98 protein-coding genes and 1 pseudogene (1 of these 99 only partly in view) are annotated in these 113274 nt (G+C 69.2%); 27 read left to right on the forward strand and 72 right to left on the reverse strand.

Annotation, left to right across the window (positions count from 1 at the left end):
* Positions 1 to 21: 21 nt before the first annotated feature.
* Positions 22 to 264 carry a transposase gene (locus HUA76_RS46575; RefSeq protein WP_371823551.1) on the reverse strand — a complete coding sequence of 81 codons (243 nt, stop codon included), beginning with the start codon at positions 262 to 264 and terminating at the stop codon, positions 22 to 24.
* An 83-nt stretch (positions 265 to 347) separates the two neighbouring features.
* On the opposite strand from HUA76_RS46575, the pseudogene HUA76_RS33515 reads away from it, so the two are divergent.
* Positions 348 to 1127, forward strand: a pseudogene (locus HUA76_RS33515) (IS630 family transposase); the annotation flags it as partial.
* Positions 1128 to 1663: 536 nt separating this feature from the next.
* Here the strand turns inward: HUA76_RS33515 and HUA76_RS33520 are convergent.
* The 8 genes from HUA76_RS33520 to HUA76_RS33555 all read right to left on the reverse strand — a co-directional run bounded on the left by HUA76_RS33520 (position 1664) and on the right by HUA76_RS33555 (position 12298).
* Positions 1664 to 4573, reverse strand: coding sequence for a heavy metal translocating P-type ATPase (locus HUA76_RS33520; protein WP_174463140.1), 2910 nt, complete (start codon positions 4571 to 4573; stop codon positions 1664 to 1666).
* Between the two features lie 25 nt (positions 4574 to 4598).
* On the reverse strand, positions 4599 to 5573 hold the full coding sequence (locus HUA76_RS33525; protein ID WP_174457672.1) for a vWA domain-containing protein: 975 nt from the start codon (positions 5571 to 5573) through the stop codon (positions 4599 to 4601).
* Positions 5573 to 6508 carry a vWA domain-containing protein gene (locus tag HUA76_RS33530; protein WP_174457671.1) on the reverse strand — a complete coding sequence of 312 codons (936 nt, stop codon included), beginning with the start codon at positions 6506 to 6508 and terminating at the stop codon, positions 5573 to 5575. Before HUA76_RS33530 ends, HUA76_RS33525 begins: the two co-directional genes overlap by 1 nt.
* A 73-nt stretch (positions 6509 to 6581) precedes the next feature.
* The gene (locus HUA76_RS33535) at positions 6582 to 7898 is read right to left on the reverse strand and encodes a hypothetical protein (RefSeq protein ID WP_174463141.1); all 1317 of its coding nucleotides are present in this window, start codon (positions 7896 to 7898) and stop codon (positions 6582 to 6584) included.
* 60 nt (positions 7899 to 7958) lie between these two features.
* A complete protein-coding gene (locus HUA76_RS33540; protein WP_174463142.1) occupies positions 7959 to 8426 on the reverse strand; it encodes a nucleoside deaminase in 468 nt (155 codons plus the stop codon).
* Positions 8427 to 8577: 151 nt separating this feature from the next.
* Positions 8578 to 9399, reverse strand: coding sequence for a hypothetical protein (locus HUA76_RS33545; protein ID WP_174457668.1), 822 nt, complete (start codon positions 9397 to 9399; stop codon positions 8578 to 8580).
* 16 nt (positions 9400 to 9415) lie between these two features.
* A complete protein-coding gene (locus HUA76_RS33550) occupies positions 9416 to 10237 on the reverse strand; it encodes a hypothetical protein (protein ID WP_371817339.1) in 822 nt (273 codons plus the stop codon).
* 42 nt (positions 10238 to 10279) lie between these two features.
* The gene (locus HUA76_RS33555) at positions 10280 to 12298 is read right to left on the reverse strand and encodes a serine/threonine-protein kinase (RefSeq protein WP_174463143.1); all 2019 of its coding nucleotides are present in this window, start codon (positions 12296 to 12298) and stop codon (positions 10280 to 10282) included.
* A 162-nt stretch (positions 12299 to 12460) separates the two neighbouring features.
* Between HUA76_RS33555 and HUA76_RS33560 the strand changes: the two genes are divergently transcribed.
* Positions 12461 to 13138, forward strand: a complete 678-nt coding sequence (locus HUA76_RS33560) for a GNAT family N-acetyltransferase (protein WP_174463144.1) — start codon at positions 12461 to 12463, stop codon at positions 13136 to 13138.
* Between the two features lies 1 nt (position 13139).
* Here HUA76_RS33560 and HUA76_RS33565 read toward each other — a convergent pair whose 3' ends face one another.
* A complete protein-coding gene (locus HUA76_RS33565) occupies positions 13140 to 14174 on the reverse strand; it encodes a hypothetical protein (RefSeq protein WP_174463145.1) in 1035 nt (344 codons plus the stop codon).
* Between the two features lie 160 nt (positions 14175 to 14334).
* Between HUA76_RS33565 and HUA76_RS33570 the strand changes: the two genes are divergently transcribed.
* Complete coding sequence (locus HUA76_RS33570) at positions 14335 to 15783, forward strand: hypothetical protein (RefSeq protein WP_174457663.1); 1449 nt, start codon at positions 14335 to 14337, stop codon at positions 15781 to 15783.
* Positions 15784 to 15788: 5 nt separating this feature from the next.
* Here the strand turns inward: HUA76_RS33570 and HUA76_RS33575 are convergent, their stop codons facing one another.
* From HUA76_RS33575 to HUA76_RS33590, 4 genes are all read right to left on the reverse strand, one after another.
* Complete coding sequence (locus HUA76_RS33575) at positions 15789 to 18329, reverse strand: hypothetical protein (protein WP_174463146.1); 2541 nt, start codon at positions 18327 to 18329, stop codon at positions 15789 to 15791.
* 205 nt (positions 18330 to 18534) lie between these two features.
* Positions 18535 to 19929 carry an ammonium transporter gene (locus HUA76_RS33580; protein WP_174463147.1) on the reverse strand — a complete coding sequence of 465 codons (1395 nt, stop codon included), beginning with the start codon at positions 19927 to 19929 and terminating at the stop codon, positions 18535 to 18537.
* 150 nt (positions 19930 to 20079) lie between these two features.
* On the reverse strand, positions 20080 to 20364 hold the full coding sequence (locus HUA76_RS33585; RefSeq protein WP_174463148.1) for a hypothetical protein: 285 nt from the start codon (positions 20362 to 20364) through the stop codon (positions 20080 to 20082).
* A gap of 150 nt (positions 20365 to 20514) precedes the next feature.
* Positions 20515 to 21579, reverse strand: coding sequence for a UvrB/UvrC motif-containing protein (locus tag HUA76_RS33590; protein WP_174463149.1), 1065 nt, complete (start codon positions 21577 to 21579; stop codon positions 20515 to 20517).
* A 365-nt stretch (positions 21580 to 21944) separates the two neighbouring features.
* Between HUA76_RS33590 and HUA76_RS33595 the strand changes: the two genes are divergently transcribed.
* The 3 genes from HUA76_RS33595 to HUA76_RS33605 are packed head-to-tail and all read left to right on the forward strand — an operon-like array spanning position 21945 to position 26899.
* Positions 21945 to 23096 (forward strand): efflux RND transporter periplasmic adaptor subunit, encoded by a 1152-nt coding sequence (locus HUA76_RS33595; RefSeq protein ID WP_174457659.1) that lies wholly within the window; start codon positions 21945 to 21947, stop codon positions 23094 to 23096.
* Positions 23093 to 26215, forward strand: a complete 3123-nt coding sequence (locus tag HUA76_RS33600) for an efflux RND transporter permease subunit (RefSeq protein ID WP_174463150.1) — start codon at positions 23093 to 23095, stop codon at positions 26213 to 26215. Before HUA76_RS33595 ends, HUA76_RS33600 begins: the two co-directional genes overlap by 4 nt.
* Before the next feature lie 18 nt (positions 26216 to 26233).
* Positions 26234 to 26899 (forward strand): TetR/AcrR family transcriptional regulator, encoded by a 666-nt coding sequence (locus HUA76_RS33605; protein ID WP_141646748.1) that lies wholly within the window; start codon positions 26234 to 26236, stop codon positions 26897 to 26899.
* Here HUA76_RS33605 and HUA76_RS33610 read toward each other — a convergent pair.
* Both HUA76_RS33610 and gstA read right to left on the reverse strand, forming a co-directional pair.
* A complete protein-coding gene (locus HUA76_RS33610; protein ID WP_174463151.1) occupies positions 26883 to 27242 on the reverse strand; it encodes a VOC family protein in 360 nt (119 codons plus the stop codon). The two genes, HUA76_RS33605 and HUA76_RS33610, sit on opposite strands and share 17 nt — an antisense overlap.
* Positions 27239 to 27847, reverse strand: a complete 609-nt coding sequence (gstA, locus tag HUA76_RS33615; RefSeq protein ID WP_174457655.1) for a glutathione transferase GstA — start codon at positions 27845 to 27847, stop codon at positions 27239 to 27241. Before gstA ends, HUA76_RS33610 begins: the two co-directional genes overlap by 4 nt.
* Positions 27848 to 28163: 316 nt before the next feature.
* Between gstA and HUA76_RS33620 the strand changes: the two genes are divergently transcribed.
* The 3 genes from HUA76_RS33620 to HUA76_RS33630 all read left to right on the forward strand — a co-directional run bounded on the left by HUA76_RS33620 (position 28164) and on the right by HUA76_RS33630 (position 30957).
* A complete protein-coding gene (locus HUA76_RS33620; RefSeq protein WP_174463152.1) occupies positions 28164 to 29006 on the forward strand; it encodes a hypothetical protein in 843 nt (280 codons plus the stop codon).
* Between the two features lie 155 nt (positions 29007 to 29161).
* Positions 29162 to 29983, forward strand: coding sequence for a TIGR02452 family protein (locus HUA76_RS33625; protein ID WP_141646752.1), 822 nt, complete (start codon positions 29162 to 29164; stop codon positions 29981 to 29983).
* Positions 29984 to 30120: 137 nt separating this feature from the next.
* Positions 30121 to 30957, forward strand: a complete 837-nt coding sequence (locus HUA76_RS33630) for a hypothetical protein (protein WP_174463153.1) — start codon at positions 30121 to 30123, stop codon at positions 30955 to 30957.
* A gap of 29 nt (positions 30958 to 30986) precedes the next feature.
* Here the strand turns inward: HUA76_RS33630 and HUA76_RS33635 are convergent, their stop codons facing one another.
* On the reverse strand, positions 30987 to 31247 hold the full coding sequence (locus HUA76_RS33635; protein ID WP_254614659.1) for a hypothetical protein: 261 nt from the start codon (positions 31245 to 31247) through the stop codon (positions 30987 to 30989).
* 635 nt (positions 31248 to 31882) lie between these two features.
* On the opposite strand from HUA76_RS33635, the gene HUA76_RS33640 reads away from it, so the two are divergent.
* The gene (locus tag HUA76_RS33640; protein WP_174463154.1) at positions 31883 to 34531 is read left to right on the forward strand and encodes a winged helix-turn-helix domain-containing protein; all 2649 of its coding nucleotides are present in this window, start codon (positions 31883 to 31885) and stop codon (positions 34529 to 34531) included.
* On the opposite strand, the gene HUA76_RS33645 is transcribed toward HUA76_RS33640, so the two are convergent.
* From HUA76_RS33645 to HUA76_RS33680, 8 genes are all read right to left on the reverse strand, one after another.
* Positions 34528 to 36111, reverse strand: a complete 1584-nt coding sequence (locus tag HUA76_RS33645; protein ID WP_254614660.1) for a PAS domain-containing sensor histidine kinase — start codon at positions 36109 to 36111, stop codon at positions 34528 to 34530. The genes HUA76_RS33640 and HUA76_RS33645 overlap by 4 nt on opposite strands.
* A 119-nt stretch (positions 36112 to 36230) precedes the next feature.
* A complete protein-coding gene (locus HUA76_RS33650; RefSeq protein WP_174463156.1) occupies positions 36231 to 37493 on the reverse strand; it encodes a hypothetical protein in 1263 nt (420 codons plus the stop codon).
* 180 nt (positions 37494 to 37673) lie between these two features.
* Positions 37674 to 38249, reverse strand: coding sequence for a YqgE/AlgH family protein (locus tag HUA76_RS33655; protein ID WP_174463157.1), 576 nt, complete (start codon positions 38247 to 38249; stop codon positions 37674 to 37676).
* Between the two features lie 55 nt (positions 38250 to 38304).
* On the reverse strand, positions 38305 to 38700 hold the full coding sequence (locus tag HUA76_RS33660; protein ID WP_174463158.1) for a hypothetical protein: 396 nt from the start codon (positions 38698 to 38700) through the stop codon (positions 38305 to 38307).
* A 392-nt stretch (positions 38701 to 39092) separates the two neighbouring features.
* The gene (locus tag HUA76_RS33665) at positions 39093 to 39692 is read right to left on the reverse strand and encodes an NTP transferase domain-containing protein (RefSeq protein WP_371823552.1); all 600 of its coding nucleotides are present in this window, start codon (positions 39690 to 39692) and stop codon (positions 39093 to 39095) included.
* Complete coding sequence (locus tag HUA76_RS33670) at positions 39689 to 40801, reverse strand: XdhC/CoxI family protein (protein WP_174457647.1); 1113 nt, start codon at positions 40799 to 40801, stop codon at positions 39689 to 39691. Before HUA76_RS33670 ends, HUA76_RS33665 begins: the two co-directional genes overlap by 4 nt.
* Positions 40802 to 40834: 33 nt before the next feature.
* Positions 40835 to 42253 carry a hypothetical protein gene (locus HUA76_RS33675; RefSeq protein WP_174463159.1) on the reverse strand — a complete coding sequence of 473 codons (1419 nt, stop codon included), beginning with the start codon at positions 42251 to 42253 and terminating at the stop codon, positions 40835 to 40837.
* A 186-nt stretch (positions 42254 to 42439) separates the two neighbouring features.
* Positions 42440 to 44035, reverse strand: a complete 1596-nt coding sequence (locus HUA76_RS33680) for a right-handed parallel beta-helix repeat-containing protein (RefSeq protein ID WP_174463160.1) — start codon at positions 44033 to 44035, stop codon at positions 42440 to 42442.
* A gap of 138 nt (positions 44036 to 44173) precedes the next feature.
* Here HUA76_RS33680 and HUA76_RS33685 point away from each other — a divergent pair, with 138 nt between their 5' ends.
* A complete protein-coding gene (locus HUA76_RS33685; protein ID WP_141645991.1) occupies positions 44174 to 44578 on the forward strand; it encodes a hypothetical protein in 405 nt (134 codons plus the stop codon).
* A 14-nt stretch (positions 44579 to 44592) separates the two neighbouring features.
* Here the strand turns inward: HUA76_RS33685 and HUA76_RS33690 are convergent, their stop codons facing one another.
* The 3 genes from HUA76_RS33690 to HUA76_RS33700 all read right to left on the reverse strand — a co-directional run bounded on the left by HUA76_RS33690 (position 44593) and on the right by HUA76_RS33700 (position 47212).
* Entirely contained in the window at positions 44593 to 45771 is a 1179-nt protein-coding gene (locus HUA76_RS33690) for a winged helix DNA-binding domain-containing protein (RefSeq protein WP_174463161.1), read from the reverse strand.
* Positions 45772 to 45800: 29 nt separating this feature from the next.
* On the reverse strand, positions 45801 to 46109 hold the full coding sequence (locus tag HUA76_RS33695) for a hypothetical protein (RefSeq protein ID WP_174463162.1): 309 nt from the start codon (positions 46107 to 46109) through the stop codon (positions 45801 to 45803).
* A gap of 125 nt (positions 46110 to 46234) precedes the next feature.
* Positions 46235 to 47212 carry an NADPH:quinone oxidoreductase family protein gene (locus HUA76_RS33700; protein WP_174463163.1) on the reverse strand — a complete coding sequence of 326 codons (978 nt, stop codon included), beginning with the start codon at positions 47210 to 47212 and terminating at the stop codon, positions 46235 to 46237.
* 582 nt (positions 47213 to 47794) lie between these two features.
* Here HUA76_RS33700 and HUA76_RS33705 point away from each other — a divergent pair.
* The gene (locus HUA76_RS33705) at positions 47795 to 50011 is read left to right on the forward strand and encodes a M4 family metallopeptidase (protein WP_174463164.1); all 2217 of its coding nucleotides are present in this window, start codon (positions 47795 to 47797) and stop codon (positions 50009 to 50011) included.
* Positions 50012 to 50111: 100 nt separating this feature from the next.
* On the opposite strand, the gene HUA76_RS33710 is transcribed toward HUA76_RS33705, so the two are convergent.
* Positions 50112 to 50945 carry a metallophosphoesterase gene (locus HUA76_RS33710; protein WP_141645996.1) on the reverse strand — a complete coding sequence of 278 codons (834 nt, stop codon included), beginning with the start codon at positions 50943 to 50945 and terminating at the stop codon, positions 50112 to 50114.
* A 64-nt stretch (positions 50946 to 51009) separates the two neighbouring features.
* The gene (locus HUA76_RS33715) at positions 51010 to 51387 is read right to left on the reverse strand and encodes a response regulator (protein WP_174457687.1); all 378 of its coding nucleotides are present in this window, start codon (positions 51385 to 51387) and stop codon (positions 51010 to 51012) included.
* A 126-nt stretch (positions 51388 to 51513) separates the two neighbouring features.
* Between HUA76_RS33715 and HUA76_RS33720 the strand changes: the two genes are divergently transcribed.
* Complete coding sequence (locus HUA76_RS33720; RefSeq protein WP_141645997.1) at positions 51514 to 51885, forward strand: helix-turn-helix transcriptional regulator; 372 nt, start codon at positions 51514 to 51516, stop codon at positions 51883 to 51885.
* A 14-nt stretch (positions 51886 to 51899) separates the two neighbouring features.
* On the opposite strand, the gene HUA76_RS33725 is transcribed toward HUA76_RS33720, so the two are convergent.
* Complete coding sequence (locus HUA76_RS33725) at positions 51900 to 53117, reverse strand: DUF790 family protein (RefSeq protein ID WP_174457639.1); 1218 nt, start codon at positions 53115 to 53117, stop codon at positions 51900 to 51902.
* A 69-nt stretch (positions 53118 to 53186) separates the two neighbouring features.
* Positions 53187 to 54566: a DEAD/DEAH box helicase family protein gene (locus HUA76_RS33730; protein ID WP_174463165.1), complete on the reverse strand. Its 1380-nt coding sequence runs from the start codon at positions 54564 to 54566 to the stop codon at positions 53187 to 53189.
* 126 nt (positions 54567 to 54692) lie between these two features.
* Here HUA76_RS33730 and HUA76_RS33735 point away from each other — a divergent pair, with 126 nt between their 5' ends.
* Both HUA76_RS33735 and HUA76_RS33740 read left to right on the forward strand, forming a co-directional pair.
* The gene (locus tag HUA76_RS33735) at positions 54693 to 55139 is read left to right on the forward strand and encodes a DMT family transporter (protein ID WP_141646000.1); all 447 of its coding nucleotides are present in this window, start codon (positions 54693 to 54695) and stop codon (positions 55137 to 55139) included.
* A gap of 12 nt (positions 55140 to 55151) precedes the next feature.
* Complete coding sequence (locus HUA76_RS33740; protein ID WP_141646001.1) at positions 55152 to 55565, forward strand: DNA-binding response regulator; 414 nt, start codon at positions 55152 to 55154, stop codon at positions 55563 to 55565.
* A 4-nt stretch (positions 55566 to 55569) separates the two neighbouring features.
* Here the strand turns inward: HUA76_RS33740 and HUA76_RS33745 are convergent, their stop codons facing one another.
* Both HUA76_RS33745 and HUA76_RS33750 read right to left on the reverse strand, forming a co-directional pair.
* Positions 55570 to 56196: a hypothetical protein gene (locus HUA76_RS33745; protein ID WP_141646002.1), complete on the reverse strand. Its 627-nt coding sequence runs from the start codon at positions 56194 to 56196 to the stop codon at positions 55570 to 55572.
* Positions 56193 to 57347: a hypothetical protein gene (locus HUA76_RS33750; protein WP_174463166.1), complete on the reverse strand. Its 1155-nt coding sequence runs from the start codon at positions 57345 to 57347 to the stop codon at positions 56193 to 56195. Before HUA76_RS33750 ends, HUA76_RS33745 begins: the two co-directional genes overlap by 4 nt.
* A 647-nt stretch (positions 57348 to 57994) precedes the next feature.
* On the opposite strand from HUA76_RS33750, the gene HUA76_RS33755 reads away from it, so the two are divergent.
* Entirely contained in the window at positions 57995 to 58609 is a 615-nt protein-coding gene (locus HUA76_RS33755; RefSeq protein ID WP_141646873.1) for a hypothetical protein, read from the forward strand.
* Positions 58610 to 58638: 29 nt separating this feature from the next.
* On the opposite strand, the gene HUA76_RS33760 is transcribed toward HUA76_RS33755, so the two are convergent.
* The 6 genes from HUA76_RS33760 to HUA76_RS33785 all read right to left on the reverse strand — a co-directional run bounded on the left by HUA76_RS33760 (position 58639) and on the right by HUA76_RS33785 (position 65239).
* A complete protein-coding gene (locus HUA76_RS33760; protein WP_174463167.1) occupies positions 58639 to 60852 on the reverse strand; it encodes a Bd3614 family nucleic acid deaminase in 2214 nt (737 codons plus the stop codon).
* Between the two features lie 155 nt (positions 60853 to 61007).
* Positions 61008 to 61976 (reverse strand): hydrolase, encoded by a 969-nt coding sequence (locus HUA76_RS33765; RefSeq protein ID WP_174463168.1) that lies wholly within the window; start codon positions 61974 to 61976, stop codon positions 61008 to 61010.
* 52 nt (positions 61977 to 62028) lie between these two features.
* Entirely contained in the window at positions 62029 to 62376 is a 348-nt protein-coding gene (locus HUA76_RS33770; RefSeq protein ID WP_174463169.1) for a YkgJ family cysteine cluster protein, read from the reverse strand.
* Positions 62377 to 62396: 20 nt separating this feature from the next.
* A complete protein-coding gene (locus HUA76_RS33775; RefSeq protein WP_174463170.1) occupies positions 62397 to 63545 on the reverse strand; it encodes a hypothetical protein in 1149 nt (382 codons plus the stop codon).
* Between the two features lie 20 nt (positions 63546 to 63565).
* Positions 63566 to 64522 carry a GNAT family N-acetyltransferase gene (locus HUA76_RS33780; RefSeq protein WP_174463171.1) on the reverse strand — a complete coding sequence of 319 codons (957 nt, stop codon included), beginning with the start codon at positions 64520 to 64522 and terminating at the stop codon, positions 63566 to 63568.
* 51 nt (positions 64523 to 64573) lie between these two features.
* Entirely contained in the window at positions 64574 to 65239 is a 666-nt protein-coding gene (locus HUA76_RS33785) for a hypothetical protein (protein ID WP_174463172.1), read from the reverse strand.
* 185 nt (positions 65240 to 65424) lie between these two features.
* On the opposite strand from HUA76_RS33785, the gene HUA76_RS33790 reads away from it, so the two are divergent.
* Positions 65425 to 66429, forward strand: a complete 1005-nt coding sequence (locus tag HUA76_RS33790) for a DUF481 domain-containing protein (RefSeq protein ID WP_174457630.1) — start codon at positions 65425 to 65427, stop codon at positions 66427 to 66429.
* Between the two features lie 84 nt (positions 66430 to 66513).
* Here HUA76_RS33790 and HUA76_RS33795 read toward each other — a convergent pair whose 3' ends face one another.
* From HUA76_RS33795 to HUA76_RS33875, 17 genes are all read right to left on the reverse strand, one after another.
* Entirely contained in the window at positions 66514 to 66972 is a 459-nt protein-coding gene (locus HUA76_RS33795; protein ID WP_141646866.1) for a cytochrome C oxidase subunit IV family protein, read from the reverse strand.
* Between the two features lie 13 nt (positions 66973 to 66985).
* Complete coding sequence (locus tag HUA76_RS33800; protein WP_141646865.1) at positions 66986 to 67651, reverse strand: cytochrome c oxidase subunit 3 family protein; 666 nt, start codon at positions 67649 to 67651, stop codon at positions 66986 to 66988.
* Positions 67641 to 69308 (reverse strand): cbb3-type cytochrome c oxidase subunit I, encoded by a 1668-nt coding sequence (locus HUA76_RS33805; RefSeq protein ID WP_141646864.1) that lies wholly within the window; start codon positions 69306 to 69308, stop codon positions 67641 to 67643. Before HUA76_RS33805 ends, HUA76_RS33800 begins: the two co-directional genes overlap by 11 nt.
* A complete protein-coding gene (gene coxB / locus HUA76_RS33810) occupies positions 69292 to 70338 on the reverse strand; it encodes a cytochrome c oxidase subunit II (RefSeq protein WP_141646863.1) in 1047 nt (348 codons plus the stop codon). Before coxB ends, HUA76_RS33805 begins: the two co-directional genes overlap by 17 nt.
* Entirely contained in the window at positions 70335 to 71216 is an 882-nt protein-coding gene (locus tag HUA76_RS33815) for an SCO family protein (protein WP_141646862.1), read from the reverse strand. Before HUA76_RS33815 ends, coxB begins: the two co-directional genes overlap by 4 nt.
* A 35-nt stretch (positions 71217 to 71251) precedes the next feature.
* Positions 71252 to 71713, reverse strand: a complete 462-nt coding sequence (locus tag HUA76_RS33820) for a hypothetical protein (RefSeq protein ID WP_141646861.1) — start codon at positions 71711 to 71713, stop codon at positions 71252 to 71254.
* Positions 71710 to 72945 (reverse strand): hypothetical protein, encoded by a 1236-nt coding sequence (locus HUA76_RS33825; protein ID WP_141646860.1) that lies wholly within the window; start codon positions 72943 to 72945, stop codon positions 71710 to 71712. Before HUA76_RS33825 ends, HUA76_RS33820 begins: the two co-directional genes overlap by 4 nt.
* Positions 72942 to 73535 carry a cytochrome c gene (locus HUA76_RS33830; protein ID WP_141646859.1) on the reverse strand — a complete coding sequence of 198 codons (594 nt, stop codon included), beginning with the start codon at positions 73533 to 73535 and terminating at the stop codon, positions 72942 to 72944. Before HUA76_RS33830 ends, HUA76_RS33825 begins: the two co-directional genes overlap by 4 nt.
* A complete protein-coding gene (locus HUA76_RS33835; RefSeq protein ID WP_141646858.1) occupies positions 73532 to 74077 on the reverse strand; it encodes a DUF3341 domain-containing protein in 546 nt (181 codons plus the stop codon). Before HUA76_RS33835 ends, HUA76_RS33830 begins: the two co-directional genes overlap by 4 nt.
* A gap of 4 nt (positions 74078 to 74081) precedes the next feature.
* Complete coding sequence (gene nrfD / locus HUA76_RS33840) at positions 74082 to 75482, reverse strand: NrfD/PsrC family molybdoenzyme membrane anchor subunit (protein ID WP_141646857.1); 1401 nt, start codon at positions 75480 to 75482, stop codon at positions 74082 to 74084.
* A gap of 2 nt (positions 75483 to 75484) precedes the next feature.
* Positions 75485 to 78649 (reverse strand): TAT-variant-translocated molybdopterin oxidoreductase, encoded by a 3165-nt coding sequence (locus HUA76_RS33845; protein WP_174457686.1) that lies wholly within the window; start codon positions 78647 to 78649, stop codon positions 75485 to 75487.
* Positions 78646 to 79308 (reverse strand): cytochrome c3 family protein, encoded by a 663-nt coding sequence (locus tag HUA76_RS33850; protein ID WP_141646856.1) that lies wholly within the window; start codon positions 79306 to 79308, stop codon positions 78646 to 78648. Before HUA76_RS33850 ends, HUA76_RS33845 begins: the two co-directional genes overlap by 4 nt.
* A gap of 492 nt (positions 79309 to 79800) precedes the next feature.
* Entirely contained in the window at positions 79801 to 80166 is a 366-nt protein-coding gene (locus HUA76_RS33855) for an HNH endonuclease (RefSeq protein ID WP_141646855.1), read from the reverse strand.
* A gap of 1 nt (position 80167) precedes the next feature.
* Positions 80168 to 80821 carry a ligase-associated DNA damage response endonuclease PdeM gene (gene pdeM / locus HUA76_RS33860; RefSeq protein WP_174463173.1) on the reverse strand — a complete coding sequence of 218 codons (654 nt, stop codon included), beginning with the start codon at positions 80819 to 80821 and terminating at the stop codon, positions 80168 to 80170.
* Entirely contained in the window at positions 80791 to 83214 is a 2424-nt protein-coding gene (locus HUA76_RS33865; RefSeq protein WP_254614661.1) for a ligase-associated DNA damage response DEXH box helicase, read from the reverse strand. The genes pdeM and HUA76_RS33865 overlap by 31 nt, the downstream gene beginning before the upstream one ends.
* A gap of 136 nt (positions 83215 to 83350) precedes the next feature.
* Complete coding sequence (locus HUA76_RS33870) at positions 83351 to 84946, reverse strand: ATP-dependent DNA ligase (RefSeq protein ID WP_174463175.1); 1596 nt, start codon at positions 84944 to 84946, stop codon at positions 83351 to 83353.
* Between the two features lie 3 nt (positions 84947 to 84949).
* The gene (locus HUA76_RS33875) at positions 84950 to 85975 is read right to left on the reverse strand and encodes a ligase-associated DNA damage response exonuclease (RefSeq protein ID WP_174457626.1); all 1026 of its coding nucleotides are present in this window, start codon (positions 85973 to 85975) and stop codon (positions 84950 to 84952) included.
* Positions 85976 to 86288: 313 nt separating this feature from the next.
* Here HUA76_RS33875 and HUA76_RS33880 point away from each other — a divergent pair, with 313 nt between their 5' ends.
* The 3 genes from HUA76_RS33880 to HUA76_RS33890 all read left to right on the forward strand — a co-directional run bounded on the left by HUA76_RS33880 (position 86289) and on the right by HUA76_RS33890 (position 88981).
* Positions 86289 to 87782, forward strand: a complete 1494-nt coding sequence (locus HUA76_RS33880) for an anthranilate synthase component I family protein (RefSeq protein WP_141647867.1) — start codon at positions 86289 to 86291, stop codon at positions 87780 to 87782.
* Complete coding sequence (locus HUA76_RS33885) at positions 87779 to 88342, forward strand: aminodeoxychorismate/anthranilate synthase component II (protein WP_141647862.1); 564 nt, start codon at positions 87779 to 87781, stop codon at positions 88340 to 88342. The genes HUA76_RS33880 and HUA76_RS33885 overlap by 4 nt, the downstream gene beginning before the upstream one ends.
* A gap of 159 nt (positions 88343 to 88501) precedes the next feature.
* Positions 88502 to 88981 carry a hypothetical protein gene (locus tag HUA76_RS33890; protein WP_174463176.1) on the forward strand — a complete coding sequence of 160 codons (480 nt, stop codon included), beginning with the start codon at positions 88502 to 88504 and terminating at the stop codon, positions 88979 to 88981.
* Between the two features lie 21 nt (positions 88982 to 89002).
* Here the strand turns inward: HUA76_RS33890 and HUA76_RS33895 are convergent, their stop codons facing one another.
* A complete protein-coding gene (locus HUA76_RS33895; RefSeq protein ID WP_174463177.1) occupies positions 89003 to 89599 on the reverse strand; it encodes a histidine phosphatase family protein in 597 nt (198 codons plus the stop codon).
* A gap of 261 nt (positions 89600 to 89860) precedes the next feature.
* Here HUA76_RS33895 and HUA76_RS33900 point away from each other — a divergent pair, with 261 nt between their 5' ends.
* Entirely contained in the window at positions 89861 to 90154 is a 294-nt protein-coding gene (locus HUA76_RS33900; RefSeq protein WP_254614662.1) for a hypothetical protein, read from the forward strand.
* Positions 90155 to 90171: 17 nt separating this feature from the next.
* On the opposite strand, the gene HUA76_RS33905 is transcribed toward HUA76_RS33900, so the two are convergent.
* From HUA76_RS33905 to aroF, 7 genes are all read right to left on the reverse strand, one after another.
* Entirely contained in the window at positions 90172 to 90759 is a 588-nt protein-coding gene (locus HUA76_RS33905) for a hypothetical protein (RefSeq protein WP_174457623.1), read from the reverse strand.
* A gap of 221 nt (positions 90760 to 90980) precedes the next feature.
* Positions 90981 to 91772, reverse strand: coding sequence for a tryptophan synthase subunit alpha (gene trpA / locus HUA76_RS33910; RefSeq protein ID WP_174463178.1), 792 nt, complete (start codon positions 91770 to 91772; stop codon positions 90981 to 90983).
* The gene (gene trpB, locus HUA76_RS33915; protein ID WP_141647855.1) at positions 91769 to 92974 is read right to left on the reverse strand and encodes a tryptophan synthase subunit beta; all 1206 of its coding nucleotides are present in this window, start codon (positions 92972 to 92974) and stop codon (positions 91769 to 91771) included. The genes trpA and trpB overlap by 4 nt, the downstream gene beginning before the upstream one ends.
* 5 nt (positions 92975 to 92979) lie before the next feature.
* Entirely contained in the window at positions 92980 to 93618 is a 639-nt protein-coding gene (locus tag HUA76_RS33920) for a phosphoribosylanthranilate isomerase (RefSeq protein WP_174457622.1), read from the reverse strand.
* Complete coding sequence (locus tag HUA76_RS33925; RefSeq protein WP_174463179.1) at positions 93615 to 94373, reverse strand: indole-3-glycerol phosphate synthase TrpC; 759 nt, start codon at positions 94371 to 94373, stop codon at positions 93615 to 93617. Before HUA76_RS33925 ends, HUA76_RS33920 begins: the two co-directional genes overlap by 4 nt.
* A gap of 56 nt (positions 94374 to 94429) precedes the next feature.
* A complete protein-coding gene (gene trpD, locus HUA76_RS33930) occupies positions 94430 to 95446 on the reverse strand; it encodes an anthranilate phosphoribosyltransferase (protein WP_174457620.1) in 1017 nt (338 codons plus the stop codon).
* Between the two features lie 3 nt (positions 95447 to 95449).
* A complete protein-coding gene (aroF, locus tag HUA76_RS33935) occupies positions 95450 to 96475 on the reverse strand; it encodes a 3-deoxy-7-phosphoheptulonate synthase (RefSeq protein WP_141648895.1) in 1026 nt (341 codons plus the stop codon).
* 190 nt (positions 96476 to 96665) lie between these two features.
* On the opposite strand from aroF, the gene HUA76_RS33940 reads away from it, so the two are divergent.
* Entirely contained in the window at positions 96666 to 97919 is a 1254-nt protein-coding gene (locus HUA76_RS33940) for an NAD(P)/FAD-dependent oxidoreductase (protein ID WP_174457619.1), read from the forward strand.
* Between the two features lie 199 nt (positions 97920 to 98118).
* On the opposite strand, the gene HUA76_RS33945 is transcribed toward HUA76_RS33940, so the two are convergent.
* The 3 genes from HUA76_RS33945 to HUA76_RS33955 all read right to left on the reverse strand — a co-directional run bounded on the left by HUA76_RS33945 (position 98119) and on the right by HUA76_RS33955 (position 102178).
* On the reverse strand, positions 98119 to 99105 hold the full coding sequence (locus HUA76_RS33945) for a hypothetical protein (RefSeq protein ID WP_174463180.1): 987 nt from the start codon (positions 99103 to 99105) through the stop codon (positions 98119 to 98121).
* 156 nt (positions 99106 to 99261) lie between these two features.
* Positions 99262 to 101229, reverse strand: coding sequence for a molecular chaperone HtpG (gene htpG / locus HUA76_RS33950; protein ID WP_141648892.1), 1968 nt, complete (start codon positions 101227 to 101229; stop codon positions 99262 to 99264).
* 148 nt (positions 101230 to 101377) lie between these two features.
* Positions 101378 to 102178: an endonuclease gene (locus HUA76_RS33955; protein WP_174463181.1), complete on the reverse strand. Its 801-nt coding sequence runs from the start codon at positions 102176 to 102178 to the stop codon at positions 101378 to 101380.
* 191 nt (positions 102179 to 102369) lie between these two features.
* Between HUA76_RS33955 and HUA76_RS33960 the strand changes: the two genes are divergently transcribed.
* From HUA76_RS33960 to HUA76_RS33975, 4 genes are all read left to right on the forward strand, one after another.
* Positions 102370 to 104088, forward strand: a complete 1719-nt coding sequence (locus HUA76_RS33960) for a hypothetical protein (RefSeq protein ID WP_174457616.1) — start codon at positions 102370 to 102372, stop codon at positions 104086 to 104088.
* A 78-nt stretch (positions 104089 to 104166) separates the two neighbouring features.
* Entirely contained in the window at positions 104167 to 104952 is a 786-nt protein-coding gene (locus HUA76_RS33965) for a fatty acid desaturase (RefSeq protein ID WP_174463182.1), read from the forward strand.
* A gap of 6 nt (positions 104953 to 104958) precedes the next feature.
* A complete protein-coding gene (gene msrP / locus HUA76_RS33970) occupies positions 104959 to 105951 on the forward strand; it encodes a protein-methionine-sulfoxide reductase catalytic subunit MsrP (protein WP_174457614.1) in 993 nt (330 codons plus the stop codon).
* Between the two features lie 3 nt (positions 105952 to 105954).
* Positions 105955 to 106581, forward strand: coding sequence for a sulfite oxidase heme-binding subunit YedZ (locus HUA76_RS33975; RefSeq protein ID WP_174457613.1), 627 nt, complete (start codon positions 105955 to 105957; stop codon positions 106579 to 106581).
* Between the two features lie 25 nt (positions 106582 to 106606).
* On the opposite strand, the gene HUA76_RS33980 is transcribed toward HUA76_RS33975, so the two are convergent.
* The 4 genes from HUA76_RS33980 to HUA76_RS33995 form a co-directional block, all read right to left on the reverse strand.
* Positions 106607 to 107089, reverse strand: coding sequence for a response regulator (locus HUA76_RS33980; RefSeq protein WP_141648225.1), 483 nt, complete (start codon positions 107087 to 107089; stop codon positions 106607 to 106609).
* Between the two features lie 139 nt (positions 107090 to 107228).
* Positions 107229 to 108479 carry a hypothetical protein gene (locus HUA76_RS33985; RefSeq protein ID WP_174457612.1) on the reverse strand — a complete coding sequence of 417 codons (1251 nt, stop codon included), beginning with the start codon at positions 108477 to 108479 and terminating at the stop codon, positions 107229 to 107231.
* Entirely contained in the window at positions 108476 to 110992 is a 2517-nt protein-coding gene (locus HUA76_RS33990; protein ID WP_371823553.1) for a TonB-dependent receptor domain-containing protein, read from the reverse strand. The genes HUA76_RS33985 and HUA76_RS33990 overlap by 4 nt, the downstream gene beginning before the upstream one ends.
* The gene (locus HUA76_RS33995) at positions 110992 to 112608 is read right to left on the reverse strand and encodes a serine/threonine-protein kinase (RefSeq protein WP_174457611.1); all 1617 of its coding nucleotides are present in this window, start codon (positions 112606 to 112608) and stop codon (positions 110992 to 110994) included. Before HUA76_RS33995 ends, HUA76_RS33990 begins: the two co-directional genes overlap by 1 nt.
* Positions 112609 to 112912: 304 nt before the next feature.
* Between HUA76_RS33995 and HUA76_RS34000 the strand changes: the two genes are divergently transcribed.
* A protein-coding gene (locus tag HUA76_RS34000) for an ABC transporter substrate-binding protein (RefSeq protein ID WP_174457610.1) crosses the window boundary here: on the forward strand, positions 112913 to 113274 show its 5' portion. It continues 502 nt past the right edge of the window; 362 of the gene's 864 nt are visible here — the first part of the coding sequence; the start codon lies at positions 112913 to 112915; its stop codon lies beyond the right edge, outside the window.

Consider the following 113274-nt stretch of genomic DNA (forward strand, 5'->3'; position numbering starts at 1 on the left):
CCCAGGCCCGAGAACATCGACTCAAGGAAGCTCGCCAGCTCTCCCTCCAGTCGCTTCAACTGCTTCGGCGTCATGCAGGGGGAACACTTCGCCCACCCTCACGCATTCTTGAAGTGACCAGGTCGTACTATTCGCCGCGCGCAACCACTGCGACAACGTCGGTTGGGACACTCCTACCTGCCGGGCCAGCGTCGAGGCATTCACCGCGCTCGGGCCCATCATCCGCTTCACCATCTGCGCCTTGAATGCGTCTGTGTACGGCACTTCAACCGCCTGCGCTCGCCCCCAGGGCGTCGTCAGCTCGGCACGTCAGCCGAGGCGACATCTTCCCTGACACAGGGGGCGATGAACTGGTGCGGCTGACCGAGCACGAAGACCTCTCGCGGGAAACAGTCCGCCGACGGCTGGAGGAGAACGAACTCAAGCCCTGGCAGCAACGCATGTGGTGCATCCCGAAAGTGGACGCCGAGTACGTCGCCCGAATGGAGGACGTGCTGGAACTCTACGCCGAGCCACCAGACGCCGAGAGGCCGGTGGTCTGCTTCGATGAGACTCCCAACCAGCTGATTGGAGAAGTCCGCACGCCCTTGCCGGCCATGCCCGGCACGCCCCGCCGTTACGACTACGAGTACCAGCGCAATGGGACGGTGAACCTCTTCGTCCTTCTGGACGTGCACCGCGCCTGGCGCCACGTAGAAGTCACGGACCAGCGGACCGCCAAGGACTTCGCGCTGCAGATGCGTGCCCTGGTGGACGTGCACTACCCGGAGGCGGAAACCATCCGCGTGGTGCTCGACAACCTCTCCACGCACAGCCCTGGCGCCCTCTATGAAGCTTTCCCGCCCCAGGAGGCCCGGAGGATTCTGAAGAAGCTGGAGTTCCACTTCGTCCCCAAGCACGCCAGCTGGCTGAACATGGTGGAGATTGAAATCAGCGTGCTCACCCGCCAATGCCTGGACAGGCGAATTGGCAACAAGCTCACCTTGAAACGGGAGGTGGCCCGATGGGAGAGGATGCGCAACAAGGAGGGCGCCCGCGTCCGCTGGCGCTTCACTATAGACACCGCCCGCACCAAGCTCGGGCGAGCATACCCCCAGGCCCAAGCAGCAGTGGCCGCTGCGGCCTGAACCCTTCAAAACCTCTGTGCCGAGGTACTAGTGGCTAAGACGCCGGATGCTACAGTTCTCACTTCAACCCGATCGAGCTGTGGTGGGCTGACCTGCACCGACAACTGCGCAAGCTTGCCCCTCGCACCTTCGAAGACCTGGGCCGGGCAGTGCCGCAGTTGCGAGCGAACATCCCTCTACCGAAACTCGCCGCTTGGTTCCGCCAATATCTCTCCTTCTTTCAACTCCACTCAACTGATCTCGGCGTTAGCCGCAGATGCGGCGACGCAGATCCGCACGGTGCTGGGACAGGTGCTCTCCGTGAGCGCCGTAGAGGCCCGTTGTGCGCCGGGTGTACGTGGCGACGCGCACTTCGTCCGCCTGCACCGCAAGACTGGCGACGAGTACCTTGAGTACCTGAGGAACAAGAAGCCTTGCAGGTGCTCTCAGTAGTGGATGTGGCGCCTGTTGCTCCGTATCACCGGAGTTCTGCTGCTCGCATTCAGGCACTGCAGTCGTGAACGGAGGAGGCTGGAGAGAGTCCAGCCTCCTTCGGCTCACCGGGCGGCGGGCTGGATGCCCATCGAAGGCAAGGGCGTTGAGCCCATCACCTTGGGCCTGACGGCGAGCAACCGAAGGCCGTTGGCGACGACGAGCAGCGTGCTTCCTTCGTGCAACACCACCGCGTGGCTGATCTGCGTCAGGCCGAAGAGAGTTGCGATGATGAGTATCGCGCTGATGCCCAGCGCGATGACCAGGTTCTGCTTCATCACCGCCGTGGCCTGACGCGCGAGTCCCAACACGAAGGGCAGACGGGACAGGTCGTCGCTCATCAGCACCACATCCGCCGTCTCCAGCGCAGCATCCGAGCCCGCCCCACCCATTGCCACGCCCACCGCCGCAGCCGCCAGCGCGGGCGCGTCGTTGACTCCGTCGCCCACCATGGCTACCGAGCCCTGACGCCCCATCTCACGCACGGCTGTCACCTTGTCAGCGGGCATCATCGGCGCTCGTGCTTCGTCGAGCCCCACCTGCGCGGCGATGGACTTCGCCACCCGCGCATTGTCTCCAGACAGCATCACCGTCCGGGTGATGCCCTGCTGCTTGAGCGTCTCGATGACATGCCGCGCTCCCGCGCGCACCGTATCAGCCACGCCGAGCACTCCGAGGTAGCGCCCCGCCTTGCGCACCACCATCGTCGTCTGTCCCGCCTCTTCCAGCCGGTCGACCTGCGCCTTGATGTCGGCGGGAACAGTGTCTCCTTCGAACAACGCCAGGCTGCCCACGTCCACCAGCGCGTCACCCACCTTCGCGCGCAGGCCCTTGCCGTGGATGGCTTCCATGTCGCTTCCGGCCGGGGCCTGGATGCCCCTCGCGGACGCGGCCTCCACCACAGCGTGCGCCAACGGATGCGCCGAGAGCGCTTCCACTGCCGCCGCCGTCCCGAGCAGCTCCTCGTCCGTCACGCCCTGCACCGGCGCAGTGCTGAGCAGCTTCGGCTTGCCCACCGTGAGCGTGCCAGTCTTGTCGAAGGCCATTGCATTCACCTTCCCGAGCAGCTCCAGGTAGATGCCGCCCTTGATGAGCACTCCACCTCGCGCCGCCGCCGCCACCGCGGACAACACGGCTGACGGCGTGGAGATGGCCAGCGCACACGGAGACGCGGCGACGAGCAGTGACACCGCGCGCAGAATCGCCTCCTTCAGCGGCATCCCCATCAGCACGAGCACCACCGGGAACACCACCGCGCCAATCATCACCAACGGGGCGAACGTGCGCTCCAGTCGCTGCGCGAAGCGCTGGTTAGGACCCTTCTGGGCCTCGGCCTCGGCCACCATGTCCACCACTCGCGCGAGCACCGACTCCGAGGAGAGCCGGGTGACTTCCACCTCCAGCAACGCCTCGCAGTTGACCGTTCCGGAGAACACCTCGTCGCCCGGCTTCTTCGGGACAGGCATGGACTCGCCAGTGATGGCGGCCTGCTCCAGCGAACTCTTTCCCTCTCGGATGATGCCGTCGAGCGGAACGCGGTCTCCCGGACGGACGACGACGCGGTCGCCACGGAGCACCTGCGCGACGGGCACTTCCACCAGCTCGCCACCCCGGCGCACCCGGGCCACCTCGGGACGCAGCGCACCGAGCGACTCGATGGATCGCCTCGCACGGTCCATGGCCCTGTGCTCCAGCGCGTGACCCGCGCTGAACAGGAAGAGGAGGAAGGCTCCCTCGAACCAGGAGCCCAGCACCGCCGCTCCCAGCGCGGCCACCACCATCATCGTCTCGATGTCGATGCGCAGTTGGAGCAGCGACTTCACCGAACCCCGGATGGCGAAGAACCCTCCACTCAGGATGGACAGCGCCCACACGATGGTGGGTACCAATGCGGGCACGGGCGCGAAGCGCTCCAGCAGCCACCCCGCGACGAGCAGTACCCCTGAGGCCACCACCAGCGGCATCTCCAGGAGCGGCGCCAGGCCGCCTCCGTGCGCATGGTGCGAACACGCATGGCCATGGCTCGGCACCTCCAGCGTGTAGCCGAGCTTCTTCGCTCCGGTCTCGATGCCCTTCAGCGAGATGTCCTCGCTGTCGTACTCCACGACGAGTCGCTCACTGGCATACGCCACGTTCGCGGACAGCACGCCCGGGAGCTTGCCGAGCCCGTGCTCGATGGCCGTCGCCGAGTCGGCTGAGCTCATCCCTCGCACGAACCACGTGTGGCTCTTGTACCGCTTCGCGACCTGCTCACCCGTGCGCTTCACCGTCGCGAGCAGCGCCGCCGCGTTCACCAGCCCGGGGTTGTAGTGGAGACAGACCTCCGCGTAGCCCTGGTCCCGGCGCAGGTGCACGTCGATGACGCCGTGGTGCGCCTCGAGCGCGGCTTCCAACTTCTGGAAGCGGCCCGCGTCATCCGTCTCGCCCGGTAGCGCGTCCTCCAGGTCAAGCTGGAGAGCGACTCCTCCGCCCTCCGCCGAGCGGTAGCCCGGTGGGCGGACGCGCTTCGGCTTCGGGTGGTGATGGTGATGCCCGTGGTCGCCGTGGTCGTGGTCGCACCCGGCTCCGTGCTCATGCGCGGCGGCCTGACCGTGGTCGTGTGAGCACCCTGGACCGTGCTGATGCGCGTCGCCACCGTGGGCATGGTCATGCCCGTGCTGATGCGCATCGCCACCGTGCGCGTGGTCGTGCTTGCAGTCGGGGCCGTGCTGATGCGCATCGGCACCGTGCGCAGCGTCACGCCCGTGCTGATGCGCGTCTCCACCGTGCGCGGCGTGGTCATGCGTGCACCCCGGCCCGTGGACGTGCTTCTCCTCGCGCTTGGGGCCGATGATCTTCAATCCCTTCAGCACGGGCTTCGCGGCGGCCGGCTTCACCGCCGCGAGGGACGGCCCGTGGCCATGTCCGTGGTCATGCTTGCAGTCCGGTCCGTGGACGTGGTCGGCCTGGGCATCGGTCTTCTTCTGCTCGGACATGGCGTCTTCTTCCTGAAGCTGAAACCTAGTGGCGGTGTCCGCCGTGCTTGCGGGCAGGGGCGGGGGCGGGAGTCGGAGCACGCACGGGCTCGGCCTCCTCCTCGTGGTGGTCCTCGTCCTCGTGCTCCTCGGGAATCGGCTGCGTGAAGCGCTGCCCCGCGACCTCCAGGGTGAACGCCTTGCACTCCGGAGGAACGTCGAACTCCAGCACCGCGGGGAGCCGACCCTCGTACGACTTCAGCGTCTTGCCCTGCTCGTCGTAGACGGTGCCACCAGCAGCCACCGTCATCGTCTCGTCCACCAGCACCGCCACCAGCTCCGCCATCTCCTCCATGCGGTCGGCGATGCGGTGGCACCACAGGTGGCCCACGCCCGGATACGTCTCGTGGGAGATCTCCTCCATCTGCTCCTCGTCCACCTGGTCGCCCACGCCGACGAAGACGAAGCTCATCCGAGGCAGCCGGCCCGCCGCGATTTCCTTCGCCACCTGCGTGGCATAGGCCCGCACGTCGTTGCCGTCCGACAACTGCGAGTCGGTGATGATGACCGCCAGCCCGCGCCGCGCGCCCGTCTGCACCTGCTGCTTCATGTGCGCCACGAAGTCGCGCAGCACCGGCAACATCACCGTGGCCTTGCCGTAGGCCCTCGGCCCCGGGAAGCGGAAGTCCTTGGCCTGCACCGCCGACAGCAGCCCCACTTCCTCCAACTGGCTGCCATCCCCGGTGGCCCAGTACGCCACGCGCACCTGCCCGTCGCGGTCCTTGCTGGCCAGGTACTCCAGCATCCACCGCATCTGCGGCTCGACCAGATTCTTCACCGGCGCCAGCTTGGCCAGCACACCGCGAGGACCGTACTCGTCCTCCATGCTCGCCGAGCCGTCCATGTAGAGGGCCACGTCCAGCCCCTCCACCGTGGGGTCATGCAGCAGCGTGGCCACCACCTTGTTCCCCATCCGATGCACGTCCGAGAACGGACGCACGATGACTTCGTGGCCAGCCATCAGTGATGGTCCTCGTCTTCCTCGTGGTGGTCCTCGTCCGGCAGCGGCTGGGTGAAGCGCTGGCCGTTCACCTCCAGGGTGAAGCTCTCCGCTCCCTCGGGCACGTCGAACTCCAGCACCGCGGGCAGGCGGCCCTCGTACGTCTTCAGCACCTTGCCCTTGTCGTCGTAGATGGTGCCACCGGCGGCCACCGTCATGTTCTCGTCCACCAGCACCGCCACCAGCTCGGCGACCTGGTTGATTTCCTTCGCGATGCGGTGGCACCACAGGTGCCCCACGCCCGGGTACTCCATGTGGGCAATCTTCTCGAGCTGCTCCTCGTCGATGGCGTCACCCACGCCAACGAGCACGAAGTTCAGCCGAGGCAGCCGTCCCGCTGCGATATCCTTCGCCACCTTCGCGGAGAACGCCTCCACCTCGTCGGCGTCATGCAGCTGTCCGTCGGTGACGATGACCGCGCAGCCTCGGCGAGCGCCCTGCGGCACCTGCTCCTTGAGGTAGCGCACGTAGTCCTTCAGCGCCGGAGCCAGGAAGGTGTGGCTGCCCAGCTTCTTCGCGCCGGGGAACCTGTACTGCTTGACGTCCACGCCCTTGAGCTCGCCCACCACCTCGACGTCCTTGCCGGAAGCGCCGCTGGCCCAGTAGGCGACGCGGAGCATGCCGTTGCGGTCCTTGGTGGCCAGGTACTCCAGCATCCACTGCACCTGCGGCTCCACCTGATTGGCGGGGTCCTTCAGGGGCGCGCCGCGCAGCCACTCCAGGAAGGAGCGGTTGGGACGTTCGTACTTGTACTCCTCCTGCATGCTGCCGGACGCGTCCATGTAGATGGCGACGTCCAGGCCCTCGACGGTGGGGTCGTGCAGCAACACCGCACGTACCTTCCCCTCCTCGACGTGAAGATCCGAAAACGGCTCGACCGGCTTCTCGTGACCCATCGTTCCCCCTGCCAGGTTGGGGGCCGAGGCTATCACCTTCCGGCGGGGTTCCACGCCCTCGCGCGAGGCGCCCTCAGTCCTCGAAGTCGGACATCCAGTCGGGCTTCTTCGAGGGCACGGACGCCGAGGGGGCGGACGGCTCACGCCGAGTGCCAGGAGAGGGAGCCGCCGGGCGTGGCTTCGCTCCAAAGTCCTCCATCCAGGAGGGCGTGCCCGGCTTCGCGGCAGGCGGAGGCGCCGCTGGCTTCGCCCGCGTGAGTCGAGGCTTCGCCGCCTCCGGATGCGCCGCCGCGTGCGCGTTCAGGAAGTCCTGCATCCAGTCGCTCGGGCGCGGAGGCTTGGGCGGCGCGCGCGGGGGCAGGGGACGCTGGGGCACGGGGCTCGTCACTCGCGGCGCCGACACCGGGGGCGAGCCACCTCCCGCGCGGATCCGTGAGCGAAGCGCGCGCTCCGCTTCCGTGGGCCAGCCTGGCAGCGCGGCCAGGGCCTGACGGGCCAGCTCCAGGAACGCGGGTGTCGCGGCCTCCGGCGGAATCTTCACCTTCTCCGCGCGCAGCCACTCCGCCATGCGCGTGAGCAGCCCCGGGTGCTGACGGCGCAGGATGGCCACGTCACCCTTCACCTCGTAGCCGCGCAGCTCCAACTCGGCGATGGCCATGGCGCGGCTGGGCACGGGCAGCTCCATCCGGGCCAGCGCCTCCGGTCCACGATTCGCTCCGGCATCTTCCTGAAGCTGGGTGAGCACATCGTGAAGCATCCGCGCCACCATGGGGCCGTTGGAGGCATTGCCCATCTGGAGCTCCGGAGGCACCGAGGGCCATGCGAGCACCAGCCCCTGGCCCTGGGCGATGACGTCCGGTCGGTCTCCCGGCAGGAGCGCCACGTAGCCGCGCGGCGCGGTGGCGCTCTCCATCGTCTGCGCGTAGTGGAACGCGTCGGCCGCGCCCTGCGTCAGCCCCGCGAGCACGTCTCCCCGAGTCACCGTGAGCTGCCCCGGCACGCGCTGCGGTGACGTGCCCGGCCACGGGCCGGACAGGTGCCCGTAGAGGTACACGGGGTCGTTGAAGCCCTCGGCGTCGGCGGGGTGCTCGACGAGCTCCACGGAGAAGAAGAACAGCTCCGACGCGGCGATACGCCGAGGCGTGCGTCCGGAGGCGACTTCGTGGTGGGTGAGCTGCGCGAGCGCGGTAGCGGGCAGGCGGCCTCGCTCGCTCGCGGGAACGACGTGTACCCCGCCCAGCGCGTCCAGGCCCACCAGCCACTCCGGCTCCAGGGCGTGGTTCGAGTCCAGTCGGAAGGCGTCCACCACGTGCGCGATTTCGGAGGCGTCCGACTGGACGGGCTCCGGCGGCGTGGCGGCGTGGGGGATGAAGTAGCGGGGCAGGTTCACGGCGGCTGCGTCAGGCTCCCGCAACCGCGCGGACCGCGCAAGTTCGGCACGGGCCCCGAGTCAGTCCCAGGCGCCCGCGTGGACGTCGCGCGCTTCCTTCAGGGGGATGGGGCCCTCCACCTCGGTGGGGCTGCTGCCCCGCTCGAAGACCTCCCGGCACGACATGGCGAGCCCGCCTCGGGATGTGCCCACCAGCTTCGCGAACTCCGCGGACGACAGGGAGAACACCACCCGGCGCACGCCACCCCAGAAGATGGCGCCCGCGCACATGGCACACGGCTCCGTGCTCGCGTACATCGTGCAACCCGCGAGGACCTCCGGCGTGAAGCGCTTCGTGGCGTCCCGCATCAGGTTGGACTCCGCGTGGCCCGTGCAGTCCCGCTGCGTCGCCACCGTGTTCTCGCCCTCCAGCAGCACCTGTCCCTGGGCGTCCACCAGCACCGCGCCGAAGGGCTGGTCCCCGCGCGCCCTGGCACGGCGTGCCGCTTCGATGGACTGCTGAAGGAATCGGGTTTCCTCGGGACGCATGGGCCAGCCTCCGGTTCGGGGCCGGCAACCTAACGACGCACCCGGGACCTCGCCACGGTTCCTCGGGGAGGACGGACGTCGGCTCCTCGACCCGCGCCGTGTGTCCCCGGGAAGCTGGGAGCGAATCCAGCCCCCGGGGCACGTTCAGCGGTTACTGGTCGTCGCAGGGGGTGCCCAGGCGAATGCCCTCGTACACACCCAGGTCGTTGTAGATGAGCGGCAGGTTCTCCTCGACGGGCACCTGGCGCAGCTCGAGCGACTTCTTCGTGTTCTCAATCCAGACGGACGTCTTCGCCTTGTCCAGCACCAGCCGGAGGTCGCCCTTCTTGGTGGAGAAGATTTCGCCTTCCGAGTCGGAGATGACGTTGGTCATCTTCTGCGGCTTGAGCGCGCCACGCGGGCCGATGAAGACGCGGTAGTTCTTCTGGTCCGTGGTGCGCGCGCCCTTGTCCACGAAGTAGTAGTTGCCCTTCGTGTCGCGCAGGAGCGCGTACGGCGCGAACTGCTGCGGGTTGGGGGCGTAGGCGGCCTTGCGCAGGATTTCCGCGCCTGGGACCGCCTCCATGAGGTTGAGGGGAATGTTCTTCTCGCCGCACCGCACGGCGCACGTCTTCGCCTTGCGGTCCAGCTCCACCTCGGAGACCACGCGCCAGTCCTGGCCACGGAAGCTGGGGTTGGCCGACTTGTTGAAGAAGCGGGGCTCCAGGAAGCTCGTCCCGGAGGTGAACGGCAGGGACGGCACCAGGAAGAAGGTCTTCCCGTCACCGTAGTAGAGCTGGTCTCCGCCGCGCTCCTCCTCGGGAGCCACGACGACGTAGTGCCCCTTGCCATCGGTGCAGATGGAAGTGGACTCCATGATCATCTTCTGGCCCAGGTTCTCCTCCTTGCCCCAGGGGGGCTGGAGGGTCTCGGATGCCAGGGACGCGCTACAGGCGAAGGACACCGCCACGGCGGCGATACGCTGGAAGTTCATCGCAGGGTCTCTTGGACTAAAGGTTCGTCTTGTAGAACTTCTTGGCGAACGTCTCCTGATTGGAGGCGTCCTTCGAGGTGGTCCAGATGAGGCGCTGGGCGTCGAACTTCGGCTCCAGGCTCGCCCCCAGGCGGCAGCTCACCTGCTTCACCTTCTCCTTCACGGTCTGCTTCGCGACGTTGGAGACGTCACACAGCTCCTTCAGGACGCTGAGCGAGGGCTCGCAGTAGCCGCTGATGCTCAGCTCCTTGAGCTGGTCGTCGGTGATGGTGCTCCAGTCGATGTTCGCCGCCACGGAGGTGCCGCAGGACTTGTTCATGTCCTGGAGCACGGCGCCGTAGTCCTTGTCGTGGCGCGCCATCTCGCCCTTGCGGTCGAACGCCATCAGCTTCTCCAGCGTGCCGTCCTCCTGCTGCTTCTGGTGCTGCTTGTAGACCTCCTCGGACTTGAGGGCCTTGGTGCGCTTCTCGTCGAAGGAGACGCGAATCTCCTTGCCGCGTCCCGGCACGTACAGCTCGTAGTTCGAGTTGCGCATGTACAGCACCGTGTAGCCCCGGCCGCGCCACTGGGTGGTGTAGTTGTGCTGCTCGCTGCTGTTGGTGCTCCAGTCCTTGAGCTCGAAGGGCAGCACCTTGCCGTCGATATCGGAGCCCGTGCCCTGCACGCGCAGGATGAACTTCTTGGACGAGCGCGGGGTGAGGGGGACGACGGCCACTTCCTCTCCCTCGGCGCCGGAATAGACCTTGCCGGCCTCGACGGGGGCCGCCGCGAGGCTGGAGGTAGCCCCCAGCAACAGCGTGGTGACGAATACCGCGACCAGGTTTCTCAAGCGATTCACCTCATGAGGCAGGGGCCCGTCCCATCCGGACGGCGCCATGTGTCAGAACTCGATGTCGTGCTGCTTGCAAAACTTCCGGACCCGGGGCTGCTCCGGCCGGGAGACCTTGGGCCATTGGGCCTTGGCGTTGCTCAAATCTCCCTGACGGCAGAAGGCCCGGGTGAGCAGCGAGTAGGACGCCAGTGGGATGACCTTGGGTTCCCTCCGCTGGCTGCTTCGTGCCAGACGAATGGCCTCCGCGGTGTCTCCCCCGTTTAAAGCACGCTCCCCATCCGCCAAAAGCTGCCGCAGCTCGTCAGACAGCTTTTCGGAAGGCTCGGGTCGGGTGGAAGGACGCGTGGAGGGGGGCGGATTCTTCGTCGCCACACCGGCCGGGTCGTCCGGAGGAGGGTTTTGCGGCGTCGGCGTGCCCGTCTGCGTCCCGTTGGGCGGAGGGGCCACCGGGGTGCCCGTGGCGCCCTGCGTTCCGGTGGTGCCCTGGGTGCCCGTGGCGACGACGGGCGGGGTGGCGGCCTGGGTGCCCGTGGCGACGGGCTGCACTGGCGGAGGCGTGGTGCCTCCGGTCGGCGTGGGCACCTGGGGCCGGGTCAACCACCAGCCGCCTCCGGCCACGGCGACGAGCGCGGCGACGATGAGCGCGGCCACCGGCGCACGGCTCTTTGGCGCCGGCGAGGACTGCGCGGCCACGGAGTGGACCACGGCGGCGCTCGTGGGCTGCACGGCGCCGGGCTGCACGGTGGGGGACGGGGTGAGGTAGCTCTGGGGCGCGACGGGCGGCGGCACAGACGGCGCCTGCTGGGAGATGAGCGTGGGGTCCAACCCAGGAGGGTCCATCAAGGGCGCGGCCTGAGGCGCCGAGGCATGGACGATGCCCATCTGCCCGGTGCCGCCAGAGGCGAAGGCCCCCGCCGGCGCCGAGGCCAGGACGACCCCCATCTGCCCGGTGCCTCCCGAGGCGAAGGCTCCCGCGGGCGCGGCGGGCTGGACGACGCCCCTGCTCCCGGAGCTGCCCGGCGCCATCGTGTCCTCGAAGCCCATGCGGCCCGTGTCGGGGCCCTTGCGGACGCTGCCAGGCGCCATCGTGTTGGACAGCGAGGGCGGGCCCTCGGAGGGCAGGGCGATGCCGGACGGCGAGCCGCTGGGACGGGGCTGCGAGGCGTGGGAGCCCGCGGCCGGGCTGAGCGTGTGCAGGGGGCTGCCGGTGAGCTCCTCCACGAAGGAGGCGACGTCCGGGTAGCGGTCCTCGATGCGCTTGGACAGGGCCCTGTCCACGGCGGCGATGGAGTGGGCGGGGGCCTCCGGACACAGCGGGGCGAGCGGGGCCGCCGGTTCGTAGACGACGCGGAAGATCATCTGCGCGATGCCCCCCGCGCCGAAGGCGGGCGTGCCCGTCATCATCTCGTAGACGATGCAGCCCATCGCGAAGATGTCCGTGCGGGCGTCAATCTCGCGGTTCCTTCCCTGGGCCTGCTCGGGTGACATGTACTGCGGCGTGCCGATGAGCATCGCCTCCTGCGTCTGCACCGTGCTGGAGTCGAGGACCTTGGAGATGCCGAAGTCGAGCAGCTTGAGCCGCTCGCCCACCACGCCTCCGGAGTCGGTGGGCACGAGGAAGACGTTGGCGGGCTTCAAGTCCCGGTGGACGATGCCCGCCCCGTGCGCGGCCTGGAGCGCGGAGCCCATCTGCCGAGTGAAGGAGTAGACGTCGTGCAGCGGCAGTCGCCCGCGCTCAAGCCGCGACTGGAGGCTCTCTCCGCGCAGGAACTCCAGCACCAGGAACGGCGTGCCGTCCTCCAGCGTGTCGTAGTCGAGCACCTCGACGATGTTGGGGTGGCCCAGCCGGGAGGCGATCTCCGCCTCGCGACGGAAGCGCGCGAAGATTTCGGCGGTGAGGTGGTCTCCACCGCGCAGCACCTTCACCGCGACCTGTTTGCCCGGAAGGCGCAGGTGCTGGGCCAGGTACACCGAGCCCATTCCTCCGCGCCCCAGGATGGACAGGACCTTGTAGGTGTTGCGCAGGACCGTATCGATGGAAAGGTCACCGTCGGACGGTCGATTCATGGGGCTGTGGCTCGCACGGGATTCTCAGGGGTGTTCCACCCCATTCCATCCTCCCACCCCACCATGAGGCAACCTTTCCGAGGCGGGATTCCGGACGGAGGCTGTCTTGAGCGGTGAGAACCCCTGGTGGCTTTCCGCCAGCCTGCTAAGGAAGCAGCCTGTATGACGAAAGTCGCGCCCCCCAAGGACTTGCTCGAGGTCCGCGTCCGCCGCATCCATCGCCGGGACCTCAACCGGACCTGGGAGTTCCTCAAGCTCGTCTTCCGCGACGTCAACCGCGAGACGGTGGAATACCAGCGCCCCCGCTCCAAGCGCCGCTTCATGGAGGTCTACACCTCCGAGTGGATAGAGCAGCTGCTCTATGAGGTCGACGGCGAAATCGTCGGCTATTCCGAGTGCGCCTTCGAGGCCACGGGCGACGACAACTGGGTGAACCCCCGCTGGTTCGAGAAGCGCGGCATGCGGCCCCTCTTCGTGGAGGAACTCGCGGTGCACCCGGAATACCAGGGGCGCGGAGTGGGCAGCTTCATGTTGGATCAGCTCCAGCATCTGGCCCGCACGCGCGGCTGTACCCACCTGGTGCTGGAGGTGGCGGAGAACAACGAGGCCGCGCTGGCGTGGTACCGGGCGAGGACGTTCTACAAGCTCGACGCCGCCATCTTCCTCGCGCAGAAGGTGCCGGGAGAGCCGGAGCTGCTGCCGCCGCGGCGCATCAAGCGCCGGACGAAGGCGACCGAGGGCGAGGCCACCTCTCCGAACACCGGCCCCATGCCGGAGACCCCCGCGGCGCGAGGTGGCGCGCGCAAGGGCCGCGCTCCCGCGGCGAAGAAGGGAAGCTGAGTCACGGCGACTTCGCGGGGGGCGTGAGCGTGCGACTGAAGAAGCGCACGGCGTCCTGGCTGAGTTCGCGGTGCAGCTTCACGCGGTCCACCCCCGGAGGGTCCACGCAAATCTCCGGGGTGTGCTTCGCCATCTCCGCCCGGCACGGCGCGAGGAACACGAAGTGCCCGGCCTTGGGCACCTGTGTGTACTCGGGCTGCTGGGGCAGCGCGTCGCGAACGCGGAGGGCCTGGGCGACCCCGTCGAGCACCTCGTCCTGCTCCGCCGCGTACAACCGGACGGGCACCTTCACGTCCTTGAGTCCGGCCTCGTCGAAGAAGACGCCCACGGGCGCCATGACGAAGAGGGAGCGGATGCGAGGCTCCCGCGTGCCGCCGCGCAGCTCGGGGCGGACCGCGCGCACCGCCTTCATCTCGGTGCACAGGACACTCCTGGCGTGCGCGGCGTCTTCGCAATAGGGCCCAAGCTTGCCGAAGTCCGGTGACGCGCCCCCGAGCAGGAGCACGGTGTAGCCGCCCAGCGAGAAGCCCATGGCGCCCACGCGCGATGGGTCCACGAGCGGGCCCATCACCGCGTCCGTGAGCACCGAGTCCAGGAGCGTGCGCACCTGCCACGCGCGTCCCAGGAACACCTCGTCCGTGCCCGAGCGGGCGCCGTCGTTGTGCGTGTTGCCCGCGTGGTCCAGTGACGCGACGACGAAGCCCTTGCGCGCGAGCGCCGAGGCCAGGTCGCTGTGTCCCCAGCGCGTGCCCATGTGGCCGTGCGAGATGAGCACCAGCGGATGTCGTCCGGGGATGGGCGGCAGGTCCTTGCCCGCGTCGAGCTGAAGTAGGTCCACCGGGAAGGGCTTGGAGGCTTGCGTGGAGGGATAGAGCACCACGCCCCGTAGGGGCCCGCCGTTCACCGGGTCCTTCATGGCGAGCTCGCGGTAGCCCACGCCTCGGATGATGGACGCGGAGGCGGAGGTCGCCACGAGCAGGGCGGCGAGCGCGAAGGCCCTGGGAAGCGCGGTGCCAGGTCGTCCAGAAGTCTTCATGGCCCTCTTATCGTCCGAGCCGGCATTCGATTGCACGGCCCCAGGGTGAAGGGGGCTGGACGACACGGGGTTGCGACTGGAGTCGCATGGGACGGACGGGGTGTGGACCTCATGCTCGCGCCCCTTGCCCCCCTTCGGGGGTGGACCGGGACAAGGGCTGATGAGGACGCCGTGGCGCGGATGGCTGCTGCTCGTGGCCTGGCTCGTCGCGGGGAGCGCGTGGGCCCAGGATGCGCACTACTGGACGCGTCAGTTCGGCAACCGGGCGTGGCTGCTTGGCGGCGCGCTGCTCGGAGACCCCGCGGACATCAGCGCCGTCTATTACAACCCCGGCGCCCTCGTGCTGGTGGGCACGCTGGAGCTGGAGCTGACGGGCAGCGTCTTCGAGTTCTCACGCCTGTCGCTCGTCAACGGCCTGGGGCCGGGGAAGGACCTGACGACTTCGCGCTTCGACGCGCTGCCCGCCTTCATCGCGGGCCCGCTGCGCTTCCACGGGCTGGGCCGCGCGCGCATGGGTTATGCGCTCCTCACCCGGCAGGGCTTCGAGACGCTGCTGACGCGGCGGGAGGACTTCACCGGCACCGACCTCGTCGGAGTTCAAGGCCTCTCGCAGTTGTCCTCCGACGTGCGGCTGGAGCACGGCGTGAAGGAGCTGTGGGCCGGCGTGAGCTGGGCGTATCCGCTGAGCAAGTCCCTGGGCGTGGGCATCACCCCGTTCCTCGCGGGCCGGCAGCAGCACGCGGACTTCCTGGCCATCTCCCAGGGGTCGGGCGCTGACGGGCGCGAGCTGCTCGCGACGGTGAGCCGCACCTATCGACTCCAGCACCTGCGCCTGCTGGCGAAAATCGGCGTGAGCTACCAGGAGGAGCGATGGGCGATGGGCCTGACGGTGACGACGCCCAGCCTCGGCATCTACGGCACGGGTGAGGTCGGGCTCGAGCGCGCGCTGAGTCAGCAGGGCCTGCCCCTGGAGGGGCCCGCGCGGGTCTCCAACTTCCAACCAGGCACGCCCGCGCGCTTTCGCAGTCCGCTGTCCGTGGGGCTCGGCGGCAGTCGGGTGCTTGGCGGCACCACCTTGCACGCGGCGGTGGAGGTCTTCGCGCGCGTGCCGGTGTTCCGCATCCTCGACAGCGACCCCATCCCCGTGGAGGGCCCCGAGCGCGTGCTGAGCAGCGACGTCTTTTATGGCCTGGAGCCGGTGGTCAACGCGGCGTTGGGGGCGGAGCACCGCGTAGGCGACAAGCTGCGCGTCTACCTGAGCGTCCACACGGACTTCAGCGCCGCCATCGACCTGCCCAACACCAGCACGCTGCTGGGGACGAGCGACCTGTACCACGTGGCCACCGGCGTCTACTTCCCCGTGCGGCACTCGCGCGTCACCGTGGGCACGGACCTGGCGTGGGGCCGTCAGACGACGCGGCGCTTCTCCGACCTGCTCGCGCTGACGGGCCTGCCGCCCCCGAGCGAGTCGCAGGCGATTCACGTCTTCCACGCCACGCTCGTCGTCGGTCTCACCCTGGGCCTCGGCGGTGGTGAGCGGGAAGAGGACGAGGCGCGACCCAGGTCGGACCTGGAGGTGCCCCTTGTGGATGAGGGCGGGGCCCGGTAGCGCCGTCAGAAGCTCAGCGTGCCGAGCAGCTCGAAGGTGTTGCGGTAGACGTGCACGGGCTCGCTGACCGCGCCCTCCAATGAGCCTGGCGTGGTGAGGTCCCGGATGCCCAGCTCGTGGCGGGACAACACGTAGCCGGCGCGCAGGCCGCCATCGAGGCCGCGCAGCCCGGGGAAGAAGCCCCTCACGAGGATGACGTCCAGACCCGCGCCCAGGTGCAGCGTGTTGGGCCACAGGTTGCGGAAGAAGCCGGGCAGGCGAATCCAGTACGAGTTGGGATTGGCCATCCCCACGCCGTTGATGTTGCCTTCCTCCAGCCGATACCACGTCAGTCCGTAGCCGACCTTGACGTACGGCTGGAAGCCGCCGGGCAGGATGTTGTAGCGGATGCTGCCCGCGTACTCCCACAGGTTCAGCTTCGCGCGGAGTCGGAACAGGGTCTCCTCACCCGCGAGCGGCACGTCGATGCCCACGTCGCTGCGCGAGTGCAGCAGCGTGTTCTCCGACGTGAAGCGGTCCCCCAGATAGAAGCTCACCTTCAGCGTGGGGGAGATGGCCGTGTCCACCACCGGCTGGATGAACCGGGACGGCTGCTCACTGATGGTCGGGTCCAGCGCGAGCAACTGCGGCCCCCACTCGGCGAGCTGCCGGTCATTGAGCAGCAGCGCGGCGAAGTCCTCGTCGAGCAGCCCGATGCTGATGCCCGCCTCCACGCTCGCGCGTCGCCGGGGCAGTTGTTTCTGTGGCGTGTAGACGGGCTCGTGTTTCTCCACCAGCGCGCGGATGGGCAGGCCCACCACCCGGTAGAGGAAGTCGAACGGCGGCAGGCTGATGAGGATGGCCACCGGGCCGTTGAGGAAGCCCAGGTTGTTGGAGAAGTTGTCCTGCACGTCCAGGGGGAAGAACCAGGGCAGCTCTCCGGGCGCGTAGCGGATGAAGCCCGCGTTGGGCGCGGGCCGGTTCCAACCCTCGCTGAAGGCGGGGCCGGTGATGGACAGGTTGCCCATGTCCGAGTGCGCGACGATGCCCGCCAGTGGCGAGGCGGCGGAGGGGTAGCCCCAGCGCAGCGGCAGGATGAGCCAGGACCACTCGCGGCGCACCGACGGGTCGTCGATGGCCAGGTCGTAGACGCGCTCCCAGTCCGGCACCAGGTCGATGCGCTCCGCCATGTCGTAGCGCACCACATCCTCGGGCAGCGGCCGCTTCGGGTCCGACAGGTACTCCTGGTGGTCGAAGTGCTTGGGCACCGCTTCCGTGGAACCCGCGGGGCCTACGTCCTTGAAGACGCCGGGCAGCGGATACGTGGCGTGTGACTCGCGAGCGTGCGGGCCGGGGGAGGCGAGCAACTGCTCCAGGCCCTTCGAGTCCGCGCCGATGTACCCGATGGGGTGCGTGTTGATGCGGGTCTCCTTCTCGTCCGCCCAGACGTAGCTGCGCACCCGCGCCAGCAGCTTCTTCTCGCCGGGTCGGTCCTCGCCCCGCAGGTCCACCAGCTCCTCCCACTGCTTGCGCGGCAGGTACGCGTTGGGGCTCGCGAAGTCGAAGACCATGGAGTTGCGGTGGAAGAAGTACTCGGTGCGCTTGAGGACCAGGGGGTCCGGGCCGTCGGCGGCCCAGCCGCCCGCGAGGATGCGCCGCATTTCGTCCTCGGTGAGCGGGCGCTCCACGGCGGACAGCGGCGAGATGACGGCGCTCACGTGCTCCCAGTCGCCCTCGTGATTGTTGCCCCCGGCGTTGAAGGGATAGAAGAACCAGTACTGGATGAGCAGCTCGTAGCCGCGCAGGCCGTGCTTCGCGTCGCGCACCTCCGAGAGGAACGGATGCGCGTAGACCTTCTCCGTGCCCTGGTAGCGGCGCGCAATCTCATCCGGCGTGGGGCTCGCGTACGCCTCATGCCACGTCGAGGGGTTGAAGCCCGGGAAGTCGAAGTACATCACGGTGAAGGGCGCCTGCTCGGCGGCCACCGCGTCCTGTCGCAGGCGGGGAATGGTGGGGTGGTCCGGGTGGAACTCCCGCAGCAGCGCGATGAGGCGGCAGTCGTCGCGCGCATCCCGTCCGGACTGCTCCGTCTGGAGCGCGACTTCGGGTGCGCCGTCCTCGGGACAGGGATGGCCGAGTGAGGAGAAGTTGATGGAGTCGCTGCGCATCAACACCGAGCCCGGCTTCGCCAAATCCCACGTGTCCAGGTTCAACAACAGGCCGCCGGGCAAATCTCGGAAGGCCTTGTGGTCCATGGGGAAGGTGTACGTGTTCTTCACCAGGATGGGCGCGAAGCGCACCGCCAGCGCCTGCAGCACCCGGAACCGGTTGTCGTCCATGCCGTCGCGCGGCGTCTCGTCGCGGTAGGACGGGTCCGCCGTGTCGCCGTAGAGCGAGAGCGCCTCGCTGGCCGTCGTCTGCCGGACGATGCGCGGGTAGGCCAGGGGCACGTAGCGGAAGTACTCCTCGCGCGTCGGCGGCTCGGAGGCCCGAGCGTCGCTCGGGCGCGTCAGCAGGCCCGCGAGCAGCAGGGCCTGTGCGGCATGGACCGCGATACCGTGGCGCATGGTGTCCCCCCGGGACTCGCGGCGCAGTGCCTCACGTGGGCGCTCGCGATGAGGGGAGCCTAGGAGGCGCGCCCGCGCGCAATCCCCGGGGATGTGCCGGGAGCGTCGGACACCGTACGGATACCCGGGTGCGAAGGGGAGGCACTCACCCCCACGCACCCGGTGGTCAACAGTCGCGGCGCGCGGGCTCGCGCGCTTGCTCCGCTCAAGCGGGCAGCGGCTCCGTGGAGCCCTGCGTCGTCGCGGTCGCCGGAGGCGCGGACGGCGCTTCGCTCGGGGCGGCGCGCGGCGCGGGGGCGATGGTCGACTCGCCCATCGTCTCGCCGTGCTGGCTCAAATCCAGGCCCTGCTCCTCCGCCTCGCGGGTGACGCGCAGGGGCACGATGCGGTCCACCAGCTTGTAGAGCAGGTAGGAGCCGATGAAGGAGAAGGCGGACACCAGCGCGAGCGCCAGCATGTGCATGAAGAACGTCTTCGTCTCGCCGTAGAGCAGCCCCACATCCTTGGCCAGCACGCCGGTGAGCACCATGCCCACCACGCCACCCAGTCCGTGACAGGGGAAGACGTCCAGCGTGTCGTCGATGGACGTGCGGCTCTTGAGGTGCACCGCCGCGTTGCTCACGAAGCTTGCGACCAGGCCCACCATGATGCTCTGCCCCACGGTGATGAAGCCCGCGGCAGGCGTCACCGCGACCAGGCCCACCACCGCGCCCACGCACGCGCCCATGGCGCTCGGCTTGCGGCCGCGCAGCCAGTCGAAGGCAATCCAGCCCAGCATCGCCGCCGCGGACGCCGTGTTCGTGGTGGCGAAGGCCAGCGTCGCCAGCGACGAGGCCGACAGCGCCGAGCCCGCGTTGAAGCCGAACCAGCCGAACCACAACATGCCCGTGCCCAACATCACGAAGGGCAGATTCGCCGGCGTGTGCGACGCGTTCTCCAGATGGACCTGCCGGCGGCCCAGCACCAGCGCGCCCGCCAGCGCCGCGAAGCCCGCGGACATGTGCACCACCGTGCCGCCCGCGAAGTCCAGCACTCCCCACTCACGCAGGAAGCCCTTCGGGTGCCACGTCCAGTGCGCCAGCGGCGCGTAGATGACCAGCGTGAAGAGCACCATGAAGAGCACGTACGCCTTGAAGCGCACCCGCTCCGCGAAGGCGCCAGTGATGAGCGCCGGGGTGATGATGGCGAACTTGAGCTGGAACAGCGCGAACAGCATCAGGGGAATCGTGGGCGCCAGGTCCGGGTGCGTCTCTCCACCGACGCCGCTGAACATGAAGAAGGTGCGCGGGTCGCCGATGATGCCGTGGATGCTGTCGCCGAAGCAGAGGCTGAAGCCCACCACCACCCAGAGCAGGCTGATGACCGCCATGGCGATGTAGCTCTGCAGCAGCGTGGACACGACGTTCTTCAGCCGCACCATGCCGCCGTAGAAGAAGGACAGGCCCGGCGTCATCAACAGCACCAGCGCCGTCGCGGTGAGAATCCACGCCGTGTCCGCTGGGTTGATGGGCCCCCCTTGCTTCACCTGCGCCGCCGGCGTCACCAACATGCCCGCCACGCCCACTCCCACCAGCAGGGCCAGTGCCAACCACTTCTTCATCGCGTCACCCCAAGGAAGACTGACGCAATGCAGTATGAGGCCGGCGTGGGCCAGATTCAACGGACCGGAGTCTTAAATCCCGTCGGATACAGCTAAAAATCGATAGAATTGGGCTTAAAATTCATGAATCTGGGCGGGATGTAGGGTCATCTACTTCACGATGATGCGGCCACCCTTGATGTCCAGGTCCTCGCCGCCCTTGAGGACGACGTTGCCCCCGTCTGTCTGGATGGTGCAGGGCCCCGAGCCCTGGATGGTGACGGAGGCCGTCTGGCTCTTGCCGAACGAGACGGAGGTCTTCACGCCGCTGCACACCGCCGTCCAGGTGTAGTCGCGCGAGTCGCGGTTGTAATAGCGCACGGTGACGGCGGCCCATGCGGCCGACGACGCCAGCAGGCCGGCCACGAGGGTGGCTATCGAGAGCCTGGCTTTCATTGTCTCCCCCTTTGAAGGAAGTGGCGCAGTCATACCCGTTGGCCCTGACGCGCGCTCGTCACGCGAGGTGAGACATACCCGCCGAGGCGGCTGGCTTCGTCCCCGCGTGGAGTCCTACGCAGACATACGAACCGGGCGCGCGCGCCTGGCTCACGTGTGCGTCGGTGGCGCCGCGGTGGCCTGGTCGAACTCGTCGGGGTGGAGGTGGAACCAGCGGGCGATGAGCATCACCTCCTGGGCCTCGTGGGCGCGCAGGCCGAGCGTCTCGGGCTCGGGGCGCTCGAAGATTTCCCGGACGCGGGCCTCCAGGGCTTCGCGCTCCTCGGGGGTTCGCGGCGCGGGCCACTCGTCGCGCACGCTGCCCCGGCGCAGGACGTAGACGCGGTCCTCTCCGGCGTGGCCCGGCACCGTGTACACGAAGGACAGCCGCTTCATCGTCCGGCCCAGGGAGACCATCCACTCGCGGAGGTTCTTCAGGCGCTCCGCGCGGTCTCTCAGCTCCGCGGCGTACTCGAACTGCAGGCGCCGGGCGGCCAGGGCCATGCGCTCGTGCAGCAGGGTGAGCGGGACGTCGGAGGTGCCTTCCAGGAAGGCCCGGGCCTGGGCGATGCGGGCGTCGTACTCGGCATGGGTGCAGCCGCCGGCACAGGGCGCGAGGCAGCGGGAGAGCTGGCCGCGCATGCAGAGGGGCTCCTGCTTCAGCGGGAAGAGCTGGCCCTGGTTGGCCAGTCGCATCGGTGTGTCCGCCGCGCAGTCTCTCAGCTCGAGCAGGTCATTCACCGCGCGCACCACGTCGGAGACCGCGCCCTGGCCCTGGAAGGGGCCGTAGTAGTCGCCGCTCGCGCCGGTGACGCGCCCTACGACGTGCAGGCGGGGCACGGCCTCCTTGGTGAGGTGGAGGAAGCAGTGTCCCCGGTCTCGCTTGTGCTCCACGTTGTAGAGGGGGCGGTGGAACTTGATGAGGCGCAGCTCGCGCAGCAGCGCGGCGAACTCGCTGGGCGTGTGCTCCCACTCCACCTGATGCGCGTGGGCGATGATGTCCGCCGCCTTGTCGCCGGGCTCCGCGCGAAAGTAGGAGAGCAGCCGCGAGCGCACCCGCACGGACTTGCCGACGTAGAGCACTTCGCCCGAGGGCCCCAACATCCGGTAGATGCCGGGCCGGTTCTCCGCGTTCGCGCGGACGTGTTCGAGGAGTGAGGCGACGCGGGAAGACATGTGCGGCGAAGGCCCGGCCCTGTGCGTGCCGGACGACATGTCACCGTACACCTCGGTGCGGGCCTCGCGCGGCCCTCGCCTCTTCCTTCCAGCGTGCTTGTCCGTGGGGCGGACGGCCTGGTCGCATGCGAAGGCGAGCAGGTGAGGAGGGGGTTGGTCGCGCCCGCGACGCGCCACACGCGAGGCCGCCGCTCGCCATGAGGGCACCCGTCCACGTCCAGACTCCGATGGGGGGTTTATGAAGTTATGTGAACCACCTTGTCTCGTTTAGTTAACGGCGTTAAGTGGTGGTCCTGTGTAAACCCGGCCTCGCGATGAGGAGGGGTGTCTGCCTGCCTCGATGAAGGCGGGAGGGAGTCGCCGTCATGGTGCGTGCCCCGTCGTTGACCCTGTCCGCCGCGTGGATGAGCGGCTTCGCCATCCTCGTCGTGGGGCTGTTGTCCCTGGTGGGGTGCTCGCGCCCGGCCACCGCCGCTCCGGGGCCTGCTTCCTCCGGTGAAGCGCCCGTCCAGGTGCGCTCCGTGCCCGTCGTGGCGGAGGAGGTCACCCGTCCGGTGCGCGCCAGCGGGGTGCTCGCCGCGAAGCAGGAGCTGCGGTTGTCCTTCAAGCTGGGTGGCATCGTCAGGCAGGTCGCCGTGGACGAGGGTCGGTCGGTGACGCGAGGGCAGGTGTTGGCCGCGTTGGACCCGTCGGAGATTGGCCCCCAGGTGGCCCAGGCTCGCGAGGCGAGGGACAAGGCGGCCCGAGACTTGGAGCGCGCGAAGCAACTTCACGAGGCCCAGGTGGCCACGCGCGCGCAGCTGCAAGACGCCACCACGGCCTTCGAGGTCGCCGACGCCGCCTGGAGCGCCGCGGCCTTCAACCAGCGACAGGCCACCCTCGTGGCGCCCTCGAACGGGCGCATCCTCCGGAGGCTGGTGGAGCCCGGTGAGGTGGTGTCCCCCGGCCAGGCCCTCTTCCAGTTCGCGAGCGCGGATGGCGGCTGGGTCGTCCGCGTGGGCCTGACGGACCGCGACGTCGTGCGCGTGCGGGAAGGGGACGCGGCGGAAGTATCGCTCGACGCCTACCCCGGCCGGACGTTCCAGGCGCGTGTCAGCGAGATTGCCAGCGCCGCCACGCCGGGCCTGGGCACGGCGGAGGTGGAGCTCGAGCTGCGACTCCCCAAGGAGGTTCCCGCACGTGTGGCCGGCGCCGACGAGCGAGGTGGCGCGGAGCCCTCCCCGCGACTGTTGTCAGGCCTCTCCGCGAAGGCGCGGGTCCTTCCGTCCGAGCGGCAGACGGTGCGCTTCATTCCCGTGGAGGCACTGCTGGAAGGGGACGGTGACGTGGCCAGCGTCTTCATCGTGAACCCGGATGGTCGGAGCGCGCGGCGCCAGCGCGTGAGGGTGGCCTTCCTCTCCTCCGAGGACGGCCGCGCGGCCCTGTCCGAGGGGCCCGACGTGGGCGCCCACGTCGTCACGGATGGCGTGGCCTTCCTCCGCGACGGCCAGGCGGTGGCGGTGGTGGAGGCGCGATGAAGCTCTCCACCGCGGCCGTGAAGAACCCGCAGCTCACCCTGGTGGTGTTCGCCATGTTGGTCGCGCTGGGCGTCTCCAGCGCGCTGTCCATTCCCCGCGCGGAGGACCCTGTCTTCCCGATGCCGGGCTTCACGCTCATCGCCGTGTACCCCGGTGCGAGCCCGGCGGACCTCGAGCAGCTCGTGGTGGACCCGCTCGAGGAGGCCTTCGAGGAACTCGATGACGTGAAGGAGGTGCGCAGCCAGATGGAGGACGGGCTGGCGCAGCTGGAAATCGAGTTCGAGTCCTCCACGGACCCGGATGACAAACACGCGGAGGTGCTGCGGCAGGTTACCGCCACGCGGCCCCAGCTTCCCTCGGGACTGGTGCGCCTGGAGGTCCTCCGTCACAGCGCGGCGAACGTGAGCGTGGTGCAGTTCGCCCTGGTGGGGCCCCATGTCTCCGCGCGAGAGCTGGAGCGGCACGCGGACGCCCTGGCGGACCGGCTGACGCATGTGTCCGGCGTGAAGAAGGCGGAGGTCTTCGCGGCGACGAAGCAGGAGGTGCGCGTGTCGGTGGACCCGGAGCGACTGGCGCGCGTGGGCGTGTCGCTGGAGCGGGTGCTGCAAGCGCTCGGCGGCGCCAACCTCAATGTCCCCGCGGGCAGCGTGGACCTGGGCGCGCGGCGCTTCAACGTGAAGACGAGCAGCGAGTACACGTCGCTCGAACAGGTGCGCGCCACCGTGGTGTCCGGTGGAGAGGCGGGCGTGGTGCGCCTGCAGGACGTGGCGGACGTGTCGTTTCGGGACCAGGACGCGGTGCACCTGGGCCGCTTCAACGGCGAGCGCGCTGTCTTCGTCGGCGTCACGCAGAAGGAAGGTGGCAACGTCTTCGCGGTGAGGGATGCGTCGCTGGCGGCCGCCCGCGAATGGGCCCGGGAGCTACCGAAGGGCGTGCGTTTGGAGACGGGGTTCGACCAGTCGCTCCAGGTGGAGCGGCGGCTGGGCGGCTTCGCGATGGACTTCGCGCTGGCGCTGGCCCTGGTGCTGGTGACGCTCCTGCCCCTGGGCTTCCGGGCCAGCCTCATCGTCATGGTGTCCATTCCCCTGTCCCTGGCCCTGGGGCTCGCGGCGCTGCACCACGCGGGCTTCACGCTCAACCAGCTCTCCATCGTCGGCTTCGTCATCGCCCTGGGGCTCCTGGTGGATGACAGCATCGTGGTGGTGGAGAACATCGCCCGCTTCCTGCGCATGGGGCGCAGCCGGGTGCGGGCGGCCATCGAGGGCACGTCGCAGATTGGGCTCGCCGTGCTGGGCTGCACCGCCACGCTGGTGTTGTCCTTCGTTCCGCTGCTGTTCCTGCCCGGCACGTCCGGTCAGTTCATCCGCAGCCTGCCCATGGCGGTGGTGTTCACCATCCTCGCCTCGCTGCTGGTGTCGCTCACGGTGATTCCGCTGCTGGCCAGCCTCTTCCTCTCGGAGGGCGAGCACCCGGAGGGCAACCGCGTGCTGCGCTTCTTCCACCACTTCATCGAGCGCAGCTACCGCCCGCTGCTGCACCGCGCGCTGGCGCGGCCGGTGGTGACGGTGGTGGTGGCCGCGGCGCTCTTCGTGGGCAGCCTGGCGCTGGTGCCGGTGGTGGGCTTCAGCCTCTTTCCGAAGGCCGGCACGCCCATGTTCTACGTGAAGGTGGAGACGCCCGAGGGCGCCAGCCTCCTGGAGACGGACCGGGCCGTGCGCTTCGTGGAGGACGCCCTGCGCCGCCGGCCGGAGGTCGTCTCCGTCTCCGCCAACGCGGGGCGGGGCCATCCGTCCGTCTACTACAACGTCCAGCCGAGCGCGGAGCGACCCAACGTGGGCGAGCTCTTCGTCCAGCTCCAGGACTACGACTCGGAGACGACGCCCGCGCTGCTCGACGGCCTGCGCGCGGAGCTGTCCGCGTACCCCGGCGCGCGCATCGAGGTGCGCGAGTTCGAGCAGGGGCCTCCCATCGAAGCGCCCGTGGCGGTGCGCCTGGTGGGGCCGGAGCTGGAGACGCTGCGCACGCTGGCCGCGCGGACCCAGCAGGTGCTGGAGACGACACCGGGCACCCTCTACGTGAAGAACCCGGTGCAGACGCGTCGCACGGACCTCCAGGTGGAGGTGGACCGGGAGAAGGCGGGGCAACTGGGCGTGCCCGTGGCGGAGGTGGCGCGCGCGGTGCGCTTCGGGCTCGCGGGTCTGCCGGCGGGCACCTTCCGCGACGAGGCGGGCGAGGACCATCCCATCCTCGTCCGGATGCCGCTGGAGTCCGGCGCGTGGCCGGCATTGGGCGCGCTGGAGCGCCTGCATGTGGCCAGTGTCACCGGCGCGCAGGTGCCGCTCATGCAGGTGTCCCAGGTGCGCCTGGAGGCCAGCCCCAACCGCGTCACCCACCACGACGGCGAGCGCTCCGTCACCGTCTCCGCCAGCGTGGCCACCGGCTACATCAACGACAACGTCATCCAGGACGTGCTGCGCCGGCTGGACGCGGAGGTGAAGCCGCCGCCGGGCTACCGCCTGGAAGCGGCCGGAGAGCTGGAGAGCCGCCAGGAGAGCTTCGACGGCGTGTCCGCGGCCGGCATCATCGCGGCCTTCGGTGTGCTGGCGGTGCTGGTGCTGGAGTTCCGCACGTTCCGCAGCACGCTCATCGTCGCGTCGGTGATTCCGCTGGGACTGGTGGGCGGCATCCTCGCGCTGTTCCTCACCGGCAACACGCTGTCGTTCACCGCCTCCATCGGCTTCATCGCCCTGGTGGGCATCGAGGTGAAGAACAGCATCCTCCTGGTGGACTTCACCAACCAGTTGCGCGCGCGGGGCCTGTCCGTGGACGAGGCCATCGAGCAGGCGGGCGAGACGCGCTTCCTGCCCATCCTGCTCACCACGCTGACGGCCCTGGGGGGCCTGCTGCCCCTGGCGCTGGAGCACAGCAGCCTCTACTCACCCCTGGCGTGGGTCATCATCGGTGGGCTGATTTCCTCCACCGTCCTCACCCGGGTGGTGACGCCGGTGGTGTACAAGTTGCTGGCCCCGGAGGTGGAGCGGGAGGGCGAGGCACCGGCCAGCGAGGGGCCCGCGTCCCCGCTGCCCGGCTCCGTCGCATCGGCCGGTGGCGCGGCATAGCGGCACTCGAGAGGCACCATGGGCATCAAGGAGCGACGAGAGCGGGAGAAGCAGGCGACGCGGCAGCGCATCCTGGATGCGGCGCGCGAGCTCTACGTCCAGGAGGGCTACGAGGCGATGACGATGCGGCGCGTCGCCGAGAAAATCGAGTACAGCGCCACCGCCATCTACGTGCACTTCAAGGACAAGGCCGCGCTCATCCAGGAGCTGTGCGCCCATGACTTCCTGCGCTTCGCGGAGGTGCTCAACAAGGTCGCCAAGGTGAAGGACCCGGTGGAGCGCCTGCGGAAGATGGGGCGGGCGTACATCGACTTCGCCCAGGAGTACCCCACCACCTACCGCCTGCTCTTCATGGAGCGCCGCCCGGCCGAAGTGGGGACCACGGGGCCGGACGGCCCGGAGCAGGGCAACCCCGAGCAAGATGCCTATGCCTTCCTGCGCCAGTCCGTGCAGGAGGCGAAGGACGCGGACTGCTTCAGGCCCGAGCACCAGGACGTGGAGCTGGTGAGCCAGGCGCTCTGGGGCGGCCTGCATGGCCTCGTCGCGCTGCACCTGGTGATGGGACCCGAGGACAAGTGGATCGACATGCGTCCACTGATGCGCACCGCGACCCTGATGATGGACCTGCTCCTGGAGGGCCTCTGCAAACCCTCCAGGTCAGGCGGCGCTACGCGGGCTCGATGAAGTTGAGCCGGTAGCCGTCCGGGTCGGTGACGATGACCTCCCGGGTGTGCCACGGCTGGATGGCGGGGCCCTCCACCACGGCCCCCTGCGCCTGCGCCCGCAGGAGCACCTCGTCCAGGCCGCTGGTGCCCTCGACGCGGAAGCCCACGAGCACGCCCAGTCCCCGCCGGCCTTCCAACTGCAACTGCGTCGGAGGCGTGACGAGGTAGACGTCCACCGCGCCCGCCCACTGAAGGCGGACGAAGGGCGGCTCTGCTTGGGTGCGCTCGAAGCCGAGCGCCTCGTAGAACGCCAGGGAGCGCGTCAGGTCCGAGACGAGCAGCTTGACGAAGGCCGGAATCACTTCTTGAGGCCTTCGGCGGCCAGCGCCGCCTGCACGTGGGGACGCTCGGCGACGCGCGCGTGGTAGGCCTTCACGGCGGGGAACGCCTCCAGGTCCACCTGCATGGGCTTCGCCCAGTTCAGCACGGTGAAGAGGTACGCATCCGCGACGGTGAACTGCTCACCCATGAGGAACGTGTTCTTCGACAGGACCTCGTCCAGCGTCTTGAAGCGCACCGCGAGCCGGTCCTTGTAGATCTTCTTCCCCTCGTCCGGGAACGCCGGGTTGAAGAGGGGGCTGAAGGCCTTGTGAATCTCGGTGGAGATGAAGTTGAGCAGCTCCTGGAGCTTGTAGCGTTCGATGGAGCCGTTGGCGGGGGCCAGCTTCGCCTCGGGCGCCTGGTCCGCGATGTACTGGACGATGGCGGGCCCTTCCGTCAGCACCGTGCCGTTGTCGAGCTGGAGCGCGGGGACATAGCCCTTGGTGTTGACGGCGAAGTAGTCCGCGCCGGTCTCCGTCTTCTTGCCGCGCAGGTCGACCTTCTCGAGGTCGAACTTCAGGCCCGCCTCACGCAGGGCGATGTGCGGGGACAGGGAGCAGGCACCGGACGAGTAGTAGAGCTTCATGGGAGCGCATTCCTCACGTGGGGGGTTCGAGGCGCGCAGTTCTGCACCTTCCCGGGAGGGGATGCCACCGTTTCGATGCGGGGCACCGGGTGGTGCCGGGCAGGCGGGCGGGTGGACGGCACGTGGCGCCCGCCGCGCTCCTGGGTCCGCCGGGCCCCGCTGCCGGGGGCGCGCTCGGAGTGGTAGTTGTTTCGCTCGGAGGTTGGCGCCGGCCCGGGGAGCCCGCCACGCCTCCTTACCCCCAGAGCGAGCCCCGGCCCCGCGGGGCGCTCCGTCAGACATGGCCGGGCCTCGCGCCCGAACCTGGAAGGACCCTATGCGTTTCAAAGTCACTCTGTTGCTGCCCATCGCGTTGCTGGCGTGGGGCGTGATGCCGGCGTGCTCCGGTGATGACGATGACAAGCCCGGCGATGATGGTGGCTCCAATCCCACCGACTCGGGCACCGACGCCGGCAGCCCCCCGGGCGATGGCGGCACGGGCAACGCGTCCTGCCCCACCGGCGCCATCCTCTGCGAGACGTTCGAGAACGGCTCCGCGGGTTGGGATGTCGGCCGCGAGCACTCCACCATCGAGGCGGACGGCACGAAGCCTCACACCGGCGCGCGCTCGCTGCACATCGTGACGGAGGACGGCATCGACGAGAAGCAGAACGAGGGCCAGGCGATTGCGCGGTGGATGAAGAGCATCCCCCCGTTCGACACGCAGCTCTTCGTGCGCGCGCACGTGTTCATGAACGCCTTCCCTGGCGACCAGGGGCAGATGGGCACCTACTTCGTCCTCTTCTCCGACACGAACTCGGACTTCGGCGGCATCGAGCTGCAGGTCATCCGAGACACGGGGTTCGCGCTCGATGACTGGTCCGCGCGGGCAGGGCAGGGCTGGAATCGTCAGGGCCCGCCCGTCAACCTGGGCATGTCCACCGGCCGCTGGGTCTGCCTGGAGTGGGAGGTGCGCCGCCCCACCGCGTCGAGCACCCACGGCAACGCGCGAGTCTATGTGGACGGCGCGCTGGCCCACGACTTCACCGACATCGGCATGCGCTCCTTCAACAACTTCTGGGTGGGCTACGGCTTCGTGCATCCCCAGGGGCCGTCGGCCTCCGAGACGTGGGTCGACAACCTGGTGGTCAGCCGCACCCAGCGCGTCGGCTGCGAGTAGCACCCCGCCTCACCGCCGGCCCTGGCGCACCCCGGGGCCGGTGGCTCGTTCCTCCCCGTCGCGCGACACCTGTCAGGACGGGTTGATAGAGTTCGTGTGTAATAAACACGAAGTCTCGCCGCCTTTTCGCGGCGGAGGTCTGTCAGGAGCGGGTCATGTCGTTGAAGGAGCTTGCGCGGCAAACGGTGCGAATCGCGGAGCTGGGGACGTATGAGGCGCCCTCGGGGCGGAGCGTCTCGCTGGGGAACCTGGTGGCGCGTGCCGTGAGCGGGACGTTGCTGTACCGGCCCGACGACTTCGGGCGGCTCCCTCCCTTCGAGCCGGGCCTGGAGCGTCCGGACCTCCACATCGAAGTCACGGGCGAGAAGACGGGGCAGGCCGCTCGGCGGTTGGTGGAGGAGGAAGGAGAGACGCGGGTCGCCGCGCTCAACTTCGCCTCCGCGAAGAACCCGGGCGGCGGCTTCCTGGGCGGCGCGAAGGCGCAGGAGGAGGACCTGGCGCGCTGCTCGGCGCTCTATCCGTGCCTGCTCTCGCAGCGGGGCTACTACGACGCGAATCGCGCCGAGCGCTCGATGCTGTACACCGACCACCTCATCTACTCGCCGGACGTGCCGTTCTTCCGGGGCGACTCGCTGGAGCTGCTGGAGCGGCCCTTCTGCCTCTCCGTGCTCACCGCGCCCGCGCCCAATGCCGGTGAGGCGCTCCGGGTGGACGTGGGACTGCGGCCTCAAATCCACGAGGTGCTGCGCGCGCGGGCGCTGAAGGTGCTCCAGGTGGCGGCCCACCAGGGCCATGAGGTCCTCGTCCTGGGAGCATGGGGCTGCGGCGTCTTCCGCAACGAGCCGGTGGAGGTCGCCAACGCCTTCTCGCTCGCCCTGGCGGCCCTGCCCGGCGCCTTCAGGCGCGTGGTGTTCGCGGTGTACGAGCGGAGCGGTGACGGGCCCAACCCGCGCGCCTTCCGCGAGCACTTCGCGTGACGTGGCGTCGGGGGCGGGGCGGCGGATTTAACTCGGTTTAATTCCACCTCCGCCCCGGTTTGGACGACAACTCCCCAAGCATTCACTTCAGGGGGAAGTCGATGACAGGGGATTGGGGCGGTCCGGGGGAATCGCCGATGGCTGGGGGGCGAACGGCGGAGCTCGCCGTGCTCGCGAGCGGGACTTCATGGCTCCTGCCGACGCGGGATGCTCGCACCGTCCGCGTCCTCGTCGGCCCCACGGGGATGTTGTCGGTGCTCCAGGACTTCGCGCGCGGCGTGGGGGGCGCCGCCGCGGGTCCGGGCATCGCGGGGGACGACCTCTGCTTCACGGGGTGGCAGGTGGACTTCGACGTCACCCTGGACGAGGGGCTGGCGGCGTACCACCAGCTGCTCTCCGCTGGAGCGCTCTCCGACGAGGTGTGCGAGGCGCGCGGCGTCTCCACGGCGACGGTGCGAGTCGCAGTGGGGGAGGCCCGCTTCGTGGGCTCGGAGTCGTGGCTCGGTCGCGAGGCCAGTGTCTTCACCACCGACGAGCGCACGGGGCGCGAGGACTTCCAGTACACGGCGCTCCTGGGGAATCTCATCCTGCGCAGCCGGGGCGAGGTGGGCGATGCGCACAGCCACGTCCACGAAGTCACGCTGACGGGGGTGGCCCACCAGCTCGTGCAGGCGCTGCGCCGGGTCCACCCGAGGACCGCGACGCATGACGACACGGCGGTGCTCGTCTTCACGGCGGACGAGGCCGAGCGGCTGCGTCAGGGCGCGCGGGACTGGATGCTGGCCGCCGAGGAGGGACACCCCGCCGGCGAGGATGGCACCCCGGAGTGGGTGCGCGGGCTGGCCAGCGCGGAGTCCGCGGAAGAGGCCATCACCCGGCTCTGCACCTCCGCGAGCGATGCGGCCCGCGTGGCGGAGCGTGTGCTGGAGCTGGGCGCGCTCCTGCTGGAGTCAGAGGCGGCGGCCCAGGTGTGAGGCGTGGCGCCAAAGAGGGCGCCCATGCATCAGGGATAGCGAGCGAAGACGGGCACCGCCATGGACACCGGCTCTGAAGAAGAGAGCTCCGGCTCCGTGGTGGTCAGCGGCTGGTAGGCATCCACGGGCGCCGCGCAACCGACGACGAACTCAGCGGCCTCGCGGAGTTTCTCCAGGGCGCGCTCCGTGCAGTGCAGGGTGACGAGGGGGAGGAAGCCCGGCTCACTCATCCACTTCACCGCTCCCAGCAGGTGATGCGCGCTCAGGAACCCCATCACCTGGTCTCGCAAGGCGCGGCTCTCCTCTCCCGCCGCGAGCAGGACTGCACGCCTGTCTCGCGGGGGCGGCGGGGGCTGTCGAGGCCCACGCTCTTCCCGGGGCATGATGATGGTTTCAATCCACATCGGAGCGCCCTCCGGACGGAAATCCCAATGGCGCGCTGACCAGGTGAGGCTGCTTGCTCCCTGGCCATTGGGACGCTGGGGAATGATGCGCGATTTCACTTCGAGTTGTTTCGCTTCGCGCGCCAATTCCTTCTCGGAGGGCGACAAATTGTGAAAAATCGGAGTGACCCTGAAACACACGATGTCTGGGGTTGGCCCACAGGGTGGGTGGATTCCGCGTAGTGGCGAACCCTCAGTCGTTGACGGCTGGACATAGGGATACGGCCGGAGGGTGTGTCAGGCTGGGGCACATGAGACCTGGCCGCGCGGTGACGCCCGAGACGCTGTCCCTGTCGCTTCTCACCCCGAGTGAGGGCGAGCGAGCGCCGCGCGGCGAGGGCGGTTCCTGAGTCGGTCCGAGGTCGATCATGCCCACCGGAACGCCCTCTCCCCGCAGTCGACGCAGGCGCACTGAAGGCACCGTCTCGCGCGCTGCCCGTGCGTCGCGAGAGGAGGCGTCGCGGGCCGGAACGCCGAGAGGGTTGGGGCCGCCCGCCGTCTTCGTGGGGCGCAAGCAGGAGCTCCAGCGGCTGGGCACGTTGCTGAAGCGCGTGCGCACGGGCGTCGTCTATGGGCTGCCAGGGGTGGGCAAGTCCGCGCTGGTGGCCGCCGTCGCGTCGCGCCACCGGGGGCCGGTGGTCCACCGCCGCATCGCTCCTGGGGACACGTTGGACGCCGTGGTCGACGACGCGCGCCGCCTCTTGCGCGAGGCGCCCGTGGCCCAGGCCTTGTCGGATGACTCGCGACTGGAGGATCTGGCGCGAGAGCTGGAAGCGCGCGGGGCCTTGTTCGTCCTGGACGACCTCCATGTGCTGCGGCCCGAGGAGCGTCTCGCGTTGGTGGAGGGGCTCGGCGGGCGGCTGCGCCAGGGCGCGTTGCTGGCCACCTCGCGTGAGGAGGTGCCGCGCCAGGCCACCAGTCCGGACCGCTTCGAGCTGCGGCTGGATGGGCTGCCGGAGGCCGCGGCGAAGCTGCTGTGGCGGCAACTGGACACGCTCTATGGCGCGCGGGAGGGCTTCGCCGCGGCGTGGGCCCGCTCGCGGGGCGTGCCCTTCCTCCTCAGGCGCGCGCATGCGAATGACGCGGACGTGGAGGAGCCGGTGCGCGCCGCCCTCGCCGCGCTGCCTCCGGACGAGCGGCATGTGGCCGCCGTGCTGGCCCTGTCGGAGCTGCCACTGCCCGCCTCGGCCCTTCGCGACGTGCTGCCAAAAGAGGCGGCGGGCGAGGCGCTGCGGCGGCTCTCCGCCCGGCTCCTCGTCGAGACGGACGCGCGGGGCCGCCACGGCGTCCACGACCTGGTGCGCGAGGCCTTCCAGACGTTGCTCGACGCCGACGAGGCACGCGCCGCGCACGAAGCGCTCCTGGGGTTGCTCGCGCGCGAGCCCCTGCCGGAGGTGGTGCGGGTGCGCGCGATGTGCCGCCATCTCCAGGCACTGGGCCGCCATGAGCAGCGCCGTTCCTTCGTCGTCGAGCAGGCGGAGGCCCTCGTGCGGCAGGGCGCCGCGGGGGAGCTGCTGGCGCTGCTGGGCTCGCTGTCGCCCGCGCTGTGCACGCCGGACGTGGGGCTTGCGCGCGCTCGTGCCCAGGTGCGGCTGCTGGACTTGCGCCGCGCGTACGCGGAGCTCGTGGCGCTGCTGGCCTCACTGGGGGACGCGGAGGATGCGCGGGGCGCGGGGCTGCGCGAGCAGGTGGGCACGGTGCTGGTCCGGGTGGCCCTCTTCTCGCTGGAGCTGCCCGCGTGTGAGCGGACGCTCGGGTCCATGCCCATGCCGCGCGACGCGGAGGTCTTCCTCCAGCAACTGCTCGCCTGGGCCGCGTTGCGCTTCTTCCAGGGCCGGTTGGATGAGTCCCTGGAGATGCTGGACGCCGCGTGCGCCGCATCCGACGACAAGCGCGTGCTCGGCTGGTGCGCCTATGCCCGCGCGCTGATGTGCTGGATTGAAGGCCGGGACGAGGGGCTCGAGGAGCCCCTGAGCCAGTGTCTGTCCTTGCTGGAGGGCGCGCCGCTCGACTCGCGCGGGCCGCTGGTGGCCGCGATGTCCGCGGGCATCCTCAGTCGGCTGGGGCGCTTCACGCAGGCGCAGGCCGCGCTGGATGGCGTGCGGGAGCGGCTGGGACAGCTGGGCGCGCCGAGGCTCGCGCTGGAGCTGGACTGCATCGCCGCGCTGGTGCTCGGAGAGCGGGGCGAGCGTCGCGCCGCGCTTGCTGGCCTGCGAGAGGTGGCCGTGCGCGCGGAGCAGGGCGGCTATCTCTTCGTCCACCACCTCTCCCGCGTTGGCGCGGGCCGCATGCTGTTGGAGCTGGGGCGGCGCGCGGAGGGACTGGCGCTGCTGGACGACGCGGCGGCGGATGCACGCGCGCGCGGCGCCGAGGGCCTGGTTCGCGCCGCCGAGACGGCCCGCGCCTCGGACGTGCTGCGACAGGTGGAGCGCCCTGGCGCCGTGGAGCCTCGCGAGGTGCGACCGGGCGTGGCGGCGCGACAGCGGGCGCTGGCGGCGCTGGCCGCGGCGACGGCGGGCGACAGCGTGCGCGCGGAGGGACTGCTGGCGTCGCTGGAGCCCCTCGCGCGAGGCGAGGACTTCGCGATGGAGCGCGCGTTGGCCCACCTGTCCCGGGCCATGCTCCACCGGCTCTCCGAGCGCGCGACGGAGGTCCGGGGTTCGATGGAGGCGGCGGCGCGCTCCGCGTCGGAAGGCGCGGCGGACCCGGAGCTGATTCCGGAGCTGGCGCGCACGCTCGCCTCGCTGCGGGTGGTGACGTCCGACGGCTCCCGGCTCGCCGTCGAGGCGCCCGTCGCCGCCTCGGACGCGGTGGTGCTGGACGCCAGGGACCATGCCCTGCGCGCCGGAGGCCACACCGTCTCGCTGGCCACGCGCGTGCTTCCCCGCCGCCTGCTGTACGCCCTGGCTCGCCAACCCGGGCGCACGCTGTCGAAGGAGGCGTGTGTGCGGGCCATGTGGGAGGCGGACTATGACCCCCGCCTGCACGACAACGCGCTGCGCGTCCACGTGCGCCACCTGCGGGAGGTGCTGGAGGGCACTGGCGCGCGCCTTTTGTTCGAGGACCCGGGCTATCGCCTCGAGGTGCCTCGGGGCTTCGCCTTCGTCCGCGACGAGCCCGGCGCGTCCTAGAGCGGCAGGTCCACCACGAACGTCGCGCCACCGCCGGGCGAGTCCTCCACGCGGATGTGGCCGCCGTGGGCCTCGACAATCTGCTGGACGATGTAGAGCCCCAGCCCCATGCCTCCGCGCCGCTGCGCGTTGTCGCCCTGGGTGAAGCGCTCGAAGATGCGCTCGCGGTCCTTCTCCGGGACGCCCTGCCCGTTGTCCCGCACCATCAGGCGGAGGGTGCCGCCGTAGCGCGTGAGCGAGAGGAACACGGGGTTGCCCGAGCCGTAGCGCAGGGCATTGGACAGCAGGTTGCTCACCACCTGCTCCATTCGCAGCCGGTCGAAGCGGCCCATCATCGGCCCCTCCACCGCCGCATTGAGCTGCACCCCTGTCTGACGGGCCTCGTCTCCGAAGCGCGCGACGAGGTCGGAGACGACGGCCGCGAGGTCGCCCTCGGTGAAGTGGAAGTCCAGCTTGCCCGTCCGGATGCGGCTGACATCCAGCAGGTTGTCCACCAGCGCGCTGAGCCTGCGCAGTTGTCGCTCGGTGGCCTCCAGCTTCGCCTGCACCTTGACCGAGCCGAGCGTCTCCGTGGGCGCGCTTTCGCTCATGCGCCGCAGCAGCTGGGCCTGGAGCCGCAGGGACGTCAGCGGCGTGCGCAGCTCGTGGCTGGCCAGCGAGAGGAAGTCGTCGCGCGTGCGCACCGCTTCCTGCAGCGCGAACTCCGTCTCCTTCAGCGCGGTGATGTCCAGGATGGCGCCCCGGATGACCACCACCTTGCCCGTCGCGTCGCGCAGCACCCGGGCCCGGCTGGTGAGCCAGTGCCACGAGCCGTCCGGCCAGTACGTCCGGAAGGTGGAGATGTACGAATCCGTCTTGCCCGCGAAGATGTCATCCAGTTGCGACTGGACGCCCGGCCGGTCGTCCGGATGCAGCGATTCGATGAACCGCTCGTGGGTCCACTCCGTCAGCGGATGCGGATAGCCGTAGAGGCGGTCATGTCCCTCCGAGCGGAACACCTGCCCGGTGGCGAGGTTCGTCTCCCAGACGGCCATCTGCGCCGAGTCCAGCGCCACCTGGAAGCGCTCGCCGAGCTGACGGAAGCGCTCCTCGGTCCGCGCCACCTCGTTCTCCGCGCGCTGCCGGCGGGTGATGTCGGCCGCGAGCACCCACGTCTCCTCGCCGACGACCTGGACATTCACGTCCAGCCAGGTGCGCGAGGGCAGCTCCGCCAGGAAGCGTCCGCCTTCGCGGGTGGCGAGCGCGGCCATCAACCGCTCGTGCAGGGACGTGCCCGCGAGCGCGGGCTCCGCCACCCACGGCTCCTGTCCCCGGAGCTGGTCGGCGGGGAGGCCCAGGAGCGCGGCGGCGCGGCCGTTCACCTCTCGAATCCGCCCATGGGCGTCCAGGCAGAGGAACGCCTCGCTCATCATCTCCCGCAGCACACACAGGCGCGCGTCGGCGGAGAGGCCCGCCTCGTCAGCGGCGGCGGCGGGCAACACTCGCGGGTCGTGGGAGGTGTCTTTCGAGGAGCCGGACACGGGGGACGGCGCGGGGTTCATGTAGAACTGAACCGTCCCCTGGCGCTCCAAATGCGTCAAGTCGCCTCCTTTGTTCGGAGAATCGTGACGCGGGCCTGCGTCCGCACGCCGGGCCATCCACCGGAGCTTGCTTCGACCCCTCTTCCGGCTGACTCCGCGAGGCGGACGGGGCATGCGGCTCAGGACCCGCCTGAAAGCGCGGTCGGGTCCTCGATGGGTGTCGGCATGACCCACAGCCCCGTGGGCTGGAGGTACGCCTGGTCGAAGGCGTAGAGGATGCCCGTCCACCGGTCCATGAAGACGGCCCAGTTGTACTCCGTGGGCGGAGACGTCAGGGGATTCCCGTCGCGGTCCGGCTGGCTGTACGCGTAGTCGGCGTAGTTCCAGACCACCGTGCCGAACTCCGTGCGCAACAGCGGGGTGAGAATCTGGAGCAGCGCGACGCGCGACACCTCGTCCGGTCGCGGCACCGCGGGCGAGAAGACGGGCTGCGCCATGTCATGTTGCTCGCGCCAGGCGATGTAGTTGTTGCCCATGGCCACCAGCGCGTCGCGCTCGGCGGGCGTCGGCGCCACGCGGGCCTTCTCGTAGAGCGCGAAGGCGGCCACCAGCAGGCTCTTGTAGTGCATCCCCGGGAAGACCTGCTCGAACAGGTAGGGACGCGGGACGTCGTATGCGTGCGCCAGCGCGTAGGCATACGCCTGCGAGGCCTGCGCGGGCACCGAGTCCACCAGCGTGAACTCCGTCAGCACGCGCTCCGGCGTCACCGCGCCCGCGCCCCGGCGCCAGTCCAGGTACAGCTGCCCCGAGCCGCCGATGTCCGTGAAGATGGCGAGGTTGCCCTCGTGGAGCGTGCGCTCCAGCGTCATGACGATGCTCTCCGCCTTGTCGAGCGGCCAGAAGCCCGGAGCGCTCCAGTAGAGCGCGGCGAAGCGCGCGGCCGTGGCGGCCAGCGTGCGCACGTCCAGCAGCGCCGCGCCGTTGAGCGACGTGATGAGCGCGGCGAGCGAGGAGGCCGCGTCGATGGGAAGTCCGCGCAGCACCAGCTCCAACCCCAGTTGCTCGGGCGAGACGCGCAGCTGGGCGTTGAGTCCCACGCGCTGGAGCGCATGGAGCACCGACAGCGAGGGCTGCCCACGCGCCGCGGCGATGATGCGCTTCGCGATGGCCGTGCCCAACATGCCCTCACCTCCGGTCTGCGAGGCGTGGGGCGCGAAGGTGAACCAGTTGGGCCGCACGGCGCTGGCGCCGCCGGGTTCGAGCGTCGGGTCCAACACCGCGCCCAGCTCATAGGCGATGGCGATGTAGCCCAGGGTGATGCGGCGATTGTCCTCCAGCGGCGTCGCCGCCGGCTGGGCCAGGGCGGACGTGGAGGTCAGCGCGGTGGCCAGCGCCAGGACGGAGAAGAGGTGGAACGGGGCAGGGGAGCGGAGCTGTCGCATGGGGAAACCGTCTCGGAGTGGCGGGGCCCTGGGGAGGTAGTCACGGGCCAGGACCTTCCCAAGCCATACCGGCGTCGCCGCATTGCAGCAGTGTCCGGAGGTCGACGAATCCAGGCCGTGCGATTCCCATGCGTCCCATGAGCGGGGCTGCACGAAGGAAGGCGGGAGTGCGTCACGCCCTCACAGGTGCCGAGCGGCGTGCTCCACCCACAGCGAGCCCGGCGCGGTGAACACATCCGTCGCGCGGCCCTCCATCACCCACCAGCCTCCCCGGGCGAGCTCCTCCTCGAGCTGTCCGGGGGCCCAGGCGGCCAGGCCTTCGAAGGTGAGCGAGGAGCCGACGGGCAGGTGAGGCTCCCGGCTCCCTTCGTACCAGGAGAGGCCGCCTGGCAGGGGATGCGCTCCCTCGGGTGGCGGGCTTCGCAGCGTCAGGGTGATGCGGTGCTCCGCGCGGACCGGCCCGCCCCAGCGGTCCACGCCCACGGGAAGCGGCTGGTCCTCCTGGGTGCGCACGCGATTGAGCACCAGCCCCCAGGTGCTCCGCGCCTCGCCCGCGTCCAGCAGCAACACCACCGTCTCGTCGAAGGCGCCAGACACGCGGCCGGGTCTGGCGACGAGGAGCGAGCCCGACTTGAGCTCCACGGGCTCATGCTCCAGCGCCTTGAGCGCGTCGATGAGGCGGGGAAAGAACAGGAGCATCGACAGCGCGAGGAGGAACAGCATCCATCCCAGGGGGCGCCGGGCCAGGTGCCTCACGTCGCCACACCTGGGCGACAGGGGCCACACGTCCGCGCTGTCGAGGCGCTCACGCTCACGGCTTGCGAGGCGGCGGGGTGGGCTGCTGGAGCTCCGCCAGGTGCTCCGCCTTGAAGCGGGCCAGGGCCTCGCCCGGGTCGATCTCCTCGAGCCGCTCGGCCTTCGCGCGAGAGGACGCCGTGAGCTGCTCGAAGTCGGGGAGGTCGGACAGGTCGCGCTGCTTCTTGCCGCCGTGCAGCCAGCGCAGCGTCAGCACGAAGATGACGTAGATGCCGAGGGCGATGAGGCCGTACTTGAGGAACCACTCGGCCAGCCCGATGACGATGCCGATGGAGGCAATGGCGAGCAGGATGCCGATGGAGAACAGGAAGATGAACTCTCCCGACAACCACTTGAAGGCGAGCACGCCCAGGCCGACCTTGATGAGTGTCTGCTGGTCCTTCTTCTCCATGAAGTATTCCCCCCTGGGCGGTGGCCGCGGGCGTGAGCCATGAGGTGCCCTCCGCGTGCCACCCTGCGGACAGCATAAGTTGAACAGCGGGCGACTGTAAGGGCGGACGGACGCGAGGTCGCGACCTTGCTGCCGTCCGGGGCCCCTGCCTCTGTCAGCGCCTCGCGTGCCAAGACCGCTCGTCCTCCTGTTGTGGCTGCTCCTGGCTGGCGCCTCCGAGGGCGCGCCGGAGGAGGCGGGAGTCTCGCGTGTCTTCCCCGTGGAAGTCGTCACGGAGGTGCTGCGAGACCGGGTGGGGCTCCTGTGGGTGGGAACGCGCGAGGGGCTTTATCTTCACGACGGCCATCGCTTCCGGAAGTTCCAGCAGGAGCTGGGCCAGGAGGGCTCGCTGGTTACTTCAGCCGGGCCAGGTCCAAGGGAGTGTCCACGTCCTCGGAGCCGCCCGGGAGCAGGACGGTGGCGACACGCGAGGGCTCACGGGCAATCACCTTGCGCGCACCTTGCTCGGGGGAGAGCGACTCCAGCTCCGCGAACACCGAGCGGGCGAACAGGGCGGGCACGCCGCGAGTCCCGTCGTACTCGGAGGCCACGACGGGGGCACCGGTGCTTCGCCAGGCGGCCACGAGCGCCGCCAGATGCGCGGCATCGACGCGAAGCTGATCGCACAGCATGACGAGCACGGCCTCCACGGGATGCGCGTCGGTTGTCGCGAGCATCGCCGCGAGTCCCGCCGTCAGCGAGCCACCCGGGCCGAGTGCCCAGTCGGAATGCGCCACGGTTCGCACGGGCAGCCCGGTGAGCTCCGATGCAATGGCTTCTTTGTGAGCGCCCAGGACGACGACGACGGGCCCACCCAGGCAGAGGGCCGCTTCGGCGGCGCGACGAACCAGCGTCTGGCCTTGATGGACGACGAGCTGCTTGGGGTGCCCGAGGCGAGAGGAGCCTCCCGCCGCCAGCAACACCACGCCCACCGTTGTGCGCTCAGCGGTCACGCGAGCTTCCGCACGGGAGGCGTTGCCGCCGTGTGGATGGGCGCCTGTCGCTCGCGCAGCTTCCCGCCCTCTCGGTCCGCGACGACGGCCTGAAGCTCGGCGACGATGGACAGGGCAATCTCCTCCGCGCCCTCCGCGCCCAGGTCCAGCCCCACGGGCGCGTGCAGCTTCTCCAGCATCGCCGCGCTGGGCGCCGGAGAGAGCGCCGCGAGCAGCCTGTCCGTGCGAGAGCGAGGCCCCAGCACGCCCAGGTAGCGCAGGGCCCGAGGCAGCAGGCCCGCCAGCAGCTCCTGGTCCTGGGGCAGGCTGTGCGTCATCAACACCGCCAGCGTGCGTGAAGACAGGGGCACTGTCGCGGCGGCCTCGCGCGCCTTCGCGGACACCACCGCGTGCGCGAGGGGAAAGCGGCGCCGCAAGGTCTCCGTGGGGCGATCCGCGACCACGGTCACCTGCCATCCCAGTCCCGCCGCCTGCACCACGACGGGCGCCACATCGAAGCCGCTGCCAAAGAGCACCAGCGCATGCGGAGGCTCCACCACCTCCACCAGCACGTCCGCACCGCCACACGGGCCGCTCCAGGTGCGCCCCACCTCCAGCGCCTCGCGAGCCGCCTCGCGAACGGCGTCCCCCAGGGGGCCCGCGATGTGACCGGCCTCCAGTCCGTCATCGCGCAACATCAGTCGCGCCCCGACGGCGTGCGTGGGCCCCTGGTACACGGTGGCGACGACGGCTCGCCGTCCCAGGTTTCGTGCCTCGGCCGCGAAGGCGAGCGCATCCACGGGGCCCGGCTCGCAGCGCTCCAGCAAGACATCCACGACGCCATTGCAGCCGAGCGCGAAGGACAGGCCCCCTTCGTCCTCGGCGCCTTCTCCCGTGGAGTCGTAGCGCAGCACGCGCGGGCCGGTGCTCGTCCAGAAGAACGCCTTGCGGACGATGTCTGCCTCCAGGCAGCCGCCGCTCACTCCACCCGCGAGCCAGCCATCCTCGCCCATCAACATCCGGGCGCCGGGCTTGCGGTATGACGAGCCGGACACGGCGACCACCGTGGCCAGTACCCAGGGGCCCCGCGAGTGCGCGCGGGCGCGGAGGATGGCGTCCAGGTCCTTCATGTTCCGCCGCGCAGCCTAGCAGAGGCGCGGGCGTCAACCGACTCCGGAGCCTTCGTGTGTCTTCACTGGCACGGTGTGTGTCGTGAACCGGGCGACGACCCGCGCGGCGAGTCGTGAGCCTTCCACACAGAGGAACACGAGGAGCACCGGCTCGATGAAGTACTTGAACCGCATGTTCTCGCCCTTCTCGAACAGGATGCTCACCGTGGCGACGTACAGCACGGGCAGCAGGAGTCCGGCCACGCGGAGCCAGGCCGCTCGGCCCTCGAGTCGCCTCGCGGCCATCCCCCCCGTGAGGAGCAGCAGCAGCCAGAGCACGGGTGAGGAGAAGAAGAAGTCGAGGGGCTCACGCCACGGCAGCCGGTCCACCAGGACATTGGGCTGGTAGCGACTGGAGGGCTCGCCATACAGCGAGGCGTTCTCCGCGAAGGAGGCCAGTGTCGTGGAGAGGGGTTGTTCGAGCAGCGCCCGGCGGCACACGTACTTCAGCCCCACCGAGTAGCGCAGGGCATCCAGGTGGTTGTAGTTGTAGTAACCCCCCAGCTTCTCGTCCTGGCGCAGCACGGCGGCGCTCGAAGGGGAGGGCAGCCCCGTGGGCAGCACGTTCGAGGGCAGGCGCATCGCGCCGAGGTCCGGCTCGCCCAGGCCAATGGCTCGACAGAAGTTGAGTCCGTCGAAGGTGGACGTCATGGACGTGCCGAAGAGCGCGAGCTGCTTGGCGACGTAGGGCCCCGCGAACAGCGCCACCAGCGCGACGTAGCGGCCCACGCGCCGGAGGGGAACGTTCCTCAGCGCGAGGCACAGGGCCACGAGCAGGAAGAAGGGCCACTGGAAGATGGAGCGCAGGAAGAAGAGGACCAGTGACGCGGTGGCGAGCCGGGCGATGGAGCCCCCCTCTCGCTGAAGTCGCGACAGCTCGAAGCAGAACCACAGGAAGGCGAGGGCGCTCGCGGCGGTGCTGTCCAGCAAGGTGGCGAAGGCGAGGGCGCCAGGATGCAGCGCCGTCACCACCGCGCCGACGATGGCGGCGGCCCTCCCCGCCACTCGATGCACCCAGGCGAAGACGAGCGTCACGGTCGCCGCGAACACCAGTGCCCAGGCGACGTAGGTCCACCGGTCCACGGCGTCCACCAGGGCAGCGCTGTCGAGCGAGCCGTGAAGCCCTCCGAGCACCGCGCGCAACATGTCCAGCAAGGGAGGCTGGATGTGCAGATACCAGAGGGAGCGCACCGGCTCGTCGCGCAGTTCCCGGAGCGACAGCGTCTGCATCATCCGCTCGGAGTTCCACGCCTGGAAGCGCAGCCCGTCCGTCGTGAATCGGCGGAACAGCGCCTCCAGGACGAGCAGGAACAGGAAGGACACGGAGAAGACGACGCCCTGCTCGCGTCGGCTGGCGACACGGCGGACGGGCTTCACGGGAGGGGCCGAGGGGACGGCAGAGGAGTCAACCACCGCCGAGGAGTCTCGCAGCCTCTCCGGCATCTCGTACAGGGGGCCTCACTCGCCTGGCTCCAAGGCCCCCGGAGTCGCGCGAATGGGCGTGCTCGAGTTCGGCGCCGGAGTCGCGCAGCCCCCGGGCACACAGGCGTGCCGTGCCAGTGAAGAGCGCGGCACGTGGCCTCATGTGGAGGTCGGGGCCTACTCCCGCACCCACTTCCGGCGAAGCGCGAGGGCCGCCAGGGCCAGCAGTCCGAGAGGACCCGCGAAGCCACTGCCCGTTGCTCCGCAGCCCCCGTCCTCGTCGGACTTCTCCGGTGAATCCGTCCCCGAGTCAGGCGCCCCAGCATCGGGAGTCCCCGGCCCCGAGTCAGGTGTCCCGGAGTCTGGAGTGCCTGGGCCCGCATCCGGCGTCCCGGTCACCGGTCCCGAAGAATCCCCGTAGGCACCGATGTGCCCCGGACTCGTCACGGTGCGTGCCTCCGCCGCGACATGCTTCACGTACTGCCAGTCCACTGTGAGGGACGCGGCCTCGGAGGGAGGCGCCACCGCGGCCCCGCGCAGCGGCGAGCCCGAGGCGAGGTGGAAATCCTGGCCATCCAGGTTGCCGAAGCCGGGCGTGGTGCCAGTGAGGTTACCGCCAGTGTCCACGACGGAGCCCGTGAGCGTGCCGAAGGTGGAGACGTAACCCGGCTTGTACCAGTTACCGCCATGCCGCAGCGTGCCAGCCTCGTCCGTGAGCGACAGCGTGTTGCCTCCCACCGCGGCCACCAGGACGACATTGCTCGTGACGTGCGCCGTCTGGGCATTCGTCGACAGCCGCAGCAGCGTGGTGCGGTCCGTGCGCGAGGAGACGATGGTGTTGTGGAAGAGGTACAGCTGGGAGCGGTAGTCCGCCGTCGTCCCGTTGTCTCCGCCGAAGTGGATGATTTGCCGGTTACCGGCGCCCGCGGGCTCCAGCAGCACGTTGCCGTAGACGAACGTACGAGCGTAGGACGGGGCCGCACGAACGGCCACGCTGTCGGACTCCACCAGGTCGAGTTGCCGGTTACCGCCCTCAATCCAGTTGTACCGGATGACGGTGCCGGCGGACCGGTCCTTCAGGTTGTTTCCCAGACACCCCGAGCACAGGGGCCCGAAGCGGTTGAACTGGTAGGTGATGCCGAGCGCCTCGGTATATGCATTGTGCTCGTAGATGCTGTCGACGTTGCCATTGCCGAGGATGTGATTGCGCTCGACGAGCAGGTCCGACGTCTCGTTGGCGACGAACAGGCCATTGCCGCTGTCCTCCAGGACGCAGCCGCGAATCGTGAGGTGCTCGCCCTTCTCGATGAAGATGGCGGCCGCGTTGTCGCTGTAGGTGGAGGCCCCGCTGCGACCGGTGAACGCACCTCGTGCGCGGCGCAGGTGCAGGTCCTCCACCACGAGATAGGCGGGCATCGTGTCGGCGGGCGTGTTGGAGCCGCCAATCTTCAGGATGCCGCGCTGCTCGCTCCAGAAGTTGAGCTGCGAGCGCGTCGTCGCGTTCTCCCCGACGATGACCGGCAGGTTGCCCGCCGCGTCGCGCACGCCGCGCACGGTGATGGGCGCGGAGGCCGTGCCTCGCACGCCAAGCACCCACTTCTCCGCGTAGGGCGTCGGGCGGGCATGGATGAACACCGTGTCACCGGGCTGGAGCGACTCCCAGGGCACGGCGCCAATGCTGGCGAGAGGCTGGCCCGGGCCCACGCGGTACTCGTCGGCCTGGGCGACGAGCGACTGAAGCAGGACGAAGAAGACCCATCGGAAGCGGTGCATTTCACGGAGTGTGACGCGGCTCCGGTGGGGCGGTCCACCGGGCGTCGTGGCGGGGCGGGCGACGCGGGGCCGACTCGTGGGAAAGGAGGACAGGGGGACTGGATGATTCCTCCGGCCCGGAGTGTAGTTCTCCCCCGCATGCCCCTTCTGCGTCAGGTCATCGTCCTCCAGTCCCTCCGCGAGCTCGGTCGCCTGGCCCCGGACCTCGCTCGCAATCGGGCGGAGCGCTCACTGGAGGCCAGCCTCCAGAGTCTGCGAGAGGCCAGCCTCACGACGCTCGGCATGGAGCTGGATACGCTGACGCTGTTCGACGCGCGCTCCGTCGTGCGGTTGTTCGCGCACGCGGAGCAGGCGCGCATCCTCGCCCACTTGATGGACGAGCGGGCCCGCACCCTCGCGGAGCATGGCGACTTCGTGGGGGCGCTGTCGGACACCGTCTACGCGGGGCAGCTCCTCGCGTGCTCCCGTCAGCGCTTCGGCGTCCTGCGGGACGCGGGCGCGGCGGATGCCCTGGAGCGCGAGCTGCCCAAGCCGCCGACCTGAGCGGCCTTGAGGGCTCAGGACGCGGCGCGGGCGCGGGGCCTGCGAGCGACCTCCGCGCCACAGGCCACCGCGTGGCGCGCGAGGGCTTCGTCCAGCGCCGCGTCGTCCAGCTTCACGCCCTTCTCGCGCCAGAGATTGTCCACCTGGAGCACGCCCTCGCGCACGCGGGCTTCCAGTCGCCCCACGAGCTGTCCCCGGTGCAGCAGCGGACACACGTACCAGCCCCACTGTCGCTGCGCGGCGGGCTTGTAGACCTCCCAGATGTAGTCGAAGCCGAACGCCACGCTCACCAGCCCCCGGTCCCAGAGCACCGGGTCCAGCGGTCCCAGGATTCGCATCCGAGCGTCGGGCTCCGGGAACTCGCGCTCCCGAAAGCCCAAAGGCGCCAGGTACCGTCGGGGCGAGCCCGGCACGGTGACTTCCTCGAGGAGCCCTTCGGCGACGAGCGTGTCGGGCAGCGCCGAGGTGCGCACGTCGGACAGCATGGACCAGTGCGGTCCGCTGGCGCGGCTCAAGAGGCCAGCGGCCTCCACGCGTTCGCTCAGGGCCCAGCGCTCGAACGTGTGTTTCACCCGGGCGTCGGCCATCCGGGGCAGGGCGCGTCCAGGCACGTCGTACACCTTGCCGCCGGGGCCGCGTCCGCACACCACCACCTGGCAGCGCGTCCAGAGCACCTCCAGCGCCATGGCGGTGGCGCGCGCGGTGCCCTTCCATCCGCTCCAGTCGATGGGCACCACCGCGCCGTGGTCCTTCAATTCGCGAGAGGAGGAAGGGCCTCGCTGCGTCACCTCGTCCAGCACGGCGTGCAACACCGGCTCGGGGATGCGCTTGAGCCGCTCCTCCAGTCGCCACCAGGGCGCCTGGGCCGCGCGCTCGCGGTAGTACGGGAAGGCGCTCGCGGGCAGCAGGCAGCGCTCCTTGGCGAAGTGCTCGAAGGCGTGGCCCGGCAGCAGGTGGCGGTACACGTCGCCGCGAGCGATGCCCTCCACGCGCGCCAGCGCCACCAGGTCCGCGTTGGTGCCGATGACATCCAGCGGGTCCAACTGGATGCAGCGCAGCGACTTGAGGAGCGCGCGAACTCCGCGCGCCCCGGGAGGAAACAGGGGGCGCGCGAGTCCCAGTTGTCCGACGAGGTAGCGCCGCGCCTCGTCGGGCTGCAGCACGGTGGGAACGGGAAGCGAAGTCGAGGGCACGGCGCGGACGTTAGTCGCTGCCCCCTGGCTCAGTCGCGCTCTGGAGGTGCGTCTTCTTCCTCTTCCTCGAAGGCGCGGCCCGAGGGCTCGGGCTCCAGGCGGGCTTGCCGCTGACTGGCCTCCCAGGACTCCTCCGCGTCGTGGGCGTGGACGACGGAGGCCTCCGCGTCATCTTGCGCGCTCGCCCAGGTGGTGTGCCCTCCGGCGTAGCCCTCCAGGGGCCGAGCGCCTCGTCGCGCCTCCACCTCCAGGTCCTTCTGCTCCTGCTCGCGCAGCCGCTGTCGCTCCTGCTCGCGTTCGCGCTGGTGCTGCCGGTCGATGATGGGGTCGTCCGCCATGGCGCTGACACCTCCTGTCAGCAACCTGCGGACGACGCCCGAAGACGACAGCGAAGCGGTGCACGGGGCCGAAGGGACGCATGCTCGGTGGGCGAGCGGTATTCCCCCGCTCGCCCCCGCGTTGCTCAGCCCGGCCGCATGCGCAGGACGACCTTGCCCGTCGCGCGCCGACTCTCCAGTTCGCGCAGGGCCTGCGCTCCTTGTTCCAGCGGGAAGACGCTGCCCACCACCGGCTCGAGGATGCCCTGGTCCGCCATCGCCTCCAGGTCCTTGGCGATGGTCGCCGTCACCGACGGCTCATGGAGGAGGAAGCCGCCCCAGGCCACGCCCACGACGTCGATGTTGCGCAAGAGCAGCCGGTTCACCGCCACCTCGGGGATGCGGCCTCCCGCGAAGCCCACCACCAGCAGCCGTCCCTCCGGTGCCAGCGCCTTGAGGCTCTTGTCGAAGATGTCGCCGCCTACCGGGTCCACCACCACGTTGGCGCCCATGCCGCCCGTCTTCTCCTTCACCTGCGAGAGCCAGTCCCCGCTCGACAGCAGCACCTCGTGCGCCCCGGCCTTGCGCGCCACCTCCGCCTTGCGCTCGTCACTCACCACCGCGAGCACCCGCGCCCCCGCGCCGCGCGCCACCTGCACGGACGCTGTTCCCACGCCGCCCGCGGCGCCATGCACCAGCACCGTCTCGCCGGCCTTCAAGCGCCCGCGCCGGTGCAGCGCGAAGTGCGCCGTGTGGTAGTTCATCACCACGCCCGCCGCCGCCTCGAAGCTCCACCGCGTGGGGATGCGGAACACCATGTCCGGCGAAATCGCCGCCACCTCCGCGAAGCCTCCCAGGCCGAAGCTGAACGCCATCACCCGGTCGCCCGGCTTCACCGTCGCGCTCGCGGGCGCGGAGCGCACCACGCCCGCCACTTCCACGCCCGGCACGAAGGGCACGGGCGGCTTCAATTGGTACTGCCCCCGTGTCAGCAGCAGGTCCGGAAAGCTCACCCCCGCGGCCACCACGTCGATGAGCACCGCATCCGCCGCGTCGGGCTCCGGCACCTCCACCAGCGTGAGGCCCTCGGGTCCTTCCAGTCGCTGCAACTGAAGTGCGCGCATGTCCCTTCCTCCCAGCGCGGGAGCCTCGCGCACCCCAGCGCATCCGCAAAGGGACACACGGTGGCTGCCCATGGAACTCCCCGTCAGGCGCGGCGCGCGGCGCGCGTCTCCCGAGAGGATTTCCGGCGTCCGGCCGGTACAGCCCTACACGCCACGCCCAGGAGGCTTGAAGTCGCTGGTTCGAACCCAGCTCTCCCGACTGTCTTCCGGGAGATAGCTCAGTGGTAGAGCGCGAGCCTAAAACGCATGGCCGCACCACTCGGACGCCGGAATCCCTCCCACCCTTAATTCCTGTCGAAATTGCCGCCGAAATTGCCCGGGGCCTCGCGCGCGGACCCTGGCTGACTGTCTTCGGTCACGCTTTTTCCGGGAAATTCTGAGGGGGCTAGGGTTACCCACTACGTCGCATGAATCCGTGAAAGCAGTGGGTAGGGCACCCATAAGTCATTGAAATGCATGGGTATTTTTCCCTAAACTCGTAATTTAAGAATAGGCTACTTAGTGAAATTATCGCGCAACCTTGAAATACGTAACCATCCCGTGGCACTGTGCTTCCTAATCTTTCCGCTTAGGAGGATTACAATGGTGAATCAGCGAGTGCGCGGTGCACTTGGTGTTGCGGCGCTGTCCTTCCTTGTTGGTTGCAATGAGTCCACCCCTGCTCCCGAGGCCAAGCCCCAGGAAACCGCAAGCAAGACCGCGGCCCTGGAGTCCGGGACGAAGATTCTCGCGCGGGATGCTTCCGACGTCCCGACGTTCATCACGGGCAAGCTGAGCCCCATCGCGATTGCGCCCGCGGGCGCGGCGTCCATGCGTGAGGCCGAGCTGGCCCCCGCGGTAGCCGCCGTGGCTCCCCTGTTCCACCTGAACACGGGCGACCTGTTCCTGAAGAAGGCCTACACGGACCTTCAGGGTGACAGCCACTTCCGCTATGGCATCCGGGTCAACAACATCCCCGTGCTGGGCGGCGAGCTGCGCATCCACGCCCGCAATGGCGAGGTCTACGCGGCGAACACCAACACCCGCAGCGACCTGAAGGCCGAGACCAAGGCCGGCGTCGATGTGTCGGTGGCGAAGGCGTCCCTCCAGGCCGACCGCGAGACGCACGAGGGTCTGGTCATCCAGGAGGAGAGCGAGCTCGTCTACTGGCGCGACTCCGACCAGCTCATCCTCGCGTACAAGCTCACCCAGACGGGTGAGAAGCGCGACGGCACGCCGGTTCGTGACGACGTGCTCGTGAACGCGAAGAACGGCGATGTGATTGCCCGCCTGCCGCGCGTCCACACGGCGCTCAACCGCCGCCTGCACAACGGCAACAACACCACCACCCTGCCGGGTGCGCTGGCTCGTTCCGAGGGGCAGCCCGAGCACGCCGACGAGGTCGTCAACACCAACTACGACCACCTGGGCACGGTCTACGACTGCTACCAGGAGCTGTACGGCCGTGACTCCATCGACAACACCGGTGGCGTCCTCATCAGCACCGTGCACCACCGCGTCGCCTACGTGAACGCCTTCTGGGACGGTACCCAGATGGTGTACGGCGATGGCGACGGCGTGAACGCCAGCAACCTGGCGAACTCGCTGGACGTGACGGCGCACGAGCTGACCCACGCCGTGACGGAGCACGAGTCCAACCTCACCTACTCCGGTGAGTCCGGCGGCCTGAACGAGTCCATGTCGGACATCTTCGGCGCGGTGTGCGAGTGGTTCGGCGACGGCAAGGTCGTCAGCAACCGTACGTGGCTGGTGGGCGACGACATCTGGACCCCGTCCATCCCGAACGACGCCCTGCGCTACATGGCGAACCCCACGCAGGACGGTGACTCGCTCGACTACTACCCGGACTACTCCTCCGGCGTGGACGTGCACTACAGCTCCGGTATCTCCAACCTGGCGTTCTACCTGCTCTCGCAGGGTGGCACGCACCCGCGCGCCAAGACGACGACGGTGGTTGCGGGCATCGGCATCGAGAAGGCCGGGCAGATCTTCTACCGCGCCAACCGGGACATCCTCCTGGCCGGCTCCAACTTCGATGCGGCCAAGCTCGCCACCGAGCAGGCCGCGGCGCAGCTGGGCTACACCGCCGCTGAAATCGAGTCGGTGAGCAACGCCTGGAAGGCGACGGGCGTCGGCGTGCCCATCATCGTCGTCTCGGACCCCATCGAGAAGGACGTCCCCATCTCGAACATCTCCGGTGGCCGCGGCGAGAAGAAGTACTGGGATGTCACGGTGCCGGAAGGCGCGTATGACCTGACGTTCACCATCTCCGGTGGCACGGGCGACGCGGACATGTACGTCCGGTACGGCAATGCTCCCACGACGAGCCTGTACGACTGCCGTCCGTACCGCTCGGGCAACGCGGAGAGCTGCCCGTTCCCCACGCCGAACCACGGCAAGTGGTACGTGATGCTCAACGGCTTCAGCCCCTACACGGGCGTGACGCTGACCGTCACCTGGAAGGGTGGCTACGTGCCCGTGCAGAGCGGCGTGGCCGTGAAGAACCTCTCTGGCGCGGCGGGTTCGTCGCGGGTGTTCACCATCCAGGTTCCGGAGCGCAAGCCCGGCACCGGCACCAACAGCCTGTACATCCAGACGGGCGAGGGTGAGGGCAACCCGGACATCTACGTGAAGCTCGCGTCGGCGCCGTCGAAGTTCGACTACGACTGCCGCAGCGTCAAGGAGCACCAGTCCGAGGTGTGCAACCTCATCAACGTGCCGGCCGGCAAGTACTACATCGAGGTCTTCGGCGCCAAGGGCGGCTACGACGGCATCGCGTTCATCGCGTCGCACAAGTAAGCACCTGACGTAACCGGCGCGGCCTTCGGGTCGCGCCGGACCAGGCCCCGGTCGTCCGTTTCCTCACGGACGTCCGGGGCTTTGTCATGTGCGGGGTTCGTCAGAGCGGGCGGACGGCGGGGCCCGGCAGGATTTCGCGCAGGCACCGCTCGATTCCGCCCCGGTGCTTCCATTGCTGGGGGTAGCCGAGCGACACCTCCTCGAAGCGCACTCCATCCCGCCACTGCGTCAGCGGGATGTGGAGGTGGCCGGTGACGACGACTTCCGCCCGGTAGCGCGCGTGCCAGTCCTCGGTGCGCTTGGTGCCGCACCAGATGGAGAAGCGGGGGATGCGCGGCAGGCGCACGTGCTCGTGGCGCAGCGGGTAGTGATTGACGAGCACGGTGGTGCAGCCCGCGGGCAGGGCGTCGAGCCGCGCCTGGGTCGCCTCGACGCGCGCGGCGCACCACGCGGAGCGGGTGGGATAGGGCTCGGGATGCAGCAGCACCTCGTCGGTGCACAGCAGGTCATCCTCCCAGGCCCACTCCAGCGCCTTGTCCTCCGGCACGTGGTCCGGGCGGAACGAGTAGTCGTAGCCCAGGAACATGGGGACGATGACGCGGTGCGGGCCCTCGCCGGGCCAGCGCGGGTAGGGGTCCTCGGGGGTGAGCGCGCCGTGGCTGCGGCACAGCGCCACCAGTCGCTGGTAGCGCGCGTCGCCTTTCAGCGGGGGCTGCTCGGAGGGCAGGGTCCACAGTTCGTGGTTGCCCGGTACCCAGATGACCTGTCGGAAGCGCGCCGTCAGGGTGCGCAGCATGAAGTCCATCTCGGACAGGGTTTCGCCTACGTCGCCGGCGACGATGAGCCAGTCGTCCGGGAAGAAGGGGAGGGTCTGCAGGGCCAGCCGGTTGTCGGCGTGGCGCAGATGCAAGTCGCTGATGGCGTAGAGCTTCATGGCGGAGCGGGGGCCACCTTAACGCGGGTGGCGGGAGCGCGCCGCACCGTGAGGTGTCCCTACCTCAGGCCGAGCACGTCCAGGGGCGCGCGCCCAGGGCCCGCAGCAGCGCATGCACCTCCGAGGGCGGCGCGGCGCGGTCCATCCAGGTGATGCCCCGGAGACACGGCCTGGCCGGAGGGCGCACCGCATGGAGCGCGCAGGCCGTGCACGGGTGGCGCGCGCGCACCTGCTCCAGCAGGCCCAGCCCATCCCCATCCGGCAGCAGGTCTCCGCTCACCACCACGCGCGGCGGTTCCTCCTGTACGAGCGCGAGCGCTTCCGTCATGTCGCGCGCGAAGCGCTTGTCACCTGGCAGGTCCCTCGCGAGTCGCCGCAGCGCCGCGAGCGCGAGCGGGTCTTCGTCCACGAACAAGAAGGTGAGTACGGGCTTCGCGGTCATCGGTTTCGACGCCGTCACGGTGAGGGGAACGCCTCAGGTCAGGTTCCCATAAGACTACCTGGGAAGTTCTTGGATGCCAACCTCTCAAGTCATATCGACATGGGCGGACCCGGTAGGTTAACGAACATGGAAAAGACCCTCGCATCCCGCCTCGGAGGAGCTGCGCGCCTCGCACGGACTCGCCTGAATCTGACGCAGGCCGACGTCGCGGAGCGCATCGGTATCGCGAGTGAAGTCTACGGGCGACTGGAGCGCGGCCACATGTTGCCGAGCATCCAGACCTTCCGCCGGCTGTGCGTGGTGCTCTCCATCTCCGCGGACGAAGCGCTGGGGCTCAAGCCGACCCAGGACGTGAAGTGGGCCGCGGAGCCGCCCAGCGAGTATGGCGAGTCCGGTGAGCTGCGCCGCCTGCTGCGTCGGGCCAAGCAGTTGGACCGCAGCGCCATCCGCCTGCTGAGTGTCCTGGCCGCGCAGTTCCGGCCCAAGGGCAACGGCTGACGCCCGGCCGTGCGCTACGTGCTGGCGCGCGCGGCCTCCAGCTTCCCCAGTCGCTCCCGGAGCTTCTTCGCGGAGGGGAACCCGTGGAAGAGCACCACCTGGGGGTGGGCCTCCAGCGTCTCGCGTTCGGTGGGCTCCTTCGACAGGAGCGCGCGGTCGACTCCGAGCAGGAGTCCTGTGTCCGGTCGCGTGCGCAGCTCCGCGAGCCTGCGCGTCAGGGCGCTCGCGTGCCAGGGATGAAAGAGCTCCAGCGCGACTTCCTGGCGCGACGCGCGGTGACGGAAGGTCAGGTCCGGCACGCACAGGCTCGCGGCGCCCACGTGTCGGGGCAGCGGCGTCAGGTCCAGCTCCCACGCGTCATCCGCGAAGCTCGCCGACAGCGACATGACTTCCTCCGGCACGTGGCCCAACGCGGCGGGTAGGGGCGAGACGAGCGGGTCCTTGTCGCTCAGGGTCAGCGTGGCCTGCCGGCGCGAAGGCTCCACGGTGGCCTTCAGCTCCCAGCGCTCCAGCACCGGGACGACCGACAGGAACGAGGCGAGCTGCAGGCCGTACTTCTTCTGCATCGCCAACATGGCGCCAGGCCCTTCCACCTCCAGCTCCCAGTCCGGACCATCGCGGCGCACCTCAGCGACGAGGCGGCAGAACTTCAGCCATCGCAGCACCTTGCGCACGCGCAGCAGCTCCGGTGAGCGAGCCCGCAGCGTCAGGCGCCTGGCCGACAGCAGCGGCCCCTGGGCCAGCGCGAGGTTGTAGCGGTCCACGAGCACCTGCGCCGTGGGGGCTTCGCCATCCCAGCCCAGGAGCTTTCGATTCCCAGGCAGGTCCGCGTAGAGCGCGGCCCGTGCGTCCGTCAGGGGCACTCCGAGGGCTTGTTCCAGACGTGCCTCGTAACCCTCCACGGAGGTGTCGGGGGGCAGCGTGCGCAGGGTTCGGGCGGCCGTCGTGAAGCGCTCCCATCGGGCTTCGGAGGCGCCGGGCGCGGGCTCTTCGAAGACGAGCCGGTCCAGGACGAGCTTCACCAGTCCGCGCGCGATTTTAGGGCGGGTGAAGGCCCCGGCCGACAGGCCCAGGGTTTCCTCCACGTCGTCACTCGTCTCGCCCCGGGATGACTCCACGGTGGCCAGCAGCTCCGAGGCCAGGGACAGCAGTGCCTCATCGTCGCGCTTCACGAAGGCGGGGCGCAGCACGCCCTTGCTCACGCGGAAGGCGAGCAGCTCACGCGTCAGCATATGCAGCCTCGTGGCAGGACGCGGCGAGCCAGTCCAGCCCCGACGGTGAGTCGCGCGGGCATCAGCACCTCAGGGTTCCTCCTGATAGGCGTCGTGCTGACGTCGCCGCTCGCTGATGCCGCTCTCCGCCGTCTGCGCGGAGCACACCTCGTACAAGAGCGCGCGCTTTCCGGGGCGCTTGCGCAGGATGCGTCCCAGTCGCTGTACATGTTCGCGCACGCTGCCGCTGCCGCTGAGCACCACGCCCACGCGCGCCTCGGGCACGTCGACCCCCTCGTTCAGCACACGTGAGGTGAGCAGTACGGGCAGCTCCCCGGAGGAGAAGGCCGCCAGCAGTGCCTTGCGCTCCGGCACGGGCGTGTGATGCGTGAGGGCGGGAAGCAGCAGCCTTCGCGCCAGCGTGTACACCGTCTCGTTGTCGTCGGTGAAGACGAGCACGCGGTCCTCGCGGTGCTCCAGGAGGATGCGCCACAGCACCTCCTGTTTGCCGCTGGAGGTGAGGGCGATGCGGCGCTGCTCGCGGTAGGCGCGATACGCGGCCCGGCCCTCGTCGCTGCGCTGGCTCTGCGCCAGGAAGCGCGCCCACCCGTCCGGCGCGGACAGCCGCACGCCCAGCTTGCGCACGAAGTTGAGATAGAGCGCCCGTGCCTCGTCGTAGCGGGCCTTCTCATCCGCCGTCAGCGGCACCGCCACCTGCTTCACCTCGTAGGGCGCCAGGTACTCGCCCTGAAGCTCGCGGATGTCGGTGCGGTGTACGCGCGGGCCCAGCAGCTCCTCGCACACCCGCTCCCCACCATCCGTGCGCTCCAGCGTCGCGGTGAGGCCCAGCCGGTAGGGCGCCAGCGAGCCCTCCGCGATGAAGCGGTAGCTCGGTGCCGGCAGATGGTGACACTCGTCGCAGACCAGCAGGCCGAAGCGGTTGCCGTGGAACTCCGTCTGCATCGCCGCCGAGTCGTACGTCGTCACCGTCAGCGACTGTCGGTCACTCACCCCGCCGCCCAGCATCCCCACCGGCACGGAGAAGTGGCGCGCGAGCACGCCCTGCCACTGCGTCATCAAATCCAGCGTCGGCACCACCACCAGGGTGGGCCGCTTCACGTGGGCGATGGCCAGCACCGCCAGCAGCGTCTTGCCCGCGCCCGTCGGCAGCTCCACCAGGCCCCGTCCCCCTGCCTTCGTCCACGCCTCCAACGCCGCGCTCTGGTGGGGAAACGGCTGGATGGGAACGGTCAGCGCCACCTCGAGCGGCTCGAAGCGCTTCGCCCGGTCCTCGTACCCCACGCCCAGCTCCCGCAGCCGCAGCACCACGTCGCGGTAGTGCCATGCCGGCGCGCGGTACACACCCGTGCGACCATCCTTCTGGAACAGGGCGAGCAGCCGCGCGTCATCCGGCAGCGTGGGAGCCACCAGCGTGCCGCAGTCGAAGTGGAGCTCGCAGGAGCCGTCCATGGGCGCCGATGGGACCTAGCCGGTCAATCCACGTTCCGCCAGCCACATCGCGAAGGCGAGAGGGAAGTCGTGGCCGCGCATGTCTCCTTGCAGGAGGCCCCGCGTTCGGGATACCCACCCGCGCCCATGCGTTTTGTCTCGCTCGTTCCCTTGCTGTGTGGGCTGGCAGTCGTCGCCCAGGGTGGTCTCAACAAGCGCTTCGCCGGCCAGTGGGGCCTGCTGGGCGCGGTGTTGATGAACATGGTGGTTGCGACGGTGGCCACCTTCGCCGTGTACGCGGTGGCGCGCTCCGTGCCCGGCCTGTGGCCCGAGGCCGCCGCGCAGGGGCGCTTCTCCGGCTTCACCTTCTGGCACCTGCTGCCCGGGTTGTGCGGCGTCGTCATCGTGGTCGGCATGCCCTGGGCCATTGGCCGCGTGGGCGCCGTGCATTCCGTCCTCCTGCTCATCGCCGCGCAGCTCGCCACCAGCCTTGTCTGGGATGCGATGGTGGAGAACCGTCCCGCCACGCTCGCCCGGGTGCTGGGGTCGGCGGTCGCCTTCTCGGGTGCGGCCATCGCGGTCTGGAAGGGTTAGGTTTCCAGTCAGATGCGTCGCGTCCTCATCGCCAGCCCCCATGTCGCTTCCCGCGAGCTGCTGCGCCGCGTCCTCGCGGTCGACGATGAGAGCCTGGCCATCTCCGCCACCGGCGACACCGACGACGCGCTCGCGTCCATCACCTCGTCACCGCCCGCGCTCGTGGTGGTGGACCTGCGCAGGCAGGACGAGGACCACCCGCTCTTCCTCGGGCTCTTGCGCAAGCGCTACCCGACGCAGCCGGTCATCGCGCTGGTGCCGGGCCGCATGCGCGTCTTCGACGGCAGCCACGAGCGCGTCATCGACGCCCCGGGTGACACCACCGAATCCCTCCACCACCTCCTCGATGCGCTGAGGACCGCGGTCCGGGACCTGGTCGCCCAGGAAGTGTTGAGGGTGCTGCGCCCGCCGGTGGGACGGGCCTGAAGCCTCACAGGCGCAGGCGGTAGCCCAGGCCTCCCGCGAGGAAGCCTCCGACATTCACATCGCCCGTGGTGACGAAGTCCAGCGGGGCCAGGTGGTAGTGCGTTTCGAAGAAGAGGCCGCCGGGGCCCAGTGGAAGCTCCAGCCCCGCGAGCGCTTGCAGGCCCAGGCCGCCACCGCTCTCCGACGCGGTGGCGCCGAAGAGGTCGGACGTGGCGCGGTGCAGGTACAGCCCGGGGCCACCTCCCACGTACGGCGTCAGCGGACCCAGGGCCCGTTCGAAGCGGAAGACCGCCGACAGCAGGAAGGCGACCTCGCGCACCGCGAGCGTGTAGCGGCCATCCGGAGGCGGCGCGCCGAAGCCCCCCAGTTGTGAGTCCGTGAGCGCACCGGAGGCCTGCGGCCGGTGGTAGTTCACCTCCAGCACCACCGCGAGCCGTCGCTTCAAGAGCGGCGTGACGTAGCCCAGCTCCAGGCCCAGGTAGAGGTCTCCCCCCAGCGGCGCGGTGGACTTGAAGAAGCCCACCTTCGGCGCCAGCAGCACGCGGCCTCCTCCGACACCTTCCGTCGAGGCGGCGGACTTCGAGCCGGAAGCGGCGAGCGCGGTGAGCGCGACGAGCACGAGTGCGTTCATGGCAGGAGGGCTCCAGGCAGGGGAGGGGCCCCGTCGTCGGAGGTGCGCGTCGCGGTCGGCTCGGCCACCACGGTGAAGCCCTCCGACGCGGGCACCGCTCCCACCGCGCCGCTCGGGTCGATGACCTCGAGCGCATAGGGCCCGCCGGGGGCGAGGCCGTTGGGGCACTTGGGGTCGCTGACAGGCTCCTCGAAGCCCGAGCACGTGGGCAGCTCCGCGGTGACCTCGTTGGCCGACACCCGCGTCACCGCGCGCAGCGGAATGCGCTGCAACACGGAGGGGGCTGTCTTCAAGGACGCCAGCACGAAGAGCTCCGGCGCATCCGTGAAGCCGCGCTGGTCGCCCGTGGGGGCATTGAAGAGGCGGATGGAGGTGTTGCTCAGCTCGCCGCCGGACCTGGGCGTCAGCGTGAGTGCCCCCAGGTGGGGATAGCGGAGGTCGACCGCGCCAGGAGCGATGTCCGCGCAGCCCTCAGGCTGGGTGACCACCAGGTCATATAGGCCCTCGGGAGTGCCCGGCGGAATCTCCGACTCGATGCGCGTCGTCGAAACGACGGTGACGAAGAAGAGCGGCAGGTCGGTCTCGCCCTCGCGGCGCAGGACGATGATGGGGGACGAGCCTGGCTGGAAGTCGCTGCCCTCGATGACGATGGGATTGGTGCCCGTGGCCGTGTACCCATCCACCGGAGGCACCACGCGAGTCACCGTGGGCGGCGGCACCACCCTCACCGCGTCCGGCAGTGAGCCGGTGCCACCCAGGGGATTGGCGACCTCCACTTCATAGGTGCCCGGGGCGAGCTCCACTGGAGGCGTGCTGTCGCGCGTGGGCACGTTGAGCACGAGCAGCTCCGGACGCACGTAGAAGACCTGGCTCCGCGTCAGCGTGTACGTGGACGGCCCTCGCAGCGTCACCACGGGCAGCTCCACCGTCGGCGTGTCCGTGAGCGCCTCGCCGGGGACGGGCGTGAAGCGCTTGCCCACCACTTCCAGGCTCCAGCCTGTCTGCCCGCCCTGCGCGTTGCAGAGCTGGGGAAGCTCGCTGACGCGGGCGCGGGGGTTGACGATGCGCTCCACCGCGGGCGAGGGCCCCTCCGTCGTGCGTGAGCACGCGCTGAGGGCGAGCAGGGCCGTGGTGACGACTTGCAGGCGCAAAGCGATTCCTCCCCTTCGGCAAACAACGGGCATGCACGTTAGGCCGCCCACCCTGGAGGCCCGGAGATTTTTCCGGTTCCCACCGGTGGCCTCATCCCCAAGGCCGATGGCCTCCCCGCAACTGCGCGTACTCACTGGCTTCGAGCGCCCCGCAGGCGTCGGCACGGCGAATGCTATGGGTTCAGGCAGCGGGGGATGACGCGGTCCGGTGGGGGGCGATGGGGGCGGGGACGCGTCGTGCAAGGGGTCGGGCGGGGACAAGTCGGTGCCTGGAGTGGGGAGGCAAGGCTCGTCGGTGGGTCGGAGCAGGACGGGGGCCGGTGAGGGGGCGTGGTTGCGACAGGCGCGGCGGGGCTTCGGGACTCGCGAGCGGTGGCGCAGGTGGATGGGGGACGGGCGGCGGGAAGGGCGAGCCGGGCTCTGGTGGAAGCGGGGGTTTCCACCGGAGCCTGATTCACCTCGGGGATGGGGGTCACGACGGGGTGGCACGCGCGAAGGCGTCGTCGCGCGGTGGAGGGCGGGGCGGGGTGGTGCCAGGGGGACGTCACCTGGGAGGGCAAGGGGCCGCCGGAGCTGTCCGGTGGGTGTTGGTTGGCGATGACGGGGACCGCGGAGCGTCGCGGCGGGCTGGGGTGGGGACTCGACGCATGGGGATGCTGTCCACGTTGACCGCGCTGTTGTTCGTGCTCGTGGCGCGCGTGGCGCTGGCGGCGGATGGGGTGGAGGTGCGCCGGAGGGCGGCACAGGACCCCGAGCGGCTGGCGCCTTTTGGTTTGATGCTGGATGCGGGCGTGACGGAGGGCGCGGGCCTGTCCATCTCGTTCCGTCCCACGCACGCGGTGCGGCTGCACCTGGGGGCCACGCACAATGGCGTCCGTGCTGGCGCGCGCGCGGGGCTCACGCTGCTTCCCATGCGCGGCAGGCTTTCGCCGGCCTTCACGCTGGACGTCGGTCATGCGCAGCCCGCGGACGTGCAGGGTCTGGAGCGCAGGCTCGCGGACCTGTCCCTGCCGCCCCTGCCATCGATGGAGCGCGTGGGCTACAGCTACGCCAGCGCGCTCGTGGGGCTGGAGCTGAACATGCCCGGGCGCATCACCTTCTTCCTGCGCGGCGGCGTCAGCTTCATGGAGCTGTACGGTCCCAGCATGAAGGACCTGGACGAGTCGCTTCGCGGCTCGGTGGGGCCTGGGGAAGAGCGCTCGTGGATGCTGCGCACCGTGCGGCCCACGGCGAAGCTGGGCTTCCTGTTGTCCTTCGGCTGAACCGAGGTTCGTGTCGGGGAGTTGCTTCCTTACCGCGTGCAGTGGGGGCAGGCATTGAAGCCCTTGGCGTCTCCATACTGCAGGGCCTTGAGGCCCTGTTCGCTCTGGAGGGTGTAGCGGACCAGGCTCATCTTCGGGCAGTTCCCGACATGGTAGACGAGCGCCTTGGGAGCCTTGCCCGGAGGCCGCACGGTGCGCTGCTTGGTGCGCGTCAGATGCACCCTCATCATCTCCACGGTGGTGTAGGGCTGCCCGCTATCCATGAGCGGAAACGAGGGCTGAGTGTTTGTCTGCGCCCGCGGCGCCGGGTGCTCCACCCTTCTCTTCTTCTCCACCGGATTCGTCGTGTGTTGCTTGGAAGGTTGCTGCCCGAAGATGTTGGGTGGGCCGTTCATCTCCTCCAGGGACCGCTTCAACTTCGAGGGCTTCGTCAAACCCGACGCGGGGGGGGCGACCTCTTCATCGTCCCCGGCGATGTCGAGGATGAGGGTCGAGGCCCGCTGCCGAGGTGGGTCCTTCCTTGGAGGCGGGAAGCCCGCCTCATCGTCACTGGTGATGTCGAGGATGAGGCTCGCGGCTCGAGGCTGAGGAGTGTTCCCCCTCCGAAGCGGGAAGGCCTCCTCATCATCCGCGGTGACGTCGAGGAAGATGGCCGAGGCCTTTTTCTTCTCCTCTTGCTCCGGCCGGGAGCTGAAGCGCGGAATGCCCTGGCTCGGCGCAGGCTGGGGGAAGACCGAGAGGAAGGAGAAGGGCCCGTTGTTGAGGTCGCTCGGTGAAGGGATGATGCTCGGCTGAGGTGGGGGCGACGGGAACTCGAACGGGAGCATTTCAGCGTCGTCCTCACGCAGGTTGGTCGCGTGCAGGAATGCGGGCGCGGTGAAGTGTTGGAGTTTGCCTTCGTCCCAGTTCGACGTGCTTCGGGTCGAAGTCACCGTGCGCTGGGGCTGAGGCTCACGAAGGCCCATATGGGTCAGCCATTGAGACAGATACCGGGACAACTGACTCAGATTCTGGCGGACTTCGAAGAGATCGGTGTCGTCGAACTCCCGGTCGAGGTACTTGCGCAGCTTGAGCTTCAATGCCTCCCAGGCCTGCTCGATGAGAACGGGGCCCGGGTAGTACCCTTTCTCGTCGAAGACAATCTTCTCCTGGCCTTTTCTTCCCAAAAGATAGACGAGCCGTGAGTGGACCTCCTGCTCGCCGGCCTTGCTGAAGCTCTTCTCCAACTCGTCGGGCATGTAGCGCGATGAAGTCGGGGCGAATGATTTGGGCAGTCGAACGGCCTTGGGTTTCCCACCCGAATACTTCTCTGTCGAGTTCAGATAGAGCTGGGCGTTCTTCTCGTCGAGCACCGTCCGCCCCCCCGAGTAATGGGTGTCGTGTTCGCCATAGACGACCTGGAGTTCATGTCCCTGCTCAATCAACCCCGCGATGAGCCCCGCACACATGTGGCAGGGCTGGAGCGTGGTGTAGAGGATCGCGAACCCGTCCGGGAGTTGCTGGTGTCGCCCGAGGTAGGCGTGCAACAGATTGACCTCGGCATGAAAGCAGGCGTTGTCGTAGGCGGTGTTGACGGACCACGAGAGAATCTTTCCCGTGCCATCCACCAGGACCGCGCCCACGCTCTGGCCCTTGCCCTCTTGCGCGAAGACGACCAGTCCCTGGAGGAGTTCCCCGCGGTGATGGAGGAGGCTGAACGCCAGCATCATGTAGAAGCGATGTGCGCGGATCGCGGTCGCATCCCATGCGCCCGGCTTTCGAAGGTTGAGCGAGGGGCCCACGATGCTGTCTGGAGCCGGAGCTCTGAAGCGCCCCAGGGGCTGGTAGTTCGTGATGCCTGCCCTCTCCATCGTGGACAGTTTGCGCGGCTCGGCCTTCAGGAAGTTGATGAGGGTCCAGTCGCTCCCCGCCATGGGGAATGCAATGAGCAGATAACGCGTCACATCTCCCTCGAGGAGTTTGACTTCCTCCGCCGCGCGCTTGAGGAACTTCAAGGTCCCCATCTCCCACCGCGTCTGCCTGTAACCTGACGGCACGTGGATGTGGGTGAGTCCGCCTCGAAAGGCCATCTGCAGGGCGACGATGGGAGGGACGGGCAGGTTGCCCTCGATTCCAGTCGAGTAGCAGACCAGGGCGTCATACCTCTTGAGCTTGTATGTCAAAGGGCCGTCGATGACGCAAAACGCGAAGCGAGCCATTCCGGTCAGCTCCGCGATGCGGTGGGCGAGTGCTTGATGGCTCATGGAGCTTTGCGAGCAGCAAAGCCCATACCAGGGCCCCGACGGGTCAGCGGATGAGCGGCGGGCGTGGGCGGCTGTTGGAGCGGGGGCCACGTGTCCCGTCAGGACGCATCTGCGTCCTGACGGGACGTCGCGGGCGGCGCGAGGGCGGCACGCGCTCAGCGGAACGTCGCGAAGTACTCCAGCACCTGGTCTTCGGCCCAGAAGCGGGGGCGGTGCGCGCGGCCCGCGACGAAGCCCACGTGTCCGCCGTGCTCGGTCAACACCACGCTCAAGCGCGGATTGTCCTTCGCGTTGGGCGGGATGACGGGGGCCTCCAGCATCGGGTCATCCGCGGCGCTGATGAGCAGCGTGGGCTTGCGGATGGCGTGCAGCTTCGGGCCCGCGGAGGACTCGGCGTAGTAGTGCTCGGCGCTGTCAAAGCCGTGCAGCGGCGCGGTGACGGCATGGTCGAACGCCCGCACCGTGCGCGCCGCTTCCATGGCGCGGCCGTCGAAGGTCTTGGGGAAGCGCTTGAGCTTCGCGCGCGCCTTGCCCTTCAACGTCCGCAAGAAGCGCTCCCGATACACCAGGTGGATGGGCCCGGGGCCATCCAGCTTCTTGCAACAGGCGTCCAAATCATACGGCGCGCTGACGGAAGCCGCGGCCTTCACGGGTGCGTCCTCGCCCTGGTCCTCCAGGAGCCGGCACAGCACGTTGGCGCCCAGGGAGAAGCCCACGGCGAACAGCGGCCCGGTGGCGCGCTCGCCCAAGTCGCGCAAGAGGCCGAGCGCATCGTCGATGTGGCCCGAGTGGTACGTGCGCGCGAGCCGATTGGGCTCACCGCTGCACGAGCGGAAGTTGAGCGCGGTGGCGCCCCAGCCTCGCTCCGCGGCGCCCCGGAGGATGGCGGTGATGTAGCCGGCCCGGGACGAGCTCTCCAGGCCGTGCAGCGCCACCACGTGCGGCGCGCCAGCGGGGCCGTCGAAGGTGTCCAGGTCGACGAAGTCCCCGTCGGGCAGTTCGCGCCGCTCCCGCCTCAGCGGAGGGACATGACGGGGACGCACGAGGTTCGCGTAGATGGTCTGCGCATGCTCGTTCGTCAGGCCCGGTGCGGCGACGAAGGGCTCGGTCGGCTGGAAGTTCACGACTCCGGGATAGCCCCCTGAGGGGACGGGGACAAGGGCCCGTGTCGGCCCGTCAGCGGGGTCGTTCTCCACCGGGCGCTTGGGTGGGTGACTCGGGCCCCGCTGGCGGCGACTGGAGTCGGGCCCGCTTCATGGACGCACAGCCCCGCGCCTTCACGGACTTCGCCTCGTCCGTGAGGTCGAAGAGGGCCAGGTACTTGCCCACGCGCTCCTCCAGCGTGGGGGCCTCGATGAGCTTGCAGACCTCATCCGCCTGGTAGTCGCGGCAGATGCTCGGCCGGTTCTCGTACATGGAGCAGAGGTTGTCCTGGGTGAGGTGCGGACAGCGCAGCCCCAGCGGCTTGTCGAGCGCGGCGATGTCCGGCGCCACGCAGCAGGCGCCACAACGGGTGCATTCCATGAGGGAGGTCCTTCCGTGACTCAGCGTGGGACGACCTGCTTCAACTCCCCCGAGTTCGTCACCGTGACGACGACACCCTGGCCCTTCTTCCACCTCAGGAAATCCCGCTCCGTCTTCGGCATGAGCACGGTCTCCTTCACGCCGTCATCCTCGTAGCGGATGTGCACGGTGTACTCCTCCGAGCGGTGCTGCCGGTCCGTGGTGCCTGGCTGGAGCGTGGGCCACGCGGGGTTGCCGTCCTGCCCCGTCGCCTCGCGGCGGTCCACGGGCTTCCACTCATACGTGTCATACGCGCACTGGCGCGCGTAGACGGGCTCGTTGCGGTAGCGCGTCTCGTTCTGACAGTCCTCGTAGCGCTCGTTGCAGTACTTCGTGATGTCCTCGCAGACCTCTTCGACGAAGCCGTTGCCCTTGTCCCGCCGGCGGCACTTCTCCTCGGTACCACACGCCACCCGGCGCGTCTTGGAGCGGCACACCCGCTCTGTTCCGTCCGCCACCTTTCGAGTGCCTCGCTGGCGCTCCACGCAGTCCCGCACGTTGTCCACGCCCGCCACCTCACCCGCGCCGTTGACGGGCATCCGCGCGCTGCTCCGGCGCAGCTCGTCCGCCCAGCCCGTCTTCTGCACGGCGGTGAAGCGCTCCTGCGTCACGGCGACCTTCCACGACGTGCCGGTGATTTCCCCGGGGAAGTCGTGCGGGGTCCGGGCCCACATGGCGTACAGGCCCGAGCTGAAGCAGCACGAGAAGAGCACGCCCAGCCACAGCCACTTCTTCGTGAAGCGCGGCTTCGTCTCCGGCGGTGGCGCGGCGGGAGGCTTCCTCTCGGGCGTCTCGAACGCCTGGAGCGGCGCGGCCTTCGCATCCGCCGAGCGCTCCGCGCCGCAGTGCTTGCAGCGGGGCTGGTCCCCTCGATTCGCGGCGCCACAGAAGGCGCAGAACCAGTCCTCGCCCGCGCCCGCCAGCTCCAGCGCCTTGTCGTCCGTCACCCCTTCGCGCAGGGACTTGCCGCTCTGCGCGTCCACGTCGCCGAAGTCGAAGTCCGACTCGTCGCCCGACAGCTCGCGGGGGTTGTTGCAGGTCGGGCAGCGCTTGTGTCGGGCCAGGATGTCCTTGGCGTCGCACGACGTGCAGTTCCAGGTGCCCTCGATGATGCGCGTGCGCTTGGCCATGCGCGCATCCTATCCGGGCGTCACACCCAGAGCGCGCGGGAGAACGCCACGCGCTCGGCGGGTGGCAGGCCAGGACGCAGGGGCCGCATCATGGGGAGCGAGCCATCTCGCGCCACGCGGAGGGCGCCGGGCGCCCGCGCCACCCAGGGCAGGGTGGCGGGCTCCTCCCAGATGACCACGCGAGCCAGTCCCGCCCGGTGGGCCACGCCTCGCGCGGCTTCCAGCAGGGCGACGGCGTCCTCCACCGACTCCGCGTCGAGCAGCAGCACCACCAGCTCGCCATACCGGGCCATCATCGCCCACAGCGCGGAGGAGTTGCCCACCGTCGCGCCGCACGCCTCCGGGCGGGGCCGGTGCAGGAGCTCCGAGTAGATGCGCTCCCGCTCCAGATGCCAGTCCATCTGCGCGGCGCTCGGCCAGAGGAGGAAGGGCACGTCCGGACGCTGGGTCCTCGCCACGACTCCGGGCACGTCGCCGTCACACAGGAGCGCGTCCACCGCGTGCGTGGACAGGCCGCCGACAGCGGACAGTTGCCAGTCCCACGCGGGTGCCTCGTGATAGCCGGAGCGGCGGTAGAGTGCCGGGCCCACGTCGGAGAAGAGGAGGGCGGCGTGGTGGTTGGGAGACTCGTGCTCCAGTCGGGTGGCGACCTCGTCCATCAACCGCGTCGCATACCCGTGGCCCCGCAGCGCGGACTCGGTGAAGACGCTGGCGATGGCCTGGCTGACGCCACGCGTGGCCACGCCGTCGAGGCCTCGCAGGTAGCTGTCCGTGTGGAACGTCTCGCACGAGGCCAGCACCTGGCCCGCGTCGTCGAGCCACAGCCAGGTGCGCATCCCCTCCCGACACCAGGGGTGGGCGCGCAGGCGCAGCTCGCGCTGGTGGAACTGCTCCACGGAGAGCGGCGTGCCCCAGGCGGCGTGGGTGACGCGGTCCCGTTCGGCTTTCTGCGCATCGGTGGCGAGGGCCAGGTGCATGTCACGCCAACGTAGCGCCACCCAGGCGTCCGGCGCATCCACCCGGAAGGCTCACAGGTGCGTGGTGTATGGGAATCGGACGTGGAGCTGGAGGTACGCCTGGCCCACATGGAAGATGCCGTCGCGCACCCGGTCCGGCAGGCCCAGGCTCCCCAGCGCCTGGGGAACGTAGAGCGCGGACTCCCAGCCCAGGCTGATGAGGAAGTTCTTGGAGAATCGCAGCTCCAGGTCCACGCCCAGCTCGGCGCCCGGCCGCAGGAAGTGCGTATTCGCCAGCGTGTCCGAGTACAGATACGCATACGTCAGCAAGAGGCCGCCTCCCACGGAGAACCGCACCGACCCCGAGCTCAATGGCAGGCCCAGTCCCAGGGGCTTCCAGGTGACGCCATACATGCCGGTGTTCTTCAGCTTGGGGGAGATGATGAACGAGTCGGGGATGAAGATGGACGGGGAGATGCGGACCTCGTCCACGCTCTTCGCGTACTTGCGATAGCGCGTGGGAATGGCGCGCTGGTTCTTCTTCAGCCAGTCCTTGTCCAGCACCGCCTCAACGGAGAGCTTCACGCCGGTGTGGATGGGCTGGTCGTCGAAGACGGGCCCGAAGAACATGTACGCGGCGGGCCCCACGCCCACGTCCACGGGGACGGTGACGCGCTGGGCGGCGGCCAGTGCGGGCAGAAGCAGCGTGCACAGCAGCGCGACTCGGGCGGTGCTCATGAAATGCGAATCTCCTGGGTGTAGCGGGCCCCCCCTGGAATTAAGCACAACCACGACAATCAACCATTGCCGCACGCTGCGTGTTTGAAGCAGGAAGGGAGCCGCGCCGGCCCCGGGGGCGGCAAAGGACGCATGGTGCTCTCCGGGACTCTGTCCGCCGGCACCGCGAAGACCTTGGAGAACCGATGCTTTCCGCAGCCCTCTTGATTGCCACGTCCCTGCAGGCCCAGACGCCCGCGCCGACTGCTCCCGCCCAGGAGCCCGCCCCGCAGGCCGCCCCGGTCGCCGCCACGCCGGAGGAGCGCATCGCCGCCGCCGCCGAGCGCGCCGCCGCCGCCGCCGAGCGCGCCGCCGAGGCCAGTGCCCGCGCCGCCGAGGCCGCCGAGCGCGCCGCTGGCATCGCCGCCGGCGCCACGCCCGCGAAGCCGGCTGATGCTGACGCCGCCGCCGCGGCCGCGGCCGCCGCGAAGAAGAAGGAGGAGTGGGACATCGTCGTGGGCCTGGGCCTCATCTCCCTGACGGGCAACGCCTCCACCCTGACGTTCAGCGGTCTGGCCAGCGCGTCGCGCACCACCGAGCACTGGATTTATGGCGTGAAGGCCTTCGGCAACTATGGCCGCAGCCGTCCGCCGGAGGTGTCGGGGGAGGAGGCGGAGTCGCAGTTGGTGGCCCTCAACGCGGGCGTGGAGCTGCGCGGGGACCGGCGCTTCACGAAGATGCTCAGCGGCTACCTGCTGGCGGGCGCGCTGACGGACCACGTGGGCAGCGTCGAGTCGCGGACCTCCGGCGAAGGCGGTCTTGGCGTCCTCTGGTGGGACGAGAAGTCGAAGGACGAGCGCGAGTCCTACCTGCGCACGGACCTCGCCTTCCGCTACGCGCGCGAGACGCGCTTCCAGTACTACCCGTCGCGGATGGACCTGCCGGATGTGGACCTGGGCGGCCCGCGCTTCGGCGTGGCCTTCCGCTATGGCATCACCAAGGAAGTCCTCCTGAAGGAGGACGCCGAGGTGCTGCTGAGCGTCATCGGTGACTCCCGCGTGCTGGCCAACAGCCAGACGCAGCTCTCCGTGGGCCTGACCGAGTCGCTGTCCCTGGGCGTCAGCTTCATGGTGAAGCACGACAGCAAGCCGCCCGAAGGCAAGGTGTCCACGGACACCGCGCTGGCCTTCAACCTGGAAGTGGCGCTGTAACCGGACAAAAGCAACGCGGCGCCGGGGAAGTCTCCCTCGGCGCCGCGCGGTTGAAGCAGGGGCCTTTTGAAAGGCCCCGGGATATCAGTGGTGCCCGGGTTCCGGAGTCTCGGGCGTGTCCTTCGTCTGGTGCGGCCTCAGCCCACCGCCGAACCGGCCGCGCTGCGCGCCCGTGCCGATATCGGGGGGCTGCAGGTCGCTGTACTGCGAGCCGGGCGGGTTGGCGCCACGGAAGCGGGTGCCGAAGTCCGCGAGCGGGATGATGAGCATCAGCACCACGAAGACGATGGAGACGCCAAAGACGATGCGGTTGGCGCCCCGGTGCTCGGCCAGGTGCATGAAGTACAGCGTGACGAGCGTGCCCTTCACCGTGGCGATGACGAGCGCGAGCAGCAGGCCGAAGGACGGCAGGTGCATGCGGCCGGTGACGACGGTGACGACGGTCAACACCAGCAGGACACCCCAGATGAGCCAGTAGCGGCCCGCTCCGTGGTGCGCGTGCATGTTCTTCTCTTCCTGATGGGATTCGTTGGCGATGGCCATGGTGGTGTCGCCCTCAGACCAGGTACAGCATGGGGAACAGGAAGATCCACACCAGGTCGACGAGGTGCCAGTACATGCTGCCCAGCTCGACCATCGTGTAGTTGTTGGGGCCGAAGTCCTTCTTCTTGAACGCGCGGACCATCGCCACCGCCAGCACGGTCATGCCGATGATGACGTGCAGCGCGTGCAGCGCCGTCGAGCAGAAGTAGACCGTGAAGTAGAGGGTGATGCCGGGCATCTGCATCCCCTCGTAGAAGTAGTACCGGCCCGGCAGCGTCCCGATGTGGAACTTGTGCGCGTACTCGAAGTACTTGATGACGAGGAAGCCCACCGCCATCACGAGGGTCAGCGCGAACATCACGCCCACCATCTTGTTCTTCCCCTCCTTCGCGTAGTGCACCGCGAGCGCCGCGGTCAGCGAGGAGGTGATGAGGACGATGGTGTTCACCGTGCCCATCGTCAGGTCCAGGCTGCGGCTGCCCGCCGCCCACGCTTCCGGGAAGAGGAAGCGGTAGCAGCCGTAGCAGACGAACAGGCCGGCGAAGAGCAGGATTTCCGTCGCCAGGAACAGCCACATGCCCAGACGGGCGGCATGGTTCTGCACCTCGAGCGACGCGAAGTGTTCCGCCAGGCGCGGCACGTTGGCCGTGCCGTCGGCGGTGTGGGCGCTAGACTGCATCGGGAACCTCGGCCTTCTTCGGGTCGACGTAGAAGTGGGGCTCCTCGGGGAAGGTCACCTGCGGGCCCACGAAGTTGTGCGTCGGCGGAGGCGACTCGCTCACCCACTCGTAGCCCTTGCTGCGCCACGGGTTCTTGCCAGAGGCCTCGCCAAACACCAGCGCGTACGTCAGGTAGCACGCGATGATGATGAAGCCGAAGGCGAGCAGCGACGCGCCCGCGGTGGAGGCCACGTTCAGGGCCTGGAAGCGCTCCGGGTAGTCATAGTACCGGCGCGGCATGCCGTTGTTGCCCACCAGGAACTGGGGGATGAACGTCGCGTTGAAGCCCAGGATGATGAGCGCCGCGGACACCAGGCCCCATCCCTCGTGGTACGTCTTCCCGAACATCTTCGGGAACCAGTAGTGGAGGGAGGCCAGGAAGGCCATGATGGTCGCTCCCACCATGATGAAGTGGAAGTGGGCGACGACGAAGTAGGTGTCGTGCCACGGGACGTCCAGCGACACCGTGCCCAGCGCGATGCCCGTCATGCCACCGAACACGGTGAAGAACAGGAAGCCGCAGAAGTAGGCGAACGGCGTCTTGAAGTCGACGGCGCCCTTGTAGACGGTGCCCACCCAGTTGAAGACCTTGATGGCGGTGAACACACCCACCAGCATGGTGAGCACGCCGAACACGCCCGCGTCGAAGGTCGACTGACCGGACACGAACATGTGGTGGCCCCAGGCGAAGAAGCCGACGAAGGCGATGCCGAGGCTGGAGTACGCCACCGCGCGGTAGCCGAAGATGTTCTTGCGGCTGTACGTGCTGACAATCTCGCTCATCACGCCGAAGGCGGGCAGCACCATGATGTACACGGCCGGGTGGCTGTAGAACCAGAACAGGTGCTGGAAGAGCACCGGGTCGCCGCCGCGCGCCGGGTCGAACATGCCGAAGCTGAACAGGTTCTCCACCGCGACCAGCACCGTCAACAGACCGATGACCGGCGTCGCGAGCACCTGGATGCAGCTGGTGGCGTAGATGGCCCAGACGAACAGGGGCATCTTGAACCAGGTGATGCCGGGCGCGCGCATCGTGTGGCAGGTGACGATGAAGTTGATGCCCGTGGCGATGGAGCTGAAGCCGATGATGAACGCGCCGAACATCACCGGCGCCACCGTCGTCGTCGTGTGCGTGCTGTACGGGGTGTAGAACGTCCAGCCCGTGTCCAGGCCGCCGTTGAGCATGCCCCAGAGCATGAACACGGCGCCCGTCAGGTAGATGTAGAACGACGCGAGGTTCAGCCGGGGGAAGGCCACGTCCTTGGCGCCCAGCATCAGCGGCAACATGAAGTTGCCGAAGACGGCCGGAATCGCCGGAATCATGAACAGGAAGATCATCACCAGGCCATGGAGCGTGAACGTACGGTTGTACGTCATCGCGTCCATGATGGTCGGACCCGGCGTCAGCAGCTCCACCCGGAGGAGCATCGCGAAGATGCCGCCCACGAGGAAGAACAGCAGGATGAAGAACAGGAACATCACGCCGATGCGCTTGTGGTCCACCGTCAAGAGCCAGCTCTTGATGGTGGTGCCATCCACCAGATAGCTCGGGTGGTCGTCGTGGTGCTCGTCGTGCGGGGCGGCCCCCGCCGTATCGAGGCTACTGGATGGGGTCATAGGCGGGTCCCTCGGAGGCGCCCTCGCGGACGTTCGGAGTGCGAAGCGACTTGATGTACTCGACGATGGCGGCCGTCTCGGGGCCCTGCAGCTTGCCCTGATACGTCGGCATCACATTCTGGTAGCCCGACACCAGGTGGGCTCCAGGGTCCATCATCGACTGGGTGATGTAGGCCTCGTCCACGCGGATGGTCTGGCCGTCATCCAGCTTCTCCACGCGGTCATACATGCCAACGAAGGTGGGGCCGATGTGCGCCGAGCCATCCACCGAGTGGCACTTCAGGCAACCCTGCGTCCCGGCCAGCACCTGGCCCTGGTCCACCATGCGCGCCACCGGCGGCACCAGCGAGGTGTCCGCGAGCGCGTCCTGGCGGTCCTGCAACCGGCCGCGGCGCTGGTCCTTGATCCAGACGTCGTACTCCTCCTGGGGGAGGACCACGACCTCCGCGAGCATCTTCGAGTGCGACAGGCCGCAGTACTCGGTGCAGAGCACCTGGTACGTGCCGGGCTTGGTCGCCTCGAACCAGATCTGCGTGTAGCGACCCGGCAGCGCATCCATCTTGATGCGGAAGGCCGGCACGTAGAACGAGTGCAGCACGTCCCGGGAAGTGATGAGCAGTCGCACCGGACGGTTGGCCGGGACGTGAAGGACGTTCACGCCGTTGGGGCCCTCCGGGTAGGCGAACTTCCACATCCACTGCTTGCCCATGACGTAGACGTCCATCGCGTCCTTGGGCGGCGTGGTGACCCAGGTGAAGTCCCTGAAGCCGATACCGAACCAGGCCAGGAAGAACACCAGCGGGACGGAGACGAAGAGGAACTCCGTCTTCAGCGTGGGGACGACGTACTCGGTTGCCTGGTCGGGAATCCGCCGGCGGTACCGGAAGAACATGAACAGCGCCGCGAGGCCAACGCCAGCCGACATCACCATCGTCGTTCCCACGACGAAGTGGTGCAGCAGGTCGACCCGTTCCGCGAACGTGGACGCGCTCTCCGGGAGGAACAGAAGGTTGTTGAGAAGCTCGCTCATGCCGCCGCGCCTTTCTTCAGCTCGCGCCTCCAGAAATAGATCAGCATCGTCGCCAGGGCGAGGAAGACAGCCATGCCGCCCAGGCGGATGAACCCGAAGATGTAGAAGCCATACCGCCGGGTCGCGGTGTCATACTTGAAGCAGGACATCACCACGCGGTCGAAGCTGGTTCCGACGCGGCCACCGGCCGCCTCCAGCAACGCCAGCTTCATGTCCTTGGCGGGGAAGTCCGTCCCGTACAGATACCGGGAGATGCTCCCCTCCGGCGTGAGCACCATCACCACCGCGGGGTGGGCGTACTGCTTCGTGCTCGCGTCATACGTGTACTTGAAGCCCACCGCGTCGGCGATGCGGTGGATCTGCTCGTCGGTGCCCGTGAGGAAGTGCCAGGGCGCGCTCTCCGGCTTCCCCATGGACTGAAGGTGCTTGCGCCGGCGCTCGTTGCTCATCGCCGGGGTGTCTTCGGGGTCGACGCTGATGGTGACCGCTTCGTAGTCGCGGCCCAGCTCCAGCCCCAGCTCCCGCATGGACTTCACCTGGGCGTTGAGCACCAGGTTACAGAGCATGGGGCAGTTGTAATAGACGAGCGTCAACAGGGTGGGGAGTGTCTTGGGCAACACCGAGCCCAGCGTCACGTCCTGGCCGTTCACGTCGATGAAGCGGGTCGTCAGGGGCACCGGTTCACCCAGGTGCTCCTCCACGTCCACACCCTTGAGCTGCGGGGGCGCGTCCTGCTGTGCTTCAACGATGGCGCGGGGCGTCTTGCCCCCACCCGGCATCGCGGAGGCCGGGAGCGCCGTGGCGACGAGCAGCGCCACGACGGCGAGCATCCCCCGGCGCGGGGCACACGGGGAGATGTAGGAGAGGATGGACATCATCGCGGACGGCTCTTACGCGAGGCAGGTGAGGGAAGCTACTGCCGCGGCGCCGGAGTGGGCTCCGGAGCCGGCGGCGGGGCGGGCGCGGGAGGCGCCGGGGGCGGGTTGCGGCTCTTGGCGATGACGGTCTTCATCGCCTCGTCCAGGTTGGGGTGCGCCTTGACGCCCGGCTGGTCGCCCCAGCCGGCCTGCAGGGCCTGCTGCTGGCCGCCAATCTTCTCCTCGGCGTGCCAGTCCTGCTCGAACAGGCGCTGGTTGACGATACCCACCTCGTACTGCCCCATGGCCGCCGGACGCGGAGGAGGACCGTCCGGCTGGGCCTCCTTCATGGTGCGGACCTGGATGGCGTACGCCCAGACGATTCCCACCGCGAAGATGACGAGCGAGCCGGCGCCAATGCCCACCACCTTGCTCATCACGATGTGGTCTTCCTCGGCGGCCACACCGTGGGCGCCGACGATGACACGCGACTCGAGCTCAACCTGGGTCTTCTTCATGGCTGCACGTACCTCAGGGACTCCGCGATGTAGGGGTCCTTCACCGGCATCGTGTAGTTGTTGCGCGCGTTCATCAGCGCGAAGCCCACCGCGATGCCACCCACACCCAGGAACGCGGTGATGAGCGTCCAGTGGAAGGTGGGGCCGTTGGTCCCCGTCAGCGCCGGCCAGATGAGCCAGTACAGGTCCACCGCGTGAATGGCCAGCAGGTAGACGGCCACCACCGACAGCTTGCGGGGCTGCAGCTTCAGATTCCGTGACAGCAGCACGAAGAACGGCAGCACGAAGTGGCCGAAGAACAGGGCGATGGACATCGGCTTCCACGCGCCGAAGATGCGCAGGCCGTACCAGGGCGCCTCTTCCGGGATGTTGGCGATCCACACCAGCATGAACTGGGAGAAGGCGATGTAGGCCCAGAATGCCGTGAAGGCCAGCATCAGCTTGCCCAGGTTGTGGAAGTGGGCCGGCGTCACCACGTTGCCGTAGAGGTCCTTGCCCCGGGCGTTGGTGGTGGCGATGGTCAGGATGCAGAAGGCGGCCAGGAAGCTGCCCGCGAAGTAGTAGACGCCGAAGATGGTGGACTGCCACAGCGGCGTGAGGCTCATCAGCCAGTCAAACGACGCGAAGGTGATGGTCAGCGCCAGGAAGGGGAGGATTCCGGGGGAGAAGCGGCGCATGCGCACCGTGAGGTCCAGCCCGCCTTCCGCGTCCTGCTTCAGGCTCAGCCCGCGCAGCTTCCACGCCGCGAAGGCCCACACCACGAAGTAGATGACGTGGCGGACGAGCGTGAACTTCCAGTTCAGGTAGCCGTGCTCCTTGTGCGACAGGTGCTCGGACTCCAGGCCGGTGATGGCGGCGCGCAGCGGCGAGCCCGGCCACCAGGGGTACAGGTAGCCCGCCATGAGAATCACGGGGATGATGAGCAGGATGAAGACGGGGACCGCGGACGCGCCCGTCTCCATGGTGCGCCGCAGGACGATGAGCCACTTGGCCTTCGCCGTGTGGAAGATGGCCACCATGATGAGGAAGGCCACGCTGATGCCCACCCAGTAGACGAAGGCGAGCAGGTAGCTGTGGGCGGCCGCACCCTTGGCATAGGCATCGCTCGAGGCGAAGAAGCCGGCCAGGGTGGCCAAGAGGCCCAGGGCGCCCAGGCCGAACGCCGGCACCATCAACTTCGGCGTGCCGGTGTAGCGCTCCAGGGGGGCTGAGGCTTCGGCTGCGGGGGTCATCGGTTCTCCTGCGGAACGGGCTGCTGCCCGCCCGTACGGGTGTTGCGGGCTTCCTGAAGGGCTCGCACGTAGGCGACCACGGCCCAGCGCTCGCGCACGTCGAGCTCACCAGAGAAGGACGGCATCACGCCGTAGCCCTCGTTGATGGCCGTGTAGAAGTGGCCCGCCGCCTTGCTCTCCAGCTCCAGCAGGGACGGCGGCAGGCGCAGGGCCATGTTCTCCGCCACCACGCTGTTGCCGTCGCCGAGCACGCCATGGCACTGCGAGCAGACGATGTTGTACTTCTTCTGACCCAAGCTCAGCAGGCCCTGGTCCACCGTCACGGGGATGGTGGCCACGGGCTGGCCGTTGGCGCGGCCGCTGAGGGCCGTCTGCCGGGCGACGGGGTCCTTGAGCTCCGGGAGCTTGTCGAAGCGCTCGCGGGGCACCGTTCCGGCCGGGGGCGTGCGCATGGCACGGCCGTCCGCCCAGAAATCAGAGGCCTCGTAGTACTCGTACTTGGCCTGGTGCTCCATGCGCTGGAGGAACTCCGAGGGGACGTCGCAGCCCGACAGGGCGACGAGTCCGGCGGCGGGGATGAGCCACCTCATTCCTTCTCTCCCGTGACGACGGTCACCTGGGTGGCACCCAGGGCCTTGAGCTGGTCAATGACGGCCGCGGCGTCCTGGCCCGTCGCATGCGGCACGCTCAGCCAGAAGCCGTGGGTGGACGCGGTGCGGAAGGCGTCGGACTCGAAGACGGGGTGGTACGGCTGCGGCAGCCGGCTCAGCCCCAAGAGGCCGAAGAAGATGCCGAACGCGGCGAACAGCACGCTCAGCTCGAACGTAATCGGCACCCACGCCGGCAGGGACAGGAGCGGACGACCACCGATGTTCAGCGGGTAGTCGTACGTGTTCATCCAGGTCTGCATGGCGAGCGCCGTGGTCAGGCCCGTGAGCCCACCGCACAGCGCGATGAAGGGGACCTTCGAGGGGGGCAGGCCCAGGGCCTCCGAGCCGCCGTGCAGCGGGTACGGAGAGTAGGTGTCCATCCCCTGGAAGCCCTTCTCCCGCATCTGACGGGTGGCATCCACGAGGACATCTGGCGTCTCGAACTCGGCCAGCACCCAGGAATCGAGGACAGTGGCTTCCATGACTCTAGTGCGCTCCGTGGGATTTCTGGTGGGCGGCGTGCTTGAGCTCCAGCTGGAGCTCCTTCACTTCGCTGATGGCCACCGCGGGCACGAACTTCAGGAACAGGAGGAACAGGGTGCCGAACAGGCCCAGCGTGCCGATGTAGATGCACCAGTCCACCCAGGTCGGGGTGTAGATGCCCCACGAGGACGGCAGGAAGTCCTGGCTCAGCGACGTCACGATGATGATGAAGCGCTCGCACCACATGCCGATGTTCACCGCGATGGAGGCCACCCACATGATGGGCACGCTGGTGCGGCACTTCTTGAACCAGAAGATGTTCGGGGTGATGACGTTGCAGGCAATCATCAGCCAGTACACGCCGGCGTAGGGGCCCGTGGCGCGGTTCACGTAGAAGGTCCAGAACTCGAACTGGTTCTGCGAGTACCAGGCGATGAAGTGCTCCATCATGTACCCGTAGGACACGATGAGGCCCGTCGCGAGGATGACCTTGTTCATGTTCTCCAGGTGGCGGTCCGTAATCACGTCCCGCAGACCCAGGTACTTTCGCGCCGGGACGATGAGCGTAATCACCATCGCGAAGCCGCTGAACACGGCGCCAGCCACGAAGTAGGGCGGGAAGATGGTCGCGTGCCAGCCGGGCAGCAGGGACACCGCGAAGTCGAACGAAACGATGGTGTGCACCGAGACGACGAGCGGCGTGGAGAGGCCGGCCAGGAGCAGGTAGGCGATCTTGTAGTTGTGCCAGTGCCGACCGGAGCCGCGCCAGCCGAGCGCGAACAGGCCGTAGATGGTGCGCTGGAGCTTCGTCTTGGACGAGTCACGCAGCGCGGCCAGGTCCGGGATGAGGCCCACGAACCAGAACAGCGCGGACACCGTGAGGTACGTGGAGATGGCGAACACGTCCCACACCAGCGGGGAGCGGAACTGCGGCCACGCGCCCAGGGTGCTGGGGTAGGGGAACAGCCAGAAGGCGAACCAGGGACGGCCGGTGTGCAGCAGCGGGAACAGACCGGCGCACATGACGGCGAACAGCGTCATGGCTTCCGCGAAGCGGTTGATGCTCGTGCGCCACTTCTGCTGGAAGAGCAGGAGGATGGCGGAGATGAGCGTTCCGGCGTGGCCGATACCGACCCACCAGACGAAGTTGATGATGTCGAACGCCCAGCCGACCGGCTGGTTGTTGCCCCACACGCCGATGCCTCGAGCGAGCGTGTAGGTGACGCCGACGACAAGCAGACCCAGCGCGCTGAGCGTCAGGCCGAAGAGCATGAACCAGCCCTTGCCCGGCTTGCGCCAGACATGGTCCAGCAGCGTCTCGTTGAGGGATTTGTCGTCGTGGTGCGGCGGGATGAGGTCCCGGGGCTCAAGCGGATCGAGCGGGGTGGCGGCGGTCTCGGCCATGATTAGTGGCTCCCTTCCTTCGTCGCGGCCTTGGCCGGCTCGAGGGCGGTATTCGGGTTGCGCACGCGGATGAGGTGCGAGGTGCGCGGACGGGTGCCCAGCTCGTGCAGGAGCTTGTAGGCCCGGACGTCCTCGGTGAGCTGGGTGACGAGCTGGTTCTCGTCGTTCAGCGAGCCGAAGACGATGGCCTGGGCGGCGCACGTCTGCTGGCACGCCGTCTTGAGGTCCGCTTCCTTGATGAGGTGCTTGTTGACGCGCGCGTCGATGCGGGCGCGCTCGATGCGCTGCACGCAGTACGTGCACTTCTCCATGACGCCGCGGTTGCGCACCGTGACGTCCGGGTTCATCAGCATCTTCTCGGTGGCCGTCTTGCCCGCGGTGTAGTGCAGGTAGTTGAAGCGGCGGACCTTGTACGGGCAGTTGTTGGAGCAGTACCGCGTGCCGACGCAGCGGTTGTACACCATGTCGTTCAGGCCCTCGTCCGAGTGCACGGTGGCGTTCACCGGGCACACGTACTCGCAGGGGGCCTTCTCGCAGTGCACGCACATCACGGGCTGCATGACCATCTTCGGGTCGTTTTCGGGACCCTCGAAGTACCGGTCGATGCGCAGCCAGTTCATCTCACGGCTGCGGCCCACCTGCTCCTTGCCCACGACGGGGATGTTGTTCTCCGCCTGGCAGGCCACCACGCACGCGCTGCAGCCCGTGCAGCGGGACAGGTCGATGGCCATGCCCCACTTGTAGCCCTTGGAGTAGTCGAAATCGACGAGGTTGTCCTGGATGCCCGGCTTCAGCTCGCCCTTCACGCGGTGCAGGGTGTGCTGCGTCTCCGTGGACGGGTGCTCCAGCTCGGAGATGGGCATGTCCAGCGCGATGGGGCGGTTCTCCATGCGCCAGTGCGTCTGCGTCAGGCTGAACTTGTAGCTGCCGCGCACCTTGGTGAGCGTGGCGCCGCCGTCGAACCAGGGGTTCTTGCTGGTGCGAATCGGGTTGACGTTGAAGCCCACGCCCTTGGCGACCTGCTCGTGCAGCCCGTTGCGGCCGTAGCCCAGGGCGATGGTCACGGTGTTGTCGGCGTGGCCCGGAACCACCCACACCGGCACCGTCAGCTTCTGGCCGTTGTAGGTCAGCTCCGCCATGTCGCCGGGAGCGAGGTTGAGCGCCTTCGCCGTGTCCGGACCCAGCAGGGCGGCGTTGTCCCAGACCATCTTGGTGATGGGCTCGGGCAGCTCCTGCAGCCAGGAGTTGTTGGCGAAGCGGCCGTCGTAGACCTTGTAGTCGTTGACGAAGTTCAGCTCGAGGTCACCCGAGGCCGGGGGCGTGTAGCCCGCGACCAGCGAGGCGGCGGCGCCGAAGTCCGGCGAGCCCGCGACGGGGTTGGACGCGGTGTTCTCGATGAAGCCCTGGGCGACCCAGGACTCCCAGCGGGCCTCGAAGTCCGCCGCGTTCGCCGTCTGCCCGCGCCAGTAGTCGCGCAGGAGCTGGTAGGCGGGGCGGAAGGGCTCGTCCAGGAACATGGCGAGCAGCTCCGACTCCGGCATGCCGTTGAAGAGCGGCTGGATGAGCGGCTGGGCGATGGAGACGGTGCCCTCCACCGAGCGGCCGTCGCCCCACGTCTCCAGCGGGTGCGCCGCGGGGATGAACCAGTCGACGTGCGCGCTGGTCTCGTCCTCGTAGAGCGCCGTGTAGAGGACGTTGAGCCTGGCGCGGGCGGGGTGGTCCTTGCTGAGCACCTTGCCCAGGCCCACGTCGTCCGGCAGCGTGAAGACGGGGTTGTAGGCGGTGATGACCAGCGTGTCGACGCGGCCGGCCTCGATGTCCTGCACCAGGGTGCGGACCTCGGACATGCCCGTCGCTTCCGCGATGGGGGCCTGGATGTAGCGGACCGTCTTGTCGCCGTTGCCGAGCGCGTTGTTGATGGCGTGGGCCAGCGCGTGGACCGCGGCGGGCTGACGCTCACCCGCGATGACCAGCGACCGGCCGGGGCCGGCGGCGCGCAGGTCGGAGGCGACCGCCTGCACCCAGTTGCCCAGCTCACCGCGCAGCGGCGACTTCGCGGCCGCGGCGCCCGCCAGGGAAGCGGCGCTGCCACCAATGGCCTGGGCCACCGCGGCGGCGAGGCCGAGGACTTCCTGCGACTTCAGGCGCAGGCGGTGGTCCGCCATGCCGCCGGTGATGGAGAAGCGGGCCTCCGCCATGTAGAGGCGGTTGAGCTTGCCCTTGCGCGGGTCGCGACGGTCCGCGAACTCGCGGATGTTGCGCAGGTTGCCCGGGCAGCTCTCCAGGAAGTCCGCGTCCAGCGACAGGACGATGTCCGCCTGGGAGAAGTCGTACAGCGCGGCCACGTGCTGCCCGCCGAACAGGGTGCGCAGCGTCTCCGCCTGCGTGTCCTGGTTGGACGAGGCGCTGTGGAAGCGCGCGTTGGGCAGCTTCTTGATGATGCGGTTGCGCAGGTCGCTCGTCAGCGGCGAACCCACCGCCTCCGTGAGGAAGCGCACGCGCGAGCCACCGTTCTCCGAGGCGGACTTGCCGACCAGGGACGCGATGGTCTCGTTGAGCACGCGCTGGGCGCGGGGCGTCTTGCCCTGGCGCAGCACGCGCGCGCGGCTCGGGTCATAGAGCGACAGCAGCCACGCCTGCTCGAAGGTGCAGGCGGCGCCCTGGTTGACCGGGTGGTCGGGGTTGCCCTCGACCTTCACCGGGCGACCCTCGCGGGCGGTGATGAGCAGGCCGGAGGTGTGACCGGACAGCGTCATCGCGGACGCGTAGTGCAGGGGGTTGCCGGGAGTCACTTCCGGCGGCGTCTTCGTGTACGGCAGCAGCTTCTCGTCCGCGGGACGGGTGCTGCAGGCCGTGGCGCCGGCCAGGGCCAGCGACGCGCCGAGCAACTGCATGAACTCGCGGCGGATGAAGCCCGTGGGGGGCAGGTCCGCGCCCACGGGGAACTCCGGGCGGGACTCCTCCATGTACTCGGAGGTGCCCAGCTTCTCCTCAAGGCTGCGCCAGTACGACTGGCCGTAGCCGTGCTCGGCGGAGTCGGCGTTCGCTGCGGCGTGCTCCAGTGCCTCACCGACGGCGTCAGGCGCCGCGGCGGGCCGGTCCGACACGACCGGGAGCGCGAAGGAAGAGGATTCCTGCGACGGCGCGCCGTCGCGCTTCGTGTTCATCGGTGGCATGTGGAGCAGCTCGTGCGCGAGTGGACGTCGTACTCATCCTTCAGCTTCTCGCCGAGCGCGATGGCCTCGGCCTTGTCCGACGGCGGAGTCCACGTCATCGACGTGATGAACTCCGAGGGCCGCAGGTGCGGCTCGGGATTGCGGTGACACTCCAGACACCAGGCCATGGTGAGCGGAGCGAACTGCTCCACCGCGCCCATCTGGTCGATGCGGCCGTGACAGCTGGCGCATCCCACGCCCTTGTTCACGTGGATGGCGTGGTTGAAGTAGACGAAGTCCGGCAGGTTGTGGACGCGGACCCACTGGATGGGTGAGTCGGCGAAGAAGGCCTTGCGCACCTCGGTGAGGTACGGGCTCTTGTTCCACACCTGGGCGTGGCAGGACATGCACACGGTGGTGGACGGGATGCCCGCGGAGGGCGCCTTGTCCACACTCCAGTGGCAATACTGGCAGTCGATCTTCTCGTCCCCCGCGTGGTGCCGGTGGTCGAATTCGATGGGCTGCTCGATGGGCATCTGCTGGTTGGTGACGTACGGAGACCGTACGTAAGCCATGAGGCCGCCGATACCGATGGCGGGCACGGCAAGAAGCGCCGCGGCGGACAGCCGAGACACCGTGTTCGTCCAGCGTGGAAACAGAGGGCCGCTCATACCAGGACCATGGGCAAGGGGGCTTCTACAACTGCGGTGACAGAAGAAGAGGAAGAGGCGCGGACGTGGCCGAACGCGAGAAGCGGCGGGGCGATCCCGGCCCCGTCGGGGCGGGGGGGCGGCTCCTGGCACGCGGAAGGCGAAGCAGTCACGTCCAACGAAACCTCTATGGATGTTGCCGCGGGCAGGTCCCTCCTCCAGGCCCAACCCAACGCGGCGCGGGACCATCGACCATCGACACCGCAGTGTCAACCATTCTGATGTTGTGGCCGTGGGATACCACTTCCTCGCGCGGAGGCGGGAAATCGCGGTCCGGAGGTGATGAATCTCTCTTCTGGCGGGAGGAAGCGACGTTGAGCCTTTGCCCCTCCACGGTGGATCATCGCGCGCCCTCGGATGGCTTGGCGTGATGCTCACGCGACGTATGGGCAGACCTGCGCGCGGGTTCAGCTTCGGACAGAGACATGTCGTCGACCGAGACTTGCGACAGGCTTACTCGGAGTCCGCGCCGTCGGGCTCCCGCCAGCGCTGTTTTCGGCGGGTGAGCAGCTTCTCCACCAGCTCCCGGGCGCGCGCGTCCCGGTGGTAGTTCGGGTCATGCCGGCGGCCCTTGCCCTGGTTGCAGCGGGCGCAGGCCAGGCCCAGGTTCTCCGGCGCGTCCGTCCCCCCGGCCGTCCGCGGGAGGATGTGCTCGATGGTGGCCCGACTGATGGGCTCGCCATCCAGCCCCACCACGAGATGCGCGTTGCAGTGCAGGCACTTGCCCAGCCAGGCCTCCCGGCCCCGGTGCTCGGTGCGCTCGAAGGTGGTGTCCGTGGCGATGATGCCCAGAATCCTGCGGCGCTTGGAGTCGCTCATCCTACACCTCGACCACGGAGGGGCCGGCGAGGGCGAAGACACGCTCCCCGGGCCGGCGCTTCAGGTCGAGCCCGCCGGTGAACGCGCTGAAGGCGGGGAGCACGCCCACCTCTCGCCCCAGATGGAAGCATGGGAGACGGAGGCGGTCCGCGCCAGCCGCCAGCCTCACGGTGGGGTGGAGATGACCGGCCCACACGTACCGGCCCGCTGAGGGGGTGGGGTGGTGGGCGAAGCGGAAGGGGCCCTCATCCAGGTGGGACTCGTGGACGTCCAGGTGCCACTCCGCTGGCAGGGGTCCCGCGCGGAGGTCATGGTTGCCCCGGACCAGCACCAGCTCCACGTCGGCGTGGGAGGCGCGCCAGTCCGCGAGCCTTCGGATGAGCGCGGGGGTGAGGCCTTCCCTGGAGTGGACGAGGTCTCCCAGGACGAGCAGCCGACGGGCGCCCGTGGTGGCGAGCGCCGAGGACAGGCGGGCCAGGTCGTCCTCGAGCACCCCCAGGGGGAGGGGGATGCCGTGTTGCTGGAAGCTCTCCGTCTTGCCCCAGTGCAGGTCGGCCACCGCGAGCGTGCGGGCTTCGGGCCAGTGCAGGGCTCGTTCTGGAAGAAGCTCCAGCGGGGTGCCGCCTACGCGGACCTGGCATCGTCTCGCGTCCATCGCTCCTTCATTCGCTCCACCCGCTCCAGCAGGGACTCGCTGGAGAGGCTCGCGCTGATGCGCTCGACGACGAGCGGAAAGGCCAGGGGCGTGGGCCTCCGGACATGGAGCAGCTCCAGGGGGCTCGACTCCAGGCGTTCCAGCGCGCGCTCCAGGCGGCCCTGCTCGAACTGCTGCTCCAGCACCTCGCGGCGGGCCTGGGTGAGCAGCAGGTGCCCCGGGTCATAGCGGGCGAAGACATCATGGAGGAGGGCGGCGCTCGTCTGTACCTGCCGCGTGGACTTGCGCGCTCCGGGGAGCCCGGGCAGCACCAGGCCCGCAACGCGGGCGATGTCCCGGAACTGACGCTTCGTCAGCTCGCCCACGTTGACGCTCTCGAGGACATCTTCCACCAGGCGCTCGCGCGTGAAGAGGCGGGGGCGCAGGGCTTCCTCGAAGGGAAAGGGTGCGGGGCTGAGCAGCTCCAGTCCGTAGTCATTCACGGACACACCGAAGGTGGCCTTCTGGAGTCGCGTCAGCCGCAGGGCGAGCAGGGCCGCGAGTCCTTCGTGCACCCGCCGTCCCTCGAAGGGATAGAGGAAGAGGTGGTGCCCGTCGCGCGTCTGACACATCTCCGCCAGCAGTGAGCCCGCAGCGGGGATGCGTGACAGTCGCTCCTGGGCCTCCAGGACGGGCCACGCGGCGGCCAGCTCATCGGAGGTGACGTCGCCGTGGCGCGCGGAGTCGAGGGTGCGGCGGACGGCGGCGGCCAGTGAGGTGGACAGTGGAAGGCGACTGCCGCCCCAGCGCGGGGTTCGCGTCACCTTCGATTTCGCGGGCCGCACATACGCGGTGAGCCCCTGGAGTCGGCCGAGCTCCAGCTTCTTTCCGGCGAACTGGAAGGTGTCTCCCGGGCGCAGCCGGCTGACATAGGACTCCTCCACACTGCCCAACCGTCCCCCGCTCCAGTAGCGCAGCTCCACCACGGCGTCGGAGCTGATGGTGCCGATGTTGAGGCGGTGCAGCCGGGCGACGCGGGCGTCCTTCACGACGAAGCGTCCCTCGTGCTCCTCGACTCGGCGGAACTCCGGGTAGGCGGTCAGCGTGGGGCCGCCTTCACGGACCAGCGTGAGCGTCCAGTCGAACTCCTCATCGGTGAGGTCCGCGTAGGCCGCGGCGCCGCGCACCTCATGGCGCAGGGCTTCTCGGGTGAAGCCGCCTCCGAGCGCGCACGTCACCAGATGCTGGGCCAGCACGTCCAAGGGCTTGCTGGGAGGCTCGCGCGGCTCGACTTCCTTGCGTGCGAGGGCATCCCGGGCGGCGGCCATCTCCACCAGCTCGAGTGCGTGTGTGGGAACGAAGAGGATGTTGCATGTGGCCTCGGGGCGGTGGGCTCCGCGTCCCGCGCGCTGGAGCGTTCGACCGATGCCCTTGGGGCTGCCCACCTGCACCACTCGCTCGACGGGGCCGAAGTCCACGCCCAGGTCCAGCGACGAGGTACACACGACGATGCGCAGGGAGCCGTCCTTGAGTCCGCGCTCCACGTGCTCCCGCTCGTCACGGTCGATGGACCCATGGTGCAGCGCGAGCAGGTGTTCCCACTCGGGACGCGCGAAGCGCAGGCCCTCGAACCAGCGCTCCGCCTGGGAGCGCGTGTTGGTGAAGATGAGCGTGGATTGCGCCGGGTCCAATCGCGCGGCGACGCGGGCCAGCATGGTGAAGCCCAGATGTCCCGCCCATGGAAAGGTGTCCACCTCGTCCGGCAGCAATGTCTCCACGTCCACCGGGCGCTCCAGGTCCGCGCTGACGAGGGTGGGGCGGACGCGGGTGCCGACCGCGTGTCGGGCGGCTTGCTCCAGGTTGGCCAGCGTGGCGGACAGCGCCCAGGTGCGCATGCGTGGCGCGAAGCCTCGCAATCGCGCCAGGGCGAGCTCCGTCTGCGTGCCTCGCTTGGAGCCAAGCAGCTCGTGCCACTCGTCCACGATGACGGCGCGCAGCGAGGAGAACAGCTCCGGTGCGCGCTCGTTCGACAACATCACCGAGAGCGACTCCGGTGTGGTGATGAGCACTTCGGGAAGGCGCTGCCGTTGTCGCTGTCGCACCGAGGAGGAGGTGTCTCCGGTGCGGCTCTCCACTTCGAGGTCCGCATCCAGCACGCTCAGCGGCTCGCGAAGGGCCTGCTCCACGTCGCGTGACACCGCACGCAGCGGCGTCACGTAGAGAAGCTGGAGCCCCTTCTCTCCGTGCTCGGCCACTTCCGCCAGCGGCGCGAGATAGGCGGCGTACGTCTTCCCCGCGCCAGTGGGGACGTGGATGAGCCCACTGTCCCCGCGCGCATACGCGGCCCAGGCTTCCTCCTGGAAGGCGTAGGGCGTCCAACCCTTCGACGTGAACCAGCCGCGAAGTCGCTCCATGGGAGGGCTTCTCACTGCCGGAGGTGAGCGCGCTCCTGGGCGAGGTTTCTTCCTCCTCGGGGTCGCGGGAGTCGAGGTCGTGTCGCCATGGAGTGCCTTTCTCCTGGCCTGGAGTTGGGCTCGGAGCGAGGGCGACCTACGCGCCGGCATGGAGCAGCTCCTTGAGCGAGTCCAGCGAGTCGGCGTCCCCCGGTTTCTTGTCCGTGCGCCAGCGGGCGATGCGAGGGAAGCGCAGCGCGACGCCCGACTTGTGGCGGGGTGACTTCTGGATGCCCTCGAAGTGCAGCTCGAAGACCTGCTCGGGCTCCACCGAACGCACCGGTCCAAACTTCTCGCGCGTGTGCGCGCGAATCCACCGGTCCAGTCGGCCAATCTCTTCGTCCGTGAGGCCCGAATACGCCTTCGTCACCGGCAGCAGGTCCGTGCCGTTCCACACGGCGAAGGTGTAATCGGTGTACAGCGAGGAGCGTCGGCCGTGTCCCGGATGAGCGTAGAGCAGCACCGCGTCCACGGTGAACGGGTCGATCTTCCACTTCCACCAATCGCCACGCTTGCGCCCCGTGAGGTACGCGGAGCTCGAACGCTTGAGCATGAAGCCCTCGACGTTCCGCTCACGTGCCTCGCTTCGCGTGTGCGCCAGGGCCTCCCACGAGGACGCCTCCACGGCGGGGGACAGTGGGAAGGCGGGATGGTGCTTGAGCAGCGCGGCCAGTCGCTCGCGACGCTCGCGCAGCGGCAGCGCCCTCAAGTCCTGACCGTCCTGTTCCAGCAAGTCGTACGCGATGAACGCGGCGGGCGCCTCCGCGAGCACCCGGGGCGTCAGCTTCTGCCGACCGATTCGACGCTGGAGCCGCGCGAAGGGCAGGGGCTTGCCGTCCTCGTACGCCAACACCTCGCCGTCCAATACCGTGCCTTCGGGGAGGGCCTTCGCCGCCTCGGTGATTTCGGGGAAGCGGTCGGTGATGAGCTCCTCTCCCCGACTCCAGAGATAGACGTCGCCCCGCCGATGGATGAGCTGGCCTCGAATGCCGTCCCACTTCCATTCGACCAGCCACTCGGAGAGGTCGCCCAGGGACTCCGGCGGTTGCTCCAGGGGAGACGCCAGATAGAACGGATACGGGCGCGAATGGTGCCCATCCGAGACGTCCGGCGAGACGAGCTGCTGGAAGAACTCCTTCGAGGGCGTCCAGGTCCCCATCAACCGGTGCGCGACGTCCGGCGCGGGAAGCTCCGCCACCTTCGCGAGTGCGCGAACCACCAGGGTGGATGAGACGCCCACGCGCAGCTCCCCGGTGAGCATCTTGTTCAACAGGAAGACTTCGCGCCGGGGCATCGACCGCCACCAGGACACCACCTGCTCGCGCTGCGCTGATACCTCCAGCTCACGCAGGGGCATGAGTCGCTGGGTGAGCCATAGCGACAGCGGGAGCTCTTCCGGTGTGCTCGGTCGTTCCAGGTTGTCCAGCAGCAGGGCGATGACTTCCGCCAGGTCCCCGACGGACGCGTACACCTCCGCGAACAGCCAGTCGGGAATGCCCGTCAGCTCCTGTGTCCATCCCACCAGCAGCTTCGTGGTGAGCAGTCGCTTCAGCTTCTGTCCCGTGAGGAAGTACAGCGCCCACGCGGCGTCTTCGGGAGGCGCTTCCTGGAAGTAGCGCGTGAGGGCCTCCACCTTCGCGTTCGTGGAGGTGGTCTGGTCCAGGCGCTCGTACAGGTCCGCGAGTCGTCGCATGGGTCAGTCCTCCGCCTCGCCCTCGAAGGGGGTCGCCAGCGGGGATGCGTTCACGCCTTGCTCGCGGAGGTAGCGCGCCAGGGGCTCGGCGGAGCCGTGTGTCGTCAGCACCCGCTCCGCGCCTGTGTCCGCGACCGTGCGCAGCAGCGCGGGCCAGTCCGCATGGTCCGACAGCACGAAGCCCCGGTCGAAGCCTCGTCGCCGCCTGTTGCCGCGCACGCGCATCCAGCCCGAAGCGAAACCTGTCTCCGCCTCGCCGAACCGCCGCATCCAGGTGGAGCCGCCCGCGCTCGGAGGCGCCAGCACCAGCGCGCCCGCGAAGGACGTGCCCTTCTCCACCTCCGATGCGAGCTGCGTGGGCAGCATCTTCACGCCCGCGTCCCGGTAGGCCTCCACCAACCCATGCAGCGCGCCATGGATGAAGGCGGTCCGGTCCGTCAGTCGCGCCAGCTCCGCGAGGATCCGCTGGGCCTTGCCCAGGGCGTAGCAGAACAGCACCGCCCAGCGTCCCACCGCGCGATTCGCGTCCCACCACCGCAGCATGTCCTCCGCCACTTCGCGCGCATCGTCCCAGCGGAAGATGGGCAGGCCGAACGTCGCCTCGGTGATGAAGGTGTGGCAGCGCACCACCTCGAAGGGCGCGCACGTCGGGTCCGCCGCGCGCTTGTAGTCGCCAGAGACGACCCACACCTCGCCCTGGTGCTCAAGGCGAACCTGCGCGCTCCCCAACACGTGGCCCGCCGGGTGGAAGCTCACGGTGACGTCGCCGAGCTTCAGCGACTCGCCATACTCCAGGGTGTCGATGTGTGAGTCGGCGCCCACTCGACGTCGCAGCAGGGCCTCGCCCGCTCGGGTGCCCAGGTATCGCTGGTGGCCCGAGCGCGCGTGGTCCCCGTGCGCATGGGTGATGAGCGCCCGTTCCACCGGACGCCAGGGGTCGATGTGGAAACCTCCAGGCTCACAATAGAGCCCGTGGGGCGTCACTGTGACGAGCGGCCTTCGGGCCTGGAAGGAGACGGAGGCGTCCACGGTCCTTCAGAAATAACGAGGGCTTCCGAGCGCGACCACCGGGGTGCGCAGGCCTCTTACCCGCCCTGGTTCCTGGGATGGTCGCCAGCCGCCCGGTCATCACTCCCCGCCTTGACGGCTTCACCGGGAATGGCGGCCCAGGGGCTCGCTGATGGTCCTCGCCGGGACACGTCCGCCGCGCTACACCGAGGACCGCGCCGCGGGGGCGCGGCTTGCGTGCGCTTGAAGGTCGCGCGGGAGCCGCCACCCGGAGCGAAGTCCTCGGTTGTCTCGAGGACGGAGACAATGCGGTAGCGGGGGAGAGGTCATGACCATGGATGCACAGGAGCGGAAGGCGGCCTACCGCCAGCGCGCGGAGCAGGGCGAGGCAGTGCCGGTCTCGGTGGAGTTGCCGGCGGACCTCGACACGCCGCTGTCGGCGTATCTGAAGCTGGGCGGAGGCTCGCGCGGTTTCATCCTCGAGTCGTGCTACGGCGGCGAGCGCTTCGGGCGCTACAGCCACGTGGGCACCCACGCCGCGGGTCGCGTGCGCCTGGACGCGCACGGCGCCACCGTGTGGCGTGGCTCGCGCGAGGAGCGGCGCGACGGCAAGCCGATGGACGTGCTGCGCTCCTTGTGGCGTGAGCTCGCGGTGGCCCGGCTCCCGGGTGAGGCGCCGTTCCTCGGCGGGCTCGTGGGGTACATGGACTACAACTGCGTCTCGTGGATGGAGCCCACCGTTCCGGACCGGCACCCTCGCGACACGTCCTTTCCGGACTCCGAGTGGCTCATCTCCGAGGACTTCGTCACCCACGACTCGCGCACGGGGACGCTCAAGGTCACCGCCATCGCCCGGCCCTCGCTGCATGCCAGCGTGGCCGTCGCGCTGAAGGACGCGGAGGACCGCGCGCAGTCCATGGCCGAGCGACTCCTCAAGCCGCTGCCTCCGGAGGCCTATGCACCTTCGCCTCGCATGAAGGGCGATGGGGAGCCCGTGGCCTGCTGGGACCGCGCCAGCTACGAGGCCGCGGTGGAGCGCTCCAAGGAATACATCCGCGCGGGCGACATCTTCCAGGTGGTGCTCGCGCGACGCTTCGAGTCGCGAGGCGCGCCTCCTCCCTTGTCGCTCTACCGCGCGCTGCGGCGCGTGAACCCCTCGCCGTACCTGTTCCTGGTGGAGCTGGGCGAGGCGCGCGCGCTGGTGGGTGCATCGCCGGAGCTGCTCGTGCAGGTGCGCGACGGGGACGTGGTGGTGCGCCCCATCGCCGGCACGCGGCGGCGCGGAGCCTCCGAGGCGGAGGACCTGGCGTTGGAGAAGGAGCTGCTCGCGGACGAGAAGGAACGCGCCGAGCACATCATGCTGGTGGACCTGGGCCGCAATGACGTGGGTCGCGTGGCGGCGCCGGGCTCGGTGCGCGTCGAGGACCTGATGGTCATCGAGCGCTACAGCCACGTGATGCACATCGTCTCGCAGGTGCGCGGGAAGCTGGACTCGAAGTTCGACGCGCTCGATGCGCTGGCCAGCACCTTCCCCGCTGGCACCGTATCCGGCGCGCCGAAGATTCGCGCGATGCAGATCATCGACGAGTTGGAGGTGCAGCGGCGCGGGCCCTACTCGGGCGCGGTGGGCTACCTGTCCTTCTGCGGCACGCTGGATGTGGCCATCGCCTTGCGCACCTTCTTCGTGGATGGAGACCGGACCATGTGGACCGCGGGCGCGGGACTGGTGGCGGACTCGGTGCCGTCGAAGGAAGCCGATGAGACGGAGGCCAAGGCGGGTGCCATGGCCGCCGCGCTCCGGCTGGCTCGTGAGGGAGGTGGCCGATGATTCTCGTCATCGACAACTACGACTCATTCACCTTCAACCTCGTCCAGCTCCTCTACACGCTGGGCGCCGAGGTGAAGGTGGTGCGCAATGACACGCTCGATATCGCGGGCGTCGCGGCCCAGGGGGCGTCACATCTGGTGATTTCCCCGGGCCCCTGCACGCCGCACGAGGCCGGAATCAGCGTGGCCGCGATTGCCCAGTCGCGCGTGCCGGTGCTGGGCGTGTGCCTGGGACATCAGTCCATTGGCGCGGCCTTTGGCGGCAAGGTGATACGCGCACCGGAGCCGGTGCACGGCAAGTCCGCGCGCATCCAGCACGGAGGCTCGGGTGTCTTCACCGGCGCGAGCCAGGGGTTCCAGGCCGCGCGCTACCACTCGCTCATCGTGGAGGCGTCCTCGCTGCCGTCCGAACTGGAGCCCATCGCGTGGAGCCAGGACGGGCTCGTCATGGCGCTGCGCCACCGCGAGAAGCCCGTGGTGGGCTTCCAGTTCCATCCGGAGAGCGTGCTGACTCCCGAGGGACCCACCCTGGTGAAGAACTTCCTGGAGGGGCGCCTGTAGAGAAGGGAATCGCCCTGTGGGGCTGGGTCATTGTCGCTCGACTGACTCTGTCTGGATTGCGACGAAGCAGGGCTCCAGGGCGTGGAAACCCGCATGCGTAGCATCGCCCTTCCGGCGACCGAGGCCCCCTCCCGGGGTCGGCGCCGGAAGGGAGCCTCGATGAGAAACCGAAGCGTGGTGTTGCGCGGTCTTGCCGTGGTGTTCGGCGCGCTGATGCTGGGCGCGTGCGGAGGCGCGTCGTCCGCGGAAGGTGGACAGGGCGTACCAGTGGAGGAGATGGAGCTGTCCAGCGTGGACTCGGCGCTGGGCATGTGCCCGGGCTACGACTCCTGCGCGAACTGGTCTCCCTGGTACTCCGTGGGTGGTAGCTACTGCGGCCTCAATTCCGCCTGTGGCACGCGCTGGGTCTGCGAGGAGGACCCCTGGGGCTGTCCGAATGGCGTCGCCGCCGAGGCGCCTCCCGCGAAGGACGGCGCGGAGCTGCTGCCCCCGTGTTGCGGCATCCTCTACCGCGAGCCCAACCCCGCGCTCATGGGCGCGCAGGAGCGCTATCGCGTGTGCTTCAATCCGGCGGGCGCCTCGTGCACGGACTACGAGCAGACGAGCAGTGGTTCCGTGCTGAGCTGCGGAGAGTGCTGAGCCCGCGCCGCGTGGCGTGGCTCACCCCTTGAGGTGGGTGGTGTCGTTCCAGCCGGCGAGTGCCGGCTGGGCGGCATCTCCGTCGGAGCCGAGCACGCTGATGGAGCCGGTGCTCAAGAGGAACAGTCGGCCATCATCCGGCGGGAGGCCCAGCCAGCGCGAGGCGAGCACGCGCAGGAAGTGGCCGTGGGAGAAGATGAGGATGTCTCCCTTCTCCTCGCGGGCATCGGCGATGACCTGGTCCGCGCGAGCGCCCACCTGTTGCACTGTCTCGCCGTGGGGCACTCCGTCCTTCCACACCGTCCAGCCGGGGTGCTCCACGCGAATCTCCGCGCCGGTGCGGCCCTCGTGGTCGCCGTAGTCCCACTCCATGAGGTCATCACGCCGCTGGGCCGCGTCGCCGTAGCCGGCCAGCGCGCAGGTCTCGAAGGCTCGGCTCAGGGGGCTGCTCCACACCTGGGAGAAGGTCCAGGCGCGCAGGGGGGCGCCGAGCAGCGCCGCCATCTTCCGACCCTCCTCCAGCAGCGGGACGTCCGTGCGCCCCGTGTGCTGGCCACTGCGGCTCCATGCCGTCTCTCCGTGACGGACGAGCACCACCTGCGGACCCCGCGTTTTCATTGGTCGGATTGTGCCATCCACGCCGTGCCAGGCGCGCGCTTCATCTGGTCCGCTGTCCAACGACGGACGCGCGAGGCTTGAACCCGTGCGTCGTCCACCGCACCCTGGGGTGATTCACGTTGCTCCCGAGGAGTCACGCATGCGTCACCTTCGCCCGTTGCCCCATGCTTCCACCGTCCTCGCGTTGCTCCTGGCCTCGACACTGGCGCTGCCGGGACATGCGCAGGCTCCAGCGGGGAAGGGGCCAGCACGGATGGCACGATGTTGCTGACCATCTTCATGAAGCACGACCAGGGCAAGACGCTGGAGGAGATCAACGCGCATTTGGACCGCACGGGCTTTCGCAAGAGCTTCCCGCCTCCCGGCGTGGAGGTGGTGTCCTGGTACGTGATGATGGGCGTGGGACAGGTCGTCACCGTGCGGCTTCCTCCCGAGAAACTGCGCGAGGTGAACCTCGCGTTCGAGAAGGGCGCGTGGGGCGCGTTCCGCACGGAGTTCTACCCGACGTATGACTACCGGGCCATCTGGGAGAAGGCTCGCTCGGCGACGCCCTGAGGTGCGCCGGGCCCGCTTTAGCGCAGTGCCTCCTGGAGCATCCGGTTCGCAACGCGATGGATGCCGTAGGCGCGCATGTAGAACGGCTCCTCCGCTTTCGTGTCCACGGCGGTCCCCTTGTGCGTAGCGGTCCCATAGGGGAGGTCAGGAAAGACGTCCGCGTAGCAAGTGGGGGCGCTAAGCGCAGTGGTCTGCCAGCCGGCGGTGCTCCGGGTATCGCAGCTCCACTCAAGGGCCGCCCGATAGCTCCCATTGTCTCCGCAATCGGGCGCTGTCTCTTGCTGGGTGGCTGCATCCACCAGCTCGCGGACCATCTGGTATCCGGCGATGGGTGAGAGCGTCCGCTGTGACACTCGGAGGCTGAAGTAGAGCCCCGAGTCGTATCCTCCTTCAATCTTCGCCACGAAGGGCGTCAGGATGAGGTTCACCGTCCCCGACTCGCTGACGTAACAGCGATTGATTTCGAAGTGGATTCGGAGTGCCCCATGCGATGCCGTAAGCAGGCACGCCAGTGGGGAGACTGCTTGTGGTTCCATCTGCGCGTGCGTGGGGCTCGCCGTAAACAGCACCGTCGCCATCACTCCGGCCCAGTTGCCACATCTCATGAAGGACTCCTCTCCAACTCCGTCGGAAAGGCCGTCATGAAACATGGCGAGGGCTTGGGGTTCCTCACGGTCCCATCACGATTCAGACATGGCAGGTGCGCGCCCTCCGCCATGCAGATGGTCCAGGGTGACGCGTTCCGATAGCTTCGCGTGCGGTACGAGAGAGGCGCTGCGAGGACGGGTTCCTCGCGCCGTTCTCCCTCGTACCGAAGCCTCTTCGCTCAGCGCTTCAGGCCGCGCTTGATTTCAGCGCAGAGCGCCTTGGCGGCCTGAGGCCCGTCAGCATGCGCGGCCCGGACGATGGCGCTGCCCACCACCACGCCGTCCGCATGCGCCGACAATGTCCGCGCCTGGTCCGCGCTGGAGATGCCGAAGCCCGCGACGACCGGCACCGGCGAGGCGTTGCGCACCAGGTCCAACCGCTGCGACAGGTCCGGCGGCAGCTCGGCGCGCATACCCGTCACGCCCGCCACCGACACGCAGTACACGAAGCCGCGCGCGTCCTTCGCGATGGCCTCCGCTCGCGCTCGCGGCGTCGTCGGCGCGCACAGCGGAATCAGGTCCACGCCCGCCGCGTCGAACGTGGCGCGCAGGCTCCCGCTCTCCTCGGGCGGCAGGTCCGGAAGGATGGCTCCCGACACGCCGCGCTCACGCGCCAGCTTCGCGAAGCGCTCCTCACCCATCGCCATGATGACGTTGACGTACGTCATGATGACCAGCGGCGTCTCCGGGCAGCGCCGACGCACCTCCGGCACCACCTCCTCCAGCACGCGCTTCAGCGTGGAGCCCGCCTTCAGCGCGCGCTCAGCGGCTCCCTGGATGACGGGCCCGTCGGCGATGGGGTCGCTGAACGCCACGCCCACCTCGACGATGTCCGCGCCACCCTCCACCAGCGCGGTGAACACGTCCACCGAGCGCGGCAGGTCCGGGTCCCCCGCCATGGCGTACGCCACCAGCGCGCCTTCGCCCCGCGCCTTCGCCCGTGCGAACGCCTTCGCGATATCGCCGCTCACGCCTTCACCCCCACCGCGGGCGGGACGCCTCGCGCGGAAATCGTCGCGACGTCCTTGTCCCCTCGGCCCGAGCAGTTGATGACCAGGTACCTACCCACGCCCAGCTCCCGCGCCAGTTCCCTGCCTCGCGCGAACGCATGCGACGTCTCCAGCGCGGGGAGGATGCCCTCCATCCGGGCCACCTCGTAGAACGCCGCCAGCGCCTCGTCGTCCGTGGCGGTGCGCACTTCCATGCGCCCCGTCTTCGCCAGATGCGCCAGCTCCGGCCCCACGCCCGGATAGTCCAGGCCCGCCGAGATGCTGTGCGCCTCCTGAATCTGTCCGTCCCCGTCCTGCAACACCAGCGAGCGCGAGCCGTGCAACACGCCCTCCGAACCCAGCGTCAGCGACGCACCATGCTGACCCGAGTCCAGCCCATGGCCTCCCGCCTCCACGCCGATGAGCCGGACGCTCGCGTCGCCGATGAACGGATGCAGCACGCCAATCGCATTCGAACCGCCACCCACGCACGCCACAATTGCATCCGGCAGCTTCCCGAAGGCGGCCTGCGCCTGCGTGCGCAGCTCCTTGCCGATGATGGCCTGGAAGTCGCGCACCACCGTCGGATACGGATGCGGCCCCGCCGCGCTGCCGATGACGTAGTGCGTGTCCGATACCTGCGACACCCAGGTGCGCATGGCCTCGTTCATCGCGTCCTTCAGCGTCCGCGAGCCCGACTCCACGGGGCGCACCACCGCGCCCAGCGCGCGCATCCGGAAGACGTTGAGCGCCTGCCGCTCCACATCCAGCGCGCCCATGTACACCTCGCACGGCAGGCCGAAGAGCGCGCACGCGGTGGCCGTCGCGACGCCGTGCTGGCCCGCGCCCGTCTCCGCGATGATGCGCTTCTTGCCCATGCGCAACGCGAGCAACACCTGACCCACGGTGTTGTTGATTTTATGCGCGCCCGTGTGCGCCAGGTCCTCGCGCTTGAGCCAGACGTGCGCGCCCCCCCATGCCTCGGTCAGCCGGCGCGCGGGCGTCAGCGTCGTGGGCCTGCCCACGAACTCGCGCAGCACCCGCGCCACTTCCGCGTCGAACGTCGGGTCCGCGCGAGCCGCCGCGTACGCCTCTTCCAGTTCCATCAGCGCCGGGACGAGCGTCTCCGGCACGTAGCGCCCGCCGAAGCGCCCGAAGCGACCGGCGGCAGTCTCCGTGTTCATCCCTGTCACTCCCAGAGGTTGATGGACTTCGCGGCCCGCACGAAGGCGCGCACCGCGTCCATGTCCTTGATGCCCGGGGCCGACTCCACCCCGCTGGCCACGTCCACTCCGTACGGCCGCGTCGCGCGCACCGCCTCCGCCACGTTGGAGGGCTTCAATCCACCCGCCACCAACACCGGCACGCCATGCCCCGACAGCCCCGCCACCAGCGACCAGTCGAAGCCCACGCCGCCTCCGCCATACCCCGGCGCCGCCCCGTCCAACAGCAGCCCGGCCACGTCTCCCACTCGCAGATACGTCCGAGCCCGCGCCACATCATCCGGCCCCTGCACGCGAAGCGCCTTGATGACCGGCACCCCGTACCCCGAGCAGGCCTCCGGAGGCTCGTCCCCATGGAGCTGCACCGCCGTGAGGCCGCACTCCCGCACCTTCGCCCGGATGTCGTCCGGCGAGGCGTTGACGAACACGCCCACCACCGCGCCCAGCGGCGGCCGGGTCCGCGCCAGCGCCGCCGCCGTGGCCACGTCCACGCACCGGGGAGAGCGCGCGTAGAAGTTGAGCCCGAGCGCATCCGCGCCCGCCTCCCACGCGCCTCGAGCATCCTCCAGCCGGGTGACACCACAGACCTTCACCCGAACGCTCACGGTGACAGGCCTTCCTCGCCGAGCAGCCGCCGCAGCGCCCGTCCAGGGTTCGCGTCGCGCAAGAGCGACTCACCCACCAGCACCGCGTCAGCTCCGGCCTCACGCGCCAACACCAGCTCCGTCACGGACTTGAGCCCGCTTTCGGCCACCAGGACCCGAGCGCGAGTCCGAAGCCGAGGCATCACCCGCAACGCCGTGCCCACGTCCGTCTTCAACGTGGCCAGGTCCCGGTTGTTGATGCCCACCAGCTCCGCGCCCGCCGCCAGGGCTCGCTCGGCGTGCGCCTCCGTGTGAGCCTCCACCAGCGCCGCCACCTTCACCGCGCGCGCCGTGGCGAGCATCTCCCGCAGCTCGCCATCCTCCAGCGCATCCGCGATGAGCAGCACCGCGTCCGCTCCCCACAGGGCGCTTTCCTCCACCTCGCGCGCGGCGACGAGGAAGTCCTTGCGCAGCACGGGCACCGACACCGCCGCTCGCACCGCGACGAGGTCCTCCAGCGCGCCGCCGAAGTCCGGCCCGTCCGTGAGCACGCTGATGGCGCTCGCCCCCGCGGCCTCGTAGGCCCGCGCCACCGCCACCACGTCCGCGTGGGGAAACGCGCCGCCCGAGGGGCTCTTGCGCTTCACCTCCGCGATGACACTCACCAGGCGCCCCGGTGCTCGTCTCAGAAGCGCGTCCGCGAAGTCACGTGGCTCGGGACGCGCGCGCGGCGACAGGGGAGGCCGCTGGGCCAGCTCCCGTCGCTTGCGCGCCATGATGAGGTCCAGCGTCCCCGGCGCGGCCGGAGACGCACTTCCTGAATGTGCCCCGCTCACGACACGGCCCCGTGGATGAGCGAAGCCAGCTTGCGCGCCGCCGCCCCTGAGTCGATGGCGTGCTCCGCCTTCCGCACGCCCTCGCGCAGGTCCGACACCATGCCCACCACCACCAGCGCCGCCGCGGCGTTGAGCAGCACCGCCGTGCGCAGCCCGGAGCGCTCGCCGGCCAAAAGCGCGCGCAGCCGCTGCGCGTTCTCGTCCGCGTCGCCGCCGGCGATGGCCTCGCGAGGCACCAGGTCCAGCCCCGCGTCCTCGGGCCTCACGGTGAACACTCGCACCGTGCCGTCCTCTCGCAGCTCCGCCACCTCGGTGGGGGAGCAGGGCGAGATTTCGTCCAGCCCGTCGTGGCCGTGCACCACCCACGCGCGCCGGCTGCCCAGTCGTCCCAGCACGCGCGCGGTCTGCTCCACGCGCTTGCCGTCGAAGGTGCCCAGCAACTGATAGCGCGCGCCGGCCGGGTTGGTCAGCGGACCCAGCAGGTTGAACATGCTGTGAAAGCCCATGTCCCGCCGCGCCTGGGCCACGTGCCTCAGCGCGCTGTGATGCGAGGGCGCGAAGAGGAAGCCCACCCCGTGCTCGTCGATGTCGAGCGCCACGCGCTCATGCGGGCGCTCCATGGAGACCCCCAGCGCGGCGAGCACGTCCGCGCTGCCACACCGACTGGAGACGGCGCGGTTGCCATGCTTGGCCACCGTCACCCCCGCCCCGGCGGCCACGAAGGCCACCGCGGTGGAGATGTTGAAGGTGTGCGCCCCATCACCCCCGGTACCGCAGGTGTCGAGCACCACTTCCGCCCGGGGAGACAGCTTCGCCGCGCAGGCCCGCATCGCCTCCGCCGCGCCGAGGATTTCGTCCTCCGTCTCCCCCTTCATCTTGAGCGCCGTCGCCAGCGCCCCCACTTGAGCAGGCGATGCCTCTCCCGCGAGCATCAGGCCCATGACCCGGGCCATCTCCTCGCGGGTGAGGTCGCGCCGGCCCACCACCTTGCCCAGCGCTTCCTTGAGTGTCATCGCCTATCCCAGCGACACGACTTCGCGGCCCATCGCCCGCGCAATCGCTCGCACTTCGTGCATGGATTTCTCGAACTCGGGGAAGTCCAACGACTGGGCTCCATCCGACTTCGCGCGCGGCGGGTCCGGGTGCACTTCGACGATGATGCCGTCCGCCCCCACCGCCACCGCCGCCCGCATCATCGCCGGCACCGCCTTGCGCACGCCGATGCCGTGCGAGGGGTCCACGAAGACGGGCAGGTGCGAGAGCTGCTTGAGCATGGGCACGGCGTTCAAGTCCAACGTGTTGCGCGTCATCGTCTCGAACGTGCGGATGCCGCGCTCGCAGAGGATGACCTGGGTGTTGCCTCGGGCGACGATGTACTCGGCCGCCATCAACAGCTCCTTGATGGTGGCGGACATGCCGCGCTTGAGCAGCACCGGCTTGCGGCGCTCGCCCACCGCCTCCAGCAAGCTGAAGTTCTGCATGTTGCGCGCGCCAATCTGCAGGATGTCCGTGGCTTCGTCGACCGCGTCCAGCGTCGCGGTGTCCTTCACCTCGGTGGTGACGAGCAGGCCCGTCTCCTTGCGCGCCTCCATGAGCAGCGCCAGTCCGTCACCCTTGAGGCCCTGGAACTCATAGGGGCTGGTGCGCGGCTTGAACGCTCCACCGCGCAGCATGGTGGCGCCCGCCTTCTTCACCGCGTGCGCGGTGGAGAGAATCTGCTCACGCGACTCCACCGAGCACGGGCCGGCGATGACGTGGAACGACGCGCCGCCGATGGTGAGGTCACCCACGCGCAGCTGCGTGTCCTCCGGCTTCACCTCGCGGCTGACGAGCTTGAAGGGCTGGGAGATGGAGACCGCGTCCGCGACGCCGGGCAGCACTCGGAAGGGTTCGGGTTCCACCGCACCGGGGTTGCCGGTGATGCCGATGGCCGTGCGAGTGCCCCCTGGAATCGCGTGCGGTTGCCAGCCACGACGGCGGATCTCGTCGTTCACACGCTCGATGTCCTGGGCCGTCGCGTCTGGTCGCATCACGATCAACATGGGGATACCCGCTTTCTCTCCGCTAATTGACGCCGGGAAGCCGGCGTTGTGAGGCCTCGAGGTTTCGAAACCTCGCCTGCCAGTTCCGCACAGTGTTCGCTCGCGAGCAACCCGGACGACAGTGCCACTTGCGGCTCGCGCTCCAGGCGACCCAGCATGGAGGGGGGCCAGCGCGGATGTGGGAGAGCACGTGTCGAACCCGGACGTCATCGTCGTGGGCGCGGGACTCTCGGGGCTGGCGTGCGCGCGAGCGCTCGTCCAATCCCGCTTGAAAGTGATGCTCCTGGAGGCCGGGGCGGAACCGGGTGGCCGCGTGCGCACCGACGTGCACGAGGGTTTCCTGCTCGACCGGGGATTCCAGGTGTACCTCACGGCCTATCCGGAAGCTCAGCGGATACTGGATGTCGAGGCGCTGAAGCTCCATTGCTTCATGCCCGGAGCAAAGGTGTGGCGGGGCGGGCGGCTGCACACGGTGGTGGACCCGCTGCGGCAGCCCGTGACGGCGCTCGCCCATCTGTTCGGTTCGGTCGGCACCTTCTGGGACAAGCTGCGGGTGTTGGAGCTGCGGCAGCTGGCGCGCTCGGGCGAGGAGGTGGACGTGTGGCTGCGTCCCCAGCGCACGTCGCGGCGCTACCTGGAGGAGCTGGGCTTCACGGAGGAGATGGTGGAGGGCTTCTTGCGGCCCTTCCTGGCGGGCGTTTTCCTGGACCGTTCGCTGATGACGTCCAGCAGGTTCCTCGAGTTCGTCTTCCGCATGTTCTCCTCGGGGGACGCGGGCGTGCCGGAGCAGGGGATGGGTGCGATTCCCGAGCAGCTCGCCGCGAAGCTGCCTCCCGGGTGCCTGCGTGGACACGCACCCGTGGCGGAGGTGTGGGGCCACCGGGCGCGGTTGGCGGACGGGGAGATGGTGGGCGCGCAGGCGGTGGTGGTGGCCGCGGACCCGCCGGCCGCGGCGCGGCTGCTGCCCGGCATGCCGGTGCCGATGATGAACGCGGTGACGTGTCTCTACTTCGCCGCGCCCGCGCCACCGGTGGAGGGGCCCTGGTTGGTGCTCAACGGCGAGGGGCGGGGCGTGGTGAACAACGTGGCGATGATGAGCGAGGTCTCTCCGGCGTATGCGCCGCGCGGACAGTCCCTCGTGTCCGTGTCGGTGCTGGGCGTGTCCTCGGATGGGGAGGCGCTGCGCGCGCGGGTGTGTGAGGAATTGAAGGAGTGGTTTGGCGCGGGCGTGGCGGAGTGGCGGCATTTGCGGACGTACTCGCTGCCGTTCGCGCTGCCCGCGCAGACGGTGGAGGCGCTGGAGCCTCCGCACCGTCCGGTCCGACTGTCACCCGGGCTCTACGTGTGCGGTGACCATCGGGACAGCGCGTCCATCCATGGCGCGCTGGGCTCGGGGCGCCGCGCGGCCGAGGCCGTGCTCACGGACCTGGGGCTGTACTCGTAGCGGGGGGCAGCGCGCACGGTGGGCACCGCGCTTGCGAGGCGAGCACCGTGTTCAGCCACATCTCCGCGCGCATGGGCTCAGGCCGCGGCCCAGCGAGCGCCGCGCTCCATCTCGAATCGACGAGCGCGGCGTTCAGGCTTCGGCTCAGCGAGCGCCGCGCTCCATCTCGAATCGACGAGCGCGGCGTTCAGGCTTCGGCTCAGCGAGCGCGGTTCTTGCCCTTGCGCTTCGCCGCCCCGCGAGGGGCCTTGGGCGCCTTGGCCTTCGCCGCGGCACCTCGCGTCGCCTTGACCGACGTGGAGCGCTTGGCGCTCACCGTCGCACCGCGCCGCTTGCGGCTGAGGGCTCCCCCGGACCGCTTGCTGGTCGCGGTAGGACGCCGCCGCTTCGCGGCCTCGGCCGCGCGCTCCGCACGAGGTGCCTTCGCGGCGCTCTTGCCACCCGCCTTCGCACCTGCGCGCTTCGCGGCCTGCTTCCCACGCGCCTTGCCGCTTCCCACCTTGCGACGGGCGTTCTTGCGCGCACGGCCCTTCGTCTCCTCGTCCACACTCGCCGGAGCCTCGCTCACGGTGGGCGCCACGGGAGCCTTCGCGACGGGCGCCACTTCCCGCACCACCGCCACGCTGGCGGTGACCGGCACGGCGACGCTCGCCGCCGGAGCCACGGGCGCCGTCCTGGCACGCGTCACCGTTCGCCGGGGGCCCGTCGCGGCAGCTCGCTTCGCCCGGGGCGGCGGCGCACCCAGCAGGTCCTCCGCGGCGCCGGCCTCCTCCGTCCACTGCAAGGGGAACGACTCCGCGGTCAGCGGCCCCGAGGCCAGGAGCAATGGCGCCGCCAGCTCATCCGCGCCAGAGGCCACGGCCGCCATCGCCGTCACGAGGCTGAGCGTCGTGGGCGCCGCGCCACCCAGCGGATAGAGCGCCACCGAGCCCATGTCATTCCAGCCCACCACCAGATAGCGGAAGGCATCCGGGTGGCGCGCGCGCAGCGTGCTCATCACCAGGACGAAGGCGTTGAAGCCCCCGTCATCGAAGCGCACCAGCCACTGGTTGCCGAGCGGCTGACGCACGCGCCGGCGGGGCTTGCTGAGCTCGGCTCGGACCACTCCCTGGATGGCGGCGCGCGCCGAGGGGGCCGCCGTCGGAAGGATGTCGCAAGTGAAGACGGCGAAGGAGGTCTGGGACATCCGGCCATCATTCCCTATCACTCACAAGGCTGTCTAATGCCGCGGCCTCGATTTGCGCGAAAGGTCACCAGCGCTGTCCACCAGACGTCGGCGGAACAGTCCCGCCACGGACCTCCAGCCCCGGATAAGCAGGGCGGAGGTCCATGGCCGCCGCCGTCAGCTCGCGGCCTGCGTGGGCACCGCCGGGGCCGGAACCTCGGGCACCGGCGCCTTCGCGGCCTGCCCCGCCACCTGCGTCAGCAGCGACGTCAGCCGACGCGCGAAGCGGTTCGGGTCGGAGATGGTGCTGCCCTCGGTGAGCAGCGCCTGGTCATGCAAGAGTTCAATCCACTCGGACACCTGCGCCTGCGCGGGGTCCTTCTCGTGCACGGCCTTCAGGTGCTCGATGACCGGGTGCTTGGGATTGACCTCCAGGATGCGCTTCACGCGCGGCATCCCCTTGCCCCGCTGCTGGAGCAGCCGCTCCAGGTACGCCGGCGAGCCGCCCTCCGGCACCACGAGGCACACCGGCGAGTCCGTGAGCCGGTCCGACACGCGCACCTCGCGCACCGAGTCCTGCAGCACGTCCTTCATCTTCGCGGTGAGTCCCTTCAGCCCCTCCGAATTCTGCTCGTGCTCCTTCTTCTGCTCGTCGGTGGACTGCAGCTTCAGGTCCGCCTGGAGCGCGGACACCAGCGGCTTGCCCTGGAACTCGCGCAGCCCCTGCGCGGCCCACTCGTCCACCGGGTCCGTCATGAAGAGGACCTCGTAGCCGCGCTGCTTCAGCGCCTCCAGGTGCGGGCTGTCCTCCACCGCCTTCCGGGACTCGCCGTACATGTAATAGAGCGCCTCCTGGCCCTCCTTCATGCGCGACACGTAGTCCGAAAGCGACGTCAGCCCCTCCTCGCGCGAACTCTCGTAGCGCAGGAGGCCGCCCAGCTTGTCCTTGTGCTCGGCCTCGGTGGCCAGACCCTCCTTGAGCACCGTGCCGAAGGACTTCCAGAACGCCGTGTAGTCCTCGGGCTTGTCCTTGGCCAGCTTCTCCAGGAGGTCCAGCGACTTCTTCACCACGTGCTTGCGGATGGCGCGCACCACCTGCGAGTCCTGGAGCAGCTCGCGCGACACGTTCAACGGCAGGTCATCCGAGTCGATGACGCCGCGCACGAAGCGCAGCCACTGCGGCACCAGCTCCTCGCAGCGGTCCATGATGAACACGCGCTTGACGAACAGCCGCACCCCGCGCTGCTGCTGCGCGTTCAAGTCGAACGGCGGGTTCTTCGGCACGAAGAGCAGCCCGGTGAACTGCTGGTTGCCGTCCGCCCTGAAGTGCGTCCACGCCAGCGGCACGTCCCAGTCGTGGGTCAGGTGCTTGTAGAACTCCTGGTACTGCTCGTCGGTGATTTCGCTCTTCGAGCGCTGCCACAGCGCGCTCGCCTTGTTCACCACTTCCAGGGCGACTTCCGTCTTCGCGTCGTCCCCCGTCCCGGTGGTCTTCTTCACCTGGAGCTTGATGGGGTGGCCCACGTAGTCGGAGTACTGCGTAATCAGCGAGCGCACCCGCCACTCGTCCAGGAACTCCTTCTGGTCCTCCTTCAGGTGGAGGATGACGGCGGTGCCCCGGGCGGCGCGCTCGGCGGGCTCCACGGTGAAGGAGCCGTGGGCCTCCGAGGACCACTTCCACGCCTGCGAGTCCTTGCCCGCCGCGCGGCTGACGACTTCAACCCGGTCCGCGACGAGGTACGCGCTGTAGAAGCCCACGCCGAACTGGCCGATGAGCTGCACGTCCTTCTGCCCGCGCTGGGTCGCCATCTGGAGGAACTCGCGCGAGCCGGAGTGGGCGATGGTGCCCAGGTTCTTCACCAGCTCGTCATGGGACATGCCGATGCCGGTGTCCTCGATGGTGAGCGTGTTCTTCTCCGCGTCGGGGGTGATGCGCAGCTCCAGCTCCGGCGCGTCCGACAGGAGCTCCGGCTCCGTAATCGCGCGGAAGCGCAGCTTGTCGAGCGCGTCCGACGCGTTCGACACCAGCTCACGCAGGAAGATCTCCTTGTGGCTGTAGAGCGAGTTGATGACCAGGCTGAGGAGCTGGTTGATCTCCGCCTGGAAGGCGTGGGTTTCCCGCTGGGGGGCAGCTTCGACGGTCATGGGTACAGGGCCTCCGGGCGCCCGGGTGGGCGGCAAGCGTCGTCTCCCCATAACCATGGAAAACAGCCTGTCGAGGGGAGGGTGCCCGGGAGCCTGCCGTCGGGCCGGGCCCGTGAAGGCCTGGCACCCGGGTCCCCCCTCGGGTGGGTTACAGGGGAGGGTAGATGGGCGGGTAGTTGTAGCCGAAGTTGCTGTCCCAGTACGTCTGTCCGTTCACCTCGTAGCGGACGTAGTAGGCCGGGGTGCCCGTCCCGGCGGGAATCCGGGCCTGCCAACGCTCCACGCCCTGGGCGTTGGGGCTGGAGACGTAGGAGTAGCCCACGGAGTACCCGGTGGTGAAGGTGGCGGCGACCTGGTGCGAGGTGGCCCACCCGTCCGTGGAGTACACCACGGTGACGTTCTTCGAGTAGGCGAGGTTCTTCACGTCGATGCCGATGTCCACGTCCCCCGTGGGCTGCCAGTAGCTCGTGCCCACCAGCACGTTGGCGCGCGGCAACAGCGGCCCGTCCGCGCGGCCCAGGTGGTAGTTGGCCCCGCCGTTGTTGTCCCAGTACGTCTGGCCATTCACGGTGAACTTCGCCACGAACTCCAAATCCCGCGTCGGCTGGGGCGTCGTCCCCCAGCTCTGGTACTGCCGCGTCACCTTCCACAGCTCCAGCCCCGCGCCCGCATCGCCCGCGTAGGAAGCGGCCAGGTCCGTCCAGGTGCCGTCGGGCTGCTTGTCGTGGATGGCCACCTGCTTCTCGTAGGCCAGGTTCTTCACCACCACGAAGTACGTGACGTCCTGCCACGTCTGCCCGTAGCGGGTGCCCACGGTGCTCACCGCCTTGAGCAGCTTCACCTCGTCCGCCGCGTGCGCGGAGGCCGACGAGAGGCCCACGGCGAGCCCGGCCAGCACGCACAGCGCCGCGCGCCACCGGGAGAGAAGAGAGAGTCGGTTCGTCGTCATGAAAACCTCTTCATGAGCCAGCCCCTCGGCCGGCTCCAGGAACCTGGGGAATCCAGGGCTCTCCCATGTTGGCAGCAGGCCCCGACGCGCGTCGCGTCACGCGTCATGGGACCGTCTGGTTGAAATGTTCTGACGTACACGGGGGCGACGCATTGTTGGGAGGGCGGGCGGGGTTGGAGTAGGGAAGAGCCATGAACCGAACCCTCCTGTCCCTGCTCGGGGCGGTGCTGCTGTCCGGCTCCGCTGTCGCCGAGGAGAAAGCCCCCACCTCGTTCCCCGACGCCGCGGAGCTGCAGCGGCTCACCGCGCGCTTTGTTCCGGTGGAGTTGCGGGTGGACCTGAAGGCCCTGCCCGACAACGAGCGCCGCGCGCTGGCCCGCATCGTCCAGGCCTCGCAGCTGATGGACGCGTTGTTCCTGCGCCAGCGCTGGGCGGGCAGCGAGACGGTGCTGCTGAATCTCTTGAGGGACGAGTCGCCCCTGGGCCGCGCGCGCCTGCACGCGTTCCTGTTGGACAAGGGCCCGTGGAACAGCCTCGACGAGGGGCGGCCCTTCCTGCCCGGCGTGCCCCCGAAGCCGGAGGCCGGCAACTTCTACCCGGCCGGCTCCACCAAGGCGGAAGTCGAGGCCTGGATAAAGGCGCTGCCCGAGGCGCAGCAAAAGGAGGCCACCGGCTTCTACACCACCATCCGCAAGGGCACCGACGGCAAGTTCATCACCGTGCCGTACAGCGTGGAGTACCAGGGCGAGCTGGCGCTGGCCGCTTCCCTGTTCCGCGAGGCCGCCGCGCTGACGAAGCAGCCCACGCTCAAGGCGTTCCTCACCTCGCGCGCGGACGCGTTCCTGTCCAACGACTACTACGCCAGCGAAGTCGCGTGGATGAAGCTGGACGCGAGCATCGAGCCCACCGTCGGACCCTACGAGGTCTACGAGGATGGCTGGTTCAACTACAAGGCCGCCTTCGAGGCGTTCGTCGGCCTGCGCGACGAAGCGGAGACGGGCAAGCTGTCCAAGTTCAGCGACCACCTCCAGGAATTGGAGAGCAACCTCCCCATCGACCCGAAGCTGCGCAACCCGAAGATTGGCGCGCTGGCCCCCATCCGCGTTGTCAACAGCCTCTTCTCCTCGGGTGACGCCAACCGCGGCGTGCAGACGGCGGCGTACAACCTGCCCAACGACGAGCGCGTCACGGAGGCCATGGGCTCCAAGCGCGTCATGCTGAAGAACGTGCAGGAGGCCAAGTTCGAGCGCGTGCTGGTGCCCATCTCCAAGGTGGCCCTGTCCGCGAAGGACCAGAAGGACGTGGCCTTCGATGCCTTCTTCACGCACATCCTGATGCACGAGCTGATGCACGGCCTGGGGCCGCACAACATCACCGTGGGCGGCAAGGCGACGACGGTGCGGCAGGCGCTCCAGGTGGCCTCCAGCGCGCTCGAGGAGGCCAAGGCGGACATCTCCGGCCTGTGGGCGCTCCAGCGGCTGATGGACACGGGGGTCATCGACAAGTCGATGGGCCGCACCATGTACACGACGTTCCTGGCCTCCGCGTTCCGCTCCATCCGCTTCGGCACGGACGAGGCGCACGGCAAGGGCGTGGCCCTCCAACTCAATCACTTCCTCGACACCGGGGCGGTGAAGGTCAACGCGGATGGCACCTTCTCCGTGGTGCCGGAGAAGATTCAGCAGTCCGTCGCCTCCCTGACGAAGCAGTTGATGGAAATCCAGGGCAGGGGTGACCGGAAGGCCGCCGAGGCCCTGCTGGCGAAGATGGGCGTGGTGCGGCCTCCGGTGCGCAAGGTGCTGGAGCGCCTGAAGGACGTCCCGGTGGACATCGCGCCCCACTACGTCACGGCGGACGAACTCGTTCGCGAGGCCACCGCACCCGCGGCCGACGCCGGCGTGCGGAAGTAGCCACGGTCGCTGGTTCGCCCCCACGCGCGGTGCGTTTCCCGTGCGCGGCGGGCGGACCGGCCCCATGAGTCAGGAGAGATGGAGAACTCGGCCCGCTATCGCTCGGCCCCGCTTGGCCCCTGGGGCATCCTCGTCGCGCTCGTCATCCTGGGCGCGTGGGGAACGCACCTGTCGTGGATGCTGTTGTCGCCCGAGCTGCCCTGGGACTCCCCGCTCACCTGGCTGCATGTCGCCTTGCAGGCATGGCTGTGCACCGGCCTGTTCATCACCGGCCATGACGCCATGCACGGCACGGTGGCCCGACAGTCCTGGGTGAACGAGACGGTGGGCACCGTCGCCTGCTTCCTCTTCGCCGGCCTGTCGTACCGCCGACTGGTGCTCAACCACCACGCCCACCACGAGCAGCCCACGGGCGACGCGGACCCGGACTTCTCCACCCGCACCCAGTCCTTCTGGCCGTGGCTGGGGACGTTCATGGCCCGCTACACCACGCTCCCGCAGCTGGGGGTGATGGCGGCCAAGTTCAACATCTTCGTCTTCATGGGAGTCTCCCAGCCGCGCATTCTCGCGTTCTGGGTGCTGCCCGCCGTGCTGGGCACGCTGCAGCTCTTCTACTTCGGCACCTACCAGCCGCACCGGCGCCCGGAGACTCCGGACATGGCGCCCCACCACGCGCGCACCCTGCCGCGCAACCACCTGTGGGCCATGCTGTCCTGCTTCTTCTTCGGCTACCACTGGGAGCACCACCAGTCCCCTGGCACGCCCTGGTGGCGACTGTGGCGGGTCAAGGACGCCCGCGCCGACGCGTCGCGCGCAGCCTCCACCGCCCGCGATGTAACCGCCGGACGGGTGGGCCCGTTATAAAGGGGCATGAGCGACAAGCCGCCCGTGGAGCCGCCCGGCTCCGAAGTCACCCCTGAACCGCTCTACCTCCGCCGCCGCGAGCTCCTGAAGAACGCGGGCCTGTTCGCCGGCACCGCCGCCGCCGTCGCGGGGGGCCTGTACCTCCTGAGCGGCAAGCAGCGCCGCGCCATGGACGCCTATGTCCCGGACGCGGGGCAGGTGACGGGGCCCGTGGCGAAGGCGACGGGCGTCTTCGACACGGACGAGCCGCGCACGCCGTACGAGGACGTCACCACGTACAACAACTTCTACGAGCTGGGGCTCGACAAGAACGACCCGGCCCGGCTCGCGCACCTGCTCAAGCCCCGGCCGTGGACCGTCACGCTCGACGGCGAGGTGCACGAGCCCCAGACGGTGGACATCGACCAGCTGCTCTCCTGGTTCTCCATGGAGGAGCGCGTCTACCGGATGCGCTGCGTGGAGGCCTGGTCCATGGTGATTCCGTGGCTGGGCTTCCCGCTGGCCGCGCTGCTCGCCCGGGTGAAGCCCACCAGTCACGCGCGCTACGTGTCCTTCACCACGCTGATGGACCCGGAGCAGCTCCCCGGCCAGACGCGAGCGGTGCTGGACTGGCCCTACGTGGAAGGGCTGCGGCTGGACGAGGCCCTGCACCCGCTCACCTTCATGGCCATGGGCCTGTACGGCCGGCAGCTCCCCGCGCAGAACGGCGCGCCGCTGCGGCTCGTCGTCCCGTGGAAGTATGGCTTCAAGGGCATCAAGTCCATTGTCCGCATCAGCCTCACTCGCGAGCAGCCCTTCACCACGTGGAACCTCGCGGGGCCGGAGGAGTACGGCTTCTACGCCAACGTGAACCCCGCCGTGGCACACCCGCGCTGGAGTCAGGCCACCGAGCGGCGCATCGGCGAGGGCTTCGAGCGCCGCCCCACGCTGCCCTTCAACGGCTACGCCGAGCAGGTGGCCCACCTCTACACGGGGTTGGACCTGCGGAAGAACTACTGAGCCATGGCCTCGCCTCCGCATCCCTGGCTCAACCCCGCGCTCGCCGTGGGCGGCCTCGCGCCCCTGGCGCTCCTCGCCGTGCAGGGGCCTCAAGGCGCGCTGGGGCCCAACGCGGTGGAGACGGCGCTCAACCAGACGGGGCTGCTCGCGCTGGTGCTGCTGCTGGCGTCGCTTTCATGCACGCCGCTGCGAATCGTCACCGGGTGGACGTGGCCCGCGCGCATCCGCCGCACGCTGGGCCTGTTGGCCTTCACGTATGCGTGCGCGCACTTCCTCACGTACCTCGTGCTGGACCAGGGCCTGTCGCTGAAGGCGCTGCTGGAGGACCTGGTGAAGCGCCCCTTCATCACCGTGGGCTTCACCGCGCTGGTGTTGCTGGTGCCGCTGGCCGTCACCTCCACGAACCGTTGGGTGCGCCGGCTGGGCTTTCCCCGGTGGCAGCGGCTGCACCGGCTGGCCTACGTGGCCGCGGTGCTGGGCGTGGTGCACTTCGTGTGGCGGGTGAAGCAGGACGTCACCGAGCCGCTCGTCTACGGCGCGGTGCTGGCGCTGCTGTTCGCGGTGCGCGTGGGAGAGGCGATGCGAAAACGCCGGGCCCGCACCGCTTCGGCGGCCCGGAACCCGGCGTGAGTGACGGCGCGAGCCGCTTGGGGGACTACTTGCGCGGCAGCGGGAGGATGGTGTCCACCAGCGTCATGAGCTGTGCGCAGCTCACCGGCTTGCGGACGAAGGCGCTGATGCCGGCCTTCTGACCCAGGGCGCGGACCTCCGCCACGTTCGGGTCACCCGTCATCATCAGGATGGGGACCTTGGCCAGCTTGGGGTTGGCGTTGGCGCGAATCTGCGCCGCGAAGTCGGCGCCGTTCATCCCGTCCATGTGGAAGTCGGTCAGGATGAGGTCGATGGTCTCCGCCTCGGCGACCTTCAGTCCCTCTTCGGCGGACTCCGCCTCCAGGAACTCGAAGTTGCGGGCCATCAGGTAGATTTTCAGCAGCGTCCGGATGGAGCGGCTGTCATCCACCAGCAGGACACGCTGGGGCACCGCGCCCGCGGTGGTCCGGCCTCCCAGAGGGCGCGCCGGGTCCGTCGTGGTGCGGTTGGGTACGGGCTCTGGGGAGGGGAGGGTGCCGGCCTTCATCGGATCATCAACCTCTGGTGGGGCTGTCCCCCTGGAGACCCAATCATGTTGACGGAAGGACATGCCGAAGTCAAAGCACCGTCCTTCCTCTCGTTTTTCGAACGTGGGGCGTCCCATACCCCACTTGACGAAGCGGGAATCAGGGGGCCTCGAGCACGAACGCCTGGCTCTCCACCCCGGTCAACCCGATGCCCGTGGCAATCGCGGGCGCCAGCTCGTTGGGCACGCGCCACGTCTGTCCGGTGGATTGGATCAGCACCACCGAGTAACGCCCCTTCGGCAGTCCCTCCAACCGCGCGGGAGCGGCCGGGTCCCGAGCATCCAGGGCGACCGCCTGCACGCCGATGTGCAGCTCCGCCACGGGGACGGGCGTCATGCGCGGGTTTCCAGCCTCATCCGTGAGCGCCGGGTAGAGCGCGTCCGGCACGAGCGCCGCCGCCAGCACCACCAGGTCCGGCTGACCATCGCGGGTGCCGTCGGCGTGCGGATAGTCGGTGCCATTCGCATCGAGGATGCCGTTGCGGTCCAGGTCGTTGTCCTCGAGCAACCCGGGGGAGTCCGCCAGCTTGCGCACGACGACGCGCGGCCAGAGGTCGCCGAATCCGTCGCGGTTGGCGTCATCCGGGACGCCGTCGCGGTTAGCGTCCACGTAGCTGACGAGGAACGCCTTGGGGCGCTGCTCCACCGCGCCGCCCTCGATGCTCTGGGGCACCAGGCGCAGCACCTTGGGCGGCCCGCCCGCGGTGAGCACGGCGTCTCCGCCGACGATGACGCTGGCCTGGAACGCGGGCCGGTCCACCGGCACCTGCGCGCTCGCCTGAGAGAAGCTCACCGTGACGTTGGTGAGGGGCAGGGGATGGCCCTCCTGGTCCACGGCGACCTCCAGCGTCAGGGGGACGCCGGTGGTGGGGTCCACGGCGGCGCCGCCGACGTCACCCTGGTTGGGCTCGCTGGTGACGCCGTACCAGGGATTGAAGTCGGAGAAGTGGCAGGGCGTCGCGCCGGAGCGGCAGGAGTCCACGTCGATGAAGCCGCGCAGCGTGTAGCGCCCCGCCGCGACGAGGCTGAGCGAGAACGGCGCGGTGAAGGGGCCGGGCGCGTCGGTGCCGAGCGCCGGGCCGAAGAGCTGCTCGGCCGGAACGACGGTGAAGGCGATGGGGCGGCCCGTGCCCTGCGGCGGAGGTGGCCGGTCCGCGTCGTAGATGAACACCACCGCGTTGCCCCGTGAGCGCGACTGCACGACGAGGCTGCCCTCGATGCGGGCGGTGTGGATGTTCTGCCGTCCGTCCGCGGTGGGGACCACCGTGGGGGACTCGCAGCCCGCGACGAGCAGGGACGCGGCGAGGACGCCTCCCAGCGACTGCTTCCAGGAAGGGAGGGTGCGGCTCATGGAGTCACCGTCAGCGTCGCGTAGACGCGCCGCTCGATGCGGTTGCCGAAAGGATGTTGGGAGTGAGCGGAGCCGAGCTGGCTGCCCACCAGCGCGACGTCCACCGTGTTCTTCACCGCCGCGTAGCCGACGCGCGCGTTGATGACGGCGTAGGCGCCCAGCGGGTTGGACAAGAGCTCGATGCGGGTGGGGTCCGACGCGGCGGGCTCGCGCTCAATCCACGTGGTGGACGAGGTGTAGGCCACGTCCACGCCGAACTCCAGGTCCGCCTTGGTGCGGTAGGTGACGCCACCGTACAGCTTGAGCTGCGGCGCCTGGCTGCACGGCCCGCACGCCTCCTTCTCCTCCAGGTCCGACGTCACGTTCTGGAAGGCGGCGCTCGCCTTGATGCCCAGGCCGTCCACGGGGGCCAGGGTGAGGCCCGCTTCCACGCCGCGCGCGGTGTAGATGGAGTCCTCGTTGACGAAGCGCGAGCGGCCGATGAGGTAGTTGCCCGAGGCCGCGTCATACGACTCGCCGGCGGGCAGCCGCTCGAAGGCGGACAGGCCGATGAGGTCCTTCACCCGGTTCTGGTAGAGGGCCACATCCCAGTCCATGCCCAGCTCCGCGGACTCGCCGCGCCAGCCCAGCTCGAAGGCGGTGAGGCGCTCGGGGCGCAGCGCGGTGTTGCCGGTGGTGAGCGCGCTGGCGCCGTTGACGCCCTGCACGGGAACCAGGAGGCGCGTGTAGCTCTCCAGGAACGTCGGCTCACGGAAGGCGGAGGCCGCGCTGATGCGGAACGCGTGGCCTTCAATCGGGATGAACAGCGCGGAGATGCGCGGCGAGTGGGCGAGGCCCGGCGTCCCCGCGTCCAGCAGCGGGTGCCGGTCCACGCGGTAGCTTGCGACCAGGCGCAGGGGCTCGGCCAGCCGCCACTCGTCCTGCACGAAGGCCGCGGCGTGAATCTCCTCGCGCAGCGGGCCCAGGTAGTCCCAGCCCACGCGCTTGAGGCGCCCCTCGACGCCCACGTTGAGCTGGTGCTCGCCGCCCAGTTGGAAGGCGCGCGCGAAGAGCAGCTCGGCGTTGAAGAGGTTGGAGCTGATGTCCGTACCCAGCGAGCGCTGTCCAATGGGCTCGTACTGGGGACCGGCGCTGCCGGAGATGTGGTTCCAGAACGTCTTGAGCTTGAGCGGGCCCAGCTCCACGTCGCCCTTGGCGTAGGCGCCCAGGCCGTCCATGAAGTAGTTGCGCAAGAGGCCCAACGGATAGATTTCCGTGGTGTAGCGGTGCACGCCGCCGGACAGGCCCACCTGCTTGTCGTCCGCGAAGGTGTACACGGCGGACAGGGTGGCGCGCGCGCCGCGCATGCCGATGTCCGGGTCCGGGTCCCTGAGCACGATGTCCGGACGGTTGCTGGCGTAGTCGCGGCTCCACTTGTCCGCCTGCGAGTACGCCACCGACGTGCGGTAGCGCAGCGCGCCCGTGTTGCCGTGGCTGAGGAACGAGCCCGCCACGCTGTTGCCGGTGCCGGCCGTGACGTTGAAGCGCGCGCGGGGCCCCGAGCCCGGGGACTGGGTGATGATGTTGATGACGCCCAACATGGCGTTGGCGCCGTACAGCGCGCTGCCCGGGCCGCGGATGACCTCGATGCGCTCGATTTCCTCCAGGCCGATGGGGATGGAGGACCAGAGCGTCAGGCCGAGGAAGTCCTGGTACTCGGTGCGGCCGTCCACCAGCACGAGCACCTTGTTGGCGATGCGCTGGTTGAAGCCGCGCAGCGACACGTTGGCGCTGCCGATGCCCAGCGACATCACGTCCGCGCCAGGCACCCGCCGCAGCAGCTCCGGCAGGCTGGTGGCGCCCGACAGGCGGATGTCCTCGGCGGTGATGACCGTCGTGGCGTTGGGTGCTTCCAGCGAGGACTGGGCACGGCGGCTCGCCGTCACCACGCGCTCCTCGTAGGGCACCGCGCCGTCATCGCCGCTCGCCGCCTCCGCGAGGCCGGGCAGCGCGGACGGGACATACGTGGACGGCGTCGCGGTGCCCGGGCCCGTCGTGGGCATGGTCTCCGCGCGCTCAATCGCCTTCTCCAGCCGCTCCAGGAGCGCGCCCAACTGCTGCTGCGACTGGATGCTGGCGGGCGGGGGCGGCATGGGCAGCGCGGAGTTGTCCTCCGGCTGCGCCGCGGCCTGGCTCGCGCGCTGCTTCTCCTCGAGCGCGGCGATGGTGGCCTCCACGGAGGCCGCGTCCGCCGGACTGCTGGTGACGTAGCGCTTGTAGGCGTCGAGCGCCTCCGCCGTCCGGCCCGCGTCCTGGTACGCGCGGGCGATGTTGTAGAGGACGTTGGGGTGCGGCTTGATGGCGTAGGCCTGCTCCAGCTCGGCGATGCCCTCGTCGTAATCCTTCTTGCCGATGAGGCTCATGCCGTTGCGGAAATGGCGACGCGCTTCGAGACGTGCGTCCGCCAGGACCTGCGTCGCGCACAGACACAGCGCGAGCAGGCCCACTCGTTGAAGGGCTTTGTAGTGTCTCACTAGTACGGGTTGTCCTTGAATTTGTCGTTCGAGTCAGAAGCCCGCGGGGGACGGGGAGGACTCGACTTCTTCTTGAGCTTTTGGGTGACGAGCTGCTTGGTACCGGAGCCCGTGGCGGTGATGGTGACGGGCTGATAGCCGTCCATCGTGAAGGTCAGCACCGCGCTGGCGCTGCCATCATCGTCCAGGGGCACCTTGAGGTTCAGGGGCGTTTCGCCATGGTCCTTGCCGCGGTAGCGCACGCGGGCGCCGCTGGGCTCGCTGGTGATTTCAAAGCGCACCGTCGGGCCGTTGCCGGGCACGAGCGGCGCCAGCGCCAGCTCATCATCCGCGGCGCCCAGGGCGGCCGTCGCCGGGGAGTTCGCGGCGGCGGCCGGCTGGGTGGGGACGGCCGGGGGCTGCGTCGGGTTGGCGGGCGCCGTCGCGGTGATGGGGGGCGAGGCCAGGGGCTTGGGCATCGGCGTGGAGGGGCGCAGCGCGAAGGCCAGCGCGACGGCGCCGCCCAGCAGCAGCGAGCCGCCGAAGATGGCGAGCGGCACCATGCTCTTGCCGGGCTTCGCGGGTGGCTCCTCGACGGCGATGTCCAGCGCCATGGTGCTGGGGCCGGAGCCGGCGCCAGGCGCGCTGATGGGGCCGCTGCGAGGTCCGCTGCCGACGCCCGTCAGGCGGGGGCCGCTGAAGACGCCGCTGACGCCGACGGCGTGCGCGACGCGGCGCATGGCCTCCAGCACCTCGTCCATGGACTGGTAGCGCTCCACGGGGAGCTTGGCCAGGCACTTCATCACCAGGGCCTCGACCTCGGCGGGCACGGCGTGGCCGGGCCAGATGGCGCCGAAGGGCGGCGGCGGCTCGTTGATGTGCTTGACGATGACGTCGATGCTCTGGGCGGCGAGGAAGGGCGGCTGGCCCATCAGCATCTGATAGAGCACCACGCCCATGCTGTACACGTCGCTGCGCGGGTCGGCGATGTTGCGCGCCTGCTCCGGCGCCATGTACTGCGGCGAGCCGAGGATGATGCCCGCCTGCGTGAGCGACGTGTCCTGCTGCGCCTCACTCTCGCCGATGAAGGACTTCACCAGGCCGAAGTCGAGCACCTTGACGATGTCGTGGTCCGTCTCCTGGTTGAGGACCATGACGTTGGCGGGCTTGAGGTCGCGGTGGATGAGGCCGACCTTGTGCGCCTCGCGCAGCGAGCGGGCGATCTGCTGCGTGATGTTGAGCGCGCGCGCCCACGGAATCGGTCCCATCTGCGTGAGCAGCTGGCTGAGCGTGAGCCCATCCAGGTACTCCATCGCGATGTAGTAGATGCCGTCGTCCGTCTTGCCGTAGTCGATGACGGTGACGGTGTTCGGATGGCGCAGCTTCGCGGTGACGCTGGCCTCCAGGAAGAAGCGCTTCTGGAAGCCCGGGTCCTTGCCCTCGTCGTTGTAGTGAGGGTTGAGGACCTTCAGCGCGACCAGTCGGTCCAGCGGCGCCTGCATGGCCTTGTAGACGCGGCCCATGCCACCGGCACCCAGGGTCTCCAGGATGCGGAAGCGCTCATTGAGGACCCGTCCAAGAAGCGGGTCCACCAGCTCGGGTGGGGCGCCATTCGTCGGGGCGTTGCTTTCGATCATGTCTGCCCCCACCGACCGGGAAGGCACACGACGCTCCGGTCGAACATGCGCTGGAATGCTAACACCGCAATCGTCCACTCCCCAAGCGACCTGCCAGGTTGGCGCAGTGCATCAAACGCCGAGAAACCGGCCTGGGCGCGCCAAAGTCCGGCACCGGACATCGTTTGATACGAGGCGTGTGTCAGCTGGGACGGCTGGACTGGCACGGCGAGCGACTGGGAGTGCGAGGGCCGCGAATCCGAGCAGGCGTGGGGGGCGTCTCAAGGGAGCGGCCGAGCGAGGTGGAGCGCGTTAGGGTGGCGTCATGAGCGTCCACCTGACCGAGTTGCTTTCTTCCGCGCCGCCCTACCCGAGGCGGGTGGTGTGCATGACGGAGGAGACGACGGAGGTGCTCTACCGGATTGGCGCGGGGGAGCTGGTGGTGGGCGTGTCGGGCTTCACGGTGCGCCCGCCCGAGGCGCGCAAGAAGCCCCGGGTGTCGTCGTTCCTGGACGCGAACTTCGAGCGGATTCTCGAGCTGAAGCCGGATCTGGTGCTGGGGTTCTCCGACCTGCAGGCGGACCTGGGCCGGGAGCTGTGCAAGCGCGGCGTGCCCGTGTACCTGTTCAACCAGCGCTCGCTCGCGGAGATATTGCAGACGGTGCGGGTGACGGGGGCGCTGGTGGG

This window comes from Myxococcus sp. CA056 (assembly GCF_013336715.1).
GTDB lineage: Bacteria > Myxococcota > Myxococcia > Myxococcales > Myxococcaceae > Myxococcus > Myxococcus llanfairpwllgwyngyllgogerychwyrndrobwllllantysiliogogogochensis.

Excerpts from the sequence above, each read along its gene's own strand:
- HUA76_RS33880 (WP_141647867.1), top strand. The coding sequence starts at position 86,289 with ATGGATGCACAGGAGCGGAAGGCGGCCTACCGCCAGCGCGCGGAGCAG.
- HUA76_RS33890 (WP_174463176.1), top strand. The coding sequence starts at position 88,502 with ATGAGAAACCGAAGCGTGGTGTTGCGCGGTCTTGCCGTGGTGTTCGGC.
- trpB (WP_141647855.1), bottom strand. The coding sequence starts at position 92,974 with ATGAACACGGAGACTGCCGCCGGTCGCTTCGGGCGCTTCGGCGGGCGC.
- HUA76_RS33815 (WP_141646862.1), bottom strand. The coding sequence starts at position 71,216 with ATGATGTCCATCCTCTCCTACATCTCCCCGTGTGCCCCGCGCCGGGGG.
- HUA76_RS33985 (WP_174457612.1), bottom strand. The coding sequence starts at position 108,479 with ATGAGCCGCACCCTCCCTTCCTGGAAGCAGTCGCTGGGAGGCGTCCTC.
- HUA76_RS33735 (WP_141646000.1), top strand. The coding sequence starts at position 54,693 with ATGCGTTTTGTCTCGCTCGTTCCCTTGCTGTGTGGGCTGGCAGTCGTC.
- HUA76_RS33630 (WP_174463153.1), top strand. The coding sequence starts at position 30,121 with ATGGCTGGGGGGCGAACGGCGGAGCTCGCCGTGCTCGCGAGCGGGACT.
- HUA76_RS33955 (WP_174463181.1), bottom strand. The coding sequence starts at position 102,178 with ATGACGACGAACCGACTCTCTCTTCTCTCCCGGTGGCGCGCGGCGCTG.
- HUA76_RS33625 (WP_141646752.1), top strand. The coding sequence starts at position 29,162 with ATGTCGTTGAAGGAGCTTGCGCGGCAAACGGTGCGAATCGCGGAGCTG.
- gstA (WP_174457655.1), bottom strand. The coding sequence starts at position 27,847 with ATGAAGCTCTACTACTCGTCCGGTGCCTGCTCCCTGTCCCCGCACATC.
- HUA76_RS33785 (WP_174463172.1), bottom strand. The coding sequence starts at position 65,239 with ATGAGCACCGCCCGAGTCGCGCTGCTGTGCACGCTGCTTCTGCCCGCA.
- HUA76_RS33715 (WP_174457687.1), bottom strand. The coding sequence starts at position 51,387 with ATGACCGCGAAGCCCGTACTCACCTTCTTGTTCGTGGACGAAGACCCG.
- HUA76_RS33845 (WP_174457686.1), bottom strand. The coding sequence starts at position 78,649 with ATGAACACGAAGCGCGACGGCGCGCCGTCGCAGGAATCCTCTTCCTTC.
- HUA76_RS33705 (WP_174463164.1), top strand. The coding sequence starts at position 47,795 with ATGGTGAATCAGCGAGTGCGCGGTGCACTTGGTGTTGCGGCGCTGTCC.
- HUA76_RS33885 (WP_141647862.1), top strand. The coding sequence starts at position 87,779 with ATGATTCTCGTCATCGACAACTACGACTCATTCACCTTCAACCTCGTC.
- HUA76_RS33540 (WP_174463142.1), bottom strand. The coding sequence starts at position 8,426 with ATGCGTCCCGAGGAAACCCGATTCCTTCAGCAGTCCATCGAAGCGGCA.
- HUA76_RS33585 (WP_174463148.1), bottom strand. The coding sequence starts at position 20,364 with ATGAAAGCCAGGCTCTCGATAGCCACCCTCGTGGCCGGCCTGCTGGCG.
- HUA76_RS33870 (WP_174463175.1), bottom strand. The coding sequence starts at position 84,946 with ATGCGACGACTCGCGGACCTGTACGAGCGCCTGGACCAGACCACCTCC.
- HUA76_RS33800 (WP_141646865.1), bottom strand. The coding sequence starts at position 67,651 with ATGCAGTCTAGCGCCCACACCGCCGACGGCACGGCCAACGTGCCGCGC.
- HUA76_RS33790 (WP_174457630.1), top strand. The coding sequence starts at position 65,425 with ATGCTTTCCGCAGCCCTCTTGATTGCCACGTCCCTGCAGGCCCAGACG.
- HUA76_RS33835 (WP_141646858.1), bottom strand. The coding sequence starts at position 74,077 with ATGGAAGCCACTGTCCTCGATTCCTGGGTGCTGGCCGAGTTCGAGACG.
- HUA76_RS33740 (WP_141646001.1), top strand. The coding sequence starts at position 55,152 with ATGCGTCGCGTCCTCATCGCCAGCCCCCATGTCGCTTCCCGCGAGCTG.
- nrfD (WP_141646857.1), bottom strand. The coding sequence starts at position 75,482 with ATGGCCGAGACCGCCGCCACCCCGCTCGATCCGCTTGAGCCCCGGGAC.
- HUA76_RS33565 (WP_174463145.1), bottom strand. The coding sequence starts at position 14,174 with ATGAAGACTTCTGGACGACCTGGCACCGCGCTTCCCAGGGCCTTCGCG.
- HUA76_RS33945 (WP_174463180.1), bottom strand. The coding sequence starts at position 99,105 with ATGTCCCAGACCTCCTTCGCCGTCTTCACTTGCGACATCCTTCCGACG.
- trpD (WP_174457620.1), bottom strand. The coding sequence starts at position 95,446 with ATGACACTCAAGGAAGCGCTGGGCAAGGTGGTGGGCCGGCGCGACCTC.
- HUA76_RS33960 (WP_174457616.1), top strand. The coding sequence starts at position 102,370 with ATGAACCGAACCCTCCTGTCCCTGCTCGGGGCGGTGCTGCTGTCCGGC.
- HUA76_RS33555 (WP_174463143.1), bottom strand. The coding sequence starts at position 12,298 with ATGAATCGACCGTCCGACGGTGACCTTTCCATCGATACGGTCCTGCGC.
- HUA76_RS33590 (WP_174463149.1), bottom strand. The coding sequence starts at position 21,579 with ATGTCTTCCCGCGTCGCCTCACTCCTCGAACACGTCCGCGCGAACGCG.
- HUA76_RS33795 (WP_141646866.1), bottom strand. The coding sequence starts at position 66,972 with ATGGCCATCGCCAACGAATCCCATCAGGAAGAGAAGAACATGCACGCG.
- htpG (WP_141648892.1), bottom strand. The coding sequence starts at position 101,229 with ATGACCGTCGAAGCTGCCCCCCAGCGGGAAACCCACGCCTTCCAGGCG.
- HUA76_RS33900 (WP_254614662.1), top strand. The coding sequence starts at position 89,861 with ATGTTGCTGACCATCTTCATGAAGCACGACCAGGGCAAGACGCTGGAG.
- coxB (WP_141646863.1), bottom strand. The coding sequence starts at position 70,338 with ATGAGCGAGCTTCTCAACAACCTTCTGTTCCTCCCGGAGAGCGCGTCC.
- pdeM (WP_174463173.1), bottom strand. The coding sequence starts at position 80,821 with ATGGACGCGAGACGATGCCAGGTCCGCGTAGGCGGCACCCCGCTGGAG.
- HUA76_RS33605 (WP_141646748.1), top strand. The coding sequence starts at position 26,234 with ATGGGCATCAAGGAGCGACGAGAGCGGGAGAAGCAGGCGACGCGGCAG.
- HUA76_RS33965 (WP_174463182.1), top strand. The coding sequence starts at position 104,167 with ATGGAGAACTCGGCCCGCTATCGCTCGGCCCCGCTTGGCCCCTGGGGC.
- HUA76_RS33530 (WP_174457671.1), bottom strand. The coding sequence starts at position 6,508 with ATGGGTCACGAGAAGCCGGTCGAGCCGTTTTCGGATCTTCACGTCGAG.
- HUA76_RS33820 (WP_141646861.1), bottom strand. The coding sequence starts at position 71,713 with ATGAAGAAGACCCAGGTTGAGCTCGAGTCGCGTGTCATCGTCGGCGCC.
- HUA76_RS33560 (WP_174463144.1), top strand. The coding sequence starts at position 12,461 with ATGACGAAAGTCGCGCCCCCCAAGGACTTGCTCGAGGTCCGCGTCCGC.
- HUA76_RS33855 (WP_141646855.1), bottom strand. The coding sequence starts at position 80,166 with ATGAGCGACTCCAAGCGCCGCAGGATTCTGGGCATCATCGCCACGGAC.
- HUA76_RS33895 (WP_174463177.1), bottom strand. The coding sequence starts at position 89,599 with ATGAAAACGCGGGGTCCGCAGGTGGTGCTCGTCCGTCACGGAGAGACG.
- HUA76_RS33770 (WP_174463169.1), bottom strand. The coding sequence starts at position 62,376 with ATGGAATGCACCCGTTGTGGCGCCTGCTGCGTGGCGCCGGACATCGCC.
- HUA76_RS33995 (WP_174457611.1), bottom strand. The coding sequence starts at position 112,608 with ATGATCGAAAGCAACGCCCCGACGAATGGCGCCCCACCCGAGCTGGTG.
- HUA76_RS33975 (WP_174457613.1), top strand. The coding sequence starts at position 105,955 with ATGGCCTCGCCTCCGCATCCCTGGCTCAACCCCGCGCTCGCCGTGGGC.
- HUA76_RS33710 (WP_141645996.1), bottom strand. The coding sequence starts at position 50,945 with ATGAAGCTCTACGCCATCAGCGACTTGCATCTGCGCCACGCCGACAAC.
- HUA76_RS33780 (WP_174463171.1), bottom strand. The coding sequence starts at position 64,522 with ATGCACCTGGCCCTCGCCACCGATGCGCAGAAAGCCGAACGGGACCGC.
- HUA76_RS33850 (WP_141646856.1), bottom strand. The coding sequence starts at position 79,308 with ATGAGCGGCCCTCTGTTTCCACGCTGGACGAACACGGTGTCTCGGCTG.
- HUA76_RS33575 (WP_174463146.1), bottom strand. The coding sequence starts at position 18,329 with ATGCGCCACGGTATCGCGGTCCATGCCGCACAGGCCCTGCTGCTCGCG.
- HUA76_RS33825 (WP_141646860.1), bottom strand. The coding sequence starts at position 72,945 with ATGACCCCCGCAGCCGAAGCCTCAGCCCCCCTGGAGCGCTACACCGGC.
- HUA76_RS33760 (WP_174463167.1), bottom strand. The coding sequence starts at position 60,852 with ATGAGCCATCAAGCACTCGCCCACCGCATCGCGGAGCTGACCGGAATG.
- HUA76_RS33980 (WP_141648225.1), bottom strand. The coding sequence starts at position 107,089 with ATGAAGGCCGGCACCCTCCCCTCCCCAGAGCCCGTACCCAACCGCACC.
- HUA76_RS33925 (WP_174463179.1), bottom strand. The coding sequence starts at position 94,373 with ATGGCGCGCAAGCGACGGGAGCTGGCCCAGCGGCCTCCCCTGTCGCCG.
- HUA76_RS33905 (WP_174457623.1), bottom strand. The coding sequence starts at position 90,759 with ATGAGATGTGGCAACTGGGCCGGAGTGATGGCGACGGTGCTGTTTACG.
- HUA76_RS33580 (WP_174463147.1), bottom strand. The coding sequence starts at position 19,929 with ATGAAGAAGTGGTTGGCACTGGCCCTGCTGGTGGGAGTGGGCGTGGCG.
- HUA76_RS33865 (WP_254614661.1), bottom strand. The coding sequence starts at position 83,214 with ATGGAGCGACTTCGCGGCTGGTTCACGTCGAAGGGTTGGACGCCCTAC.
- HUA76_RS33620 (WP_174463152.1), top strand. The coding sequence starts at position 28,164 with ATGCGTTTCAAAGTCACTCTGTTGCTGCCCATCGCGTTGCTGGCGTGG.
- msrP (WP_174457614.1), top strand. The coding sequence starts at position 104,959 with ATGAGCGACAAGCCGCCCGTGGAGCCGCCCGGCTCCGAAGTCACCCCT.
- HUA76_RS33670 (WP_174457647.1), bottom strand. The coding sequence starts at position 40,801 with ATGAAGGACCTGGACGCCATCCTCCGCGCCCGCGCGCACTCGCGGGGC.
- HUA76_RS33830 (WP_141646859.1), bottom strand. The coding sequence starts at position 73,535 with ATGAGGTGGCTCATCCCCGCCGCCGGACTCGTCGCCCTGTCGGGCTGC.
- HUA76_RS33685 (WP_141645991.1), top strand. The coding sequence starts at position 44,174 with ATGCCCCTTCTGCGTCAGGTCATCGTCCTCCAGTCCCTCCGCGAGCTC.
- HUA76_RS33545 (WP_174457668.1), bottom strand. The coding sequence starts at position 9,399 with ATGAACTTCCAGCGTATCGCCGCCGTGGCGGTGTCCTTCGCCTGTAGC.
- HUA76_RS33570 (WP_174457663.1), top strand. The coding sequence starts at position 14,335 with ATGAGGACGCCGTGGCGCGGATGGCTGCTGCTCGTGGCCTGGCTCGTC.
- HUA76_RS33805 (WP_141646864.1), bottom strand. The coding sequence starts at position 69,308 with ATGACCCCATCCAGTAGCCTCGATACGGCGGGGGCCGCCCCGCACGAC.
- HUA76_RS33600 (WP_174463150.1), top strand. The coding sequence starts at position 23,093 with ATGAAGCTCTCCACCGCGGCCGTGAAGAACCCGCAGCTCACCCTGGTG.
- HUA76_RS33720 (WP_141645997.1), top strand. The coding sequence starts at position 51,514 with ATGGAAAAGACCCTCGCATCCCGCCTCGGAGGAGCTGCGCGCCTCGCA.
- HUA76_RS33755 (WP_141646873.1), top strand. The coding sequence starts at position 57,995 with ATGGGGATGCTGTCCACGTTGACCGCGCTGTTGTTCGTGCTCGTGGCG.
- HUA76_RS33660 (WP_174463158.1), bottom strand. The coding sequence starts at position 38,700 with ATGGAGAAGAAGGACCAGCAGACACTCATCAAGGTCGGCCTGGGCGTG.
- HUA76_RS33680 (WP_174463160.1), bottom strand. The coding sequence starts at position 44,035 with ATGCACCGCTTCCGATGGGTCTTCTTCGTCCTGCTTCAGTCGCTCGTC.
- HUA76_RS33730 (WP_174463165.1), bottom strand. The coding sequence starts at position 54,566 with ATGGACGGCTCCTGCGAGCTCCACTTCGACTGCGGCACGCTGGTGGCT.
- aroF (WP_141648895.1), bottom strand. The coding sequence starts at position 96,475 with ATGTTGATCGTGATGCGACCAGACGCGACGGCCCAGGACATCGAGCGT.
- HUA76_RS33700 (WP_174463163.1), bottom strand. The coding sequence starts at position 47,212 with ATGCGCGCACTTCAGTTGCAGCGACTGGAAGGACCCGAGGGCCTCACG.
- HUA76_RS33745 (WP_141646002.1), bottom strand. The coding sequence starts at position 56,196 with ATGAACGCACTCGTGCTCGTCGCGCTCACCGCGCTCGCCGCTTCCGGC.
- HUA76_RS33595 (WP_174457659.1), top strand. The coding sequence starts at position 21,945 with ATGGTGCGTGCCCCGTCGTTGACCCTGTCCGCCGCGTGGATGAGCGGC.
- HUA76_RS33525 (WP_174457672.1), bottom strand. The coding sequence starts at position 5,573 with ATGGCTGGCCACGAAGTCATCGTGCGTCCGTTCTCGGACGTGCATCGG.
- HUA76_RS33695 (WP_174463162.1), bottom strand. The coding sequence starts at position 46,109 with ATGGCGGACGACCCCATCATCGACCGGCAGCACCAGCGCGAACGCGAG.
- HUA76_RS33775 (WP_174463170.1), bottom strand. The coding sequence starts at position 63,545 with ATGGCCAAGCGCACGCGCATCATCGAGGGCACCTGGAACTGCACGTCG.
- HUA76_RS33725 (WP_174457639.1), bottom strand. The coding sequence starts at position 53,117 with ATGCTGACGCGTGAGCTGCTCGCCTTCCGCGTGAGCAAGGGCGTGCTG.
- HUA76_RS33650 (WP_174463156.1), bottom strand. The coding sequence starts at position 37,493 with ATGCGACAGCTCCGCTCCCCTGCCCCGTTCCACCTCTTCTCCGTCCTG.
- HUA76_RS33520 (WP_174463140.1), bottom strand. The coding sequence starts at position 4,573 with ATGTCCGAGCAGAAGAAGACCGATGCCCAGGCCGACCACGTCCACGGA.